The organism is Paenibacillus glucanolyticus (assembly GCF_037333485.1).
Classification (GTDB): domain Bacteria; phylum Bacillota; class Bacilli; order Paenibacillales; family Paenibacillaceae; genus Paenibacillus_AQ; species Paenibacillus_AQ glucanolyticus.
In genome coordinates, this window is sequence record NZ_CP147845.1 from 6,442,226 (window position 1) to 6,527,500 (window position 85,275).

Here is an 85,275-nt window from a genome sequence, read left to right on the forward strand (position 1 = left end):
GCCCCGTGCATGAAGTCGATGCCGTGGCTGCGATGCCGCGCACCCTCGATATTTCGTGCCAGCAATCGCTTGGCGCCAGCCTCAAAGAAAATCTCGATATCGCGGATCAGCGGCTGTTCCTCACGGTCCGGCAGCTGCACGTCATAGACGAATCGTCCCTCTCCGCCGCCGTTCACTTTGGCTCCTTGAAGCGCCTCCCACATATAGGTGAAGCTTTGCTCACGGAATGTGTTGACCGGAATGCGTACCGTTCTGGCTTCCGCTCCACCATTGCACTGCTCCTCTCCGCCGCGCACGTCAAACGTCGTGAAGTTGCGCGTCACGACTCCGTTCGCACCATTCAGGAGACGAACGCCGAGTATCGCAACCGCATCGGTCTCCGGCATGCGAAGCTGCAGTTCGGTCAGCGGCGCCACACCGTAACCGTCCCATGCGACCTCCAGGGATCCTTGATCAGCCACGACCTTCGTACCCAACTGGTCATAGGATAATTCCCAGGCAAGGATAAGCTTCTGTCCATGATATTGATCGGAATAACTGGAACGCTGCAGCGGTATGGATACTGCGTCTCCTTGCTCCAGCGTCTGACAAGGCGGTGCGTCAATCACAACGAAATCCGGCGTGTGCAGGTCGGCTATCGTCATACCTGGCACAAAGTCCTCGTATCCGAATTTTTTATCCGTACCATCAAGACGATAATAGCCGTTGAACTCGTTCGTGACATCACGGAATTCCGTAAATACAAAGCCGCACAGTTTATCATGGCGCCGGAATTCGTTGATCATGTAACGGTAATGCCATGCCAGATCACTGTCCCCGGCTCCTCCGTCAATTCCCCACACATTACCACATTCGCTGTTCATGAGCGGAGCGTCACCCTGCTGATTGCCGCCGATATAGTTATGCTCGGAACCCGGATGCGTCTTCTGAACAATCTCCTCGATATGATTCCGCAGCGGTTCATACCCGTTGATGTAAAAATGCCAGGTGTTAATATCCGTTTCCACATGATCATAAGCGCAAGGCGAATTGTCTTCAACGATCCGGGTCGGATCTAGCTCCTTGGCCCATCTGTACTTCTCCCGCACCCATTCCTGCGTCTCCGGGAGATAATATCGATGCTGTCCTTCTCCCCCGGTCAGGCCGGCGGATTCGCTGTCCGTGCGCAGCCCCCAAGTTTCGTTAAACATCACCCAGGAAAAAATAGACGGATGATTCCGGTCCCGCTCTATAATTTCAAGCGCCTCGCTCTCGTAGGCTGAGCGTGCTGTCTCATCCGGGTTGCCCCAAAAACACGGCATATCCTCCATCACCAGAATGCCGAGTTTATCCGCCCAATACAGCTTGCGGGGCTCCTCCGGCTTAATATGAATCCGCACGAAGTTCAGTCCAAGCCGCTTCATGAGATAGATCTCGTCCTGCATCTCCGTATCCGTCGGGTAGGTGAAGAACCCGGTCTGATGATAGGACTGGTCCAGCGTTCCGTTTAAATATACCGGCTTCCCGTTCAATGTGATCCAGCGGTACTCCCGACCGTCGAACTTCGCCGTCCCGATCTCGCGTATCCCAAAGTAAGTATGCACGACATCATCACCGGCGGAACCCGACAGAGTCAGCTGCCCTTCATACAGGTGCGGCGTTTCAGGACTCCACAGCTGCGGATCGTTAACCTGGAACACGGTAGTGCACTCATTAACCCCTTCTGCCAGCTCCCACTCCACCTGATGAGTAATGGAACCTTCTTCAAAAGAAAGATGAAGTGTCGCCGTGCCTGCTTCATGCGCCTGAATCCTGGATTTCAGTTCGACCTGACCATCGAGGGAAGTTATGAAGGTTGCTTGCTCCATGTAGGTTTGCGGCCGGGCCTCCAGCCAAACCGGCTGCCATATTCCCCGGATCTCCCCATATCCCTGCTTCCCGCGGGCCTGATAGTTATGATCATAGTCCTCTGCACGGACCACGAGAATATTGTCTTGTTCCGCATTCCAAACCGTAGTCACATCAAACTCAAATGTTCCGTACCCGCCTTGATGCGAGCCGACATGCTTGCCGTTAACCCATACATCGCACAGATAATCCACGGCGCCGAACCGCAGGAAGATTCGAGACTGCTTCTCGGCCGGCCCCCACTTCACGGAACGTCGGTACCAGCCGACACCCTTTACATCACGCTCAACACCGGACAATGGGCTTACCCAGGAGAACGGCACCGTAATCTCGGAATCAAAACACCGTGCATCGCCCGCTTGCAAGGAAATGTATTCATCCTCGCCAGCATGCTGCTGAGTATCATCGGATCCTTCTGTTTCCAGCTGGAACGACCACTGACCGTTCAGATTTAACCAATCTCTCCGCTCATAATCGGGCCTCGGGTACTCCGGGCGTGGAATTTCCGTACGGATGGGCGTTGCTACAGGAGACTTCATGAAGCGAACACAACCTTTCCTTTTTCTAAATTTGCCCCTATTCTAGCACCTGTATATAATAATTGCAATGTACATTATATTTTTACAATATATCGAATTTAGTGTACACTTGGAGTCACTATATCTCTTCAGTAAAGGAAGGGGATTATGAACGAATCGAAGCTGGAAACCAACCGTTATCCGGCATCCCGGATCGTGGAAGTAGCCAAAGCCTTATCCAGTGATGTCCGTGTGCGCATTCTTGAAGCGCTTGGCGATAAACCGATGAGTGTCGGTCAATTGGCCGAAGCGCTTGGGATTGCGCAGCCTACGGTATCCATTAATGTCCAGATGCTGGAGCAGGCGGACCTGATCGTCTCTTCGCAAGGTGCCAACCGGGAAAAAATCTGCGCCGTTACCTGCCGCTCCATTTTTCTCGAACTGCCCGCAAAGCCGGGCGAGGGGCTGCAGCGCACGGAAGAGATCCACATGCCGATCGGCATGTTCTCCCACTGCTCGATCGAGCCTACCTGCGGCATGGCGGCTCGGGATGGCTCTCTGATCGGATCGCCTGACGATCCGCGCGCCTTTTACATGCCGGAACGAACAGAGGCCGCGCTGCTCTGGTTCTCGGGATCCGGATATATCGAATATTATTTTGCCAATCCCATGCCGCCCGGAGCCGCTCTCGATGAACTGCGCATCCGTGCGGAGCTCAGCTCCGAAGCGCCTTCCTTCCAGCAGGATTGGCCATCCGATATAACCGTCAGCATTAACGATCTCCCTGTAGGCACCTGGAGAAGCCCTGGCGATTTTGGTGATCGCAAAGGGAAACTCACGCCGGATAAATGGAGAAGCGGCAGTGAATACGGCATGCTGACGGAATGGCGCGTAACCGCAACAGGCAGCCAAGTCGACGGTCAAGCGGTAGGCGCGACCACCATAGATTCGCTGGGACTCGCCTTCAACCGGCCGATTCGCGTCCGCTTTGAGGTGAAGGAAGACGCCGAATACCCGAACGGCCTGAATCTGTACGGTTCGGGTTTTGGGGATCATCCGCAGGATATCACCCTGTCTTTTGTGCGGTATACGGAGGCCTGACAGTTGATGCTGCCGGAAAAACTAACGTGAAACACATCTGCGGTATGGATGACCTTGTAGTGACAGGTCTCGTTCCGGGGCTCTACCAACACGGAGCATCCCGCAGCCAAGATGATGCAAAAAACAAGCCTTGGCAATCACAACATTGGCCTGTAAACATCGCTGACGGTTCAGCCTCACCGTGTATCCATGGCTAAATTCAATCATTTTTCTTGGGCTCAACCCCAACCTGAATAAAAGCTATTCCATGTCAACCCCTGGGCTGGCCTGGGAATAGTCTTTTTTTCTTTTAGTTATTTTCCCAAAGTTTATATTTACATTTCTATAAAAATAGATATAATGAGCATATGGATACCATACAAACCATCAAAGCACTATCAAACGAGACCCGGTTTAAACTTCTGGAGTGGCTGAAGCATCCGGAGGAACATTTTGATCCGCAGAAGCACATGCCTTCTACATGCGATTTTCAGGGCGGTGTCTGCGTCGGCTCCATTTCAGAGAAAACAGGGCTTGCACAGTCGGTCGTTTCTGGCTACCTGGTCAAATTGCAAAAGGCAGGTCTGCTGGAATCCAGGCGCTCGGGCCAGTGGACATATTACAGACGTAATGAGGAGGGTATCGCGCGTTTTATCGAACAACTCAAGAAAGAGCTATAGGCTTAAACGAGCATTATCACCATAAAGGAAGCCTACAAGCTCTTTCTTTTCATTATATATATCTATTTTTATGAAAATGCAGAAAAACATATTAGAGATATTGGAGGATTCCATACATGAGCAACCAAAATCAAAACACCCGATCCACCGAGGCTCTTTTCGAGCCTTATACAATCGGAAACCTGACTCTTTCATCCCGCGTGGTGATGGCACCCATGACCCGCGGCTTCTCCCCGAATGGCGTACCGGGCCCGAATGTGGCGGCTTACTATCGTCAGCGTGCAGAGAATGGCGTCGGATTGATCATTACCGAAGGAACGCTGATAGACCACCCGGCAGCTACCGATAACCCCAATATACCTAATTTCCACGGTGAAGCCGCATTGAACGGCTGGGCCGAGGTCGTACGTCAGGTTCATGAGGCTGGCGGCAAGATCATACCGCAGATTTGGCACATCGGCATGACCCGTCCGGTGGGCGCCGAGCCAAACCCGGAGGCACTTCCGATCGGACCATCCGGACTTGACCTGGAAGGCAACCTCGTCACTAAGCCGATGACCATAGATGAAATCAAACAAGTCATTCAAGCTTATGCGGATGCTGCTGCGAATGCTAAACGCATTGGCTTTGACGGAGTAGAAATCCATGGTGCCCACGGATACCTGATCGATCAATTCCTCTGGGAAAGAACGAACCAGCGTACCGATGAGTATGGAGGAGACATGCTGAAGCGTGCCCGCTTTGCGATCGAAGTGGTGAAAGCCGTACGTCAAGCGGTAGGTCCGGACTTCCCTGTTGCCATCCGTCTATCCCAGTGGAAGACAACCCAATACGAAGCTAAGCTCGCAGATACGCCTGAAAAACTGGGTCAGTTGTTAACCGCGCTGTCGGACGCAGGTGTCGATATATTCCACTGCTCGACACGCCGCTTCTGGGAGCCTGAATTCGAAGGCTCTGAGCTGAACTTTGCCGGTTGGGCTAAGAAACTGACAGGAAAAACGGTCATCACCGTCGGCTCTGTTGGCCTCGATGAAGTGTTTACCAGCCTCTTTACCCAAGGCAAGGGTGCTGGTCACAAGGACATCGATGAGCTCTTGAACCGCCTTGAGAAACATGAATATGACCTCGTTGCCGTAGGTCGTGCTCTCCTGGCTGATCCGCAATGGGCTGCCAAGGTACGCGACGGACGTTTCGACGAGCTTGAGCCATTCACGCCGGAATCCTTGAATACCCTGGTTTAATGCTGTTCTGGCCCCTATAGACCTGGGCTGCATTAGGCCTTCGAAATATCCATCATAAGCCGGAAGAGGACCGCAGTCTTCTACCGGCTTTTTTTGCTGTGTACATAAACAAAGACCAAGCTCTCCCAGGAGAGTTTGGTCTTCATGTATTACATCATCTATTACAATAGGGAATCTTCGCCAAGTGCGTTCACGATCACGCCCGCTAACGTTGAGGTCAGCATGGTCGACACATTGCTTAACACGATTACCGCGATTTCTTGATCCAGCAGCTTTAGATAGGAAGCCGTGTAACCGTTAATCCCGCCATGATGGAAGGCCATGGTCCGGTTGGCCCCGATGCTTGCTCTATTCCAGCCATAACGGTAAGGCTACTGCCCGTCCCAAGAGAATAGCTTGACCGTCATATCGCCGGACAACAGCTTCCCCTCATCCAGTGCACAGTTAAGCATATGCAGATCTCTAGCGGTAGAGACAATGCCCCCGGCCGAATAAGCGTTGGACATGTCGAGGTACGAGCGTTCCGCAGTTCTCCCTCCGCCGTCATCTCATAAGCGCTCGCTCGGTTAGATAAGATCGAGCTGGATTCAAGGGCGGAATCCTTCTTGCCCGCAGGGCCGAATGTTTCCCGTTCCAGAAAATCGGCGTACGTGGAGCCGCTGACGGTTTCGATGATTTTGCCCAGCAGAATGTAGCCAGAGTTCGAATAGCTAAAGTTCGTCGGAACCTCTGACTCCATGGGAAGAGAAGATATCCATTCCACAAGTTCATCAATTGAATGCTTTTGAAGAGATATACGCACCGCCTCACAGCCCTCGTCCAAGGTGCCTCCCTTGCCTTGCCTAGCCTTCCCCACCCACACCCCAAAAGCCCAGCTCATGCGACCAAGCTGCACTGGGCTCTTTGCTCCCCTGCGATGGCTGCAAAAGGCTGCACACCTACCCCTGCTCAGGTGCGCATATCGGTGGAGGAGCAACGCGTTCGCCTTTAAAATCGGGAAGCCTCCTTACCCTAATCCATCCAGCTTCCCGATTTTAACAGCGACCGGAACCGATATTCGCACCGCCCCACCGCACGATAACAGAGTGCGCCGCCCTTCCCCTTTCTCCCCCTCCTCCACCCAAAAGCCCAGCTCATGCGACCAAGCCGAGCTGGGCTTTCTTTGCACTCCCCAGCGATGGGCTGCAAAAGGCTGCACATCTCTCCCCTACTCAGGTGCGTATATCGGTGGAGGAGCAACGCGTTCGCCTTTAAAATCGGGAAGTTTCCTCACCCTAATCCATCCAGCTTCCCGATTTTAACAGCGACCGGAGCCGATATTCGCACCGCCCCACAGCCCCCATCCAAGGTGCAGCCTTCCTTGACTCTTCGACATCGCCCAATGACACGCAAAAAAGCCCAGCTCCCAAAAAGCAGGAGCTGGGCTTTCTTCTATTTCAATTATTTTTGCTTCAAGTTGTAGAACGACTTCAAGCCGTTGTATTGAGCAAGTTCGCCCAATTGATCTTCGATGCGAAGCAATTGGTTGTATTTTGCCACACGGTCGGTACGGGAAGGAGCACCCGTTTTGATCTGACCTGCGTTGGTTGCCACCGCGATATCAGCGATGGTGCTGTCTTCGGACTCACCGGAACGGTGGGAGATAACAGCCGTGTATCCTGCGCGTTTTGCCATTTCGATCGCATCGAATGTTTCAGTCAATGTACCGATTTGGTTAACTTTGATCAGGATGGAGTTACCGATACCTTCGTTGATCCCTTTTTCCAAACGCTCGGTGTTGGTAACAAACAGATCGTCACCCACGAGTTGAATTTTGTTGCCCAATTTCTCGGTAAGCAGCTTCCAACCTTCCCAATCGTCCTCGGAACATCCGTCTTCGATCGTAACGATTGGATATTTGTCTACCCAAGAAGCGAGCAAGTCAACGAATTCTGCAGGCGTGAAGGATTTGCCTTCGCCTTCCAGAACATATTTGCCATCTTTGAAGAATTCAGTGGAAGCTACGTCCATACCGAGCAATACGTCTTCACCTGGCTTGTAGCCGGCTTTTTCAATCGCTTCGATGATGGAAGTCAATGCATCTTCGTTAGAAGTAAAGTTAGGAGCGAAGCCGCCTTCGTCACCAACCGCCGTGTTCAGGCCTTTGCCTTTCAGAACGGACTTCAGGTTGTGGAAAATTTCAGCGCCCATGCGAAGTGCTTCTTTGAAGCTAGGTGCGCCAACAGGCAATACCATGAACTCTTGAACGTCCACGTTGTTGTCTGCATGAGCACCACCGTTAACGATGTTCATCATAGGAACTGGAAGCTGTTTCGCGTTGAATCCGCCAAGGTAAACATACAATGGGAGATCCAGAGCGTCTGCAGCAGCGCGAGCTACAGCCATGGATACAGCCAGAATTGCGTTTGCACCCAATTTGCCTTTGTTTGGAGTTCCGTCCAAAGCGATCATCAATTTATCGATGCCGAGTTGGTCCAAAGCGTCCATGCCAATTACTTCAGGAGCAATGATTTCATTCACGTTCTCAACAGCCTTCAGAACGCCTTTGCCCAGGTAACGGGATTTGTCCTCGTCGCGAAGCTCAACGGCTTCGTGAATACCAGTGGAAGCACCGGATGGAACGATAGCGCGACCGATCGCACCGGATTCCAGGTATACTTCAACCTCTACGGTTGGGTTGCCGCGGGAGTCAAGGACTTCGCGTGCATATACGTCAGAAATAATAGTCATGTGTATAGTCTCCTTTAAATGTTATGTTTACGTTCCATTATGAACGACTTACTTCCGTGCTGCAATCATGGAGGTTCCCGTCATTTCGTCCGGCTTCGGCAGACCCATCAGATCGAGAATCGTTGGTGCGATGTCGGCAAGAATGCCGCCTTCACGCAGCGTTACGTTCTCATCCGTTACGATGAACGGAACCGGGTTCGTGGTATGCGCTGTGAATGGACGCCCATTCTCGTCAAATACCATGTCCGCATTTCCGTGGTCAGCGGTGATCAGAACAACCCCGCCTTTTGCCAAAACAGCCTCGACAACCTTTCCAACACATTCGTCTGTGGTTTCAACAGCCTTGATTGTTGGCTCCAGCATACCGGAGTGACCTACCATGTCCGGGTTCGCAAAGTTCAGGATGATCGCATCATGCTTATCCGCTTCGATCTCTCGCACACAAGCATCCGCCACCTCATAAGCGCTCATCTCCGGCTGCAGGTCATACGTCGCGACCTTCGGTGAATTGATCAGTACGCGCGTTTCGCCTGGAAGCTCCACATCGCGTCCACCGCTGAAGAAAAACGTCACGTGTGGATACTTCTCGGTTTCCGCAATACGCAGCTGCTTTTTGTTGTGCTGAACCAGCACTTCACCGAGGGTGTTGTCCAGATTCTTCGGCTTGTAGGCTACGAAGCCTTCCACCGTCTCGCTGAACAACGTCAGGCAGACAAAATGCAGGTTTTGCGGGAACTTCGGTCCACGTTCAAAACCGCGAAAATCATTATTCGTAAACACTTGGGACAGCTGAATCGCACGGTCAGGACGGTAGTTCAGGAAGATAACGGAATCTCCGCTCTCCACCAGGCTTACCGGCTCGCCCTCACCGTTCACAATCACGGTCGGTTCCACGAATTCATCATAAACCGATTTCTCGTAAGATTCGGTGATGGCTTTCAGCGGATCCGTGTATTGAGGTCCTTCGCCGTATACCATAGCACGGTATGCTTTCTCGACACGATCCCAACGCTTGTCACGGTCCATCGCATAATAACGACCGGAGAGTGTAGCGATTTGGCCAACGCCCACTTCTTCAATCTTCGCGATCAGATCCTTAACAAACTGCTTACCGCTGTCCGGTGCCACGTCGCGTCCATCCATGAAGCCATGGATGTATACGTCATGGAAATCTTCCTTCTTGCAAAGATCCAGCATCGCAAACATATGCTCAATGTGACTGTGCACGCCGCCGTCGGACACAAGTCCATACAGATGCAATTTCTTGCTGTTGTTCTTAGCTGCGCGAACGGCTTCCACCAACGTATCGTTCTCGAAGAATTCTCCTTCACGAATCGACTTCGTGATGCGAGTCAAGTCCTGATACACAATCCGGCCCGCGCCAATGTTCAGGTGACCCACTTCGGAGTTCCCCATTTGACCTTCCGGCAAGCCAACAGCTTCGCCGCAAGCGGTCAATGTTGTGTTCGGGTATTGCTTCAAATACCGGTCGTAATTGGGTTTGTTCGCTTGAGCGACCGCATTACCCACATCGGTGTTGCGAAGCCCGAAACCGTCCATGATGATCAGAGCTACGGGTCTTGGAGCTGACATCTACTTCGCCCCCTCAACGAGTGCGATGTAGGAAGCCGGTTGTAGACTTGCACCACCAACGAGCGCGCCGTCGATGTCGCTTTGTCCCATATACTCCGTTACATTTTCAGGCTTCACACTGCCGCCGTATTGAATACGCACCAGTGCTGCGACACTTTCACCATACAGGCCTTTTACGAGTTCGCGGATATAAGCGATTACTTCGTTAGCGTCCTCAGCTGTTGAGGATTTGCCTGTACCGATAGCCCAGATAGGTTCGTAAGCAATAACAACATGAATGGCTTGATCAGCAGGAATACCTGCGAACGCGGCTTCAGTCTGTACTTTGCACACGTCTTTGGTTTGGCCTGCTTCGCGTTCTTCCAGCTTCTCGCCGACACATACGATCGGAAGAAGACCATGACGGAACGCCGCATGTACTTTCTTGTTCACGATCTCATCGGTCTCTGCAAAATACTGACGACGCTCGGAATGTCCGATAATGACATAATCCACGCCCAGATCCTTCAACATCAAACCGCTGATTTCGCCTGTAAAGGCACCATTATCTTCAAAATGAAGATTTTGTGCACCAATTTTGATGTTCGTGCCCTTTGCAGCTTCAACCAGAGCAGGAAGAGTGGTGAACGGCGCGCAAATTACGCTTTCCACGCCTTCAACTTCTGCTTTGCCTTTTACATCTTCGAAAAATGCGGTTGCTTCCGGAACAGTTTTGAACATCTTCCAGTTACCCGCTATGATAGGTGTTCTCACACGATTCACTCCTTTATTCCCCCCGAAGAGCCGGGGTTCAAACTTCATCCACTTGCTACCCTCTTATATCATAAATCTATTTATCGTTCAGTGCCACAACACCAGGAAGTTCTTTGCCTTCCATGAACTCAAGAGATGCACCGCCGCCTGTGGAGATGTGGTCCATCTTGTCAGCCAGACCGAATTTCTCAGCTGCTGCAGCAGAATCGCCGCCACCGATAATCGTGTAAGCTTCCGTTTCCGCACAAGCTTGTGCAACTTCACGAGTACCGTTTGAGAACGGAGCGATTTCGAATACGCCCATAGGACCGTTCCACACGACAAGCTTCGAGTTTTTGATCACTTCTGCATACTTGGCACGAGTCTTAGGACCGATGTCAACGCCTTCCCAGTCTGCTGGAATGCCGTCGATGCCAACAATCTTTGTATTCGCATCTGCGCTGAACTCGTCCGTAACCACGATATCTTCTGGCAGGTAGAAGTTTTTACCCAGCTCTTTGGCTTTCTCGATGAAACCGAGCGCAACATCAAGCTTCTCTTTATCGAGCAGAGATTGACCGATTTCATGGCCTTGAGCTTTGAAGAACGTGTAAGCAAGTCCACCGCCGATGATGACATTGTCAGCAAGCGTAAGCAGATTGTCGATCACGTCGATTTTGTCTTTAACCTTCGATCCACCGATGATCGCGGTAAAAGGACGATCCGGATTCGAAAGGGCTTTGCCGAGAACGGACAGCTCTTTCTCCATCAACAATCCCGATACAGCCGGAAGATGATGAGCAATACCTTCTGTCGAAGCGTGCGCACGGTGAGCAGCACCAAACGCGTCGTTCACGAACAGATCAGCAAGCTCTGCGAACTGCTTCGCAAGTTCCGGATCATTCTTCTCTTCACCAGGGTAAAAACGAACATTTTCAAGCACAAGCACGTCGCCGTTTTGCAGCTGGTTTACTTGTGCTTTTACTGCTTCCCCTACCGCTTCATCCGCTTTGGCTACCGGTTTGCCGAGCAATTCGGACAAACGTTCGCTTGCCGGAGTCAGGCGCAAAGATTCAACGACCTCTCCTTTGGGACGACCCATGTGGCTGGCCAGGATAACTTTCGCTCCTTGCTCCACCAGGTAGTTGATCGTCGGCAAAGTCTCACGAATACGAGTGTCGTCTGTAATTTTACCATCTTCGAGCGGTACATTGAAATCGACGCGGACAAACACCCGTTTGCCGCTTACTTCTACATCACGTACACTTTTCTTGTTCATCTCCACGTTCCTCCTAAGAAAACTATTCTCCTCACCGACAGCATGCAGTTGCTCCCGTTTCTCTCTCTATCGTCTCACCAGCGCCCGGATATGATCTATTCTTCCCAGTGCTCTGGCATGAAACAAGTAAAAACCATGAACCAAAGAGGAGACCCGTGAACGGAACTCCTCTTCGATTGGATGGCTAGATCAATTACAGACCTTTGCTTGCGATGTAAGCAGCGAGGTCAACGACACGGTTGGAGTAGCCCCACTCGTTGTCATACCAGGAAACGACTTTCACCATGTTGTCGCCAACTACCATAGTGGAGAGCGAATCGATAGTGGAAGAAGCCGGGTCACCATTGTAGTCGCTGGATACAAGCGGCTCATCGGAGTAGTTCAAGATGCCTTTCAGTGGGCCTTCAGAAGCTTCTTTCAGCGCACCGTTCACATCTTCAAGCGTAACGTTTTGGGACAGTTCTACTACGAGGTCAGTTACAGAAACGTTCTTCGTAGGTACACGCATCGACATGCCGTTCAGCTTGCCTTTCAGGTGTGGCAGTACGAGACCAACCGCTTTAGCAGCACCTGTTGTGGATGGAATGATGTTCTCAGCAGCTGCACGAGCACGACGCAGGTCTTTGTGCGGCAGATCAAGCACTTGCTGGTCATTCGTGTAAGAGTGAATAGTATTCATCATACCTTTCACGATACCGAATTTCTCGTCAAGAACCTTAGCGAAAGGAGCCAAGCAGTTCGTTGTACAAGAAGCGTTAGAGATGATGGTGTGGTTAGCAGCATCGTATTTATCTTCGTTAACGCCCATAACGATGGTGATATCCTCGTCTGTAGCCGGAGCGGAGATGATAACTTTCTTAGCGCCGCCTTTCAAGTGAGCGGAAGCTTTGTCTTTCGCTGTGAAAATACCAGTGGATTCTACAACGATTTCTACGCCGTACTCAGCCCAAGGCAATGCTTCAGGGTTACGCTCAGCGAATACTTTCACTTCGCGGCCGTTTACCACAAGTGCGCCTTCTTTAGCTTCTACTTGTGCGTCAAGTCTGCCGTGAGTTGTGTCATATTTCAAAAGGTGTGCCAGTGTTTTCACGTCCGTCAAATCGTTGATTGCCACGATTTCAACTTCGCTGTTGTTCAGCGCAGCGCGGAACACGTTACGTCCAATACGTCCAAAACCGTTAATACCTACTTTAACCATGAGTAGTTCCCTCCATATTTGTAAAATTTATATATTCAAGATTGACCATAAGATCAATCAAGACAACAAGGTTTGTAAAAACTGTGCTGCTCTAAATTTCTGGACTCAATCAAATGGCGGCATCGATTTCCTTCTCAAGCTCCAACGCTGCCGCTTCATCCGTCACGAGGATGTCCTCATGTCCGAATTTCAGCACGGCGTGAATCGCTTTGCCCTTGCCTTGGCCTCCGGCAATGCCGATGATCGTCTCTGTTCGCATAATGTCCTCAAGCCGAAGTCCGAGGGTTAGCATCTTATGCACAACTTCGCCTTCTTCGCTGAAATAATAGCCGAATGATTCAGCAATCGCGCCATCTGCCTGCAAGTTCTGAATGGAGCCTTCATCCAGCTTGCGTCGTCTCGCCATCTCCATCGCGTCGCCGATGCCGTGTATAATGACCCGGCAGCGCCGAATTACATCCACAATCTCCTGGATATGCTGATCCTGAACAAGAGACTGATAAGCATCCTCGCTTAGCAGATCAGGCACATGGAGCAAACGGTATTCAGCCCCAACACGCTTTGCCATCTTGGAAGCAATGGTGTTCGCTTGAATCTCCATACTCTCTCCGAGGCCTCCGCGCGCAGGCACAAACCACGTGCTTCTGAGCGGTCCGCCACCAGGCAATGATGACATCTGCTCCGCCACTTCAGCGAGTGTAGAGCCACCTGTTACGGCGATTGTATCTCCATCCTCCACAAAACTAAGCAGCGTCCTTGCGCCGGCCCGGCCAAGCTCACGTTTGACTTCCGGAGATGACTCACTGTCACCGGGAATAATGACCACTTTACGAAGCCCATAAGCCTGACGGATCTTCTCTTCCAGTTCAACCAGTCCGAACAACTCATTCATGACCGGTTCAAGTTCCTCAACCAAGCATAATCCTGCACTGCTGATTCGCATGCCAAGCGTCTCAATCTCGATCAGCCCCTGCGCTTTCAGAAGATCAGTCTCTGCCCTGAGGACACGCTCGGTCATCGAGAGTGATGAAGCCAGCGTTCTTCGGCCAACCATTCCGGACAACTTGATCTGATGAAGGATGGAATACCTTCGTTTAAGAGTGTTCATCAGATCCGGCAGAAGTTGCTCTTGTATTTCTAATAGGTTACGCATGCATTCCACTCCTGCAAACTTCGTCTCGGCTCTCCTCTATCGGGCCGTAAAATGTCCCAGTTAAACTTTTTGAGTCCCACCTTTATTCTAACCAATAATCACGCCCGTTGCAAGTGTCCGAAAGTATATTTCTCTGCCCCAGCCATTCTTATACATTATGGCCAAATGCAAGCTTGTCTATATAGTAGGAACAAAGTTTTGTCCGCTATTGTATTTTCGAAATAGATGCGGTATAATCAACTTCGTTGCTAATTTTTTAGATATCAGAAAGTATATACATCGCAGAGTGTGCTTCCTGATATCGCAAGAAAATCTACCGCTAAACGCGGTCTGTCTTCTTTGAATGTACGTCGATAGACCTTTTTATTATGCGCCCGTGGTCCAATGGATATGACGTAGGCCTCCGGAGCCTGAGATCGAGGTTCGATTCCTCGCGGGCGCGCCATTTTTACTTTTTCTATATACTGTTTACCCTAAAGTGCCCATGACGGCTCTTTTTTTTACCCAATAGTTTGACTTTCTTTGACTTTTTGATTTAAATTGTTTATCATGTGGGTAATACGGTAACAGTATTTATATGAGGTACTTAAGAGGAGGTTTTCCACGTGAGTTTTATACCTATGGTCGTTGAACAAAGCAACCGCGGTGAGCGGGCGTACGACATCTATTCCAGATTGCTGAAAGACCGCATTATCTTCCTCGGCTCCGACGTAAATGACGTGGTCGCCAATTCCATCATTGCCCAAATGCTGTTCTTGTCGGCTGAGGATCCCGAGAAGGATATTCATCTTTACATCAACAGCCCAGGCGGTTCCATTACCGCAGGTATGGCGATATTCGATACGATGCAGTTCATCAAGCCGGACGTTTCGACGATCTGTGTCGGCATGGCTGCTTCCATGGGCGCATTCCTGCTGAATGCAGGCGCTAAAGGCAAACGTTATGGTCTGCCTAACAGCGAGATCATGATTCACCAGCCGCTCGGCGGCGCACAAGGTCAGGCCACGGATATCGAGATCCGTGCTCGCCGCATCCTCAAGATGCGCGACAAGCTGAACCGCATCCTGTCCGATCGTACCGGCCAACCGCTGGAGCGCATTGAGAAGGATACCGATCGTGACTACTTCATGACGGCTGATGAAGCCAAGGAATATGGTCTTATCGATCAAGTACTGGAAAATACACCACCGCAGGGACTATAAAAGAATGCAAGCAAAGGGCAGGCGCCGTTATCCGGTGCCTGCCCTTTCTTATCCTCTGGATTCATTGAAAACTTCGAGTACTAAATCGTGAGAGTATCCCCTCCGGTCGCTGTTGAAATCGGGAAACATGAATGAACAGATAAGGAGGTTTCCCGATTTCAAAGGCGAACGAGATGCTCCTCCGAGGATACTCTCACTTCGGTACGACTCTTTTCAATAAAACATAAAGAAGGTAAGACCATCCCCCTCCTAAAAGACCTGCCTTAACTTGTGGGGAGGGGAATAGAGGAAAACCTATGTAGAGTTCCTTGCAAGGGTAATTGGTTGCGCACAGCCTAATGTGCTCCCCTCACTCTCTGCGTCCATAAACGGATGGCATCCGATATCGCATAGGGCGACTTATGGCATTTTACCCCCGGACCATACACCGTGCTCACAGGGAGCAGTGCGCACGGTGTACAAACCATATAAGTCACCATCGAGGCAAGCCTCTCGATAAACACAAAAATCCCCTGAGAATAAGGAGCAGGAGTGTACTCTCCACGCCCGTTATCAAGGGATTTTTCGCAACTAGTTCCAGCACAGTGTTACATCAGGACAACATCATGTATCTAAACAAGCTATAGTATTAAAAATGATTTCAGCTAATACAAACTGATTGATCGAGTCTTACTTCCATTCCTTCAGCTTGAACTCAAACTCAGGGAATCCATAGGCATACGCCGTGTACTCATAAAGCTGGAAGTACAGTACCGCCGCGTTATCCTTCACATAGAAGTCGGCATCGGCAGGCACTCCCTCAAAACCGCCGAGATAACCTCCCTCTTTCTTCAGCTTGCTCAGCACAAGGTTGTTCATCTTCTGCTTGTTCTTGCCCTGCATGTTGATGAAATCGCCCAGCTTCATTTGCTTGCCGTCCTTCAGTGAGAAGGTGAAGCTCTTGCGGAAGGTCATGCCATGAGCACCGCCCGTGTACGAATAATCGTACGCCGTAATGCTCAGGATGCCATCCTGATTGTAATGAACTACATAATCACCGCTGAATTCATACGGAAAATCTGTTCCCGATGGCGGGAGTGTGCCCACATTTCCTTCAGCGCCCGTGATGACGCCGGATGCATTTTCTTTTAGCACTTTGTTGATCTCTGCCTGCACCTCAGCATTACCGAGGCCACTGATAACCGGATAATTCACAACGGCATCAACGCCTTGAATTTTCTTTTTCAGCGCAGTCGATTTGATTTGAATGTCGTTTTGCTTTTTCTGCGTCATGCTGAGTGTTTTCAAGGAAGGATTCCACTGTCCCTGAACTCCCATATATTCGCTGATCGTTTTGAACGGCATATACAGACGACCGTTGATAATCTGTCCGCCTGGCTCACCAGCATAAGCTCCGTTCACCAAAATACCGATTTCACTCGCATCATATACGACGGCGCTCAACTTGTTATATCCGTTACCCAGCGTGTAGGTCCGATTCTTCGCATCATATTTAAGAGGCATTCCCAGACCATCCCGTAAAGCGGTTGCCGGAACATAGGTTACCCCATGCAGCACGATGCCCTTCTGTGATAAGGTTTTGCCATTCCATTTCAATACAACTTCATTCTTCGACGATTTTTGACTGGCGGAAACGGATGCCTTAGAGGTGCTTGCATCGATCACCTGTCCACTCAAACCAAGACTGCCAAGCAGGACACTAGTTGCAATTAAGGATGCACATACACGAAATTTAGGATTCATATTAGAATTCCACCTTTGTTAAAATAAGTTTCCGTTAGTTGTTACTCTATTACCCTCATTCATTATAAGGAAAGCTTTCAATCTATTGGTAACAAAGTCAATGACAATTTTGACTCCATGCTAAAGGACCTATATATTCTTGCTTATCTTTGAGTATGGGCCTCGTTATACTAATGAACACAAAACAATGATGTCATGCGCCCGTAAACATGAACATTTCACGGACCCGGACAACGTAAACCAATGGAATGATAAGCAATACCCCCAAGTGCTCCTTCAATGTTTATCAACAGTAAGCGCAAGGGGCTTTTTCTGGAAAACATCCAGTCACAACCACTGCAAATATATAGCTAAAAGCAGCAAGCAGCCAGAGAATTCATACTGTCTTTATCCCGACTTGTTTAAACCCTTCAGAATCCATATCAAAATGGCGTATTTCCACTCTTTATATATAACAATGAAAAGGCCCCGAAAGTTATGGGAAAATTCGTATAAGCGATCTTCTACACTTATTTATAGGTCTTAAGATTCAATTTTTATAACATAAAAAAACCTGCCCCCTTGAGGGGCAGGTTTTCTATATTACAGTTAATATGAAGAAATACATATTTCTTATCGACCGCTCTTCAGCTCGGTCCACAAACGATCATAGATGGACAGGGAATCGCCGACATTGTCGAGCCATTCGGTACGACGCAGCTCCTCTTCCGTCAGGTTGATCATGGTATTGGCGCGATATTCCTCGCTATGGAATTCCATCGCTTTGGTGTTCGGATTGCTGTATCCGATAAATTCATAGTTCTTGGCGCTGACTTCAGGCTCCAGCATGAAGTTAATGAATTTCTCGGCGAGCTCCTTATTCTTCGCACCTTTAGGAATCGCGTAGTTGTCCGAGAAGATGGTCGCTCCTTCTTCAGGCACGACATATGCCACATCCGGATTCTCCGCCGCGATAAACGCCGCGTCTCCGGACCAAACCGTAGCAATCCAGCCTTCTTCCTGAATCATTTTCTGCTTGATATTATCCGTATCAAATGCAAGCACGTTAGGCAGCAGCGTCTTCAGCTCATCAGATGCAGCGATAATCTCCGCTTCATCCTTACTGCTGTTGGATTTCCCCTGCTTCTTAAGTGCCATGCCAATCATCTCGCGGTTGTCATCCAGAAGCAGGACTTTGCCCTTGTATTCCGGGTTCCAGAGATCTCCCCAGCTTTTGATCTCGTCTTTCACGTACTTCTTGTTATATGCAATTCCCGTTACACCGGACGTGTAAACGATCGAATATTTATTGCCCGGGTCATAAGAAGGATCTTTAAACGTGTCCGTAATATTGACGAAGTTCGGGATATTATTCATCTCAAGCGGCTCAAGCAGCTCCGATTCAATCATGGTTTTCACCATATAATCGGACGGCTGAATGAGATCATAACCACTGCCGCCAGCTTTGATCTTAGCCAGCAGATCTTCGTTGTTTGCATAATTGTCGTAGGTTACCTTCACGTCAAACTTCTCTTCGAAGTCCTTCAGCACCTCAGGGTCGAAGTTGTCAGCCCAGCTGTAAATATGAAGAGTTTCCTTATCCGAGCCGCAAGCAGCCAGGAGTCCTACAGACAATACTGCAACCATACCTGCCATCAGCAGGCGGGTCCATCTCGATTTGTTCAATTCAATATCTCCTCTCTTTCCACTTCCATATTCTATTCGAAAAAAGCGTTCGTATCGCTTAGATCGGCAATGTTTTGTGCTTCTTCTGACCGTTGCCGCGGTTGAGAATGTATTGGGCTAACAGGATCAGCGTAATGCTCACCAGAATGAGCAGCGTACACAGCGCGTTGATCTCAGGCGAGATGCCTCGTTTCACCTGTGCGTAAATATAGATCGGCAGCGTCGTTGAGCTTGGACCAGCGACAAAAAAGCTGACCATGAAATCATCCAATGACAGGGTAAAAGCAATCAAAGCGCCGGAGATAATGCCCGGTGCAATCTGCGGCAGCGTTACATGCCGGAACGTTTGCCAAGGCGTGGCTCCCAAATCCTGAGCCGCCTCATCCAACTGCTTGCCCATGCCGGACAGTCTGGCCGTAACCACGACGTAGACATAGGACAGGCTGAACGTGATGTGGGCAATAATTACCGTGGTTTTGCCAAGCGGCATGTTCAATTGGCTGAACAACACGAGCAGTGATAACCCCATAATGATATCCGGGATAATGACGGGCAGATATAACAGCCCGTTCATGCCGCTGCGTCCTTTGCGGCCCATATTTCGGAGCGAGAGTGCCGCTGCGGTTCCCAGCAGGGTGGATACAACCGTAGAGATGACGGCCACCGTCAAGCTGTTCATCAGGGCTTCCATCACATGCCGGTTCTCGAACAGCGATACATACCAATCCAACGTAAATCCTTCCCAGTTTCCGCTCAGCCGCGTATCGTTGAAGGAATAGATAATGATCATAATGATGGGTACATAGATGAAAGCCATCATAAGGTAAGAGTGAATCCCGAGCAGCGGATGATTCTTCTTCTTCACTTATCTCCCCTCCCCTACACGTTGATGGCGGGCTTGCATGGCCCGGTTAAAGAGCAGGATCAGCACCAGGGACGTGGCGACAAAAATCACCGACAACGCCGCTCCAAACGGCCAGTTCCTTGCACCCAGGAACTGTGACTGAATAATATTACTGATCATGGAGGACTTCGCGCCTCCCAATATATCCGTAACTACAAACATCCCGGAGGTCGAGACATACACCAGAACCGCACCCGTCATAATGCCGGATTTGCTCTGCGGCAGCGTAATGTGCCGAAACGCCTTCCACCTCGATGCACCCAGATCGCTGGCCGCATCCAAGAGACGCTTGTCCATCTGCTCCAGCGCTACATAAATCGGCAGCACCATGAAGGGAATAAAGTTATACACCATGCCAAGCAATACGGCACCATACGTATATAACATCTGAATAGGCTCATCAATCCACCCCACCCATAACAGCAGGCTGTTCACCACGCCTTGCGTTCGCAAAAGCAGAACCCAGGCATACGTGCGAATCAGAAAGTTGATCCAGAACGGAACGGTGATCAGAATCAATCCCCATGTCTGGATACGCGGGGAAGCGTTGGCTATATAATAGGCCAAAGGATAGCTGACTAACAAGCAGATCACCGTAGTCAGCAGCGACAGTACCAGGGTATCCCAGTAGATTCCTAAATATAAGGGATCAAAAAAGGTCTTGTATCCTTCCAGACTGAAGGAAAACACGATATTACCGAGCGAATCCCGCGACAGAAACGAGATGCCGACCACGATCAGCATCGGGACGATCAGGAACAGGGATAACCACAACAGCACCGGCGTCAGCAGGAACCTTGATTTCCTCATGGCCCGATGATCACCTCATCCTTCGTGCTCCAGTTCACCCCGACCCGCTCACCAACCTCCCAAGGACGATCATCCGAAATATCCAGGGCAATCGTTACCTTCATCGGCTCATTGTCAAGCTGGACCAGCAGCTTATGCACACTGCCGAGGTACTGCACATCCTCAATCACGCCGCTCTTCTTCGCACCCGACTCCCGCTGCGGAACCAGTTTCTCCGGCCGCACGGCAAAGAGGCCTTCCGGTGATGAGAAGACATTATTCTCCCCAACAAAAGTGGCAGCAAACAGCGTTTGCGGCCTCGCGTAGATCTCGCGCGGCGTGCCGATTTGCTCTACCCGTCCATGATTCATAATCACGATCCGGTCGGACAGCATCATGGCTTCCTCCTGATCGTGCGTTACATATACAAACGTAATGCCCAGCGTCCGCTGCAAATGCTTCAGCTCGGATTGCAGGTTTTTGCGCAGCTGCAGGTCCAGTGCACCCAGCGGTTCATCGAGCAGCAGCACCTTCGGTTTATTGGCGATGGCACGTGCGATAGCTACCCGCTGCTGTTGTCCTCCGGACAGCTGATGCGGGAAGCGTTCCCGCAGTGGGGTTAGCTGTGTCATCGTCACGGCCTCGTCCACGCGTTCCTTGATGAGCTGACGCGGCATTTTTTTCATTTTTAATCCAAAAGCAATGTTATCTTCTACGGTCATATGCGGAAACAGAGCATAGTGTTGGAATACAAGATTTAAATCCCGCTTGTTCGCAGGCACATCCGTCACATTCTGACCCGCCAGCAATACCTGTCCTTCGGTAGGCTGTTCGAATCCTGCTATCATTCGGAGAATCGTCGTTTTGCCGCAGCCGCTGGGGCCCAGCAAAGTCAGGAATTCCCCTTCTTTAATGGAGAGCGACAGCGGATGCACGACCGCTTGTCCCTGAAAATGCTTCTCGATCTGGACAAGTTCAATCACATGCATCAACCCCTTCTTCAAAATGTGACCTATTCCATGTGTACCAGTGTACCAATCCTACTTGCTAGTATGCACAAAAACGTGCTCCACTAAGAAGAAACGGTTATACTGCCTATCTTGCTCAGGTGGGCAGGATCCGTTTCTTAGGGGAAGCTCTAGAAGTCTCTACTAAGAGAAAAAAGCCATATCCATGGGTATGGCTTTACGCTTTAGAACAAAGTTCAGTTTTTCGCATATTCACTATACCTCGTTTTCCCCCTATACACAACACTTTTCTGTGTATTTCGACAGGGGAAGGTACGGATATGGCACCGTATAATGGTATTTCAGTTTTCAGAGTGAATGCATCAGATAAATCAAAGAAAACCGCTCACCCGGTAATGACCCGGATGAACGATTCTCTGCACGCTTAGTGAAAAGACATTGACTATTTCAGCTCATATTGAACATACAGCTGTGTCGAGATTTTGATCTCGCCCGGCTTCACGGATGTGCTGGCGCCTGCGTCCGCTGCATTGGATTGAGCCGCCATCTCCATTTTTTCGAGGCCATAGATGTTATTTACGCCAACGGAGCCTTCCACAATGTTAAGCACGACACCCAGTTGACGCTTGGAGGCTTTCGCCATAGCTTGAGCCTTAAGGTCTGCATTTGCCATGGCTTTATCAATCACCTGCGCTTCGAATGCATCGCGGTTCTCAACAGAGAAACGGGCGTTGCCAATGGAGTTCGCCCCCGCATCAGCGGATGCATCCAGCAGGTCTCCAACTTTGCTCAAATCGCGAAGGGTAATTTCCAGGGAATGGTACGCTGTGTAGTTTTTCACTTTACGGCCATTCTCATCGGAATACGTATAGTTGGGCTGTACGTAGAATTGTTCGGTTTTAATATCCTTGTCATCGATTTTCCATGTTTCCTTCAACAGCTTGGTCACTTTATCCATTTTCAGCGCGTTGCTCTTCTGTGCGGATTTTGCGGTTTCCGCATACGATTCAGCCCCGATGGAAAGATATACGATATCTGGATTCACCGAGATTTCGCCTTTACCGAGTACGGTGAGAAGATTTTGCTGTGCTGCCTCCGCCGCATGCACCTCGGTTGCCCCGCTCAATCCTGCCAAAGCCGTACTGCCTGTCAACAGTGCGCCTGCAATCATAATGGAACCCACTTGTTTGACCCATCTTTTCATTATTGTCAGCCTCCTTCAATATTGGCATCGCTGCCATGCTTGACTTACCCTTCTAACGTGGCGGGATTGGTAAATGTTGCATCCGATGTGAACGGTTTAGCGATTTTTCCTCAATTTATTTTTCGGGACCCATGTGATGGTATTTCTAGGCATGATTGGTTCATTGGGAAAATAAGATACCGAATGAAGCAGGAAGCAGCTGTTAACAAGGAAGCAACAATGGGTAACTAACTTACGACGGTGTTTAAAAAGAGGAGGTCACTATGAAATCATCCAGGGTGTTATACGCGTTCATGTCACTGCTGCTTCTTATGGCAGTTGGCATGCCATATGGGACGGCAAGCGCTGCGGCAGAGCCTGCCTCCGGCAAAACCTATCAGATCGGAACGGACGTTACGTTTGCTCCGTTTGAATTCCAGGATGCCAGCGGCAATTTTGTCGGTATCGATATGGATCTGCTCGATGCTATCGCCAAAGATCAAAACTTCAAATACGAAATCAAGCCGCTCGGCTTCAATGCTGCGGTTCAAGCGCTGGAAGCCAATCAGGTAGACGGCGTCATCGCAGGCATGAGCATCACGGATGAGCGAAAGCAGAAGTTTGACTTCTCAGATCCTTATTTTAACTCGGGCGTGGTCATGGCTATTCGTCAGGATCAGGAGTCCATCAAGGGATATGAGGATTTAAAAGGGAAAAAGGTCGCGGTCAAAACCGGTACGGAGGGATACAGCTTCGCGGAATCCATATCCTCCAAATACGGTTTTACCATTGTGCCTTTTGACGATTCGGCTCAAATGTATGACGACGTCAAAACCGGCAATTCCGTTGCCTGCTTTGACGACTTTCCGGTATTGGCCTATGGCGTTAAACAGAACAACGGGCTAAAAATCGTTACGGATATGGAGCCCGGTGCATCCTATGGATTTGCCGTGAGCAAGGGGAAGAATCAGGAGCTGCTGGAGAAATTCAACGCCGGCTTGGTCAATCTGCAGGCAAACGGAGAATATAATCGCATCAAGGAAAAATATATTGGCGAAAACGCTGTAGGACCGGTGGATCAAAGCCGCTGGGGACTGATCGTGGAGTCGCTGCCTTCCTTGTTGAAGGGCCTCGGCAATACACTGCTGCTGACATTTGCGTCCCTGTTTTTTGCATTTTTCCTAGGCTTGATATTCGGTTTCATGAAGGTCGGACGTAATAAGTGGCTTCGAGGTCTTGCCACCGTATTCGTGGACATCTTCCGCGGCATCCCCTTGCTTGTCCTTGCCTTCTTCATCTACTTTGGTATTCCTCAAGCATTCGGTTTTACCATGTCGCCTATCGTGGCAGCCGTTCTAACCCTAAGCCTTAATGCTGGAGCCTATGTAACGGAGATCATCCGCGGCGGCATCCAGTCCATCGACCGCGGGCAGATGGAAGCAGCCCGTTCGCTCGGTTTGCCATACCGCAAGGCTATGATGAAAATCATTATTCCGCAGGCAATCAAAATCATGATTCCGACCTTTATCAACCAATTGGTGATCACGCTCAAGGATACATCCATCCTGTCGGTTATCGGCCTGGTCGAGCTGACCCAGTCCGGGAAGATCATTATTGCAAGAACTTTTGCATCGTTTGACATCTGGCTGGTCGTTGCGATCATGTACTTGATCGTCATCACGATTTTGACCAAAATTTCGGATCGTCTGGAAAGGAAGGTACGTCATGGATAAGATTCGCGTTGAAGGATTGAAGAAGAATTTTGGTACCAATGAGGTACTGAAGGGCATCGACATGCAGGTTCAGGAAGGCGAGGTTGTCTGTGTCATCGGACCTTCCGGTTCCGGCAAGAGCACGTTCCTGCGCTGCATTAACCGGCTGGATGACATTACAGCAGGCAGGGTGTTCGTGCATGACCGGGATATCAATGACCCTAAAACGAACATCAACAAGGCGCGGGAGAACATCGGCATGGTGTTCCAGCATTTTAATCTGTTCCCGCATTTTAACGTGCTGAAGAACATTACCTTTGCCCCGGTGGAGCTGGGTAAACAGAACTCGGTCGAAGCGCGTGCCACAGCACTCAAGCTGCTGGAGCAGGTCGGCCTCTCGGATAAAGCCGAGGCGTTCCCGAGCCAGCTATCAGGCGGTCAGAAGCAGCGCGTAGCGATCGCCCGGGCGCTGGCGATGAGCCCGGACATCATGCTGTTTGACGAGCCGACATCGGCGCTGGACCCGGAGATGGTCGGCGAAGTGCTCGGCGTCATGAAGGATCTGGCACGCGAGGGCATGACGATGATAATTGTCACGCATGAGATGGGCTTCGCACGCGAGGTGGCCGATCGCGTGATCTTCATGGACGGCGGTTATATCGTCGAGGAAGGCCCGCCGGAAGAGGTGTTCGGCAGACCGAAGCATGAGCGTACGATCAGCTTTTTGGAGAAGGTACTGTAATGATGGGGCAGGGGCTGTAAGCTCAGGGCTAGGGGCGTATGCACAGGCTAGGGGCGTATGCACAAGGGCTTGGGGCGTATGCACAGGCTAGGGGCGTATGCACAAGGGCTAGGGGCGTATGCACAAGGGCTAGGGGCGTATGCACAAGGGCTGCGGCCAACTTATCTTTAGAATCTCTGTTATCGTGCGGTTACTTCCCCATTGCAAGTAACCTTATGACCATGCAGCCTTCATTGTGCAGCTGCCCATCATCGAACTACCAGAAATGGCATCTAATGATGATATCTGGATAATATTTAGGGCTCTAAAGCATGGGCAATCAAACGCATGACTGCAACCCGAAAAACTAACGGACCCAGCGGACCTTATTAGCGGGAAAACGGGGTTTTTAGAAAACTAACGGACCCAGGATCCTTTATTCCCCCAAAAAGGATGCATTTTCCTGATAAATTCCTATGATAACGTCTCTGGAGTCCGTTAATTCTAAATATGGAGCTGAATTCGACCAATAAGATCATTAGGGTCCGTTAGCATGGGATACACAGGATGTATTGCATCATTTGCAATTATTACTTGCACCACTGTGCTACTTACAATAATTTCCCGACTTACTTCACTTGCACAACTTAGTTATTCGCAACATTACATCGCTGCCCAAATCATCATCACTTACACTTGCATCACTTACGCTACATACACCACTTACATCACTCACAGGTATCCCAAGCTTGCCGGCAAACCTTAAGGAAGCACTCAACGAATTGATTCGCAGCGACTGCCTGTATGGTTTACATCACTTTCATCACTTTCATCACTTTCATCACTTTCATCACTTTCATCACTTTCATCACCTACATCATTTACACTTACATCACCTACATCACCTACATCACTTACATCACTTACATCACTTACATCACTTACATCACTTACATCACTTACACCACTTAAACCACTTTCATCCCTTACATACTTGCCCACTTCATCATCACGCACACCAACCTATACTACCAGCACCACTTACCTCCACGCACATTACCTTATGCCACTCTCACCCTCCTACAATTGCACAGTGCTCTCACTGCTATCACCAGCTTTGGTGTTACTTGTACCTCTTTACTATTCTTGCAACATATTCAACCCTTCATATCCAATCTTCATTTCCAATCCTCACTCCCAATCTTCACGCACAACCGCTACTTTGTATCCAAAGATCGCTTATAAGGCACCTTCACGGTAAATGTAGATCCCTTCCCAAGCTCGGATTGAACAGCGATCCGCCCTTGATGAATATCGACGATCCGCTTCACGATCGATAATCCCAGACCGCTGCCGCCAGCAGCGCGATTACGCGATTTGTCCGCTTTGTAGAAGCGTTCGAAGATGTGCAGCTGATCGGACTCCGTCATCCCGACCCCCGTGTCCGTGATTGTGACCTCGGCTTCGTCTTGATCTGCCTTCAGCACAATCGTGATTATGCCATCTTCCGGCGTGAATTTGATGCTGTTGTGCAGCAAATTGGTCCACACCTGATTCAGCAGATCCTCCGTCGCCTCGATCTGGACCTCGGCGAGGTCCAGATCCACCTGAATCCGCTTTGCCAGCCATTGCGGTTCGTTGGCCAACACCACTTCACGCAGTTGGCCGTCAAGACGGTAACGTGCCCTTTCGAATACAGGCTGATCGCCCTCCAAGGACGACAGCTTCAGCAGATTATCGCTCAGCTGCGACAAGCGGCGGCTCTCCCCTTCGATGATCTCCAGGTAACGAGCCCTCTTTTCCTCCGTAAGGCGAGGATTGCGAAGCGCTCGGGCAAACCCCCGAATCGAGGTGAGCGGGGATTGGATTTCGTGGGATACATTGGAGATGAAATCCTGACGCATACTTTCCATTCGCCCCAGCTCCCCCGCCATATCGTTAATGCTGCTGGCAATCATCTTAAACTCCCCGCGCCACTTCTGATCGTCCATCTTCACGTTGAAATCCCCTTGAGATATCCGGCGCATGGCATCTGTGATGGCAGTCAGCATGGCAATCTGCCTGTTCTTGAAGAACATGCCCACGATCAGCATGCACAGAAAGAAAATGATAACACCCACAAACAGGTCGAGCAGATGGACAACATAATCCCACTTCGGGGTTCCCGTCCAGTTATATACGAACCTTGTTACATAGGTTGCTGCCGTCCATGATGCACCCAGGACCGCGAAGATCGAAATGGTCTGAAGGATTTCCCGCACGATTTTCCATAAAATTTTGAGGATTTTTTTCATCAGCCCTCACCTACCTCCAGGCGATAGCCAAGGCCGCGCACCGTACGAATCCTGAACCGGTACTTCTCCTCCGGGAACCGCTCCCGCAGCCGGTTCACGTGTACGTCCAGCGTCCGTTCGTTCCCCTCAAAATCATAGCCCCATATATCCTCAATCAGCCGGTCCCGTGTCAACGTGCTCCCCGGATAGCTTCCCAGCTTGAAGAGCAGCTCGAACTCCTTCAGCGGCAGGGCGAAGATGTCATCAGCCGTCTTGACTTCATAGGTTCTGCGATTCATCTGCAGCTTCCCGACGTTCACCGTCTGGGAGGCCGCGACCTGATACCGCTTCAGCAGCGCTTTGACGCGCACAACCAGCTCGGCTGGTTCGAAAGGCTTCACCAGGTAATCGTCGGTCCCCAGCTCAAAGCCCTTCACGATCTGCCTCGTTTCCCCCTTTGCCGTCAGCATCAGCACCGGGATTCCCGTATTCCTCCGAATCTCCCGGCATAACTCCCATCCATCCATATTCGGCATCATGATGTCCATCACGACCAGATCGACTGATGCCTGATCCATCACGGACAGGGCTTCGACCCCGTCCGAGGCTTCGAGTATCTCCTCCATCCCCGCTTCCTCCAAAAACACCTTCACGAGTTCGCGGATGTTCGGATCATCGTCCACTACCAATATTTTTGCCATGGTCACCCCTTCTTCCCCAGCATGTTCAAGCTTCCATCAATTCTCCATCGTTTCATTCATCTGCAGCTACTGCACCGCGAATTCTCTATACATCGCATGCTGCTCGATCAATTCGTCATGCGTTCCCCGTCCGGTTACCGTTCCCTTCTCAATGAAAATGATCTGGTCGGCTCCCACCACCGTGGATAACCGGTGCGCAATAATAATCGTGGTCCGTCCAGCCATGAGGTTCTTGAGTGCCTTCTGCACTTCAATCTCCGATCGGCTATCCAGACTGGAGGTCGCTTCATCCAGCATCAGAATCTTGGGATTTCGCAGCAGTGCTCTGGCAATCGCAATCCGCTGCCGCTGCCCGCCGGAGAGCTTCACGCCCCGTTCGCCCACATCCGTATCAAAGCCGTTTGGCAGCTCATCAATGAATCCGTCCGCATACGCCATCTCGGCTGCTCTTCTAATCTCGGTCATGCTCACTTCCCGGTCCATCCCATAACATAGGTTTTCGCGAATGCTTCCGGCGATCATCGGGCTTTCCTGTGAAACATACCCGATCAACCCGCGCCAGGAACGTAAGGAGAAGGTATCAATGGATGCCTTGCCTAAACGGATCTGACCCTTCTGCGGAAGGTAGAAACGCTCCAGCATGGAGAACAGTGTCGTTTTGCCCCCGCCGCTCGGACCGACCACGGCCGTGACCGTACCCGGCTCCATCTGAAAGCTGACATCGCGCAATACCGGCTCCTCCGGTTTGTAACCAAACGAGAGATTCTCGATGGACACCCGCTGATTCGCGTTCACGACCTCAGCACCGGCTGAGATGAGTTCTTCCTCTGCATCCAGTGTTTCCAATAATCGCTCTGTTGCTCCCTTGGCCTTCTGAAACTGGGTAAAAAACGTCGTTAACTGCGTCATGGGCATCACAATCTGGATCAGATACAGAATGAATGCAACCAGCTCGCCCGCCGTGAGTGCTCCTGTTGACACCTGAAGCCCGCCATATCCAATAACAACCACCAGCAGCATCATCAGCACAAAGGACATCAGCGGTGCGATCCAGGCCGACACAACGCCTTCCTTAATACCGAAGTTGAGCAGGTTGGTAATGCCTTTATTTCCGTTCTCAAACTCTTTATCCTCCGCGTTAGAGGCTTTAACCAAGCGAATCTCCGACAAAACCTGGCTAATATTCGCCGTAAACGCAGCCGTCTCGTCTTGCATGCCAAGCGAGATTTTATACATCTTCTTCCCAAGCGGCACCAGAATCAGCGCAGCGATCGGTATGACGATAAACATCGTCAGTGTCATTTTCCAGTTAAGATATAACAACACGCCTATCGAACCGACTATCGAGATGATCCCGCTGAAGAATCCCGCCACGTGATCCGATATGAGACTTTTGATCACACCTGTATCATTCGTCATTCGACTGACCGATTCCCCCGAACGATTATGATCAAAGTACCGGGTCGGCAGCACAAGCAGCTTCTTCCACAGCCTTTCCCTAAGGGAAGCCACCATCTTCTGTCCCGTATAACTTAGCAGGAAAATCGAAACCCCGGCTGCAATCGTCTGCACGATAAACGCGACCCCAAGGCCGATGATATGCGTGCTGTTCATATCCGTTAAGGAGAAGCCGTCCACCAAGCTCTTGGTAAACATCGGAATGACAAGTCCGACCAGCGTCGAGACCACATTAAGAAGGATAGCCCCAATCAGCAGCAGCATGGGTGGTTTGGTTTCTTTTAATAGTCGAAAAAACGCCTGGGAACCTGCTTTCCTGCTCCCGGTCATCTCTTTCTGCGGTATTGTCTGAGTCGAAGCATTGTCCGTCACACTCATCATGTTCTCTTCCCTTCCCCATATCCCTTTATATTGTCTATAAGGCAAGAATAAAACAACAAGTTAAACTGAAGTTAAACGGACAGCTTTCTTTGATCTAGACAACAAAAAAAGGCGGATTCCCCCGCCCCTTCTCTTAATCTATTCTTATGTACTATGAATCCCACGAGACTCAACATGAACTAGATAGTAAAAAAAGCCTTGCATTGACAAGACTTTTCTTATACTTGAATCACGGATGCAATTATTGATTCTCGAGTTCCTCTTTGCTCACCAAGTTCACGAGAGACGTAACCGCTTGCTCAGCGTCAGCTCCCTCAGCACTAATATAAACTTCGGTACCTGAGCTGATCGCAAGGCTCATAATTCCCATGATACTTTTGGCATTTACTTTTTTATCATCTTTTTCAACAAAAATTTCGGATGAGTATTTATTCGCTTCCTGAACGAACAGCGCGGCCGGTCTGGCGTGAAGACCCGTCTTTAACCGAACGACTACCGGGTGCTTTGTCATGAAAATTACCCCCTATCTAATAAATCTGCTGCATTGAAAGCGCGATTGACATTTTATAATATTATACCATTTTACCATACAGGACACTAGAAGAAAAAAATCTTATGCATTCCGAATCTTTTCGGCCATTTCATCGATTTTGCGCAGACGGTGATTTACCCCTGATTTGCTGACGGTTCCTTTGAGAAGCTCTCCGACTTCCTTCAGATTCATATCCGGGTGAGCCAGCCTGATTTCGGCCACTTCCCGCAGTTTATCAGGCAAGTTTTCAAGGCCCAATTCCCTTTGAAGAAGCTTGATGTTCTCAATCTGACGAACGGCAGCACCAATCGTTTTGTTCAGGTTGGCGGTCTCGCAGTTGACAATTCGGTTGACCGAGTTGCGCATATCCCGCATAATCCGGACATCCTCAAACTTGAACAGCGCCTGATGGGCACCGATCAAATTCAGAAATTCGATGATTTTCTCGCCTTCCTTAATGTAGAAGATAAAGCCTTTCTTCCGTTCGATGCAGCGTGCATTCAGATGAAACTCATTCGCCAGATCCACCAGGGACTGACAATGCTCTTCATACATCGAGGCAATTTCCAGATGGTACGAAGATCCCTCCGGATTGTTCACGGACCCGCCTGCCATAAAGGCACCACGAAGATATGCCCGCTTACAACAGTTTTTATGAACGATCTGCTCATCAATGCGGGACTGAAACAGAAAGCCTTCGGATACAATGCGCAGTTCTTTGAGGATCTCCTGAACCTGGGCGGGAATACGAACGATATATACGTTATTCTTCTTCAAACGCATTTTTTTACGCACCAAAAGTTCAGTATGCGCCTGGAAATGCTTCTTAATTAAGGAATAAATACGTCTTGCAATCGCGGCATTTTCCGTTGAAATATCCAGGATTACCTTTTTGTTCGAAAGCTGAACAGAACCGTTCATCCGAATGAGCGCGGACAGCTCGGCATTTTCACAGCAGTTCTGGCTTTCGACCATCGTCAGTTCTTTCTTCGTCTGTGCCGCAAAGGACAAGGTACTCACCCCTTTCGTGTAGTCCAATCCTGCACCAGCTGAAAAATATGGTTGCTCAGCTTGTCAGCATCATGCCTTAAGTATGTTCTAAATAGCACAAGCTTATCTGCAATGAGTTTATATCCTCGGCTGGTCACCTCGTCACGATCCAGTACCACGGGCTTTGCACCCTTCTGGGCATACTTATCCTGAACCTGAGGCGGGATTTCCCCATCATTTACAATAACATAATCGAACAGATGAAGACCAATATGGTCATAAACGGCCTGCAAGTGGTCGCTCACCGTATAATTATCCGTCTCTCCCGGCTGCGTCATCACATTGCACACAAACATTTTGATGGCTTCGGACGATACAATGGCTTCTGCAAGCTTGGGAACAAGCAAATTGGGCAAAATACTGGTATACAGACTTCCCGGGCCGATCAGAATGGCGTCGGCCTGTTGAATCGCCTCCAATGCCTCCGGCAGCGGCTCGACATGCTCAGGCTCCAGGGATATCCGCTTAATGCGACCCCCGGCCTCCGGGATTTTGGATTCACCCGTCACAATGGTGCCATCCTCCATCTCCGCATGCAGAATCACGGCTTCACCCGCTGCGGGGAGCACCTGTCCACGAACAACAAAAACCCGGCTCATCTCCTTGACTGCCGTGACAAAATCTCCGTGCAAATCCGTCATGGCAGCCAGGATTAGATTGCCGAGGCTGTGCCCGGCCAGTCCCGAGCCTGTTTTGAAACGGTATTTCAATATATCTGACAACAGCGGCTCCACGTCAGCGAGTGCTGTAAGTACGTTACGGATATCTCCCGGAGGCGGCATCTGTAACTCGCTGCGCAGTATGCCGGAGCTTCCTCCATCATCAGCGACTGTTACGATGGCCGTAATATCGAGCGGCTTCTCCTTGAGTCCCCGAAGCATGACGGACAGCCCGGTTCCTCCACCCATCACAACAATGCGGGGGCGCTTTCTAGCTTGCACAGCCACATTTATCACTTCCCTTAATTAATGCCGATCCCGATCAGAATCGCGGTGGCTCACCGATACCGTCTCCGTTTCGCTGACCCCGAGCATTTTGCCAAGGTATTCAGCAATTGCCACGGAACGGTGCTTCCCACCGGTACAGCCGATGCCGATAATAACCTGACTCTTGCCTTCCTTCCGATACTGAGGGATCAAGAAATGCAGCATATCCAGCAGTTTGGTCAGAAAAGCTTGCGTCTCCGGCCACTTCATTACATATTCATACACATCACTGTTTTGACCTGTGTTTGGCCGCAATTGCTCAACATAATGGGGATTGGGCAGAAAACGAACATCAAACACCAGATCGGCATCGATCGGAATGCCATATTTGAATCCAAAGGATGTGATATTAACCGATAGCGTGCTGCTCTCCAGATGCGTAAAGCGTGAAATAATCTTCTCCTTCAAGCGGACAGGCTTCATGTTGCTGGTATCAATCACCTGGGTAGCTGAGTTCTTCAGCTCATCCAGCATTTTGCGCTCCAACCGGATACCGTCAAGCGGCATGCCTTCCGGAGCGAGCGGATGGCGACGGCGACTCTCCTTGTAGCGCTGAACGAGCACGGAATCCGTGGCATCCAGGAACAGAATTTCACAATGAATGGTGAAATGATCCTTAATGTAGTTCAGAGACTCCGATAAAGCGGTAAAAAACTCGCGGCCACGCAGGTCGATGACCAATGCAACCTTGCCGATCTTACCCTTCGATTGATCGATCAGCTCCGCGAATTTAGGAATGAGCACCGGGGGCAGGTTATCAACGCAAAAGAATCCAAGATCCTCCAGACTTTGTACGGCCAAGGTCTTACCTGCTCCCGACATCCCCGTGATGATGATCAGGGTGGCCATGGATGATGTGTTGCTGCCGCGGTTGGCTGCTTCCAGCATCAGCTTTCCCTCCCTTATGAGTTTAAATCAGACGATGTATGGTGAATGAATACTACGAACGTAAATGCAGACCGGCAGCTCCAACAACACCGGCATCGTTGCCAAGTTCAGCGGGAACGATGCGTACACCGCGCTGCAGCGGTTCCGGTGTCAGCTTCGCGAATACCGTGCGAACCTCATTGAACAGAATGTCGCCGGCATTGGATACGCCGCCGCCAATAATAAAGGCTTCCGGGTTCAATACGGCGGCAACAGCAGCCATCGATTTGCCCAGGTAGTATGCTGCGCGGTTTACGATGCGAATGGCAACTTCATCGCCCGCTTTTGCAGCATCAAACACTTCCTTCGCTGCAATGTTCTCAACATGCGCAAGGGAAGTGCGGTCACCGCGCTCGACAGCATCCTTCGCCATACGGATGATACCCGTTGCCGAAGAAACCGTCTCCAGACAGCCCATTTCGCCGCATCCGCATTGAATCGCTTCCAAATCCGGCACCACCGAGATGTGACCAAGCTCGCCAGCCATGCCGCCGAAGCCTTGATAAATCTTGCCGTTTACAATTATGCCGCCGCCCACGCCGGTTCCAAGCGTGTAGCATACGCAGTTCTCAACGCCGCGACCTGCACCGCTCCAGGCTTCGCCCAGTGCAGCCACGTTGGCGTCGTTATCTATTTTGACAGGCTTGCCGAGACGCTCTTCAAGCAGTGCGCGAATCGGTACATCTTTAAATCCTACATTCGGTGCCAGAATGATAATGCCTTCACGTATATTCGTAAAGCCGGCGAATCCAGCTCCAACACCAGCAAGTTGATCCCAGCTGTATGGCGATTCCTCTACGATGTGACGCACATATTTCTCAATGTTGTCAATAACCGTGTCAACGCCTTTGGCTGTTTCCGTCGGTCCCTCATACTTCTGCAGAAGATGCCCTTCTTCATTGCATATTCCAACTTTAATCGCTGTACCGCCTAGATCGACACCGACGTAGATGTTCTCAGACATGTTTCAAGCCACCTTTTTCCTTCTATATTATAGATTGCTCCTACTGTACCCACTATAATTGAAGGCACTGCTCCGGTCAAGAGAAGACCAAGGGATGGAAAAAGGGAAGTAAGCCTTTATCCACGCATATGTAAGCGGATACAACCCTCCTCCAAATCGCCCTCATTTGTTCATAATCCTACTTCCTCTCACCTTAGGTCGAAACCAACATGACAAAAGTCACTTCGAAGTGATGACATCCTGTACTAACGGGTGTTTCTTCTCTTTCGTATGATGAATTCAGATCATTTCGATACGAGAGGGTGCGATACCATGCCAGAATTCATCGGTGAGCCAGTTGCAGAACTGCGGAAGGTTACCAAGATGTTCGGAAGCAAAAAAGCCGTCAACCAAGTGTCATTTGCTATAGAAAAAGGATCCGTCACCGCGATTCTCGGGCCCAACGGAGCAGGGAAATCTACCGCTATTTCCATGATGCTCGGACTGAAAGACGCGAGCGAAGGTGAAGTTCTCCTGTTCGGCCGAAGCCCGAAGGACCTCAAGGTTCGCGAGCGGCTCGGCGCCATGCTCCAGGAGGTCAGCGTCATGGATGGACTCCGCACGCGTGAGATCATTAATCTCATTCGCGGCTATTATCCCAATCCGCTGTCGCTGCAAGACATCGCCTTACTTAGCGGGCTCACATCCGAGGAGCTTAACAAATGGGCCGTCAAAATGTCCGGCGGCCAGAAGCGCAAGCTCAGCTTTGCGCTGGCCATTGCTGGCAATCCCGAGCTGCTATTCTTCGATGAGCCTACCGTCGGGCTGGATACATCGGCACGCCGGTTATTCTGGCAGACGGTGCGCAAGCTCGCGAGCCAGGGCAAGACCATTCTGTTCACCACCCATTATCTGCAAGAGGCAGACGATATGGCTGACCGGATTCTGCTGTTCCATCAAGGTCAGGTAGTTGCAGACGGTACGCCGGCAGCCATCAAATCCAAGCTGACCCGCCGCTCGGTATCCTTTATCGTGGATGCGGATCACCGGCAGGTCAAGGAACTGCTTCATGAGGTGCCGGGTGTAACGGATGTATATGAGCAAGACGGCAGGCTGCACGCCGTCACCGACGATACGGACACAGCGCTTGCGGCTCTGTTCCGCACGGGGCTTGCCGTGCGCGATATGCGCATCGATCAGGGAAGCCTGGACGAAGCCTTCGACCAATTAACGACGAGTCAAGAGGAGGCCGTATAAACATGACAACCTGGAAACTGATTATCTTGCAGTGCCGAATGGAGCTGCTGCGCATGGTACGTAATCCGTATTATATTTTCTGGTCGCTTGCGATGCCCATACTGTTCTATTTCATCTTCACCCGGGTGGTCAATACGGGAGCGGACGACGCCGGACAATGGCAGGCGCATTATCTCATGTCCATGGCATCCTTCAGTGTCATGGGCACCGCTATCATGTCACTCGGCATTCGCCTCGTTCAGGAGAGAGTTCAGGGCTGGGCCATCTACATGCGGGTGACGCCGCTTCCCGGCAGTGTATATTTCTTCGGTAAAATGTTTGTGCAAACCGTCATGCATCTGCTTTGCATCGTCGTAATTTTTGTTGCCGGTTACCTGATGAACGGGGTGTCCCTCTCCTTCTGGCAGTGGGTGCTCAGCGGTCTCTGGATTCTGATCGCGTCCGTTCCATTCCTAGCTATCGGCACCTTGATTGGCTCCATGAAACGCGTGGACACGGCAAGCGGCGTCAGCAACGGCATCTACTTGGGGCTTGCTATTACGGGCGGGATGTGGTTCCCAATCGATGCAATGCCTTCCATCATGCAAGCCATTGGCAAATGGATGCCGTCCTACCATTTTGGCGGCGGTGCCTGGTCAATCGTGCGCGGAGAAGCGCCAGGGCTGGATAATTTCGTTATTTTAGCAGCTTATTTGGCTGTATTTATGGTAATATCCACCTATATCCGTAAAAAACAACAAGCCGACTGAAGGATAAGGTGATGGGATGAAACGCTTCCGGTTTGAAATATTTCCGCGTCATATGGGATTCTTTCCATATATGTGGCTCATCTATATGCTAATGCCGTTCTTTAACATGTTCCAGGCGGATGCCTTAAGGCAATGGATAGGATTTCCGCTGCTGGCGTTGTTTCTTGTCACGTACCGCCAGCTTTATTTTCTGGAGGGCAAAAAGCAATTCATGTACTGGCTCGTCCTCCAGATGTCCATTATCTTCATCCTGTCTGTCTGGTATCATCCAACCTATATGTATATGGGCTTCTTCACGGCTAATTTCATCGGCTGGTATGCCGATCATCGTAAATTCACGCAGGCCATGATTCTGTTCTTCATCGTCGAGGCGATTCCGCTTGCCCTTCATGTCCGAACCATGGCCCCGATGGATTTTATGATCATGCTGCCGTTCTTCCTGATCATGCTCATATCTCCGACAGGATTCCGTTCCCTGAGCAGGCGGCAGAGGCTGGAGCAGGAGCTCGCGCAAGCAAACGAGCAGATTCGCAACCTGATTAAGGGCGAGGAGCGAATGCGCATCGCGAGAGATCTCCACGATACGCTAGGGCATACGCTGTCACTTATCACATTGAAAAGTCAGCTTGTGGAGAAACTCGTCGTAAAGGATCCCGGGAAGGCCCAGCTCGAAGCCAGGGAGATTCAGAACACCTCGCGTGCCGCGCTGCGTCAAGTCCGTGAGCTGGTATCCGATATGCGAACCGCTACCCTGCCCGAGGAACTACAGGAGGCCCGGATCATACTGGAGAGCGCAGATATCCAGCTGATCTGCACGGGCAATCCGAAGCTGGAGGGAATATCCGACCTCGCTCACAATATCCTTAGCCTCTGCTTGCGGGAGGCGGTAACCAATGTGGTCAAGCACAGTCAGGCAAGCCAGTGCCGGATCGTTATCGAATCGCTGAACAATGAATGGCGTATTATGGTGGCTGACAACGGGATCGGTCTTGCAGACAAGGAACAGGGCAGCCCCGCTTCGAACAGCAATGGCCTGAAGGGCATGGCCGAGAGGCTGGCCCTCATTGGGGGTACCGTCGAAGCGAGCTCCGAACAACAAGGCACGATATTAAACATACGCGTTCCCATTGTCATCAAGAACCGGAAGGAGGACACATCCCATGAGCATCAAAGTACTGATAGCCGAGGATCAGCGAATGCTTCGCGGCGCTCTGGCTTCTTTGCTTGACTTCGAAGACGATATTGAAGTGATTGGCCAAGCGGGCGACGGTGCTGAAGCACTATCTCTGATTGCAGTGCACAAACCCGATGTATGTCTGCTGGATATCGAAATGCCCGTGCGCAGCGGCCTTGAAGTGGCGGAGGAAGTGAAGCAGCGCGGTTATTCAAGCCGGGTGATCATTCTGACCACGTTTGCAAGACCCGGTTATTTTGAGCGGGCCGTACAGGCGGGGGTTCAGGGATATTTGCTGAAGGATGAACCCAGTGAGCGACTGGCAGAAGCCATCCGCCGGGTGATGGAGGGGCGGCGGGAGGTTTCCCCTGAGCTGGTCTTCGGGACGTTATCAAGCGCAGGTGCCAATCCGTTAACCGAACGCGAACGGGAGGTGCTGCGGCTGGCTGCAGACGGAAACAGCTCTAATGATATCGCCTCGAAGCTGCACTTGTCCTACGGGACCGTCCGCAACTACATGTCCGAAATATTAAGCAAGCTGAATGCCAAGAACCGGATCGAGGCCATCACGATGGCGGAAGAGAAGGGCTGGATATAGCGTCTTGGCTGCTTTGATAAAGTTTGTACCCTCGTCTTTATAAGACGGGGGTTTTTTGAGATTCACAGTACAAACAGGCCCATTATGGTCTGTTTTTTCTTTTTTTAGTTGACACATCCTTCCATCTGGTATTATAGTATGTTACAAGACTAACATACCGACAGGGTGATATCATGAATTCGATGTTTGACGAAGGGCAGCCGATTTTTCAGCAAATTGCAGACATGATTGAAGATGACATATTAAACGGGACTTACCAAACAGATGATCAGATTATCTCGATGTCGCAGTTCGCGAGTACTTTTCAGGTCAATCCCGCCACAGCTGTAAAAGGCATTGCCCTGCTTGTCAATGAAGGAATTTTGTATAAGAAAAGGGGGCTGGGCATGTTTGTTGCAGCGGATGCCAAATCCATCATATTAACGAAACGGCAGGATCGATTCTACAACGAGCTTGTATTGAAACTGCTGGACGAAGCGGAAAAGCTTGAGCTGACCACCGAGGATGTTATTGAAATGATCAAACAGAGGAATAGGAGATGAGCAAAATGGGCGCATTACTTACATGCTCCAACCTGGGCAAGCGTTACGGGAGTACGGAGGCAGTCCGAAATTTGGAACTGCATTTAGAGGAGAATACCATCTACGGTCTCCTTGGCCCGAACGGTGCCGGAAAGACCACGCTGCTCAACATGATGACCGGCGGAGCCTTTCCCGACTATGGCAGCATCCAGATCTCGGGCGCAACGCTGAAACGGGGAGAAACCCCGAGGGGCATCTGTTATGTAAGAGAGAAAAATTTATTCTTCGGCGGAGCAAAGGTTATTGAAGTATTGCGACTTGCATCAGCCTTTCATGAGAATTGGAACTGGGACTATGCCCAGAGCCTGCTGAAGACATTCAAGCTGAACCCTGACCAAAAAATCCGTCAGCTCTCACGGGGCATGGAATCCCTGGTTGGAAATATTATCGGCCTTGCCAGCCGCGCACCCATTACGGTATTTGATGAACCGGTGCTTGGACTGGATGTGCTTATGCGAGAAAAATTTTATCGCGTTCTGGTTGAGGATTATGCCAATCATCCCCGGACCATCCTCCTCTCGACCCATCTGATCGATGAGATTGCTACTGTCGTTGAGAGGGTCTACATTATGGATTCCGGCTCCATTTTACTGCATGACGATGTCGATCACATCCGCGCTAACTCCCATCTGTTGACAGGGAATCAGGAGCAAATGGAGCAATTTACGAAGAAGCGGCATGTGATCTATAAAGAATCTTATGGCAAGGGCTCCATAACGGCTATATACGGGACTATCCATGAGGCTGATCGCATGCAAGCCAACAAACTCGGGATTGTCATTGACGGCTTGCCGCTGCAAAAGTTTTTCTCCTATTTAATAGAAGGAGGTCAGATCATTGAATAAGTCCACTGTGCTCATGAGAGCTTCATTTCTGCAGCTTCGACCTTATCTCTGGTCGATTCTTGGCACTATTGCCATTAGTATTCTTGCAAATGTTATCGTAAGCCTGTCTCTTGGAGATAATGGTGAGAATACGCAAGTGTCGGCGGCCAATCTTCTCACCGTGTTCCTGTTATTCATAGGCAGTGTGCTGCCAGCAGGCTTATTCAGACGGGTGATGAATTTAGGAGCTACACGAAAAGAATATTATGCTGGCATGCTCCTTGTTTACGCCCTATGGTCTGCCATCTTTGCCATGCTTAATATCATCTGGCTTCAAATCGAAATCGGCTTTATACGAAACTACGAAAACACCTTTAACATCCTCGAGATATTCGGGTGGAGCCAATTCGGTATCGTTGGCATGTTTGTCTATCAATTTGGCGCCTATCTGCTTCTTATTTCATTGCTGAATCTGCTGTTCTCCGGCCTCCGTCACGTTTTGGGCTGGGTAGTTTGGGTGGTGTTCATAGCAGCAATACCGATCTTTACATCCATCCCTTCCCTCCGGCATACACTGGCCGATGGCTTGCAGGCCCTTCTGTTTAACGATTCACTTCTGCAGGGATTCGGACTCACGCTGCTCATATCACTTGTTCTCCTTGCAGGTGGCTGGTGGTTTACGGCTAGACGTACTATCTCGTAGTCCCAATTCACATAACAGCGCGTATATTAGATCAGTCACTCTGGAGAGGAATGATAATTCACATGAAGAAGGATGCTGTTCCCCATGAGGTATTCCAGTCCTTTCTGTTATGGATGATTGCCATCGGTGCAGGCATATTCGAGATGACGGTAGCGGTCATCGACTATATTTCCACCCATGCAGGATCTGAAATCGGCGGTATTCTCATTCATATAGCCACACGATCCATGTTATTCGCTGCCCTTGTCTACATCATGTTCAGAATGCTTCGAGGAAAAAATTGGGCGCGCATCGCATTGGCCCTGCTATTAGGCGGGATTGGCCTCCTCTCCTTAACCATTGACCCCATCCAATGGCTTATGTCAGGAAATTCATTGTGGGAGGCCTTCGCTCATGCAGACAATATTTCTATACTGTTTGCATCCAGCCGAGTCCTTCATATCATCGCTGTTATTTCCGCCCTCGTCTTTATGTTCAAACCGGCGGCGAACCGGTACTTTAAAGCCGGGTTGTAAATCAATCCAGCCGCAGGTTCATCAAAGGACTCAACCGCATAACAGCCCCTGGCCTATTCAAAGCGCGGGGCTGTTTTTATGTACTGCTGGATCCCTTCGAGAGTTCTTCCTCAATCAACCTCATCATTTCAAAGGCTCCGCCACTGCCATTGGACGTGACCACCAGGGTATGACCTGTGCCTGGATAATAGGCAGACCGAAAATTCACACCTGGGTCGTATCCCATCACATGGTATTTGAACAGGTCCTCATCCTTCTTGGTGATCCACACGCCAAGCCCGTAATGCAAGCCACTGCCCGGATCATATTGATGCGGAATGAGCAGCTGCCTTGTCATGGATGGAGTGAGCAGTTTGTTTGCCAGCAGCGAACTCCATAACTTCATCATGTCCGGAGCTGTCACATATGCCCCTCCATCGGCATAGCCTTGAACCGGAATAGCATACTGATTCGTTCTCCACGTACCGTCCTTCTCATCGATATACCCTATAGCTGTATTCGCAGGCAGGCGGTCCAGCGAGAAATACCCCGAATCCAGCATCTCGCACGGCTGTAAAATACGTTGCTCGATATAATCCTGGAATGGCATGCCCGCATGCTGCTCAACGATCAGGCCGAGCACCACAAACCCTGCATTGTTATAATGAAATCTCTCGCCCGGCTGAAATTTCATGCCCTCATTCTGGAACAATGGAAGAAAATCCGTTCCGTTCCGAAAAGTATACATCGGTACGGCCTTCCACAGATCCTCAAAGTCATCCATGACCTCTTCGTCATAATAATCCGGAATACCCGAGCTATGACTCAGCAAATGATGAACCGTAATCTCCTCGCTGAAATCTGGCAGCGGAATATCCAAGCATTCGCTCAGCTTGCTGTCCAGGGACAGCTTGCCCTCTTCTATTAGCTGACAAATGGCAATAGCGGTAAACAGCTTGCAGCCTGAGGCTATGCCAAATCTTGTGCCCACCTGATTAGGCAGGCGGTCAGCCCGGTTGGAATAACCGAATGCCGCTTCCCATACGATGTTGCCGTCTTTATCGTTTAAGAGCACGGCTCCTGAAAAACGAATGCTTGCCGCAAACTCTTCAATTTTATGATTATCCACCTAACCCCATCCTTTATCATGATAGGGATATTTTAACATACTCGTTCATGAGCATCCCGGAAGAAGATAATTATAACGGAATGTTCCCATCGCCTCCCCGAATACGCTGCGAATCCAGAGGAAATCATTTATGCTTGCACGACAGCAGATTCGTGACCGTATCGCTGAACCGTTCCGGATCTACCGGCTTTAATAAATAATTCTGTGCATTCTGTTTGAATACTTCCAGAGCATAATGACCATAGGCCGTCACATAGACGATATGGACATCAGGGTCAAGCTGTGCAAGCCTTTCACCTGCCTCAAGTCCACAGAGTCCAGGCATTTCAATGTCGAGAAATACAACATCCGCCATACACAATTGCCATTGATCTATGGCATCCTGGGCCTGGGTAAAGGTTCCTGCAACCTCTAGGCGCCCATCGCGTTCGATGAGCCGCTGCATGTGCACCAATGCCGGATTCTCATCATCAATCACAATTGCTTTCATATCGTCAAATACTCCTCCTTATTCCAATCTGTTGTCGAGCTTGGTCGACAAAGGCACTTCAAAGCTGACGGACGTGCCGAATCCCAACCGGCTTTCGATCTGAAGTCCTTTACCATATAGCGTGAGCAATCGGGCGTGTATATTTCGGAGCCCTACACCCCCTGTATGGTGCGCCCCGGAGAGCAAGGAATTGACCTTGTCCGGACTCATGCCCACACCGTTATCCGTAACGGAAATCGTTATCCGTTCCTCCCGTTCATGGATCTGAATACGAACCGTTCCCCCGGAGAGCTGCCTCGTCACCCCATGCCGCACCGCATTCTCTACGATTGGCTGTATGCTAAGCGGCGGTACCAAACGGTCTAATGGGGCATGAACATCATATTCGATGGTTAAGCGATCCTCGAAACGGGCCTGCTCCAAGAATAGATAGGATTGAACCAAGGCGGTCTCCTTCTGCAGCGTGCCAAGCTGATCCCTGTTCTGAAAATCAAAGCTTCCGCGTAAATAATGGCTAAGCTCGATGAGCAGCCGTGTCGCTTTATCCGGATCGGTATACAGCACGGCAATGATGGTATTCAGCGCATTGAACATAAAATGGGGCTTGATCTGCGCTTGAAGAAACGCCATCTCCGCCGAAATCGTCTGACGTACAGACCGGCGAAGCTCAAGCAGATTGCGGACTCGGGCCCGCAGCTCATCGGCATCCACCGGCTTTCTTAAGAAATCATTCGCCCCGGCCTGCAGTCCGGTACGGACGTCCTCCGGCAAACTTCGTGCGGTCAGCATCAGAATGGGCAGCTCAAAGAGTGTGTGCTGCTCCCGAACCGTTCTGCTTAATTGCAGTCCGGACATCCCCGGCATCATCCAATCCGTAATCACCAGATCAATCCCTTGCCCTGAACGGATATGCTCCAGCGCCTGGACTCCATTGCTTGCTGTGAGCAGATTATAATTCTCCGCAAAGAGCAGACTCCGAAGCACCTGCAGATTCACAGGATCGTCGTCAACCAGCAGTACGGTGGGACCCTTCGGGTACGTTCTGGAGCCACTCGGATCGCTCACATGCTCCGCTGCTACCGCAACAGAAGCTGTCGCGGATTGCGCAGTGCCAATCCATGAAGTCTGGGGCGGAATTAGTGTAGATGGTAGCGTAAAGTGAAAGACCGAACCAACACCCGGCTCAGACTCTGCCCAGATCTCCCCGCCCCCCAGTTCCACCAGCTTTTTCGTAATGCTCAGCCCGATGCCTGTGCCGCTGTATTCCCGATCGGAGGCATATCCAATTTGATCATAGGATTTGAAGATGTCCACGAGACGCTCCTCTGAGATGCCAATCCCCGTATCGCTGACCGATATTCTTACATGCCCATGGATTATATCTGCAGTCACTCGCACCGTCCCTGACTCTGTGAATTTCACAGCATTGCCGAGCAGATTGTACAGAATCTGTCTTAATCGATCTTCATCGGTGTCAAGCCAAGGCAAATTCTCCGGCCACTGCTGCTCCAGGCTAAGCGGCTTGCCCGCCGACAGATGTGTAACCACCTCAAGCACGGATTGTGTCACGGCTTTCAGATCAACGGGCTGCCGATGCAGCACAATCTCCCCATTTTTCAGCTTACTAAAATCCAGTATGTCGTTAACCAGCGTGGATAAACGGTTACCGGTTGACACTATCATGGACAGTTCCTTGGACTGCTTAGCGCTTAACGCACCCGAGGCCCCATCCAGCAGCGACTGGGCAATATTCACAATGCCATGCAGAGGAGTCCGAAGCTCATGGGATGTATTCGCCATAAATTCGTCCTTCAAGCCATCCAATGTCAGCAATCTCCGGGAGAGCTGATCCACCTCAGTAAATGTTGTGGAGAACCGCTGGGCGAGCAGCAGCGCCTGTGTTACTACAAACAGCAGCATCTCCAGCGGCACGATGATCAAGTTGCTGTATATCCCCATCAAGTTGAGCACATGAACGGTAATCACAACCATGATGCTCAGGATGCCTATCAGCATAAAGCCGGTGTCTTCCGAGCGCCGCCAGATCCCCCGTCCCATCACCGTAGTGATATAGAGAATGATAAATACGGAGAATAGGTAAATGACCGGTTCCAATTCCGAGAAAACAACCGTCGGCAGAATGAGACCGCTCCCTACTGCAATCAGTGTTGCCGCGTTGCTCAGATAAAGTGCCCACCGGTGAACAAGACCTTGAACGGTCTCGGCAATATAGCGCAGCAAGAAATAATAGACGAATGCAGAGAAAATCATCTGAATCCGAATGAACCACTCATACGGAAGATCCGGCCATACAGCAGATAGCAGCTTCTCGCCGTGTGTCGCCACATAAACCATAGCAGACAGGCAGAATAACCCCAGGTACTGAAGCGACTTCTCATTTCGCTGCATGCGATACAGTAACAGAAAGTACATAGCCGGAATCAGAAATCCCGCCAATGTCATCAGGTCTACAAAAGCCGTGGTTTCCCGGCTCTTCATAACCGCCTGCTTGTCGCCAAATACAAGCGGAGAATAAATTCCGCCTGAGGAATAGATGAAATTCGATACCTGCACAAGGATCTCAACTTCACTGCCGTCTACTTGGGCGTATCCAACGTATGGGATATTGTTGGGAACACTCCCATCGTCCGATAATCCGGGGGAACCGCTGGCCCCAACCTCCTGACCATTCATAAAAATCCGGTTAGCCGTCCGTATGTTTCCGGTATGAATGCCGTAGATGCCCTCGGCTTCCCTTAATTGAACGACCAGCCTGAACGTCCCGGCTCCTGCTGCCCCAGGCTCACCATCTTCATCTATATATTGATTCCACTTATCGGGGACAGATACGATGCTTGTAGGAGAAGGAATCTTCTCATCCGGATGCTGCTGTTCAAAGCTTTCCGGGGTTAACAGCTGCCCTCGATAAAATTCCCATTCCCCGTTGAGCTCTACGCCGCCTTGCTCTGAGAAATCCCACGCGGTTAAATCAAGTCTGCCCTGGACGGCTTCAGGACTTACATCGGGTGTCATGATAAACCGAACAATAAACCATATGGGCAGAAGTATAACCAATGCCAATCCCGCAATCATCACACGCCGCTTCTTATTCATTGTTGACCTACTTCTCTATAGAATGTTAGGATTCTACGGATGAAACACCACTTGAGATACCCAATATATCGGCATTTGGCATAAAGATTTAAGAATCCACCTTAAACTATTCTCTGCAGACATGAAAAAACCCCTCCTGCAAGCCGTGTGGAATTCATAAATTTATGAATTCTTCGATCACGGCCTGCCGTAGGGGCATATGATATAGCGGGTTATTTGACGTTCACTCGCTTAATAAAGAATGAGGCGATTAAACCGATGATGGACGCTACAAATGCAAGCATAAAGGCATTCTGCACACCGGAGGTTAGCGCTTCTGCCATAGGATTGGTAGTCCCTGCCGATGGCACGTAACTCGCCTGGCCGGCTACCATAATACTGACAGCCACTGCGGTTCCGATGGCACCTGCTATTTGCTGAAGCGTGTTCATCACAGCAGATCCATCCGGGTAATAGGCTCTTGGCAATTGATTCAAGCCGTTGGTTTGCGCCGGCATCATGATCATCGCTACACCGATAAAGATACAGGTGTGCATGATAATAATGGTGGTCTGCGGTGTTTCCGTTGTGACATTCGTAAATAGATACGACAGAATCGTTGTGATAATAAATCCGGGAATGACCAGAAATTTTGGACCGAATTTATCAAATAAACGGCCTGTAACAGGAGACATCAAACCGTTGATGATGCCGCCAGGCAGCAGCACGAGCCCAGCCGCGAACGCAGTTAACAGCAGCCCTCCCTTTAAATACATAGGCAGCAGAATTGAAGTAGACAGAATGAGCATCATGCAGAGAAATACCATCAGCACGCCGATGGAGAACATCGGGAATTTGAACACCCGCAGGTTCAGCATAGGCTGCTTCATGCGAAGCTGACGGACAGCAAACAGAACGAGCGCAATCGCTCCAATAGCAATAGGAATGAACACGCCTGGCTCTCCCCATGACCCCGCGCCTTCACCTGCACTGCTGAAGCCAAAGACGATGCCTCCAAAACCTATGCTGGATAGAATAATGGACAAGATATCGATTTTGGGCTTGGTGATCGTTGACACATTCTGCATGTACACCAGACCAAAAACAAAAGTGAGCGCAAGCAGCGGCAAAGAAATCCAGAAGATGGATTGCCAACCGAGACGATCAACGATGAACCCTGATAATGTGGGTCCGACAGCTGGTGCAAACATAATCACCAAACCCATCAGTCCCATAACCGATCCGCGTTTATGCGGCGGAAAAATAACGAGAATCACGTTTGTCATTAATGGCAACAGCAATCCGGTCCCGATGGCTTGAATCACTCGGGCTACGAGCAGAGGCTCAAAGTTCGGGGACAGGGCGGCAACGATGGTACCTATGATCGAGAAGATAAGCGAGGCATTAAATAATTGCCTTGTTGTAAACCATTGAAGCAATAGGGCGGAGACTGGAACCAGAATACCCAGAACGAGCAGATACCCTGTGGTCAACCATTGTACCGCGTGTGCATCAATGTGAAAATCCGTCATGATATTGGTGAATGCCATATTTAATGCAGTTTCACTGAATAACCCAATGAAAGCTCCAATCATCAGCGATACCGCAATAGGTATAGGCCTAATCTTGGTTTGTTCGATAGATGTTGCTGCAAGACCTTGTTTACTCAACCCCATACTCCTCTCAAACTCTAAATTAGCACTAGACCAGTCTATATAATATGGACATTGAAATAGAATATTTTATTTATTTATTTTTTAAGTAAAATAGGGATGTATTCTGCTATAAGCTGCAGTGGTTCGCCGTTTTTGTTAGTCAGCGATCGCGTGATGGCTCCCTCAATCATGCTATTAATCACAATGCCCAGCTTCTGTGCGGATGCGGGATCATAGCCTGCCTCGATCAGCCTTTTGGCATATAAAAGCTCCCAGCCTTCGAAGGCTGCTTGACAAGCTTTCCGTAACGGCTCGCTGATCAATGAAGTCTCGGCGGCCATTAATCCGATGGGGACACCATCCAGCTCATCGGTATTGTTGAATTGTTCCGCTATGTGTCTGATATGCTCCTGAAATGCCGTCATTACATCCACATCATAGCGAAGATAAGTCTTGATATCATTCTCGATATATATCGCCATAGCTTGTACAGCTTCTATAGCCAACTGCTCTTTTCCCTCGGGAAAATGATAATAAAGCGATCCCTTAGGGGCTCCGCTCTCTTTAAGAATCTGATTCAAACCCGTGCCATGATACCCCTGCAGATGGAACAGGCGCGTGGCTGCGGCAAGTATGCTCTCTCTGGAAACATTCTTAGTACTCAAGAAATACACCCTCTACCCATTATATAGTGACTGGTCTAGATAATGCGACGATTCATTTATTGTATAAAATGTAATGCAGCAAGTAAAGACATAAAAACAGGGAGCCCGTGACTCCCTGTTTTTATAATCTTCGCCTATTCCTTTCTACCCATCAGTACAGCCAGCATAAGTCCAATCAACATGGTTCCGATACTGGCAGCCATCATGCCAGACCCCGACGGAATGCCGGGAAACACAACAGCAATGGAACCCAGAATGAGACCGGTAATGACGGAATACGTCAAGCTCGGGTACTGATCCAGCAGATAACGAATGAGTCGGCTGCTGACCACAAAACCGATCACGGCTCCTGCTCCGATTACAGCAATAATACCAAAATTCAGTGAAGATAGGGCTGCAATCGCCGTAGAGTAAGCCCCCAGAAGCAGAAGTACAAACGATCCGCTGATTCCCGGAAGCAGCATCGCCATACTGGCCAGCCAGCCCGATAAGAAGAGGCCGATGCCGCTGGCCCAGGTCAATGTCGTTACCGGATCTGATGTGGCATCCGTTCTAAGAAAAGCCGTTGAGGCCAGCAAGCCGGCTGCCACTATCAGCACAACCACATGCACGGTTTTGAACTTGGTTCGAGCCTCCGCTTTACGCAGAATCAAAGGCAGAACCCCCAGAATCAACCCTGTGAAGAAAAACTGGGTGGGCTCATAATAGCTTGTCAGCAAATACTCAATCAAGCGGCTTAATGCCAATAAAGCAGAACCGATCCCGATACCAAGCGGAATCAGAAAGCCCAGATGTTTCTTCCATTCCCTGCTGAAGAATCCACTGATAGCCTCCAACAAACGGTCATAGATGCCCAGCACAACGGCAATCGTACCGCCGCTAATGCCCGGAATCAGGTCACTGACTCCCATCAGCACGCCCCGATACAGGTTCTTCCATTCCATAATGGCAATAATCCTCCCGCCTTACATAGTGAATCTAAACGTGATGGCCCAGCGAAGGAAGTCTTATTTGTTCTTAGCATGCAATACCAAATTGCCTACTCCGCCAATCGCAAACAGCAATGAAACGACTCCAAATCCCCATTGCCAAGAGCTTCGATCTGTAATAAAAACAACCACCAGGAACGCTATCGCAGCCAAAAAATTGAGCAGCGCAACGATCAAAAATTCCTTTTTCTTCATCATTCATCCTCTACATTCCTACAGAATCAAATCTGTCCAGTCTACTAGCCACTGAGGTGATCATATCATATTTTGGACTAGACTATGAAGTATGATGGGTTCCTTAAGCTTAAGGCACAAAAGTGACCGTCTGTTCGGTCCACAATGCATCATGGAATGCCTTAGCAATCCCTTGCTCCTCAATACTCGACTTCAGCACATGTTTCCACTTGATCGACGCCGACCATTTCCGTTCAAACAAAAACGGGCTGATTTGGATTTCATGTTCGCTGGCCCAGGTCGCCACGACTCTTTGCCCGTCGATCGACATGTTGAAGCCCTCTCTGAACCACGGATGCTCCTGATCCTTGGATGCCCCTGGCGGATTCATGTTTACATAGAGCGAGAGGTCATCGCACAATTGCAGCAGTCCAAACTGCCTGGTCACGGTATCTTCGTCAGGGAATGAAAACTGATCCCGCAGCTCTTGTTGTCGAGCCTGCTCGGCACGGTAGAAATCCGCAAAAGGCGCTTCCGTTGTATTTTTCATAAAAGACGCATAATGAAGGCTGCAGAGATACCCTGCATAAGGACTCATGGCTATGGTCTCCTCAACACCCTTGCTGTACATCAACAATTTCGGCAGTGGCGGATAATCCATAAAAGTGAACGGAGTCCGGCTCTCGTCATTCCAGATCGGCATATCATCCATCAGCAGCCAGGCCCGATCATGCTCCGCTATAGCAAGCAGCACTTCCTCCAACACAGACTCATCCATAAACAGCTCTCGGCGAAATCCCCGGGCGATCTCGCCGGAGAATCGGCCATGGTCGTCCTGGGTGGTCATGACAAAAGCATCCTCTGTCTCGCGAATGATCATCCCATCTTCTCCCTTCTGTTTCGATCCTTACCCCAGATACGCTCTGCGCTTCATGACGGCAATGATGTCCCTGGACTGTCCCTGATGCACGCTGGTATCAAAGCATGAGATCAATTCCCACCCATCAATGCCGTAGCTATTCAGTAAATCCTCGAATTCTTCCTCATTTACCTTGCCCCCGAGGAACCCCCCGGTTTTATATTTCAGCGTTTTGTATTCCCATTGATCCATGGATTGTTTCCTCCATCATCCCATTGAATTTGACGGCCATTCAAGCCGGTATATCCGGAAGCTCGGAATCAGTTCGTGTCGCCAACATAGCAAACCGCCGAGTGCTCGGCCTGATCCATGAGCGGCTTCACCAGTGAATGCGGGTATATTCGAATCTCGTTCAATGCGGACAGATCGATCCATTCCACGCCTACTTGGTATTCATCCGGATTATGGCCCTGGAAGGTGTCACCGACATCCGCCAGACAACATTCAAAATAAAACTCCACTTGATGCACGTCCGAATCCCATTCGGCAAACTCGTGATTAGATCCTATGTATTCACGGACATGCAGTAAATCCAAAACCTCCACTTTACGCCCGATTTCCTCCTGACACTCCCTGATTACCGCTTGTACCAAGGTTTCGCCTTTCCCCTGCCCGCCGCCGGGGAACAGGTAGAACTCCCCCAGTTGGTCCACGTTTTTTGTCAGCAGAATTTGATCATTGCGCATAATTACGGCCTTGGCCGAGTTCCGAATCGGTTTCATAGGCAGTCTCCTTATCGTAACGTTTCATGTTCTATATTCTATTGTAGCAAAAATAACCCCACTGTCGCCCCCATACACCTAATTATGCATATACTTCCTTTACACAAAACAAACGAAAAAAGCCGGCATCCTTGAAGGTTTCTGCAAGAATTCCGGCTTCTTTTGCAGCTGGGGAAATGGGTCTTAGCCTGGCTATATGGCTATCCATACGATCCATAAACTAGTGCCTATATGAGCCATCCTTCATCTTCTTGCGCACAACAACCGCCACGCAAACAACAATCAGCAGGATCAGTCCCGCAGCAATCCAATCCTTGATGACTTGCCAAGGCGTATGGGCTCCTCCGCCATACTCACCCTCATACTGAGCTAACAAATAACCTTCCGTTGTCTCTACAGCAATAGCTGTTTCGGTGGCGATTCCCTTAACAGCATAGTATTGGGTTCCCTTAGGGTAGGCATTGGAGAAATTACCGCTATAAGTCCCTTCCCTGTCCGAATAGTAGGTGACCTTTCCCACCACGTCTCCAAGTGTGGATGCTTCCACGCGATCTTCCGACATGACGTAGATCTTCCCGTCGTTTACGACAAACGAATATGCCCATGAAGCAGCCGCGGTTGAAGAACACACCGGCAGTAATAACAGCGATATCAGCCATATTTTCACATACCAATTCATGTGACGAAGTCCCACCACGGTTCACCTCAGGCATCAGGATGATGTTTCTCTTCAGAATGGGATAGTTATTCTATCTGCTTGCTTCTGCCATCGACGGTAAGCTCGATGCCCGGCTCCCTTGCTCCGCCCGACATACTCATGGGAGAGTCTGGCTGCACCATGGAACCCTCAAAGGTCTCGCTTACTTTTGTTTTGTCCCGCGGCCGAACGGCAACAACCTTACGATCAAATTCCACCACCTTGCCTCCTATTTCTAAATTTAACGGACGCACCGCAACCTGCGACTCGTTGCCATAGCTATAGATATGGATCTGGCAGCTCGCCAGAATAGCTTCGTTCTTCGTACGATAATCGCAATTGCTGCCCTTTTTGGAGTAAGATACGGAGGAGATTCCACTTGCATTGTATTTCACAAGGTACATAACTTGCTCGGATACAAATGGAAAAAGGACGATCCAAGCAACACAGCCGATCAGCACCCGGCCCATAATCTTCGGATAACGGGGACGATACATTCGGCTTACCCACGGAATTCCGACCATCAACAAGATAAGTCCGGCAATGACAGGTAAATGAAAACCATAAACGCCTTGCTGAGTCCAGGGAGGTATCCCTGCCCAGCGAAACAAATCATCCCCGAATGAATAGCCCAGATGGTGATTAGATATAAACAGCAAACCAACAATAATTGCGGAAATGGAGAGGATTCTACTCTTCAACTGCTTCTCCTCCTCGCCTGATTCATTTACCACATTATAGCAAACAGGAGCTTGGGTGGTAACCCATATTAACCAGCCTTATTTATGGAGTGGTTGTCTACAATCGCAAGCCTCGTTCCACTCTTGGCTTCATGCAGCAGCTTGCGGTCGCGGTAAATCAGACATAACAGCACATGAAGAAACACAGCCCCATCAAGCAGCACTACCCCTATCACATACATGACCAGTAGGATTTGGGAGCCCGCCGTATTGACGGTAATCAGCAAGACATGAAATCCGCCCCACACCACATACAGCAGCCCGTTGCGAATCATTACTTCCTTCAGCTTCAGATGCTCACCCGCCCCGCGGATTTGAACCCGTACGATCCAGGTACCCAGAGTCTGCCCCTGCATCATGTACGGCAGCACGATATAATATGCAATCACCACTATAAAATAGGCGCCTTTCAAGTTCAGCACAGTCAACACGCCGATAAGCGGCAGCACGATCGCTCCGTCCATGCAAAAAGCGATGGTCCGGCGCGTATAACTGACCCGCTTCTGAGAAAGATCCACCTTCTCGTCCAGACGATCCAGGCGAGGCAGGTGGTTTTTCATCCAACCGGCAAGCAGAAATCCGACCATCCCCCCCATCGTATTCAGCAGCAGATCGTCCACATCAAACAAGCGGTAAGGATAATCATAGAAACCGTAAATGCCCGTCACCTGGGTAACCTCGAAGAACAGCGATAAGCCAACCGAGGCCACAAGACACGTAATCCAGGTACTCCGCACGTAATAACGCAAGAACATACCGAACGGAACCACGAGAAACACGTTAAAAACAACCTGCAAGAAGGCTCTTTCCTTAAACAACAGCATGTAAGTGGACGGCTCGCGCCACACCACCTTGGTTTCCTTCAATATATCCTGTATGAAATTCAGCGGAATCCACTGCATGACCGAGGCAACATTCATCGGGGCATTGTGCCGCGAGGCTGGTAAAGGAAGCAACACCAGATAGACCGCGTTCATCATGTAGAGCAAGAACAAATACAACAGAAATCCCCGGAATTTATTAAAATACCCATACTTGCGATACTGCACGATCAAAAAGGGAACTGCGCACAGCAAAGCCGCTATGGGAAAGGTTAAAAATGCATACGATATCGGAAACAGATAGGCTTCGAGCATTTTTCTCTTCACTCCCTTTGTGATGTTCTGCTTATAATGTACAGGACCAAGTTTAAATGCCAGAGTCCCCTGGGTTAAAAAGCGTTTAAAAAAACAAAAACCTCATCATCATCTGCCTCTCAATTCCTTGGCCATATTCCAATGGCAAATAACCCACACCAATAGTGTGGGCAGGATCACCATAAGCAAGAGGCTATTCAACCGGTTATCCTAAAATGGCTTATATGAGTTTATAACGATCATAAGAGCGAAATGGTTTTTCATATTTTCACATCATCCATTCTCTGCCCTCCGATACACCCGTTCCGGCCTGCCTACCGTGCCATATGAAATATCGGCCACCAGCACGCCTTTCTCCACGAAATATTCCAGGTATCTTCTGGCCGTTGTACGGCTGAAGCCGCCTCGCTTGCCAAGCTCCTCTGCTGTCCACACGTCTTCCGACTCCTCGATATAGGACAGAATTTTCTCACTCGTCAGTTTGTCGATGCCTTTTGGAAAATACGTCTCCCGATCCAACCGTTCTCCTGCACGCCATAACAGCTGGTCGATGCCCTGCTGATCGATCTGCTTGTTCGCGCCGCCGAGCTGCCTCATATGCTCGTAATATTTCCGGTAGGCTTTCAGCTTCTCCTGAAAACGGTCGAATACGACCGGCTTGATCATAAAATCGTAGACTCCGCCGCGAATCGCCTCTCGCACTGTATCGAATTCCTTGGCTGCCGTTATGATAATAACGTCCGTATGCGGATACCCCCGCTGAATATGCTGCAGCAAATCCAGACCCGACATGTCAGGAAAATATAAATCCAACAAAACCAGATCCGGCGCCAATATGTCCAGCTGTTCATGCGCCTGGGCCCGATCCGTTGCGATGCCAACGACCTCGAAGCCCTCCACCTTCTCTACGAACCGTTGGTTAATGCTGGCAATGCGCACATCATCCTCAATGATTGCGACCCGAATCATGGACATCCCCCCTTGTTTTTGGAATTATAACCGTGAATACCGCGCCGCCCGCAGGCACATTGTGATAAGCAATCGTGCCGTGCAGCTGCTGTACGGTACCGTTTACGATAGACAGACCAAAGCCTCGGTTGCTCTCACCCTTGGTGGAATACCCCAGATCGAACAAACGCTCCGTGCTCTCCCCGGTAACTCCGGTGCCACCATCGGAAACTTCAATACTCAATTCGTCACCCTTGTCGTGTAATCTGACCTTGACCCATCTGTTATCGGGATGTGAGGCCAAAGCCGCTTCCATGGCATTATCGATCAGATTACCGATGATGGTAACCAACTGATTACGGCTGATATGACTTGGGATATCCTTGAAGGAACTGCCCCGGTCGATTTCGACCTTTACCTTCAGCTCGCTTCCGCGATTAAATTTCCCGATCAGAATGCCACCGATAATCGGGTCCGGTATTTCCTGCAGCAGGAATTGAATCAGATTCTGGTGCACATCCGTCTCATGCGTAATCAGATCCATAGCCTCCTGATACGATTCCAGCTGGATCAGGCCGTAGATCGTATACAGCTTGTTGGAATATTCATGCGTCTGCGCGCGCAGCGCTTCCGTATACCTCTTTACCTGCGTAAGTTCTTCGGTCAGGCGCAGCAGCTCGGATTTGTTGCGAAAACTCGATACCGCCCCTACAATCCGATGCTCATGGTCGTAGATAGGCAGTCGATTCACCACAACCGCGTGATCATTAATCACCATCTCCTGATCCTTCTCCGCTTCCCCGGTTTGCATAACCTCCAGCAGTCTGGTGCCCGGGATTACATCCTGTATATACTGTCCGGCGACCAGCTTGCGCTCCTCCGGATCCATCATCATCATCGCGGTATGGTTGGCCAGGGTTACGACACCCTCGCGATTAACAGCGATAATGCCTTCATGAATCGTCTCCAGAATGGCCCGTTTCTCTTGGTATAATAATCCGATTTCCTTCGGCTCCAGACCGTGAATGGATCTCTTGACGCTGGACGAGATCCATATGGCACCACCGCAGCCCAGAATAAGGGCGAGACTCGCTAATAACAGAACACGATTACGATACGATTGTGCTGATATCTCAATATCTTTCATCAGAATGCCGACCGATACGATACCGATAATCTCGTTCTTATCATTATAGATCGGCGTTTTGCCCCGAAGCGAGGGGCCCATGGAACCGATGGCCTTCGAGATGATGCTCATGCCCTGCAGTACCGGCCCATTATCTCCACCGACCATTTCCTTGCCAATTCGATCGGTAAGGGGATGCGCATACCGGATGCCGTCCCGGTTACCGATAACGATATACTCCGCGTCCGTTTCCAGCCGAATTTCCTCCACAACGGGCTGAATAATGGCAGAGGGATTCTCTTCCTCGAATGCATCCTGAATGACGTCCATTTCGGCAACGGCCTTTGCAAGTTTCAATGCCGATGCGCCGATGCTCTTCTCCAGCGTGTTGACCAGCAGCCGTTCAAAGCTGAAGGTCAAAGCAACAATTACGGCAAACAGCAGCGTGCCAATCAGCAGAATCAGCCTCGTCTGTAAACGCATTCAATCTCCCCCGTATGCTTGTCGATATACTCTAGATTCTGATTTTCTTATTGTATTCTAGATCACACCTCTAACATAGCCCCTGACAAAAATTGGCCGTAAATTTTATGAACAAAATTAGCGAAATGAAGCTTTTTCAACTTATGGCGCAATTCTATTCAAGCCTTACGCAGGATGATAGTATTAAAACACCCATTGCAGTAAGCGCTTACAGTCTAAGCGCACTCTTGGCTAAGAACAAAGGAGGAACTTATCCATGCGTAAACAAAATGGCTTAAAAATCATAGCGGCCGCGCTTGTCCTTGCGATGAGCCTGACAGCCTGCAGCACTACCGGAAGCAGCACCGGCGATTACCCGACAAAACCCATTATTGTGACGGCCCCATCAGGTGCCGGCGGTGGCTGGGATAAAACCGCACGCTCCCTCGCCAAGGTATTAACGGAAACGAAGCTCATTGACCAGACCATGACCGTCGAGAATAAGCCCGGCGGCGGCGGTACCGTATTCCTGGCGGAGTTTGTGGCAAAAGACAACGAAGATCCTTACAAACTGTTTGTCAGCTCCCCGCCGATTCTCATCAACAATCTGAAAAAGGAAGGAAACAGCCCATTTGGTTACAAGGACGTGACCCCTCTCGCCCAGATGACCAAAGACTTTGGAGCGATTGCCGTACCGGCCAACTCCAAATTCACTGACCTGCAAGCGTTAATCGACGCCATCAAGGCCGATCCCACCTCCGTTACACTTGCGGGCGGTTCCGCACCAGGCTCCATGGACCATTTGATCAGCGTTCTGCCTGCATTTAAATCCGGTGTGGATCCAAGAACCGTGAAATACCTGTCCTATGATGGAGGAGGCGAAGCCATCGCCGCACTCCTGGGCAACAATGCGGACGCCATCGGCACGGACATCTCTTCGCTAGGCAGCTATCTAAAAGCCGGTAAAATCAAAATCCTGGCCGTCACCTCCAGCGAGCGCCTCGGCGGCGACTTCAAAGATGTGCCTACGCTGAAGGAGCTGGGCCTTGACGCTGAATTCACGATTTGGCGCGGTGTATTCGGTCCGAAAGGACTGTCGGAGGAGCAGCTTGCCTTCTGGGACAAAACGCTGAAGGACCTCTCCGAGAATGAAGTGTGGCAAAAAGAGCTGGTTGCCAACGACTGGGCAAGTGAATACCGCAATGCTGCGGACTTCAAGGCATTCCTTGAAGAGCAGGAAAAAGATGTCCAGGAGCTGCTCACAGCGCTTGGCATGCAGAAGTAATACAGGGGGAATGAGGGAGCGAAGGTTTCCTCTCCCTTTTCATCCTTGAGGAGGTGTCACCCTTGAACAGAACGTTTGACCGCTACGCCAGCATCGTATTCCTGCTCCTGGGCATCGGCTTCATGTGGCAGAGCGCCAAGATCAGCGCATCCGCATACGGCAGCACCGTTGGGCCTAACATATTCCCTTTTGGTCTCGGATTGGCGCTTGTACTGCTAAGCATTCGTTTGTTTTATGAAGCTTTGAAGGCAAAGCCGACAGAAAGCCAGAAGGAGAAGCTGGATTACAAGCGATTCTTTATGATTTTCGCTGCAGCCTTTCTCTACGCCTATTTCCTTGAAGTCATCGGTTATATCATCGGCACATTCCTGTTCCTCCTGTTTGCGTTCCAGACGCTGGAACGAGGGAAGTGGCTGAAATCCATTCTAATCTCCGCGCTGTTCTCCGGCGGCGTGTATGTCATCTTTGTTGTCTTGCTGGAAGGCTCCATGCCGGGCTTCCCGTCTTGGCTATCATGAGCATGGGAGGAATCTACAATGAACGTTTTGGATTATTTGGCGGATGGCTTTATGACCGCCTTGCAGTGGCATAATCTTCTCTTCGCCTTCATCGGCGTGCTGATCGGCACCTCCGTCGGCGTGCTGCCCGGCATCGGTCCGATGAGCGGCGTCGCGCTTCTGATCCCGGTGACCGCCTCCATGACAAGCGGCCTGCCAGCGGAAGCAGCAGCCACCAGCTCCATCATTCTCCTTGCTGGCGTATATTACGGGGCCATGTATGGTGGCTCTACAACCTCGATCCTGCTCAATACGCCCGGAGAGTCCTCGTCTGTCGTGACAACGCTGGACGGCTATCAGATGGCAAAACAGGGCAGAGCCGGCCCGGCACTGTCCATCGCTGCCATCGGTTCGTTTGCAGCCGGGCTCTTTGCGCTTGTGGCATTAATCCTGCTGGCACAGCCTTTATCCAATGTTGCGATTAAATTCGGCCCTGCCGATTATTTCTCGCTCATGCTGCTCGGACTCTGCGCGGTGAGCGGGCTTGCGGGGAAATCGATCACGAAGGCACTCATTATGACCGTTTTCGGCCTGCTTCTGGCCACCATCGGCATGGATACCGTATCCGGCGTCGCCCGATTCACCTTCGACATTCCAATCCTGTACTCCGGTCTGGAATTCTTGACGATTGCCGTTGGTTTGTTTGCCCTTGGTGAAGTGTTCAAATCCATCCTGGAGAGAGACTACATTGCGGGTCAAACGTCCAAGATCGGCCGTATCCTGCCAACACGCAAGGATCTGAAGGATAGCGCCGGACCGATTGCCCGAGGTTCCGTTCTCGGCTTCTTTATCGGCATTCTGCCGGGCGCCGGTGCAACACTCGCTTCCTTCTTCAGTTATATCGTTGAGAAAAAGATCAGCAAAAATCCGGAATCCTTCGGCAAAGGCAACATCGCAGGCGTAGCCGCTCCGGAGTCGGCCAACAACGCAGCATCCGGAGGCGCTATGATCCCGCTGCTGACGCTCGGCATACCGGGCTCCGGCACCACCGCCATCCTGATGGGGGCGCTCATCATGTATAACATCCAGCCGGGCCCGCTTCTGTTTGAGGAACATCCTCAAGTCGCATGGGGGCTGATTGCCAGCATGCTCATCGGCAACCTGCTTCTGCTCGTACTGAATATGCCGCTGGTCAAAGTATTTGCCAAGGTCATCCAGACCCCGGCTAAATACCTCATCCCGATCATCATTGCCATCTCCATATTCGGTGTTTATGCCGTTCAAGCGCAGATCTTCGACCTGATCCTGCTGCTCGGCTGCGGCATTGCGGGCTTCCTGCTTGCTCGTAATGACTTCCCGCTGGCCCCGCTCGTGCTCGGACTCGTACTGGGCCCGATGATTGAGAACAATATGCGCCGGGCACTAACCACATCCAACGGCGACTTCATGATTTTCCTGCAGAAGCCGATGTCGCTGACATTCCTCATCATTGCAGTTCTCTGGATTCTCGTTCCGATTCTGCTGAAGCGCAGAGGCAAAGAAGTTGTCGTGAATGAAGAAGGCTAACTATACGTATACCGATAGGTCAAGGAGGCAGTCATGAATACCAGCAAACTAGGCGGCAAAAGTGTCATTGCCCGAATCGAAATGAATACGGAAGAAGCAAGCTTTGGTCAAGTGACGGCCGCTATCTTTGAGGCTGGCGGCGACATCGTAGCCATTGACGTCATCCAGACCAGCAGTCATACTACGATTCGCGACGTCACCATCACCGTCATCGATACCGTTGACATCGACATCATTACCGAGCGCATCCGCACCTTGCCGGGTGTTCGGCTGCAGCATCTGTCCGATCGCACCTTCCTGCTGCACCTGGGAGGAAAAATCGAGACCAAGCTGAAAGCGCCGATCCAAAACCGTGACGACCTCTCCCGCGTGTATACACCGGATGTCGCACGCGTATGCATGGCCATTCATGAGGAGCCGCGCAAGGCGTTTACGCTCACCGTGAAACGCAACACCGTCGCCGTCATCTCCGACGGCAGCGCTGTCCTGGGACTCGGCAATATCGGTCCATATGCTGCCATGCCGGTCATGGAAGGCAAATCGATGCTGTTCAAACAGCTGGCGGACGTGGACTCCTTCCCCATCTGCCTGGATACGCAGGATACCGAGGGCATCATTGCGGCGATCAAAGCCATTGCCCCTGCGTTCGGCGGGATTAATCTGGAAGATATCTCCTCACCGCGCTGCTTCGAGATTGAACAGCGGCTGCGCGAGGAGCTCGACATCCCGGTATTCCATGACGATCAGCACGGAACAGCCGTCGTCCTGTACGCTGCCCTGATCAATGCGCTTAAGGTCGTTGGTAAATCGGTCGAGGATCTGAAGGTGGTCGTCTGCGGCATCGGTGCTGCGGGCATAGCCTGCAGCAAAATACTGTTGTCGGCAGGCGTGAAGAATATCATCGGTGTTGATCGCATTGGTGCACTGACGGCAGATCAGACGTATGACAATCCGATGTGGCAATGGTACGCCAACCATACCAACCCCGATCGATTGTCCGGAACGCTGCAAGAGGTCATCCAGGGTGCTGACGTATTCATCGGCCTGTCGGCCGGGGGAATCCTGAAAAGAGAGCATGTTCAAACCATGGCGGAACGTCCTATTGTCTTCGCAATGGCAAACCCGGTACCGGAGATTCTGCCGGAAGAAGCCGAGGATATCGTGGGTGTCATCGCCACAGGACGATCAGATTATCCGAACCAGATCAATAACGTGTTATGCTTCCCCGGCATCTTCCGCGGCGCCCTGGATTGCAGAGCTTCCGCGATCAACGAGGAGATGAAGCTGGCAGCAGCGGAAGCCATCGCTTCTGCTGTCTCGGACAAGGAACGAAGCAGGCACTATATCATCCCGAGTGTCTTCAACCAGCAAGTCGTAAGCGGTATCCGGGACCTCGTCATCCGAGCAGCCATCCGGACAGGAGTAGCCCGCAGAATTCCAAGAGAATATCGTTAACGATTATCGACTCCATTCCATGAAGCGGGGAGGATTCACTAATGGGAAGCAGCATAAGGGCCATCGTGGACATTAATATGAGGGCAAATGATTTCTCATCAAGCATCGTACTCGTCCTGGGGCCGGATCATTATATTGACGTAAAAAGCATACTGGGCCTAAGCATGACGCTGTACCGCAATCAAACCTACCTTCTGTACGTTTACGGCCCAGACCAATTGGAAGCGAAAGCCGCCATGCAGGAAGTATTCGCGAAGCATCATCTTCAGCTTCAGCTGAAAGAGGATTAGAGCTTCTTATATTCCGATAAAAAGCGCCCCCGATTATGCTCGTGGGGCGCTTCATTATGTTTATAATGGTTCCTCGGATGAATTTGATTGGTGGCGTTTCCCCCTATATTCTATGATCCAGCAGTCCCGAAGCTCTCCCTCATGCAGTTCATGCTTCTCCAGCATTCTTACCTTACGGAACCCGCACTTCTCATAACAAGCGATGGCACGTTCATTCCAGGTTTGCGGATCCATCACGATACGTTCGGCCTGCCGGTGATGCACGAGATAATCCACCATGGATGATACGAGTTTCGTGCCGATGCCCTGATTCCAATAAATCGGCTCTCCGATGAACTGATCCATCCCGAACGCTATGGAACCGGCTTCAGCCTTCTCATAACCGTAATGATATAGCCCCTCTTCATCCAGGGGATAAAACTGAATGTATCCGATCGGCTTCCCGTCATATTCGATCAAACACCGAGTCTCCTCATCATCCACGTAGAAATGCTCCCTCACCAGCGCTGGGTCATGGGGATGGTCCCTTCCCCCGTAGTACTGCAGCACATCCGGGTTGGATAGCCAGAACACCAAAGATGACTCATCTCTCTCCTCCAGCTCGCGGACCGTGATCGGTCCTGCCTCGTACACCAGCATCGTTATCCACCCTTCTCCATCATGAGTCGTTCAAGATTCCTTGTTTTAGACCACATCTGCAACCATCGTGATAGAGGTACCGCTCACCCCCACCTCCAGAAATCCAAAACGTTCATATAGTTTCATAGCCGCCGCATTCCCCGGATCTACGCTAAGCGATACCTTGTGAATTCCCTTCTTCTTCATTCCCCTGAACAATTCCTTCATGAGTGCGGTCCCAATTCCTTGTCCGCGGGATTCCGGAAGCAGCGCCATCCCGAGCTCCGGAATATCATCGCTGACATAACCGAATCCCTTGTTCCCTTCATCAAAATAACGGATATGGATCGAGCCTATCGGCTTGCCGACACCATTTTCAGCAATGTAACCCAGATCGCCGGCTCTGCCCCAGTTCTCCACATATTTTTTCATGAACGGCTCTTCAAGCACGTCCCGGCTAAAAGGCTCCTCTCCTTCAGTCACGTACAGGGACTCATACAGCATATCCCGCAAGAATGCCCCGTCCTCCATTCCTGCAGCGCGAATCTGATACGAATTCATATGCATTTCCTCCTTTCTCCTCTTCTGCTAGTTGATCATGTCTGTCAGTGCAGTCCATATAGCCAATCTCTCCGCATCGAAGTGGGTACGTCCGTAATGATTTAGGAAAATATCCTTGTAGTCATCGCAACTCAGATTATATCGCAGCGTCCAGATGCCCCAATAAAGGTCATAATGAAGGTCTCCAATCCCGCCATAACCCAGGTCAACGAATCCCTCGAGGCGGAAATCCCTCATGATGATATTCGGCAGACAGTAGTCGCCATGGAGAAGCACATCATGAACTGCCGTTCCTCCCAGCTTCTCAAGATCGGACAGAGCCCGTTCCCTTCCACCGGGAAAGGCTCCAATTTTATCTGATTTGCTCATGAGGCTTTCCTGATACTCTTTCAAAAGTTCAGCCGTTCGATTCGGAAATGGACAATCCGCAGCAGATAAAGAATGGAGATAACGAAGACTCTCCCCGAATACGGCAGCCAGCTTCTTCGGATCTTCCAAATGCCCTCCGGATACACCGTCATCCCCTTGCAGGGCTTCGGTCAGCAGGTAATCGTTCCCGTTATCCTGTTCATAAGCCATGACCTTGGGAGCCAGACCCTTTCCATATAAATAATCTGACATCATTCCCTCTCTCTTTAGTTCATCCCTTTTCGCTATCTTCAAAAACATACGTTGGCTCGCTCCCTCGATGTACAGGGTTCTGGCTTGTTCCGAGGAGCTGCTGTCATAGACGGCAGCCGCCTGGATATAGGGCTGCAAGCTGACAGGCAGCGTCTTTATATCAAATGGAATACGTACTCTTTTCATAACTTCTCCCTACCTGCCATCCCATCGGCGGCCTCAGTTCATTAGAATTAAGACGTCCCCCTCGGAACGCCTTCGAATCTGTACAGTATGAATTGGCGATTCACCGGTCTAATCCTTCCCTTACAGCCGGTATTTTTTTGTTTAACCTATTTTTGATCACCAAAACGCCCTCTTCCATCACACCTTCTGCGCAAGCATCTTGGTCATGGCATGCCGATGCGGTATGCCGGACGAGTTGCAATCAAATATCACCTCCGGGCAGCTGTGAATCAGCCAATCGTGGTAATGCATCGTCAGCTCCCCAGATCTCCAATCATAAGCGTATGGCTCATTCTCCGGAGGAGGTGCAATGAACGGCTTCTGGATGAATACGTTGAGGCAATGGAGTCCCTCTGTTGAAGTGAATGTTTTGTAATTGGCAAAGATCTCTTCACGATACTCCGGTCTAATATAATGCAGCACGCCACTGGAATACAGCACATCAAACTCCGAGTCCAGACGGTAATCTGAAATATCCGCCTTGAATACGTTCACGTGAACCCCGATCTGATCGGCCAGTCTCTTGGTTTTCTCAATCCCCGCATCCGAAATGTCGAAGGCAGTGACATCATAGCCATTACGGGCAAAAAACACCGCGTCCTTCCCTTCCCCGCACCCGATGTCAAGCAGTTTGATCCTTCTTGTCGGAGGAATCATCTCAAGCACCTGATAGCAGGCTGCGCCCGGCTCCGTGCCCCAATAATAGTCCGGCGTTTTGTACTCCTCCTCATAGATGCTGAGGGATTTGCCTGTTGAGGAATAACCGAACAGCTTATCCATACTGACTTCCAGCAGCTGCGACAGCTCCGGAAGCAGTGCGACATCAGGCATAGTCTGCCCGGTCTCCCATTTGGATACCGCCTGAAACGTCACGCCCAGCTTGTGCGCCAAGGCTTCCTGGGTAAGACCGCGCTCTTTGCGGTAACGGTTGATATTTTTGGCTAACATGTCTCTCATATGTATCACGCTCCTAATAACCACATTGTAGGGGCGTTCCGGGGGACGTACAATAACCTGCTTATTGAATCCCGGAGGAATTCAACCGCAAGTTGAATATCATCCAAATACAGGAATGCGCTGTAAAGACATGTTACAATAAACCTGTTTACATTACTGATGAAATTCTTAAGGGAGAACACTCGTGAACATTAGAAAACTCAATACCCATGAAATGCCCCCCATGGACCTGCTGTTGCTTGCGGATCCATCGCCAAGACTCGTTGAGGATTATGTGAAGCGCGGCCATTGTTATGTAGCTGAAGATGAATCGAATATGATCGGTGTCTACGTCCTGCTGCCCACCAGGCCGGATACAATCGAGCTCGTGAATGTCGCTGTGAGCGAGAATCTCCATGGCCGAGGATACGGCAAGCTGCTCGTGAACCATGCCATCGGTCAGGCCCGAATTCTTGGATATGCCACGATTGAGATCGGAACCGGCAGCACCGGCGTCGCGCAGCTGGCACTGTATCAGAAATGCGGATTTCGGATGACTGGCATTGATCGGGACTTTTTTGTCCGGCATTATGATGAAGAAATCTATGAGAATGGAATGCGGCTTCGTGACATGGTACGGCTGTCACAAGATTTATAACATGAGTAAGGGCAATGTCTTGCATGCAATCATGCAATGCACCATTCGCCCTTCACCGGAATAGGCTAATGTATCATACTTAATGGAGGCAAACATTGTGAGCATAAAGCCAAACCCGAGCCATCTTGCATGGCATGAAACAATGAAGCTGCATGAAATAACCGCTTCGCAGACAAACAGCCTGATCGGCTTCAAGATGTCCATTCATAATATCAAGGATAAACCTCTCCATGCACTGTATGCCGAAGCGATTAGAGACATCGAGCAGAACCTGCGGGAATTGCTGCCTTATTTTTCCGAAGCTCCAACAGGAACCCGCAGCCTTTCGGACTCGGAACTAACCGCTTTCTACGCAGGTCAGCTGCTGGGTTATGCCAAGTCCTCAATTCTCGGCTACGCTTCTGCCATTACCGAGACCGCAACGCCAAGCTTAAAAGAAACGTTCCACAAACAGATGCACAGAGCCATTGAGCTCCACACCAAGGTATTCAATTATATGCTGGAGCGCGGACTGTATCCGGCTTATAACCTGAAGGAATTGCTGGAGAATGACGTGAAGAATGCCAATAAGGCATTGGGCATGTAAACTTCTACAGCCAACGACGAAAAGCCCCCGACTGTACAGCAGGAAGCTAAGCGAGATATCGTCTCGCGCAGACTTCCTTCCGCTGTATAGCACAGGGGCTTTTTTTATCCATATACATCCTTAAGAGCAAGGGATTTATTTATTCAACGTTTCGCTCCAGTCATGCACCATGTGACCCTCCAGATACTTCTCGCAGTCCATTGCGGCCATACAGCCAGTGCCTGCAGCCGTAATCGCTTGGCGATAACGCGTATCCTGAACGTCGCCACAAGCGAATACACCTGGAATGTTGGTCTCCGTAGTTCCTGGCGTAACCAGAATATAGCCGGTTGGGTCGGTTGTGATTTGATTGCCGAGGAAGCCCGTATTCGGGGTATGCCCGATCGCTACGAACACGCCTTCCGCTTCAATCAGCTCTTCCCCGCCTGTCTCATTGTTGCGGACCTTCAACCCTTTAACACCGGTTTCGCTGGTAACCACCTCAACAGGCGTACGATCCAGAGCCCACTCGATTTTCTCGTTCTCACGTGCACGATCCTGCATGATTTTGGATGCACGCAGTTCGGTACGACGGTTCACGACCGTTACGCTGGAAGCGAAACGCGTCAGGAAGCTGGCTTCCTCCATTGCAGAATCGCCGCCGCCGATAACAACGATTTTTTTCCCGCGGAAGAAGAATCCGTCACACGTTGCGCACGTGCTTACGCCGCGTCCAACATTCTCCTGCTCTCCGGGAATTCCGAGATACTTCGCGGAAGCACCGGTCGAGATAATCACGGACTCAGCCAGAAGCTCACCCATTCCCTCGACATTCACCTTGAACGGACGCTCGGAGAAATCAACGGACTCCACCCATGCACTCTTGAACTCTGCACCGAAGCGCTCCGCCTGTTGACGCATGTTATCCATCAGCTCGGGACCCATAATGCCTTGCGGGAATCCAGGGAAGTTCTCAACCTCCGTCGTTGTCGTAAGCTGGCCGCCTGGCTGCATGCCTTCGATCACAAGCGGCTTCAGGTTCGCGCGCGCCAAGTAGATGGCTGCCGTCAATCCGGCAGGTCCAGTTCCGATTACGATTGTTTTGTACATATATACAGCCTCCTTAATGGTGATGATTTCTGCTGATCACTACATCCTATTCAGGACTTGCGGAATTTTCCGTACCAAGATCTCCTAAGTATCCGAATATGGGTTGTTACTTAAATGTTTTCCGTAAATGGCCGGAAATTATCATCCGGCTGCACTTTCGTTTCACATACGCTATCAATTTGACGCGCGTAGCGGCTAACCGTGGATGGCGAAATGCCGTAACGGACCGCAACCTGTTCATAGGTCAGGGTGCGTCCACGCTTCTTGGCCGTTAAATATTCCAATGCCGCTGCCCAGCCCTCCACATTCCGAATACTCGGAATATCAGGATACAGCCGGCTGAGGAAATCGGACCAGAGATTCTCCAGCTCTTTTTTCCAGAAGGCATCTACACGCATGTCCATCGTCTGTTCGGCCTTCTCCAGCACCGCCTTCCAGGACGGCAGCCAGTCGGGCAGCACCTCGCGGCTCTTGCCGCTGGACGTTTCGCGGTCATCGCGGCGTTCCTTCAGCCGATTGCTGGCGGCCTCCATCTGCTGGAGCACCAGACGAGCGGCATCCTTCAGCTCCGCATCCTCTCCCGGTTCCTGAAGGAACGATTGCAGAGCGTGCTGCACCTCTTCATCGGCAATCAATTCCAGGGTTCGGATCACTTGAAGCTTGGTCTGCGGATCGCCATGTCTCAGCGCCCAGAAGAAAGAAGAGCGAATTAGCGGATTCTGCTTCGCTTCCTCCGTCAATTTATCGCCATCATGCTCCCAGCGTTTGAACTGCTCCTCGAATGGAAGATGATAGTGGTAGCTTACCTTCATCTGGTCTGTTCCAGTCTCTTTGCGCTTCTGCAGCTGAGCCAGATAGAAATTCGGAATCACCGAATCTCCGTCCAACTTCAGCGCCTGCCGCCAGTATTTCTCGGCCCTGTCATAATCACCGCTGTTGCAAGCCGCAACGGCCGTGTAATGGTACAGGCTTGGATCGCCGCTGAACTCCTCATCCTTCAGAAGCCGGCGGAAATGACCGTACGCAATTTCATGCTGCCCCAGTATTCCCATCGTCGTAGCCAGCTTGAACACATGCTCCAGATGAAAAGGTACCGTCACTGTTAGCATGTCCATTAAACGGTCACGCTGCTCCTGATTTCCTTCATGCTGAAAGAAGATGGCCAGATTGCACAATCCGTGCAGATTGCCCGGCTCCTGATCCAGCACCTCGCCAATGGTACGCTTCGCTGTGTCGAAACGCCCCATATAATAATAAGCCAGAGCCAGATTATTGCGCGCAGCCAGAAAATCCGGGTAATCCTTGACGATCTCCTCCAATAGCTTGACCGCTTGTGCGAACTTGCCTTCCTCAAGCAGTGCCCGCGCATGCTCATGCTCGACCACGCCTTCACGACTCTTGATCCGGTTCAGCTTGGCAGGACGGTTAAGCTCATAATGAAGCAGTTCCATCATCTCTTCCGCCTCATCCAGAAACTGGCCGTTCGGATCTTCCTCCAGATAAGTGACAAGCGCCTCTTCCGCCTTCTCAAACTGTTCCATATTAGCGTAATTGTTCGCCATATAGAAATAGCATTCTGTCATCAACGGGTCCACCTGCTCCAGGATGTGAGCTAGAACATCGTTCGAAGCTTTATAATCTCCCGTCTCTGATAATATACCCGCCATATTGCAATGATTCACCGGATTATCCGGTTCATATTCAACAGCTTTGCGAAAATACTTCAGAGCCTTGTCATATTGGTAACGATCAAGCGAACGAACCGCGCGATCGAAGAAAAAATTGGCATTCATCTCGATAGATATAACATTGTGGGGGTCACTGGACCCATATGGATTACCATTCACGAAAAGCAAGGCACCTCCTTTAACTTGCTCCTCTATCCAGAACAGTATAACACAAGTTACAATGTCATTTGCAGAAAAAAGACACCAGTTTACACACCGGCGTCTTTGAATAAAGTGGCGATCGATCCGCCCTCGATAATGATATGAGATGCCTGTGCCAGCATAGGCGCAATGGACAGCACCTTCAGCCGCATCTTACAGTGATGCTCAGGGAGCGCAATCGAGTCTGTAATAACTATTTCCTCGATATGTGCATGATCAAGCCGGGTCAAAGCTTCCCCGGAGAAGAGTCCATGGGTCGCGCATACAATGGCATCTTGGGCCCCGCGCTCCTTCAGACCTTCTACCACTTGTACGATCGTTGATCCCGTATCAATCAAGTCCTCGATAATGATGGGCGTACGATCCGCCACATCCCCAATGACATGGGTGATGACCGCTTCGTTATGGGCAGGGCGCTGCTTCACCATCATGGCAAACGGCGAACCCAGGCGGCTTGCGAGCTTCTCCGCTGTCTTGGCCCGTCCCGCATCCGGAGATACAATGACAGGCTTCTCGATATTCTTGGCTTTCAGGTAATCCGTGATCAAATCCAGCGCAGTCAGATGATCCACCGGGATATTGAAGAAGCCCTGTATAGCTGGCGCATGCAGATCAATTGTGATGACTCGGTTGGCCCCGGCGGTGGTAAGCACATCAGCTACCATTTTTGCGGATATCGGCTCGCGCGGGGCCGATTTGCGTTCCTGTCTGGCATAACCGTAATAAGGCACAATGATATTAATCGTTCGGGCGGATGCACGTTTGGCGGCATCAATCATCACCAGCAGTTCCACAAACATTTCATTGATCGGGTGAGAAAAGGACTGGAGCAGAAAGACATCGCAATTGCGGATGCTCTCTTCATAATGCACGTAAACTTCGCCACTCTGAAAGCGGGAAATTTTGATCTTCCCGAGTTCAACTCCCAACTGCTGGCTGATGCTTGCCGCCAGCGTCGGATTGGAAGTTCCGGCGAACAATCGTAGTGAACGATACATGAGGACCTCCTGACGAGAGTGGTTTATATGGTCGGCTGACGCAACGATGGTTTGAAAGCGCTATCGTCAAATCAGGCCGTTCCCGTCTCCTGCACCCGTCGATGAGGGTCTTCTGGAGAGGAAAACAGCCGTCTGCAATGAACCTGTTTGCAATTAGTGCTTGTCTTTATTATACATTGTTTTCTCCCACATTCAAAAGCACCATCTCCCGCTTCCGGTTACGGAAGGTTGCGATTTCCCGAACACCCAGCTCGGATAACAGTGCCCGTGCCTGATCCAGATGTTCACCGAGCTTCTTCGGCTGATGGGCATCCGACCCTAAAGTCAACGGGATGCCGAGTCGGACCGCTTCCTCCAGCATGCGGCGGCTTGGGAACATTTCCTCGCATGCCTTCGATAATCCGGAAGCATTCAGCTCCATGGCAGTCCCGCTGTGAGCTACGGCAGCAAGCGCTGCTTGTTCCAGAGCGATCACGTCCAGCTTCTGATCGGGACCTGGTCCATATCCGAATCGTTTAATCACGTCCAGATGGCCCATGATATCATAGAATCCGGTTGCGGCGGCTTTCTGTACCGCATCATAATATTGACCGTAGACCTCAAGCGGATCCTTGCCATCCCAGCCGTGGGTCTGGCGATAATCCGTGATGTCCCATTCTCCCAGAAAGTGTACGGAGCCTATCACATAATCCCAGGGATAGTCCCTCACGATTCGCTCGATTTGTTCTTCATATCCCTCGATATAATCGCCTTCAAGTCCGATCCGAATGTCGATCTGTCCCCTGTAACGATCCTTTAACAGCAAGCATTCCTCCACGTAACGCGGCAGCTCGTCCATCGGCATCGCCATTTCAGGGTAATAGTCCTCTGGATTGACGTGGATCAAGGGCATGTGATCCGACAAACCCAGTTGATCCATCCCAAGCTCAACAGCGCGCCGCACATACTCCTCCAGCTGGCCTTCAGCATGTCCGCAGCGGGCATGGTGGGTATGGTAATCTATATGCATGGGCAGCCCCTCCTAATCGCGGCGCGGCCGTTCATGGCGGCGGCTCAGCTCATCCATGATCTCATCCAGCGGCAGCTTCCGTTCCTGCAGGAGCACCAGCAGGTGGTAGATCAGATCGCTGATTTCAAGTTTAAGCTCGGCATTGTCTTTATTTTTGGCGGCGATGATCGTTTCCGAGGCCTCTTCGCCCACCTTCTTGAGGATCTTATCAACGCCTTTATCAAACAAATAGGTCGTATAAGCGCCTTCCGGACGCTCGATCTCACGCTGGGCAATGACCTCTTCCAGCTCGGCAAGAACGGCAAAGCGCTCCCCAGATTCCGCCGCCGTACCCTGATTGGCAGGCTCACTCTGTTGACCCGGAACGGTAATCTCATTATGGAAGCAGGTCGTTTGACCGGTATGGCAGGCCGGTCCGTTCGGATTCACCTTCACCAAGAGGGTGTCCCCATCACAGTCATACGTCATGGAAACCACCGTCTGCACGTTCCCGGAGGTGGCCCCTTTATGCCACAACTCCTCACGCGAACGGCTCCAGAACCAAGTCTCGCCGCTTTCCAGCGTTAATCGCAGCGATTCCCGGTTCATATAAGCCATCATCAGCACCTCCTTGCTCTGTGCATCCTGTACGATCGTCGGTACCAGGCCTGCCCCGTCCCATCGAATATGCTCGCTGACCTGCTCCAGAGATAAATCTTTCAACATATCGTCGCTCACCGTATCTCCACTCCTTTTTGACTAAGATGCAACTTCAGATGAGGGATCGAGATTTCTTTATAGTGGAATATCGTTGCCGCCAGACCCGCATCCGCTTTGCCTGTTGTGAACACATCATAGAAGTGATCCTCACGCCCAGCGCCGCCGGAAGCGATGACCGGGATCCCTACCGCCGAGGATACAGCCGACGTCAGCGCCAGATCGAACCCGTCCTTGGTGCCATCGGCATCCATACTGGTTAACAAAATCTCGCCCGCACCTAAACTCTCCGCCTGCTTCACCCAATCCAGCGCCTTGATGCCGGTAGGCGTACGTCCGCCATGCGTGTATACTTCCCATTCTTCCCACGTTTCGTTGTACTTGGCATCAATCGCCACAACGATGCATTGGGAGCCGAATTTGCGCGCTCCGGCCGAGATGAGCTCCGGCTGTCTTACCGCTGCCGTATTTATCCCGATTTTATCCGCGCCTGCCCGCAGAATCCGCTTCATGTCCTCGACAGACGAAATGCCTCCCCCAACGGTAAAAGGTATGGCGATTTCTCCGGCCGTTCGGCGAACAACTTCCTCCATCGTTGCCCGGCCCTCTACCGATGCCGAAATATCCAGAAAGACAAGCTCGTCTGCGCCTTCACGGTCATAGAGCGCCGCCAATTCAACCGGATCGCCCGCATCGCGGAGATTTACAAAATTAACACCCTTCACCACCCGGCCGTCTTTCACGTCCAGGCAAGGAATGATCCGTTTTGCCAGCATGCCGTTCCCCTCTTCCCCTATATGAACTCAATTTATCGTTAATCCGAACATGCCCGATTCCAGCATTAACCGATTCGTGTAACAGCCTCATACAGATCGATGCTGCCTGTATACAGCGCTTTGCCTACAATGGCTCCGCCTACACCGTCCCCGCTGTGCGCGCTGAGCGCCAGCAGATCGTCCAGCTTTGTCACGCCGCCCGAAGCGATAACCGAACGGCCGCTGGCTTTCGCAAGCGAGACAATCGCTTCCACATTAGGTCCCTGCATCATGCCGTCACGCGAAATGTCCGTAAAGATGAAGGTTTCCGCCCCTTTGGATGCCAGTTCTTTTGCCAGCACCTCGGCCTGCACCTCGGATGTTTCCAGCCAGCCACGTGTTGCGACATATCCGTTACGGGCATCGATTCCGATAGCCACCTTATCACCGTACTTGCCCAGCACCTCTTCCGTAAAGACGCGATCCTCGATGGCAGCTGTACCGATAATGACCCGGCTTACGCCTAGTGTGAGCAGCCGCTCCACATCCGCCAGCGTGCGAAGGCCTCCTCCTACTTGAACCGGAACCTGGACACTTGCCGCGATTCTCCCAATGATATCGTGATTGATCGGTTGACCCGCCTTCGCTCCGTCCAAATCCACCAGATGAATGAATCGGCCGCCCTGCTCCTCCCACGATTTTGCCACCTCTAGCGGATTGTCATTGTATACCGTTTCTTGATTATAATCGCCCTGAACGAGCCTGACGCACTTACCTCCGCGAATATCGATTGCCGGATATATGATAAAAGAGGACATCCCCATTCCCACTTTCCTTTGGTCTATTTGGTAGCCTTACGTCGTTAAAAGCAAGAAATTACGAAGCAAACTCATACCGAGCTCCCCGCTCTTCTCCGGGTGAAACTGCATGCCGTACACAGAACCCCGGCCTACGATGGCCGTCACTGGTTGACCATAATCGGTAGCCGCCAGCAAATCGGTCTGAACCTCAGGAAGAACATGATACGAGTGGACAAAATACACATGACCTTCCTCAAGCCCCGCAAACAGCGGATGCTCCCGCTTCTCGAACTGCAATGAATTCCAGCCCATATGCGGCACTTTATAGTCGCCACCCGCAAACCGCACAACCGATCCGGGCAAAATATTCAGCCCTTCATGATTCCCGTGCTCTTCGCTTCGGCTAAACAGGAGCTGCATGCCAAGGCAGATCCCAAGCAGAGGCTTCCCTGCGTCCGCAGCTTCCTTCATGACCGAGTCCAGCGAGGTTTCGCGCAGCTGCTCCATGGCATCTCCGAATGCGCCGACGCCGGGAAGGATAATACCATCTGCAGCTAAGATTTCATCCCGCTCCCCGGTGACAAGCGGCTTATACCCAAGCCGCTCCACCGCTTTGCCAACGCTGTGCAGGTTGCCCATGCCGTAATCCACGATTGCAATCGCCATCGATTAGAGCACTCCCTTCGTGGAGGGCACGCCGGTCACCCGCGGATCCACGCTGGTCGCCTCATCCAATGCACGGCCCAGTGCCTTAAACACCGCTTCAATCATATGGTGTGTATTGTGTCCGTAATGAACGATGACATGCAGCGTGATCCGGGCTTCCAGCGCCAATTTCCACAGAAATTCATGCACGAGCTCGGTATGGAAGGAACCGACCTGCTGCGAAGGATACTCGGCCCGATACTCAAAATGCGGACGGTTGCTGATATCCACGATGACTTGAGCAAGCGCCTCATCCATCGGTACAAATACACTGGCGTACCGCTTAATCCCTTTTTTATCGCCCAACGCCTCGCGGAACGTCTGCCCCAGGCAAATCCCGATATCCTCCACCGTGTGGTGATCATCAATCTCGATGTCCCCTTTTGCCTTCACGCGAAGATCAAAGTGACCATGCTTCGTAAACAAATCCAGCATATGATTCAGGAACGGTACATCGGTTTCCAATTCGGAGATCCCGGTGCCGTCTACATTGAAATCCAGGGTAATGTCGGTCTCATTGGTTTTACGGCTCACGCCGGCTGATCTTGCTGCTGCATCCAAACTACTCACGATTGATTGCCTCCTCTATACGGATATCCATACTAAATGGATGACTTTTGTTCTTCTCTGCTGTTTATCGTTCATGATCAAGCCGAATCCCGATCGCCCGGGCATGACCCTCAAATCCTTCACGGCGCGCCAGCTCCATAATCTGCTCACCGTCACGCAGCAAGGCTTCTTTGCTGTAGTAGATCAAGCTGGATTTTTTAATAAAATCGTCCAGATCGACCGGCGATGCAAACCGTGCCGTACCATTTGTCGGAATGATATGATTCGGTCCCGCAAAATAATCGCCCACCGGCTCGGAGCTGTATGGTCCTAGGAAGATAGCTCCCGCATTCTCAATCTGGCCCACGATCGCCATCGGCTCCTCCGTCACAATCTCCAGATGCTCCGGCGCCAGCCGGTTAATGACTTCGATTCCTTCCCTCAGGGACTCAGTTATGATCACCGCGCCGTAACTGTCCACGGAAGCACGGGCAATATCACGTCGCGGCAGCAGCTCGAGCTGTCGCTGTACTTCAGCGGCAACGGCTTCACCCAGCTTGCGGGAAGGTGTCACCAGAATAGCGGAAGCCAACTCATCATGCTCCGCCTGGGAGAGCAAATCCGCCGCTATATAGGAAGCATCCGCACTGTCGTCGGCCAATACCGCAATCTCGCTCGGACCGGCCAGGCTGTCAATATTGACCGCACCGTACACTTCACGCTTGGCCAGCGCCACGTAAATGTTGCCAGGTCCGCAAATTTTATCGACAGGAGAGATGGTCTCCGTTCCATAAGCCAGCGCAGCTATCGCTTGTGCTCCTCCTACGCGGTAGATTTCCGTAACGCCAGCCTCCGCAGCAGCCACCAGGATATAAGGATTGATTCCATCCTGACCGCCGGTCGAAGGTGGCGTCACCATGACAATCTCGGGAACTCCCGCCACTTGGGCAGGGATGACATTCATCAGGACCGATGAGGGATATGCCGCTTTTCCGCCAGGTACGTATACACCCACACGCTGCAACGGACGAATGATCTGTCCCAGTATGCTGCCATCAGCTTGAAAATCCATCCAGGAATTTCGTTTCTGCTTCACATGAAATCTACGAATGTTATCCGCTGCTGCCTGAATCGCCTTCACGAACGAAGGCTCCACATGACCGTAAGCCGCCTTGAGCTCTTCCTCCGTTACGCGAAGCTGGTCCGCAGTCAGATGGACGCGATCCAATTGCTCAGTATGCCGCAGCAAGGCAGCATCCCCTTCCGTTCGAATATCCCGCACAATCGCCTTAACGACTTCGTTCTGCTCCGGTGTGCCATAATCGGTCTCCCGCTTCAGCTTAAAATCCTGTGCTGATACAACCTTCACCTTAATCTCCCCCTATCCCGCTGCATGGTCTCTACCGTGAAACATGAGTTCCCTCAGACATGATGGCCTTGTGCAGCCGATCGCACAATGCCTGAATTTCATCATTCTTCATCCGATAGCTCACACGATTGGCAATGAGACGACTCGTAATTTCAAAAATGCTGGTCATCTCCACCAGTCCGTTCTCCTTGAGGGTCTGACCCGTCTCGACCATATCGACAATACGATCTGCCAAGCCGATGAGCGGTGCAAGCTCAATGGAACCATTCAGCTTAACCACCTCGACCTGCTGACCCTGCTCACGGAAATACTGTGATGCCACATTCGGATATTTGGTTGCCACCCGCTGAGTAATGCCCGGCTTCCAATCTGGCAAGCCAATAACCGACATCCTGCACCTCGCGATTCCGAGATCGAGCAGCTCATAAACGTCTTTGTTCTCCTCCATCAGCACATCCTTGCCCACGATACCGATATCGGCGACACCGTATTCCACATAAGTCGGCACATCCACCGGCTTCGCCAGAATAAATTCCATTCCTGCCTCCGGCAAGGAAATGACCAGCTTTCGCGTTTCATCCACATCGAGGGGAATCGGTAGTCCGGCCGAACGGAACAGCGCGGATGCTTTTTTATATATACGCCCTTTGGGCATCGCTACTTTCAACGTTTCCGCCACGTTCAAATCCTCCTAACCTTAACTTATATAAAAGATGAATCACGTCCACGTTCTATTGAAGTGTGATAATCTCCCGGTATCCTCTATGGAGCAAACTCCCGGATATGACAGGAGCCCCTTCGTCTCCACCGTTTGCATGATCCGAAATAATTGAAGTTATAACCGTATGACCCTGTGCGCGAAGATCAGCCGCCTTAGCTAATCCTTTCTTCCGATAAGAAGCCGTGTAACGAATGAGTACAGGAAGGTCTTCCACAATCTCGGAACCCTGTACTCCATCCAATATACGGTTGGTCTTGATGGCAAAACCTGTTGCCGGAACCGCACGGCCAAACTGCTGGAGCAGTTTGTCATAACGACCACCGCTTGCCACAGGGGAGCCTAATTCCGCCGCATAGCCCTCGAACGTCATCCCTGTGTAATAGGAGAAGTCCCCGAGCATGGTGAGATCAAACAGAACATGCCTGGAGACATCGTATGCCTCCAGCACCTCCCACACCTTGCATAGATGCTCAATAGAAGCCCTGGCGAGGTCATTGCTGCTAATTTCAAGAGCTTGACCGGCAATCTCCCGGCCACCGCGCAATCTTAGAATTCCTTCTAACTGTTCTTGCTGTCCTGGGGCCAGTTCCAGGCTGGCGATGGTATTCCGGTATCCGACGTAATCCCGATTCAGCAGATCCTGCTTTAAACTTTCTTGATCTTCAGCCCGCTCAGGAAGCACCTGCTGGAGCAGACCATTAAGATAACCCATATGTCCCATCGCAATCTTAAATCTCTCGACGCCTGCCGCCTTGAGCGATTCAATCGCCAATGCTATCACTTCGGCATCCGCCTCAGGGGAATCATCGCCTACAAGCTCAACACCCGTCTGGAAGAATTCCGCTTCCCGTCCCGCTTCCTCTTCAATCGCGCGAAACACATTGGCATGGTATGACAAACGCACCGGAAGCGGCTCATCTTTCAGCAGTGATGACATGACCCGCGCTATCGGAGCCGTAAGATCAGATCGAAGCACCATTGTTGTTCCACGTTTATTAAGTAATTTAAACAGTTTTTGGTCCGACGTAGAGCTTGCTACGCCTACTGTATCGTAATATTCCATCGTTGGTGTCATGATCTGCCGGTATCCCCAGCGGTCCATGCACGCAAGCACTTCACGTTCAATCCGGCGCAGCTTGGTGACTGCATGGGGTAGATAATCACGAACACCTGCCGGTTTCTCGAAGCCTTTTGGTTTAGACATGAAGCTCCACCTCAAATCAGAAAAAGTCTTTAATATGGTAAAGTGTTACCTTGCTAATAAATTAAAGGATATTGGCTATATTACCATGAATAGATCCCGATCGTCAATGCATGGGAAATGCGTACATCTATGTATCGTTCTCTGTTTCTAACGACATTAGCCGCCCCAGGGCCAGCTTCACTTCTGGGTATAATTGTAACACAAGAACGAGCAGTAGTGGCTGGCTTGGCTTGTGATCATCCCCAGCCATGCCTTATGCGCACCCATACAAAAAGCCGCCCGATTGCCGGACGGCTTGGTTCATGATCGTTGGTATGAGATGAAATTATGCCTGCTATGATTACAGATATTACAATTACAGATCAACCGACTTCTTGCTGTCGCCTGTAACGGTATCCTTTTTTTGCGACGGCGTCTTGGGTGCTTTGGATGATGGTTTTAACGAACGCGGCACGCTGCCAAGCAGCATCCAGGAGCCCGGGATCCACCGGAACATGGTTTGCACCACAAGCGCACTGACAATCAGCGCGGTTACCATACCGCCATATACCCAAATGAGATAATCATCGGTTACTGGGTTCAGCTTCAGATCGTATTCCCGATACAAGAATAGCCACAATGGATGCACCAGATATATCGCGAACGATAGCTCGCCAATCCGTGTCAGGACCTTAACGATGAGTTTCCAACCGCTATTGTACAGCCAGCTTGCCAGCTGCATCAGCACAATCGCAGAGAAGACGGTATGCAGATTCCACAGCAGCTCGTACAACAGGGAATCGTATTTGGCACCGTGCAATCGCTGATTGTACCAGATTTGCACATGAGCCAGTGCCACCGCGATCCATCCGGCCCACAACACAACCGTGCCTGCCCTTTGACCCGAAGTCTGCTTCTTCCATGAGGACGTTAACCAGCCCTTGAATTTATCGTAATTCATCGCCAGGTAAGCGCCCAGCATGTAATAGGCTAGATAAGAGATAGCCAAGCTGCCTTTAAACGTATATTGCAGTTCATACTTATTCCATAAGATGAAGCCCCATTGGAGCAGGAATCCGATCGGAACCGCCCACCGCACCAGAAACCGGGACGATTTGAACAGCTTGAGGAAGATCGGGAACAGAATGTAGAACTGCAGACTGATGAATACAAAATATAAGTGCGTATAGTTCTGTCCGCGAATCAGACGCTCAAAGAAAAGCGGCATTTGTGCCCATAGATCAAACGAACTGTTCAGCAGTCCATTCTGATACATCCGAACAAAGAAGTAGAGGATAGAGAACAGCACATAAGGCAGCAGAATATACAAAAGCCGCCGTTTGTAGAAGTTCTTGATCAAATCCTTGGTCAATGGACGGTCTGCATAGTTATAGAACAACACAAAACTGCTCAGAAATATAAACGAAGGTGTGCCGTATTTAAAGAAGATATTCAAAAAATTAATAATATAATAGAACCGCGAATCGATTGCATCCACCGTTGCAAATGAAGTCGCATGTACGTGAAGCACGCCCAGAATAGCCATCGCACGATAGATATCGAGTTGCGGCAGCCTTTCCTTTTTGTTCAGCGTAGCACTCATGTCAGGCGTCGCCTCCTTTTATTTCAGCTTTTTCATAGAGTCCATGTATAAGGCGGCGGGCAAAAAAGTCCCTCAAGGCCATTACCCAGGGGACTATAGTTCGCTTTCTGTCATGTCATCCTCATCTCATTTTACAATAAATCCGACAGCTTGAGAACCTGACATGTCATATTACCTCAAATTGACTCACTTTCCGTCGATGTCCTCTTCAGCTCTCGCAATGGATTCCCGCCTACAAAGACACCTGGTGCCACATCCTTATGTACAACAGATCCTGCAGCAACAACCGCTCCATCCCCAATGGTTACACCAGGCAATATCGTTGTGTTCGCGCCGATCAGTACGTTCTCCCCAATCCATACCTCTCCTAGGCGATATTCCTTGATTAAATACTCATGTGCAAGAATGGTTGTATTGTAGCCGATCACCGAATTCTCACCGATGGTTATTTTCTCAGGAAAAAACACATCCACCATGACCATCAGTCCAAACGCAGCATGCGGACCTACCTTCATCCCGAGCATATGGCGGTATATCCAGTTCTTCATGGGCAGGATGGGGCAATAGCGCGCCAGCTGGATAAAGATGAAGTTCTTCACGCCCTTAAACGGGCTAACGGTACGGTAGATTTGCCACAGCGCGTTCGGCCCTTCTACAGGATAACGGGTAATCTTTCTGGCCATGCTTCCAAAACTCCTATTCCTCTGGAAGTCCTACGATATCGTACAGATCTCTCATATCCCTCAAAATAAAATCCGGACCATACTCCTTCAGCTTCAGTTCACCCTTCAGGGACCAGGCTACTGCGGCAGCCTTAACGCCTGCCGCCTTCGCAGACTGAATATCGACTGGACTGTCACCGATCATCAACGTTGTCTCCGGGTTCGCACCCAGCCGCTCTATCGCTGTCAGAACGGGTTCGGGATGCGGTTTGGGGTATTCTACATCATTCACCGTAACAATCGCAGACATGAAGCGTTCGAGATCGAACTTCTCCAAAGTCATCATCGTGGAGGGACGGATCTTCGTCGTTACGATGCCGAGGGTTAACCCGTGTCGATGAAGACGCTCCACGACTTCATTCACATGCGGGAATGGTCTGACCATCTCATCATGATGAAGCGTGTTGAACGAGCGGTAGGCTGTTACAAACGGGCTCACATCTTCGACGCCCCCCGAGAAAGCCTGCAGCTGCTGTTCAAGCGTTGTCCCCATATGCGGAATGATCTGCTCTCTGGTCAAAGGCCCTGGAGCCTGAGACTCGAATACATGCAGAAATGATGAAATGATCAATTCATTCGTATCAATAATGGTGCCGTCCAGATCAAACAGTACGGTTTCAATCATGCTGCAACTACTCCTTTTTGTCCTCCGTATCTGGTTTTATAACCGGAGTCTCATCCACCTGCGTTTGCTTGGCCTCCGTCTCCTGAGCTTGGGTAAGAGGGCTCTTATCAACAGGTTCCGCTGTTTCCACTGTCTCTTTATGATTTTTCGAAGAAGTTGCCGCCGGGGATTTCACTGTTTTATTCGTTTGCAGCTCCGCCTCCGGGGTTGGGCTGACTCCTGCTTTGGTGGACACGATCGGATCCAGATAACGCACATTCGCTCGACCTGTCACACGGCGTACAATAATCAGTATGATGCCTGCAATAATAAACAAGACAGACAACAGCTGTGAGATACGGATGTTTCCGTAGGCCGGATCCAGATGGCCCAGTTCAAAGCCCATCCAGGTCATCGGTGCCCATAGCGTATTGTTAATGAAGTCGGCAAGGCCGGTAGAGCCTTGAAATGCCAAACTATCCGTGCGTACCGCTTCAATGAAGAACCGGCCAATGGAATACCAGATGAAATATCCGATGAAAAGTTCGCCGGAACGCAAGAATTTTTGTCTCCGGATAATAAGCAGTACAACAATACCAACCAAATTCCACAATGATTCATATAAGAAGGTAGGATGATGGAATACGCCTTGTACATTCATCTGATTCACAATGAAATTAGGCAGATGCAGCTCCCCGCGCAAAAATGTTTCGCTTACAGGACCGCCATAGGCCTCCTGGTTGACGAAATTCCCCCAGCGTCCAATAATTTGGCCGGCCAATAGAGACGGAGCACAGATATCGGCAATTCGCCAGAACGAGTAGCCCCTTCTGCGAACAAAGATCAGCGCGCAAATAATCGCACCGATAAGTGCGCCGAATATCGCAATACCGCCATTCCATATTTTGAACACATCGAGGAAGTTATCCTTATAGTCTTCCCACTTAAAAGCAACATAATAAATGCGTGCACCGATGATGGCAGAAGGAACGCCGAGCAAGAGCAAGTCCATAAAGAACTCCTGCGGAATGCCAAAACGCTTGCCTTCGCGAATAGCCAGCAGCAGACCCGCCAGTGCCCCAAGCCCCAAAATCAAGCCATACCAATGAACACGCAGCGATCCGATGGAGAACGCCACCGGATCGATGAGCAATGTTTGCATCACTTATAACCTCCCTAGTCCTAGTCCAAATCGTCCATATCTTCAGCGATGGTTGCCGTCAGCTTGTTCGTAAACTGCAGTGCAGCATTAAGTCCCATTTGTTTCAATCTGTAGTTCATGGCTGCTACTTCAATAATAACCGCAAGGTTACGTCCTGGACGAACGGGAATGGTCACCAGAGGGATATCCGTCTCTATAATACGCGTGGTCTCTTCATCCAAACCCAGACGGTCATACTGCTTATCCTGCTGCCAGGCCTCCAAGCGAACAACGAGGGTGATCCGCTTGTTATTCCGAACAGCCCCGGCGCCGAATAATGTCATTACGTTAATAATACCGACACCGCGAATCTCCAGAAGGTGACGAATCAACTCCGGCGCCGTGCCGTGAAGCTGAAAATCCGAGGTTTGTCGAATCTCAACCGCATCATCGGCAATTAACCGGTGTCCACGTTTTACAAGTTCGAGCGCTGTCTCGCTCTTCCCGATGCCGCTTGAACCGGTAATCAGCATACCCACGCCGTATACATCACACAATACACCATGAATGGTTGTAGTCGGTGCTAATTTTCGCTCCAGGAAGCTTGTGAATCGGCTCGTTAGAATGGTAGTTGCCATACTGCTGCGCAGAATAGGCAAACCTCGCTCATTCCCGAGCTCAACCAATTCCTCCGGCACTTCCAGCGAACGCGTAACCACGATACACGGTGTTTCCTCCGTACACAGACTACGCATCCGTTCTTTACGTTCCTCCGGTTTCAGCATCCCGAAGAAAGCCAACTCCGTGCGCCCCATAAGCTGTACACGCTCACGCGGATGGTACTCAAAATAGCCCGCCATTTCCAATCCTGGACGATTCAGATCGTCCGTTGTAATCTGACGTTTCAAGCCTTCCTCGCCTGCGATGACCTCCAGCTGAAACTGCTGGACCAGCTCGGATACCTTCACTTTCTTGGCCATGGTCTTACCCCTCTTCTTCCGTTGTATGTTGACATCACAACACAGCCGTTACACGGCTCATCTTGGATGATATATTTCATAATCTGGTTATTTCCAAAAAATGTTTATTCAAAAAGTATTCCAATTCCACGTCTTTATCTGTCATCAACATATGTCGCCACGTTCTAAACGCCGCTTTTTCCGCATGCACGAAACACTTATGTATGCCCTGCTTTGTGCTTATCTTATCGAAAAAAGCTACTGAATGCAATTCTCTTTGCCCTTCCGATAGGGACAATAGGCTTATATTTGCTGAGAAATGAAAATAAGTACCACTCTAAATGCCTCTTTCTCCTAAAAAAACCGCCCCTTGAGGGGCGGTTTTCAAGAGAATGCCGTATACCGGAGAATTAGTCTCCCAGCAACACGTTCAATTCGGACTCTTTATCAAAGATATGAACTTTGTTCATGTCGATTGCCAATTTAACATTATCGCTTTCACGTGTAGTAGAACGTCCGTCTACACGGCCGATAACAGTATCAGTACCCAGTCCACTCAGATACAAGAGCATTTCGTGACCGAGGTTCTCAGTAACGTCAACTTTTGCATTGAAGATGGTGTTCGGGGAAGCTTCCAGGAATACTGGCTCTTCATGAATATCTTCAGGACGAAGACCCATGATGACTTCTTTACCGATCATCGATTTGTTTTTAAGAATTTGAGCTTTGCCGCCTGGAACCTGAACGTTCAGTCCCTCGGAAGTGAAGTACACGCCTCCGTTTTGTTCAGACAATTTACCGTTGATAAAGTTCATGGTTGGGGAACCGATGAAACCAGCAACGAACAAGTTGTTAGGGCTGTTGTACAGCTGTTCTGGGGAATCCGCTTGTTGAATGATACCGTCCTGCATAACTACGATACGGTCACCCATTGTCATAGCTTCTGTTTGGTCATGCGTTACATAGATACAAGTGGTTTCAAGACGCTTAACCAGCTTCGTAATTTCAGCACGCATCTGACCGCGAAGTTTCGCATCCAAGTTGGAAAGCGGCTCATCCATCAAGAAGACTTGTGGATCACGGACAATCGCACGACCCAAGGCAACACGCTGACGCTGACCACCGGAAAGAGCTTTTGGCTTACGCTCGAGCAAATGCTCAATGTCCAAGATTTTAGCTGCTTCACGTACACGTTTATCGATTTCGTCTTTCTTCACTTTGCGGAGCTTCAAACCAAATGCCATGTTTTGATATACGTTCATATGTGGATACAAGGCGTAAGATTGGAATACCATCGCGATGTCACGATCTTTAGGTGCTACATCGTTAACAACGCGGTCGCCAATGTAAAGTTTACCCTCAGAAATTTCCTCAAGTCCTGCGATCATACGCAATGTCGTGGACTTACCGCAACCGGAAGGACCTACCAATACCAAAAATTCTTTATCTTTAATATCCAAATTAACGTCAATTACAGTTGCTTTATCCGCACCTGCATACTTTTTGTAAATATGCTCTAAGCGTACACCAGCCATGTGCATTTGCCCCCTCATATGAATGTTATGAAATCGAATACAATTAATTTATAATCTTATATTACCCCATAGGCACCTGACTTGCTATACACAATCTGCACAAAAAACCTATTTCCTTTTCGTCACTTTATACAATAGAAGCGTAATTTTTACTAATACCGCATCACTGAAGCTGCGAACATCCAGACCCGTCTCCTGTTTGATCTTATCCAGACGATAGAGCAGCGTATTCCGGTGAATATACAGATGCTTGGCTGTCTCGCTCACGTTGCAGTCCAATTCAAAGAAGGACTCCAGCGTAGACAACGTCTCGCTATCCTCGAACAAATCGGTATGCCCTGCAGCATACTCCCGCAGAAACTGATTACGTTGATGCTCAGGGATACTGTATACCAAACGCTCTAGGTGGAGCCCGGTCGATAGATGGATATGTTCTTTAACCTGGAACGTGCGGCCGATTGTCATCGTCTCCCTCAACATTCCAACCGTCTGTGGCAAAGCATGAAGCGCATTAACGGCCGGTATAGCCGAGATATGGAAATCCCCGACCCATTCCGTTGAAACCAGCTCGTACAATCCCATACAGAACAGAGACAGTAAATCCTGATCGCCTTCGGCTGGGGTATCCTCTTTATCATCTGTCGTGATTCCATCCAGCAGCTCTTGATTCGCAAGTATAATCCATTCTTTATCCAGAAGCGGCACCAGAATAATGTCCCCGTCAAAATAGCTTTTTAATAACCGCTGCAGCGCTTTATAACTCGGCGTCGGCGCGTGTTCGCTTTCATTAATCAGAAGGAAAGGAACCATTTCCTCTGTTAAACTTGAGCGGAGCAGAAGCTCATCCGGCAATTCAGCTAACAGTTCTCCGGCTTGAAGACGTTCCTTTAACCATGAACCCAGCTGTTGAGCGCGCCGTTCATCTTCGACCTTAACGCTGCTTTTCGACACTATCCCTGGAGATGTCTCATGAATGCTCGACAATAAAAGGGTTATAAGGCCAATCTCCGACTCCGTCAGAACATTCCGATCTGCCACGATCACCCGGACAGGGTCCTGCCGATTAACCGGAATCCAAACCTCATTAAGCGCTTCATATTCGTAGGCGCCAGCATGGGTTCGCTCTTTACGTGATGTCTCCCTTTCTCCACGGAAAATGGATCCAAGAGCCTCTTCCACATTATGATGACCGATGCGGTTGCCATGCCGCTGTGAGGCTGTCATGGATTCTTTTAGCCATGCCGCTTCTTGCGCGTTCAATGTTTTTAAACCGAGTGAGGTACCCAGGGTCTGCTCCAGTTTCTGAACGATGTGCTCCATCTCCACCATTGATGACTCCACCACTTTATCGTTTTTTTCTTATTTTAGCATATCACCCTGTACAAACTACAATTCATTCATTGGAAGCAGATCGGTTTGCAGCAAACTTATCTTCTGGAAAAACAAAAAGAGCCGTCAACAACGTTGACGACTCTTGGGATGAGCCATGAAGGACTCGAACCTTCGACACCCTGATTAAAAGTCAGGTGCTCTACCAACTGAGCTAATGGCTCTTATTACTGGTGGAGGATGATGGATTCGAACCACCGAACTCGGACGAGAACAGATTTACAGTCTGCTGCGTTTGGCCACTTCGCTAATCCTCCAGGATATAAAGGTGGCTCGGGACGGAATCGAACCGCCGACACGAGGATTTTCAGTCCTCTGCTCTACCGACTGAGCTACCGAGCCTTATGTAATTGACATAAAAATAAAGTGCGGAGTGTGACACTTCCCACTTTAATCTGTGGAAAACCAACCATTATTATTCCTATAAAGAAATAATGGCGGAACTGACGGGATTCGAACCCGCGATCTCCTGCGTGACAGGCAGGCATGTTAGGCCTCTACACCACAGTTCCGCATTGGTAAAGATGGTGCCGGCGAGAGGACTTGAACCCCCAACCTACTGATTACAAGTCAGTTGCTCTACCAATTGAGCTACACCGGCATGGTATGGTAATAAAAAATAAATACATGGTGGAGGCTGAGGGGTTCGAACCCCCGACCCTCTGCTTGTAAGGCAGATGCTCTCCCAGCTGAGCTAAGCCTCCAGG

Annotated in this window: 84 protein-coding genes and 7 tRNA genes (1 of these 91 running past the window's edge); 22 read left to right on the forward strand and 69 right to left on the reverse strand. The window is 50.4% G+C overall.

Annotation, left to right across the window (positions count from 1 at the left end; genetic code table 11):
• A protein-coding gene (locus tag WDY75_RS29550; RefSeq protein ID WP_063478281.1) for a glycoside hydrolase family 2 protein crosses the window boundary here: on the reverse strand, positions 1–2,426 show its 5' portion. The gene continues 355 nt to the left of window position 1, outside the view; only the first 2,426 of its 2,781 coding nucleotides appear in the window; it begins with the start codon at positions 2,424–2,426; its stop codon lies beyond the left edge, outside the window.
• A 147-nt stretch (positions 2,427–2,573) separates the two neighbouring features.
• On the opposite strand from WDY75_RS29550, the gene WDY75_RS29555 reads away from it, so the two are divergent.
• The 3 genes from WDY75_RS29555 to WDY75_RS29565 all read left to right on the forward strand — a co-directional run bounded on the left by WDY75_RS29555 (position 2,574) and on the right by WDY75_RS29565 (position 5,406).
• Positions 2,574–3,506: an ArsR/SmtB family transcription factor gene (locus tag WDY75_RS29555; RefSeq protein WP_006207593.1), complete on the forward strand. Its 933-nt coding sequence runs from the start codon at positions 2,574–2,576 to the stop codon at positions 3,504–3,506.
• A 347-nt stretch (positions 3,507–3,853) separates the two neighbouring features.
• Complete coding sequence (locus WDY75_RS29560) at positions 3,854–4,165, forward strand: ArsR/SmtB family transcription factor (protein WP_006207592.1); 312 nt, start codon at positions 3,854–3,856, stop codon at positions 4,163–4,165.
• 116 nt (positions 4,166–4,281) lie between these two features.
• Complete coding sequence (locus WDY75_RS29565) at positions 4,282–5,406, forward strand: NADH:flavin oxidoreductase (RefSeq protein WP_063478280.1); 1,125 nt, start codon at positions 4,282–4,284, stop codon at positions 5,404–5,406.
• Positions 5,407–5,567: 161 nt separating this feature from the next.
• On the opposite strand, the gene WDY75_RS29570 is transcribed toward WDY75_RS29565, so the two are convergent.
• The 9 genes from WDY75_RS29570 to WDY75_RS29610 form a co-directional block, all read right to left on the reverse strand.
• Positions 5,568–5,729, reverse strand: a complete 162-nt coding sequence (locus WDY75_RS29570) for a hypothetical protein (RefSeq protein ID WP_231887972.1) — start codon at positions 5,727–5,729, stop codon at positions 5,568–5,570.
• A gap of 80 nt (positions 5,730–5,809) precedes the next feature.
• Positions 5,810–6,301, reverse strand: coding sequence for a serine hydrolase (locus WDY75_RS29575; protein WP_063478279.1), 492 nt, complete (start codon positions 6,299–6,301; stop codon positions 5,810–5,812).
• Between the two features lie 111 nt (positions 6,302–6,412).
• Positions 6,413–6,604 carry a hypothetical protein gene (locus WDY75_RS29580; protein ID WP_063478278.1) on the reverse strand — a complete coding sequence of 64 codons (192 nt, stop codon included), beginning with the start codon at positions 6,602–6,604 and terminating at the stop codon, positions 6,413–6,415.
• Between the two features lie 242 nt (positions 6,605–6,846).
• Complete coding sequence (eno, locus tag WDY75_RS29585; RefSeq protein ID WP_006207587.1) at positions 6,847–8,136, reverse strand: phosphopyruvate hydratase; 1,290 nt, start codon at positions 8,134–8,136, stop codon at positions 6,847–6,849.
• A gap of 48 nt (positions 8,137–8,184) precedes the next feature.
• Positions 8,185–9,729 (reverse strand): 2,3-bisphosphoglycerate-independent phosphoglycerate mutase, encoded by a 1,545-nt coding sequence (gpmI, locus tag WDY75_RS29590; RefSeq protein WP_006207586.1) that lies wholly within the window; start codon positions 9,727–9,729, stop codon positions 8,185–8,187.
• Positions 9,730–10,482, reverse strand: a complete 753-nt coding sequence (gene tpiA, locus WDY75_RS29595; protein ID WP_006207585.1) for a triose-phosphate isomerase — start codon at positions 10,480–10,482, stop codon at positions 9,730–9,732.
• 76 nt (positions 10,483–10,558) lie between these two features.
• Positions 10,559–11,740 carry a phosphoglycerate kinase gene (locus WDY75_RS29600; protein ID WP_006207584.1) on the reverse strand — a complete coding sequence of 394 codons (1,182 nt, stop codon included), beginning with the start codon at positions 11,738–11,740 and terminating at the stop codon, positions 10,559–10,561.
• Between the two features lie 193 nt (positions 11,741–11,933).
• On the reverse strand, positions 11,934–12,938 hold the full coding sequence (gene gap / locus WDY75_RS29605) for a type I glyceraldehyde-3-phosphate dehydrogenase (RefSeq protein ID WP_006207583.1): 1,005 nt from the start codon (positions 12,936–12,938) through the stop codon (positions 11,934–11,936).
• A 109-nt stretch (positions 12,939–13,047) separates the two neighbouring features.
• The gene (locus tag WDY75_RS29610; RefSeq protein WP_006207582.1) at positions 13,048–14,091 is read right to left on the reverse strand and encodes a sugar-binding transcriptional regulator; all 1,044 of its coding nucleotides are present in this window, start codon (positions 14,089–14,091) and stop codon (positions 13,048–13,050) included.
• A gap of 370 nt (positions 14,092–14,461) precedes the next feature.
• Between WDY75_RS29610 and WDY75_RS29615 the strand changes: the two genes are divergently transcribed.
• Positions 14,462–14,536: transfer RNA gene (locus WDY75_RS29615), tRNA-Arg, on the forward strand.
• Positions 14,537–14,696: 160 nt separating this feature from the next.
• Positions 14,697–15,293, forward strand: a complete 597-nt coding sequence (gene clpP, locus WDY75_RS29620) for an ATP-dependent Clp endopeptidase proteolytic subunit ClpP (protein WP_006207581.1) — start codon at positions 14,697–14,699, stop codon at positions 15,291–15,293.
• A 669-nt stretch (positions 15,294–15,962) separates the two neighbouring features.
• On the opposite strand, the gene WDY75_RS29625 is transcribed toward clpP, so the two are convergent.
• From WDY75_RS29625 to WDY75_RS29650, 6 genes are all read right to left on the reverse strand, one after another.
• Positions 15,963–17,036, reverse strand: a complete 1,074-nt coding sequence (locus WDY75_RS29625) for a PdaC/SigV domain-containing protein (protein ID WP_006207580.1) — start codon at positions 17,034–17,036, stop codon at positions 15,963–15,965.
• Between the two features lie 612 nt (positions 17,037–17,648).
• Complete coding sequence (locus tag WDY75_RS29630) at positions 17,649–18,701, reverse strand: PotD/PotF family extracellular solute-binding protein (RefSeq protein ID WP_036644278.1); 1,053 nt, start codon at positions 18,699–18,701, stop codon at positions 17,649–17,651.
• Between the two features lie 58 nt (positions 18,702–18,759).
• Complete coding sequence (locus WDY75_RS29635) at positions 18,760–19,521, reverse strand: ABC transporter permease (RefSeq protein ID WP_152825124.1); 762 nt, start codon at positions 19,519–19,521, stop codon at positions 18,760–18,762.
• A 45-nt stretch (positions 19,522–19,566) separates the two neighbouring features.
• Positions 19,567–20,415: an ABC transporter permease gene (locus WDY75_RS29640; protein ID WP_036644271.1), complete on the reverse strand. Its 849-nt coding sequence runs from the start codon at positions 20,413–20,415 to the stop codon at positions 19,567–19,569.
• Positions 20,412–21,383: an ABC transporter ATP-binding protein gene (locus WDY75_RS29645; RefSeq protein WP_036644269.1), complete on the reverse strand. Its 972-nt coding sequence runs from the start codon at positions 21,381–21,383 to the stop codon at positions 20,412–20,414. Before WDY75_RS29645 ends, WDY75_RS29640 begins: the two co-directional genes overlap by 4 nt.
• Before the next feature lie 421 nt (positions 21,384–21,804).
• A complete protein-coding gene (locus WDY75_RS29650) occupies positions 21,805–22,566 on the reverse strand; it encodes an SIMPL domain-containing protein (protein WP_063478276.1) in 762 nt (253 codons plus the stop codon).
• Positions 22,567–22,889: 323 nt separating this feature from the next.
• Here WDY75_RS29650 and WDY75_RS29655 point away from each other — a divergent pair, with 323 nt between their 5' ends.
• Positions 22,890–24,278: an amino acid ABC transporter substrate-binding protein/permease gene (locus WDY75_RS29655; protein WP_231888101.1), complete on the forward strand. Its 1,389-nt coding sequence runs from the start codon at positions 22,890–22,892 to the stop codon at positions 24,276–24,278.
• Entirely contained in the window at positions 24,271–24,999 is a 729-nt protein-coding gene (locus WDY75_RS29660; RefSeq protein WP_063478274.1) for an amino acid ABC transporter ATP-binding protein, read from the forward strand. The genes WDY75_RS29655 and WDY75_RS29660 overlap by 8 nt, the downstream gene beginning before the upstream one ends.
• A gap of 753 nt (positions 25,000–25,752) precedes the next feature.
• On the opposite strand, the gene WDY75_RS29665 is transcribed toward WDY75_RS29660, so the two are convergent.
• From WDY75_RS29665 to WDY75_RS29705, 9 genes are all read right to left on the reverse strand, one after another.
• A complete protein-coding gene (locus WDY75_RS29665) occupies positions 25,753–25,995 on the reverse strand; it encodes a hypothetical protein (RefSeq protein ID WP_156515040.1) in 243 nt (80 codons plus the stop codon).
• Between the two features lie 200 nt (positions 25,996–26,195).
• On the reverse strand, positions 26,196–27,272 hold the full coding sequence (locus WDY75_RS29670) for a HAMP domain-containing sensor histidine kinase (protein ID WP_063478273.1): 1,077 nt from the start codon (positions 27,270–27,272) through the stop codon (positions 26,196–26,198).
• Positions 27,272–27,952: a response regulator transcription factor gene (locus WDY75_RS29675; RefSeq protein WP_006207571.1), complete on the reverse strand. Its 681-nt coding sequence runs from the start codon at positions 27,950–27,952 to the stop codon at positions 27,272–27,274. The genes WDY75_RS29670 and WDY75_RS29675 overlap by 1 nt, the downstream gene beginning before the upstream one ends.
• 66 nt (positions 27,953–28,018) lie before the next feature.
• The gene (locus WDY75_RS29680) at positions 28,019–29,740 is read right to left on the reverse strand and encodes an ABC transporter ATP-binding protein (protein WP_063479723.1); all 1,722 of its coding nucleotides are present in this window, start codon (positions 29,738–29,740) and stop codon (positions 28,019–28,021) included.
• A gap of 292 nt (positions 29,741–30,032) precedes the next feature.
• Positions 30,033–30,302, reverse strand: a complete 270-nt coding sequence (locus WDY75_RS29685) for an HPr family phosphocarrier protein (RefSeq protein ID WP_006207570.1) — start codon at positions 30,300–30,302, stop codon at positions 30,033–30,035.
• 102 nt (positions 30,303–30,404) lie between these two features.
• Positions 30,405–31,334 (reverse strand): DNA-binding protein WhiA, encoded by a 930-nt coding sequence (whiA, locus tag WDY75_RS29690; protein ID WP_006207569.1) that lies wholly within the window; start codon positions 31,332–31,334, stop codon positions 30,405–30,407.
• 5 nt (positions 31,335–31,339) lie between these two features.
• Positions 31,340–32,281 carry a YvcK family protein gene (gene yvcK, locus WDY75_RS29695; protein WP_152825128.1) on the reverse strand — a complete coding sequence of 314 codons (942 nt, stop codon included), beginning with the start codon at positions 32,279–32,281 and terminating at the stop codon, positions 31,340–31,342.
• A gap of 57 nt (positions 32,282–32,338) precedes the next feature.
• Positions 32,339–33,247 carry an RNase adapter RapZ gene (rapZ, locus tag WDY75_RS29700; protein WP_006207567.1) on the reverse strand — a complete coding sequence of 303 codons (909 nt, stop codon included), beginning with the start codon at positions 33,245–33,247 and terminating at the stop codon, positions 32,339–32,341.
• Between the two features lie 52 nt (positions 33,248–33,299).
• Entirely contained in the window at positions 33,300–34,250 is a 951-nt protein-coding gene (locus WDY75_RS29705) for an ROK family glucokinase (RefSeq protein ID WP_036644252.1), read from the reverse strand.
• A 312-nt stretch (positions 34,251–34,562) separates the two neighbouring features.
• Here WDY75_RS29705 and WDY75_RS29710 point away from each other — a divergent pair, with 312 nt between their 5' ends.
• The 8 genes from WDY75_RS29710 (at position 34,563) to WDY75_RS29745 (ending at position 40,630) form a co-directional block, all read left to right on the forward strand.
• Positions 34,563–35,486, forward strand: a complete 924-nt coding sequence (locus WDY75_RS29710; RefSeq protein ID WP_006207565.1) for an ABC transporter ATP-binding protein — start codon at positions 34,563–34,565, stop codon at positions 35,484–35,486.
• Between the two features lie 2 nt (positions 35,487–35,488).
• A complete protein-coding gene (locus WDY75_RS29715) occupies positions 35,489–36,235 on the forward strand; it encodes an ABC transporter permease (protein ID WP_063478272.1) in 747 nt (248 codons plus the stop codon).
• A 16-nt stretch (positions 36,236–36,251) separates the two neighbouring features.
• Positions 36,252–37,463, forward strand: a complete 1,212-nt coding sequence (locus WDY75_RS29720) for a sensor histidine kinase (RefSeq protein WP_063478271.1) — start codon at positions 36,252–36,254, stop codon at positions 37,461–37,463.
• Positions 37,396–38,007 (forward strand): response regulator transcription factor, encoded by a 612-nt coding sequence (locus WDY75_RS29725; RefSeq protein WP_036644244.1) that lies wholly within the window; start codon positions 37,396–37,398, stop codon positions 38,005–38,007. Before WDY75_RS29720 ends, WDY75_RS29725 begins: the two co-directional genes overlap by 68 nt.
• Before the next feature lie 173 nt (positions 38,008–38,180).
• Positions 38,181–38,549, forward strand: coding sequence for a GntR family transcriptional regulator (locus tag WDY75_RS29730; protein WP_006207562.1), 369 nt, complete (start codon positions 38,181–38,183; stop codon positions 38,547–38,549).
• 5 nt (positions 38,550–38,554) lie between these two features.
• On the forward strand, positions 38,555–39,433 hold the full coding sequence (locus WDY75_RS29735; protein ID WP_063478270.1) for an ABC transporter ATP-binding protein: 879 nt from the start codon (positions 38,555–38,557) through the stop codon (positions 39,431–39,433).
• A complete protein-coding gene (locus tag WDY75_RS29740; RefSeq protein ID WP_006207559.1) occupies positions 39,426–40,115 on the forward strand; it encodes a hypothetical protein in 690 nt (229 codons plus the stop codon). The genes WDY75_RS29735 and WDY75_RS29740 overlap by 8 nt, the downstream gene beginning before the upstream one ends.
• A 62-nt stretch (positions 40,116–40,177) precedes the next feature.
• Positions 40,178–40,630, forward strand: a complete 453-nt coding sequence (locus tag WDY75_RS29745) for a hypothetical protein (protein ID WP_006207558.1) — start codon at positions 40,178–40,180, stop codon at positions 40,628–40,630.
• Between the two features lie 76 nt (positions 40,631–40,706).
• On the opposite strand, the gene WDY75_RS29750 is transcribed toward WDY75_RS29745, so the two are convergent.
• From WDY75_RS29750 to WDY75_RS29820, 15 genes are all read right to left on the reverse strand, one after another.
• Positions 40,707–41,738 carry a serine hydrolase domain-containing protein gene (locus WDY75_RS29750; protein WP_063478269.1) on the reverse strand — a complete coding sequence of 344 codons (1,032 nt, stop codon included), beginning with the start codon at positions 41,736–41,738 and terminating at the stop codon, positions 40,707–40,709.
• A gap of 124 nt (positions 41,739–41,862) precedes the next feature.
• On the reverse strand, positions 41,863–42,228 hold the full coding sequence (locus WDY75_RS29755) for a LytR/AlgR family response regulator transcription factor (protein ID WP_006207555.1): 366 nt from the start codon (positions 42,226–42,228) through the stop codon (positions 41,863–41,865).
• Between the two features lie 18 nt (positions 42,229–42,246).
• Entirely contained in the window at positions 42,247–45,342 is a 3,096-nt protein-coding gene (locus tag WDY75_RS29760; RefSeq protein WP_063478268.1) for an ATP-binding protein, read from the reverse strand.
• Between the two features lie 212 nt (positions 45,343–45,554).
• Positions 45,555–46,997, reverse strand: a complete 1,443-nt coding sequence (locus WDY75_RS29765) for a DHA2 family efflux MFS transporter permease subunit (RefSeq protein ID WP_063478267.1) — start codon at positions 46,995–46,997, stop codon at positions 45,555–45,557.
• A 74-nt stretch (positions 46,998–47,071) separates the two neighbouring features.
• Positions 47,072–47,641 carry a TetR/AcrR family transcriptional regulator gene (locus tag WDY75_RS29770; RefSeq protein ID WP_006207553.1) on the reverse strand — a complete coding sequence of 190 codons (570 nt, stop codon included), beginning with the start codon at positions 47,639–47,641 and terminating at the stop codon, positions 47,072–47,074.
• A gap of 134 nt (positions 47,642–47,775) precedes the next feature.
• Positions 47,776–48,585 carry a DUF368 domain-containing protein gene (locus WDY75_RS29775; protein WP_063478266.1) on the reverse strand — a complete coding sequence of 270 codons (810 nt, stop codon included), beginning with the start codon at positions 48,583–48,585 and terminating at the stop codon, positions 47,776–47,778.
• A gap of 63 nt (positions 48,586–48,648) precedes the next feature.
• The gene (locus WDY75_RS29780; RefSeq protein ID WP_006207551.1) at positions 48,649–48,828 is read right to left on the reverse strand and encodes a hypothetical protein; all 180 of its coding nucleotides are present in this window, start codon (positions 48,826–48,828) and stop codon (positions 48,649–48,651) included.
• Between the two features lie 106 nt (positions 48,829–48,934).
• A complete protein-coding gene (locus WDY75_RS29785) occupies positions 48,935–49,684 on the reverse strand; it encodes a DUF3891 family protein (RefSeq protein WP_063478265.1) in 750 nt (249 codons plus the stop codon).
• A gap of 27 nt (positions 49,685–49,711) precedes the next feature.
• Positions 49,712–49,915 carry a DUF4177 domain-containing protein gene (locus WDY75_RS29790; RefSeq protein ID WP_006207549.1) on the reverse strand — a complete coding sequence of 68 codons (204 nt, stop codon included), beginning with the start codon at positions 49,913–49,915 and terminating at the stop codon, positions 49,712–49,714.
• Between the two features lie 68 nt (positions 49,916–49,983).
• Positions 49,984–50,445, reverse strand: a complete 462-nt coding sequence (locus tag WDY75_RS29795; RefSeq protein WP_063478264.1) for an NUDIX domain-containing protein — start codon at positions 50,443–50,445, stop codon at positions 49,984–49,986.
• 220 nt (positions 50,446–50,665) lie between these two features.
• Entirely contained in the window at positions 50,666–51,124 is a 459-nt protein-coding gene (locus tag WDY75_RS29800; protein ID WP_063478263.1) for a hypothetical protein, read from the reverse strand.
• Positions 51,125–51,189: 65 nt separating this feature from the next.
• Complete coding sequence (locus WDY75_RS29805) at positions 51,190–51,843, reverse strand: hypothetical protein (RefSeq protein WP_197477078.1); 654 nt, start codon at positions 51,841–51,843, stop codon at positions 51,190–51,192.
• A 68-nt stretch (positions 51,844–51,911) separates the two neighbouring features.
• Positions 51,912–53,018, reverse strand: a complete 1,107-nt coding sequence (locus WDY75_RS29810; protein WP_063478261.1) for a VanZ family protein — start codon at positions 53,016–53,018, stop codon at positions 51,912–51,914.
• 273 nt (positions 53,019–53,291) lie between these two features.
• On the reverse strand, positions 53,292–53,987 hold the full coding sequence (locus tag WDY75_RS29815; protein ID WP_006207543.1) for a response regulator: 696 nt from the start codon (positions 53,985–53,987) through the stop codon (positions 53,292–53,294).
• Positions 53,965–55,575 (reverse strand): sensor histidine kinase, encoded by a 1,611-nt coding sequence (locus WDY75_RS29820; RefSeq protein WP_063478260.1) that lies wholly within the window; start codon positions 55,573–55,575, stop codon positions 53,965–53,967. Before WDY75_RS29820 ends, WDY75_RS29815 begins: the two co-directional genes overlap by 23 nt.
• 256 nt (positions 55,576–55,831) lie before the next feature.
• Between WDY75_RS29820 and WDY75_RS29825 the strand changes: the two genes are divergently transcribed.
• The 5 genes from WDY75_RS29825 to WDY75_RS29845 all read left to right on the forward strand — a co-directional run bounded on the left by WDY75_RS29825 (position 55,832) and on the right by WDY75_RS29845 (position 60,647).
• The gene (locus tag WDY75_RS29825; protein WP_006207541.1) at positions 55,832–56,839 is read left to right on the forward strand and encodes a Bug family tripartite tricarboxylate transporter substrate binding protein; all 1,008 of its coding nucleotides are present in this window, start codon (positions 55,832–55,834) and stop codon (positions 56,837–56,839) included.
• 62 nt (positions 56,840–56,901) lie between these two features.
• Complete coding sequence (locus tag WDY75_RS29830; protein WP_006207540.1) at positions 56,902–57,357, forward strand: tripartite tricarboxylate transporter TctB family protein; 456 nt, start codon at positions 56,902–56,904, stop codon at positions 57,355–57,357.
• Positions 57,358–57,375: 18 nt separating this feature from the next.
• Positions 57,376–58,902, forward strand: a complete 1,527-nt coding sequence (locus tag WDY75_RS29835) for a tripartite tricarboxylate transporter permease (RefSeq protein ID WP_006207539.1) — start codon at positions 57,376–57,378, stop codon at positions 58,900–58,902.
• A 33-nt stretch (positions 58,903–58,935) separates the two neighbouring features.
• The gene (locus WDY75_RS29840; RefSeq protein WP_063478259.1) at positions 58,936–60,357 is read left to right on the forward strand and encodes an NAD-dependent malic enzyme; all 1,422 of its coding nucleotides are present in this window, start codon (positions 58,936–58,938) and stop codon (positions 60,355–60,357) included.
• Between the two features lie 41 nt (positions 60,358–60,398).
• A complete protein-coding gene (locus WDY75_RS29845; protein ID WP_006207537.1) occupies positions 60,399–60,647 on the forward strand; it encodes a hypothetical protein in 249 nt (82 codons plus the stop codon).
• A 60-nt stretch (positions 60,648–60,707) separates the two neighbouring features.
• Here the strand turns inward: WDY75_RS29845 and WDY75_RS29850 are convergent, their stop codons facing one another.
• The 4 genes from WDY75_RS29850 to WDY75_RS29865 all read right to left on the reverse strand — a co-directional run bounded on the left by WDY75_RS29850 (position 60,708) and on the right by WDY75_RS29865 (position 63,629).
• Positions 60,708–61,286 carry a GNAT family N-acetyltransferase gene (locus tag WDY75_RS29850; RefSeq protein ID WP_006207536.1) on the reverse strand — a complete coding sequence of 193 codons (579 nt, stop codon included), beginning with the start codon at positions 61,284–61,286 and terminating at the stop codon, positions 60,708–60,710.
• Between the two features lie 45 nt (positions 61,287–61,331).
• The gene (locus tag WDY75_RS29855) at positions 61,332–61,826 is read right to left on the reverse strand and encodes a GNAT family N-acetyltransferase (RefSeq protein ID WP_063478258.1); all 495 of its coding nucleotides are present in this window, start codon (positions 61,824–61,826) and stop codon (positions 61,332–61,334) included.
• Positions 61,827–61,853: 27 nt separating this feature from the next.
• Entirely contained in the window at positions 61,854–62,633 is a 780-nt protein-coding gene (locus WDY75_RS29860) for an aminoglycoside 3'-phosphotransferase (RefSeq protein WP_063478257.1), read from the reverse strand.
• A gap of 177 nt (positions 62,634–62,810) precedes the next feature.
• Complete coding sequence (locus WDY75_RS29865; protein ID WP_006207533.1) at positions 62,811–63,629, reverse strand: helix-turn-helix domain-containing protein; 819 nt, start codon at positions 63,627–63,629, stop codon at positions 62,811–62,813.
• Between the two features lie 184 nt (positions 63,630–63,813).
• Here WDY75_RS29865 and WDY75_RS29870 point away from each other — a divergent pair, with 184 nt between their 5' ends.
• Entirely contained in the window at positions 63,814–64,266 is a 453-nt protein-coding gene (locus tag WDY75_RS29870) for a GNAT family N-acetyltransferase (RefSeq protein ID WP_006207532.1), read from the forward strand.
• An 82-nt stretch (positions 64,267–64,348) separates the two neighbouring features.
• The gene (locus tag WDY75_RS29875; protein ID WP_156515039.1) at positions 64,349–64,852 is read left to right on the forward strand and encodes a spore coat protein; all 504 of its coding nucleotides are present in this window, start codon (positions 64,349–64,351) and stop codon (positions 64,850–64,852) included.
• A gap of 135 nt (positions 64,853–64,987) precedes the next feature.
• Here the strand turns inward: WDY75_RS29875 and trxB are convergent, their stop codons facing one another.
• The 25 genes from trxB to WDY75_RS30000 form a co-directional block, all read right to left on the reverse strand.
• Entirely contained in the window at positions 64,988–65,941 is a 954-nt protein-coding gene (trxB, locus tag WDY75_RS29880) for a thioredoxin-disulfide reductase (protein ID WP_006207530.1), read from the reverse strand.
• A gap of 110 nt (positions 65,942–66,051) precedes the next feature.
• Positions 66,052–67,788 (reverse strand): tetratricopeptide repeat protein, encoded by a 1,737-nt coding sequence (locus tag WDY75_RS29885; RefSeq protein ID WP_006207529.1) that lies wholly within the window; start codon positions 67,786–67,788, stop codon positions 66,052–66,054.
• Between the two features lie 89 nt (positions 67,789–67,877).
• On the reverse strand, positions 67,878–68,828 hold the full coding sequence (locus WDY75_RS29890; RefSeq protein WP_006207528.1) for a ribose-phosphate diphosphokinase: 951 nt from the start codon (positions 68,826–68,828) through the stop codon (positions 67,878–67,880).
• Between the two features lie 169 nt (positions 68,829–68,997).
• Positions 68,998–69,837: a histidinol-phosphatase HisJ gene (hisJ, locus tag WDY75_RS29895; RefSeq protein ID WP_006207527.1), complete on the reverse strand. Its 840-nt coding sequence runs from the start codon at positions 69,835–69,837 to the stop codon at positions 68,998–69,000.
• Positions 69,838–69,849: 12 nt separating this feature from the next.
• Positions 69,850–70,554, reverse strand: coding sequence for a bifunctional phosphoribosyl-AMP cyclohydrolase/phosphoribosyl-ATP diphosphatase HisIE (gene hisIE, locus WDY75_RS29900; RefSeq protein WP_036644203.1), 705 nt, complete (start codon positions 70,552–70,554; stop codon positions 69,850–69,852).
• Positions 70,551–71,309, reverse strand: a complete 759-nt coding sequence (hisF, locus tag WDY75_RS29905) for an imidazole glycerol phosphate synthase subunit HisF (protein WP_006207525.1) — start codon at positions 71,307–71,309, stop codon at positions 70,551–70,553. The genes hisIE and hisF overlap by 4 nt, the downstream gene beginning before the upstream one ends.
• A 65-nt stretch (positions 71,310–71,374) precedes the next feature.
• A complete protein-coding gene (gene hisA, locus WDY75_RS29910; protein WP_006207524.1) occupies positions 71,375–72,106 on the reverse strand; it encodes a 1-(5-phosphoribosyl)-5-[(5-phosphoribosylamino)methylideneamino]imidazole-4-carboxamide isomerase in 732 nt (243 codons plus the stop codon).
• A 36-nt stretch (positions 72,107–72,142) separates the two neighbouring features.
• Positions 72,143–72,754, reverse strand: coding sequence for an imidazole glycerol phosphate synthase subunit HisH (gene hisH / locus WDY75_RS29915; protein WP_006207523.1), 612 nt, complete (start codon positions 72,752–72,754; stop codon positions 72,143–72,145).
• Between the two features lie 3 nt (positions 72,755–72,757).
• Positions 72,758–73,363, reverse strand: coding sequence for an imidazoleglycerol-phosphate dehydratase HisB (hisB, locus tag WDY75_RS29920; protein ID WP_006207522.1), 606 nt, complete (start codon positions 73,361–73,363; stop codon positions 72,758–72,760).
• 64 nt (positions 73,364–73,427) lie between these two features.
• A complete protein-coding gene (gene hisD / locus WDY75_RS29925; RefSeq protein ID WP_063478255.1) occupies positions 73,428–74,711 on the reverse strand; it encodes a histidinol dehydrogenase in 1,284 nt (427 codons plus the stop codon).
• A gap of 31 nt (positions 74,712–74,742) precedes the next feature.
• Positions 74,743–75,390 (reverse strand): ATP phosphoribosyltransferase, encoded by a 648-nt coding sequence (gene hisG / locus WDY75_RS29930; protein ID WP_063478254.1) that lies wholly within the window; start codon positions 75,388–75,390, stop codon positions 74,743–74,745.
• A gap of 52 nt (positions 75,391–75,442) precedes the next feature.
• Positions 75,443–76,636, reverse strand: coding sequence for an ATP phosphoribosyltransferase regulatory subunit (locus WDY75_RS29935; protein ID WP_063478253.1), 1,194 nt, complete (start codon positions 76,634–76,636; stop codon positions 75,443–75,445).
• 355 nt (positions 76,637–76,991) lie between these two features.
• Entirely contained in the window at positions 76,992–78,218 is a 1,227-nt protein-coding gene (locus WDY75_RS29940; RefSeq protein WP_063478252.1) for an acyltransferase, read from the reverse strand.
• A gap of 176 nt (positions 78,219–78,394) precedes the next feature.
• On the reverse strand, positions 78,395–78,901 hold the full coding sequence (locus WDY75_RS29945; protein WP_036644187.1) for an acyltransferase: 507 nt from the start codon (positions 78,899–78,901) through the stop codon (positions 78,395–78,397).
• A 13-nt stretch (positions 78,902–78,914) separates the two neighbouring features.
• Positions 78,915–79,565 (reverse strand): pyrophosphatase PpaX, encoded by a 651-nt coding sequence (ppaX, locus tag WDY75_RS29950; protein WP_063478251.1) that lies wholly within the window; start codon positions 79,563–79,565, stop codon positions 78,915–78,917.
• Positions 79,566–79,572: 7 nt separating this feature from the next.
• Complete coding sequence (lgt, locus tag WDY75_RS29955; RefSeq protein WP_063478250.1) at positions 79,573–80,706, reverse strand: prolipoprotein diacylglyceryl transferase; 1,134 nt, start codon at positions 80,704–80,706, stop codon at positions 79,573–79,575.
• Positions 80,707–80,726: 20 nt separating this feature from the next.
• The gene (hprK, locus tag WDY75_RS29960) at positions 80,727–81,665 is read right to left on the reverse strand and encodes an HPr(Ser) kinase/phosphatase (protein ID WP_006207515.1); all 939 of its coding nucleotides are present in this window, start codon (positions 81,663–81,665) and stop codon (positions 80,727–80,729) included.
• A gap of 389 nt (positions 81,666–82,054) precedes the next feature.
• Positions 82,055–83,179, reverse strand: coding sequence for an ABC transporter ATP-binding protein (locus tag WDY75_RS29965; protein WP_006207513.1), 1,125 nt, complete (start codon positions 83,177–83,179; stop codon positions 82,055–82,057).
• A 108-nt stretch (positions 83,180–83,287) separates the two neighbouring features.
• Positions 83,288–84,508 (reverse strand): PucR family transcriptional regulator, encoded by a 1,221-nt coding sequence (locus tag WDY75_RS29970; RefSeq protein ID WP_063478249.1) that lies wholly within the window; start codon positions 84,506–84,508, stop codon positions 83,288–83,290.
• A gap of 151 nt (positions 84,509–84,659) precedes the next feature.
• A tRNA-Lys gene (locus WDY75_RS29975) sits at positions 84,660–84,732 on the reverse strand.
• Positions 84,733–84,739: 7 nt separating this feature from the next.
• Positions 84,740–84,825 (reverse strand) — tRNA-Tyr (locus tag WDY75_RS29980).
• 12 nt (positions 84,826–84,837) lie between these two features.
• Positions 84,838–84,910 (reverse strand) — tRNA-Phe (locus WDY75_RS29985).
• A gap of 93 nt (positions 84,911–85,003) precedes the next feature.
• A tRNA-Asp gene (locus tag WDY75_RS29990) sits at positions 85,004–85,080 on the reverse strand.
• Between the two features lie 13 nt (positions 85,081–85,093).
• A tRNA-Thr gene (locus WDY75_RS29995) sits at positions 85,094–85,169 on the reverse strand.
• Positions 85,170–85,196: 27 nt separating this feature from the next.
• Positions 85,197–85,272, reverse strand: a tRNA-Val gene (locus tag WDY75_RS30000).
• Between the last annotated feature and the right edge of the window lie 3 nt (positions 85,273–85,275).

Coding starts and splice junctions, on each gene's coding strand:
- yvcK (WP_152825128.1), bottom strand. CDS start 32,281: ATGGGTGGAGGAACCGGGCTGTCCGTCATGCTTCGGGGACTCAAGGAG.
- WDY75_RS29655 (WP_231888101.1), top strand. CDS start 22,890: ATGCCATATGGGACGGCAAGCGCTGCGGCAGAGCCTGCCTCCGGCAAA.
- WDY75_RS29865 (WP_006207533.1), bottom strand. CDS start 63,629: ATGAGAGACATGTTAGCCAAAAATATCAACCGTTACCGCAAAGAGCGC.
- WDY75_RS29675 (WP_006207571.1), bottom strand. CDS start 27,952: ATGGCAAAAATATTGGTAGTGGACGATGATCCGAACATCCGCGAACTC.
- WDY75_RS29790 (WP_006207549.1), bottom strand. CDS start 49,915: ATGGATCAATGGGAATACAAAACGCTGAAATATAAAACCGGGGGGTTC.
- WDY75_RS29685 (WP_006207570.1), bottom strand. CDS start 30,302: ATGACAAAGCACCCGGTAGTCGTTCGGTTAAAGACGGGTCTTCACGCC.
- WDY75_RS29600 (WP_006207584.1), bottom strand. CDS start 11,740: ATGAACAAGAAAAGTGTACGTGATGTAGAAGTAAGCGGCAAACGGGTG.
- WDY75_RS29825 (WP_006207541.1), top strand. CDS start 55,832: ATGCGTAAACAAAATGGCTTAAAAATCATAGCGGCCGCGCTTGTCCTT.
- WDY75_RS29855 (WP_063478258.1), bottom strand. CDS start 61,826: ATGAATTCGTATCAGATTCGCGCTGCAGGAATGGAGGACGGGGCATTC.
- WDY75_RS29780 (WP_006207551.1), bottom strand. CDS start 48,828: ATGATGAAGAAAAAGGAATTTTTGATCGTTGCGCTGCTCAATTTTTTG.
- WDY75_RS29645 (WP_036644269.1), bottom strand. CDS start 21,383: ATGCATGTGATTGAACTTGTCCAGATCGAGAAGCATTTTCAGGGACAA.
- WDY75_RS29840 (WP_063478259.1), top strand. CDS start 58,936: ATGAATACCAGCAAACTAGGCGGCAAAAGTGTCATTGCCCGAATCGAA.
- WDY75_RS29940 (WP_063478252.1), bottom strand. CDS start 78,218: ATGAGTGCTACGCTGAACAAAAAGGAAAGGCTGCCGCAACTCGATATC.
- rapZ (WP_006207567.1), bottom strand. CDS start 33,247: ATGCTGGAAGCAGCCAACCGCGGCAGCAACACATCATCCATGGCCACC.
- WDY75_RS29785 (WP_063478265.1), bottom strand. CDS start 49,684: ATGATCATTCGCGAGACAGAGGATGCTTTTGTCATGACCACCCAGGAC.
- eno (WP_006207587.1), bottom strand. CDS start 8,136: ATGACTATTATTTCTGACGTATATGCACGCGAAGTCCTTGACTCCCGC.
- WDY75_RS29860 (WP_063478257.1), bottom strand. CDS start 62,633: ATGAAAAGAGTACGTATTCCATTTGATATAAAGACGCTGCCTGTCAGC.
- hprK (WP_006207515.1), bottom strand. CDS start 81,665: ATGGCCAAGAAAGTGAAGGTATCCGAGCTGGTCCAGCAGTTTCAGCTG.
- WDY75_RS29745 (WP_006207558.1), top strand. CDS start 40,178: ATGAAGAAGGATGCTGTTCCCCATGAGGTATTCCAGTCCTTTCTGTTA.
- WDY75_RS29935 (WP_063478253.1), bottom strand. CDS start 76,636: ATGTCTAAACCAAAAGGCTTCGAGAAACCGGCAGGTGTTCGTGATTAT.
- WDY75_RS29795 (WP_063478264.1), bottom strand. CDS start 50,445: ATGAAACCGATTCGGAACTCGGCCAAGGCCGTAATTATGCGCAATGAT.
- WDY75_RS29650 (WP_063478276.1), bottom strand. CDS start 22,566: ATGAAAAGATGGGTCAAACAAGTGGGTTCCATTATGATTGCAGGCGCA.
- WDY75_RS29875 (WP_156515039.1), top strand. CDS start 64,349: ATGGAGGCAAACATTGTGAGCATAAAGCCAAACCCGAGCCATCTTGCA.
- WDY75_RS29815 (WP_006207543.1), bottom strand. CDS start 53,987: ATGATTCGGGTCGCAATCATTGAGGATGATGTGCGCATTGCCAGCATT.
- WDY75_RS29810 (WP_063478261.1), bottom strand. CDS start 53,018: ATGCTCGAAGCCTATCTGTTTCCGATATCGTATGCATTTTTAACCTTT.
- WDY75_RS29800 (WP_063478263.1), bottom strand. CDS start 51,124: ATGAATTGGTATGTGAAAATATGGCTGATATCGCTGTTATTACTGCCG.
- WDY75_RS29970 (WP_063478249.1), bottom strand. CDS start 84,508: ATGGTGGAGATGGAGCACATCGTTCAGAAACTGGAGCAGACCCTGGGT.
- WDY75_RS29845 (WP_006207537.1), top strand. CDS start 60,399: ATGGGAAGCAGCATAAGGGCCATCGTGGACATTAATATGAGGGCAAAT.
- WDY75_RS29705 (WP_036644252.1), bottom strand. CDS start 34,250: ATGTCTGAGAACATCTACGTCGGTGTCGATCTAGGCGGTACAGCGATT.
- WDY75_RS29565 (WP_063478280.1), top strand. CDS start 4,282: ATGAGCAACCAAAATCAAAACACCCGATCCACCGAGGCTCTTTTCGAG.
- WDY75_RS29890 (WP_006207528.1), bottom strand. CDS start 68,828: ATGTATCGTTCACTACGATTGTTCGCCGGAACTTCCAATCCGACGCTG.
- WDY75_RS29725 (WP_036644244.1), top strand. CDS start 37,396: ATGAGCATCAAAGTACTGATAGCCGAGGATCAGCGAATGCTTCGCGGC.
- WDY75_RS29765 (WP_063478267.1), bottom strand. CDS start 46,997: ATGGGGTTGAGTAAACAAGGTCTTGCAGCAACATCTATCGAACAAACC.
- WDY75_RS29850 (WP_006207536.1), bottom strand. CDS start 61,286: ATGCTGGTGTACGAGGCAGGACCGATCACGGTCCGCGAGCTGGAGGAG.
- trxB (WP_006207530.1), bottom strand. CDS start 65,941: ATGTACAAAACAATCGTAATCGGAACTGGACCTGCCGGATTGACGGCA.
- WDY75_RS29555 (WP_006207593.1), top strand. CDS start 2,574: ATGAACGAATCGAAGCTGGAAACCAACCGTTATCCGGCATCCCGGATC.
- gap (WP_006207583.1), bottom strand. CDS start 12,938: ATGGTTAAAGTAGGTATTAACGGTTTTGGACGTATTGGACGTAACGTG.
- hisF (WP_006207525.1), bottom strand. CDS start 71,309: ATGCTGGCAAAACGGATCATTCCTTGCCTGGACGTGAAAGACGGCCGG.
- WDY75_RS29945 (WP_036644187.1), bottom strand. CDS start 78,901: ATGGCCAGAAAGATTACCCGTTATCCTGTAGAAGGGCCGAACGCGCTG.
- ppaX (WP_063478251.1), bottom strand. CDS start 79,565: ATGATTGAAACCGTACTGTTTGATCTGGACGGCACCATTATTGATACG.
- hisJ (WP_006207527.1), bottom strand. CDS start 69,837: ATGCATATAGATTACCATACCCACCATGCCCGCTGCGGACATGCTGAA.
- lgt (WP_063478250.1), bottom strand. CDS start 80,706: ATGCAAACATTGCTCATCGATCCGGTGGCGTTCTCCATCGGATCGCTG.
- WDY75_RS29660 (WP_063478274.1), top strand. CDS start 24,271: ATGGATAAGATTCGCGTTGAAGGATTGAAGAAGAATTTTGGTACCAAT.
- WDY75_RS29730 (WP_006207562.1), top strand. CDS start 38,181: ATGAATTCGATGTTTGACGAAGGGCAGCCGATTTTTCAGCAAATTGCA.
- hisA (WP_006207524.1), bottom strand. CDS start 72,106: ATGTCCTCTTTTATCATATATCCGGCAATCGATATTCGCGGAGGTAAG.
- WDY75_RS29715 (WP_063478272.1), top strand. CDS start 35,489: ATGACAACCTGGAAACTGATTATCTTGCAGTGCCGAATGGAGCTGCTG.
- WDY75_RS29680 (WP_063479723.1), bottom strand. CDS start 29,740: ATGACCGGGAGCAGGAAAGCAGGTTCCCAGGCGTTTTTTCGACTATTA.
- WDY75_RS29760 (WP_063478268.1), bottom strand. CDS start 45,342: ATGAATAAGAAGCGGCGTGTGATGATTGCGGGATTGGCATTGGTTATA.
- WDY75_RS29710 (WP_006207565.1), top strand. CDS start 34,563: ATGCCAGAATTCATCGGTGAGCCAGTTGCAGAACTGCGGAAGGTTACC.
- WDY75_RS29570 (WP_231887972.1), bottom strand. CDS start 5,729: ATGGCCTTCCATCATGGCGGGATTAACGGTTACACGGCTTCCTATCTA.
- WDY75_RS29965 (WP_006207513.1), bottom strand. CDS start 83,179: ATGGCTGGTGTACGCTTAGAGCATATTTACAAAAAGTATGCAGGTGCG.
- gpmI (WP_006207586.1), bottom strand. CDS start 9,729: ATGTCAGCTCCAAGACCCGTAGCTCTGATCATCATGGACGGTTTCGGG.
- hisH (WP_006207523.1), bottom strand. CDS start 72,754: ATGGCGATTGCAATCGTGGATTACGGCATGGGCAACCTGCACAGCGTT.
- WDY75_RS29755 (WP_006207555.1), bottom strand. CDS start 42,228: ATGAAAGCAATTGTGATTGATGATGAGAATCCGGCATTGGTGCACATG.
- WDY75_RS29735 (WP_063478270.1), top strand. CDS start 38,555: ATGGGCGCATTACTTACATGCTCCAACCTGGGCAAGCGTTACGGGAGT.
- WDY75_RS29640 (WP_036644271.1), bottom strand. CDS start 20,415: ATGAGGAAATCAAGGTTCCTGCTGACGCCGGTGCTGTTGTGGTTATCC.
- WDY75_RS29720 (WP_063478271.1), top strand. CDS start 36,252: ATGAAACGCTTCCGGTTTGAAATATTTCCGCGTCATATGGGATTCTTT.
- WDY75_RS29625 (WP_006207580.1), bottom strand. CDS start 17,036: ATGAATCCTAAATTTCGTGTATGTGCATCCTTAATTGCAACTAGTGTC.
- WDY75_RS29820 (WP_063478260.1), bottom strand. CDS start 55,575: ATGCGTTTACAGACGAGGCTGATTCTGCTGATTGGCACGCTGCTGTTT.
- WDY75_RS29835 (WP_006207539.1), top strand. CDS start 57,376: ATGAACGTTTTGGATTATTTGGCGGATGGCTTTATGACCGCCTTGCAG.
- WDY75_RS29670 (WP_063478273.1), bottom strand. CDS start 27,272: ATGAAAAAAATCCTCAAAATTTTATGGAAAATCGTGCGGGAAATCCTT.
- WDY75_RS29775 (WP_063478266.1), bottom strand. CDS start 48,585: ATGGAATGGAAGAACCTGTATCGGGGCGTGCTGATGGGAGTCAGTGAC.
- WDY75_RS29635 (WP_152825124.1), bottom strand. CDS start 19,521: ATGATGGCTTTCATCTATGTACCCATCATTATGATCATTATCTATTCC.
- WDY75_RS29610 (WP_006207582.1), bottom strand. CDS start 14,091: ATGCGTAACCTATTAGAAATACAAGAGCAACTTCTGCCGGATCTGATG.
- WDY75_RS29560 (WP_006207592.1), top strand. CDS start 3,854: ATGGATACCATACAAACCATCAAAGCACTATCAAACGAGACCCGGTTT.